Origin of the sequence: Pseudomonas sp. MF4836 (assembly GCF_002018875.1) — a bacterium.
In the GTDB taxonomy this organism is placed as follows: domain Bacteria; phylum Pseudomonadota; class Gammaproteobacteria; order Pseudomonadales; family Pseudomonadaceae; genus Aquipseudomonas.
The window spans coordinates 1-113,952 of sequence record NZ_MVOL01000010.1; the positions used below are offsets into that span (position 1 = coordinate 1).

The window sequence follows — 113,952 nt, forward strand, 5'->3', positions numbered from 1 at the left end:
AGATGTGTATAAGAGACCGACATAAGGGAGCTACATAAGGGAGCTACATAGGGCGCGTACCGCCCTTTGCGGCCGCTGCGCAGCCGAGCGGGAGCAAGCTCCCTCGCCACAGGGAGAGGAGCCAGGTGTATGGGCGTCGCACTGTGCTTTTTTTTGTGGCGAGGGAGCTTGCTCCCGCTGGCCTGCGCAGCAGGCCTGACCTGGTCACTGATACCTCTGAGTCTGCCGCGCGCAACGCGTTGCCGGGGCTATACTGCGCCGCCGCGCTCAAGGGCGGACTCTTTTTCAGGCAGAGGCGTCGCCGATGATCGTGTTACTCGACAGGCCATTTCCAGAGACCTCGCTGGCGCAAAGTGCCGAGCTCGACCTGCGCAATATCGGGCCCAAGGTCTGGCCCCAGGTGCTGGCGCACTGCCGCGCGCAAAAGCTGCGGCTCTACCACCTGACCCTGGCCTCCCTGCAAGGGCTTGAGCGGCTGGTCGACACCCGCGAGCTGGAGCTGGAGTGGGCGACGAAAATCGACGACATGACGCCGCTGTGGCAATTGACCCGCTTGCAGAGCCTGTCGATTGTTGACGTTCCCCGGCTGCATGAACTTGCAGGCATCGAGGCCTTGCAGCAGCTGACCCGATTGCACCTGTCGGGCAGCCAGGGGGCGTCTGGCAACCCGATGCGCCTGGTCTCCCTTGAACCCCTTGTGGGGTTGCCCGGGCTCAGCGAGCTGTCGTTGGTCAATGCCAGGATCGATGACGATGATATCCGCGTGCTGGCACGCTGCACCGGCCTGCGCCGGCTCAAGCTGTCGAACCAGTTCGAGCGGGCTCAGGTGGCCTTTGTTGCCGGCCGGCTGAATTCACAATTGGCGGAGCCGCTGACGGCCTGTATCGAGACCCGTGTTCCCTGCAAGAAATGCGCTGCGCCGACCTCGTTGTTCAGCGGGCGGCGAATGCCGTTTCTGTGTCCTGATTGCGACCGCAAACGCTTCGAGAAATTGACCGGGGAGTTTGATCAGCTGGTGCGTGAGGCGCAGGGGTAGCCGCGGCCGATGGGGTTGGGTTGGGGGATGTTGGGAGTTTGCGGATGGTTTTCGGCGGCTGTGCTGGCCAGCGCAGCCTGCGGCAGCGGCTACAGTGGCCCGCGTGCATGCCGGGGGGCGTCGGACTCCCCTCGGCAGTGGCGACCGGTGTGGGTTAGAAGTCCACGGTGGCGGAGAGTTCGAAGGTCCGCGGCGCTCCCAGGCCGAGGCTGGAGGTCAGGGGCATGCCCCAATAGGCCTTGTTGGTGACGTTGGTGACGTTGCCGCGCAAGGTCAGCGGACGGCTGGCCAGCTGGGTGGCGTAGCGAGTACCCAGGTCATAGACGGTGTAGCCCGGCACCGACAGCGAGTTGTCGGCGCTGATGTACTGCCTGGAGATGGCGGTGGCATTGGCGGTCAGCGTCAAGCCCTGTACCAGCGGCGTGTCCCACTCCACGCCCAGTTTGCCCTGCAGTTTTGGCGTGCCCGTTGCGGTCTTGCCCGCGTTGACTCCACCGGCCGTCTTGGTGACCTTGGGATCGACATGGGCCACGCCCCCCATCAAGCGCACATCGGTCAGCGGCGAGCCGAAGAACCCCCATTCCACCCCTCGGTTGCGCTGCTCGCCGCCAAAGGAAAACACGTTGGTCACCGGGTCGGTGTAGCTGCTCGGGCGTTCGATCTGATACAGGCTGAGGGTGTGGGTGAACTCGCCAAGGTCCAGCTTGATGCCGACTTCCTTCTGCTTGGATTTGTAGGGGGCAAACACGTCCCCGGCATTGGCTGCGGTCGCCGGCGCGGTGGCGCCTTTGCTCAGGCCCTCGATGTAGTTGGTATAGAGCGAGACATGGTCCGTGACCTTGACCACCAGCGCTGCCGCGGGGGTGGTCGCGTTCTCGTCATAGCGCCCGGTGCGGGCGCCGGTGGTCACGCTGAAGGTATCGCTGAGCACTTCCTGGCGGCGCACGCCCAGGGTCAATTGCACGCGGTCATCGAGGATCGATAGGGTGTCAGCCAGGCCGTAGCTGGTCAGTTGGGTTTCCGTATGGCTGATGATCGGCCAGCTCTCGCCTGCGGCAGGGCCCCAGGTCGGGTGATAGATATTGGTGACCCAGTTCGCCCCCGGGACCGATCGGCGGCCGTAGTCTTTTTGGGTGTCTGCGTAACGCGTGGTGTTCAGTACCCATTGATGCTTGACCGGGCCGGTTTGCAATTCGCCCTTGAACCCTGCCTCCCCGGAGGTCTTTTCGATGTTCATCTTCAACTGGCCCATGGTCGACTGGTAGTCGCCTGCGGCGTTGAGTACCTGGGACGACATGGCGCCGCTGTAGCGGTAGCGGGTCTTGCTGGCGCCGAAGGCGGCATAGCCCAGCAGGTGCTCGCTGATTTCATATTCGCCACGCAGGATCGCGCCCTGGTCCTTGGTTTCGACAAACGCCCAGTCCGGGTTCAACAGGGTGTCTGCCTTGGGCGGCTTGGGCACCGCCACCCCCGGGGCCAGGCTCAGGCCGCGATTCTGGCCACGCACGCGGTCTTCGCTGTTGTAGAGATCAGCAGACAGGCGCGCCCGCTCGCCACGCCAATCCAGGCCCAGGGAGGTCAGCTGGGCCTTCTGTTCCTGATGCCGGGTCGCCGTGTCGCCATCCCGATAGACGTTGTTGAAGCGAACACCGAACTGCTGGTTCTCGCCAAAACGCCGGCCCAGGTCCAGGTGCCCGCCGTATTGCGCATCGGACATGTAAGTGGTGGTCAGGCGGGTCAGCGGTTCGCTGCCCGCGCGCTTGGGCACCAGGTTGACGGTGCCGCCCACCGAACCGCCGGGGGGCATGCCATTGAGCAGGGCGGACGGGCCTTTCAGAACCTCGATGCGCTCGTACATTTCCGGCGAAATCCGGTAGTAGGGCGCCACGCCGAACAGGCCGTCGATCGTCACGTCGCTGATGCTGCTGGCGAAGCCGCGTATGGAGTAGTTCTCGCTGTAGGTGCCTTTCAGGCCGTTGCTGAACACTGCGGGATCGGTGGCGGCAATCACCTGGGTGAGGTCTTTGGCCTGCCGGTCGTTGATGAATTTTTCCGTGTAGCTGATGGTGCTGAACGGCGTTTCCATGAAGTCCTTGTTACCCAGCAGGCCAATGCGGCTGCCATACGCCACCTGCTCGCCGGCATACGCGGCCGGCAGGTCATCGAGCACCGCGGTTTCCCCTTGCACCATGGTTGCAGGCAGCACGGCCACGGCATGTTCTGCGCTGCCGGCCGAGGCCAACCGGTAACTGCCGTTGGCCTCGGGCTCGACCCACAAGCCGTGTCCGCGCAGCAACTCGCTGAAGCCAGCGTCCACGCTGTAGCTGCCGGACAGCCCCTGGCTGTGCTTGCCCAGTAGCAGGCCGGGGTCGGCCGCCAGCTTGACCCCCGCCGCCGCGGCGTAGGTATTCAATACCTGCCCCAGCGGGCCGGCCGGCACGTCGAAGCGGCTGAGGGCTGCCTGCGCCCGGCCAGTGTCTTGCGCCACGGCTGCCGGGACGGTCAGGGCCAGGGTCAGCCCGAGGAGGGCGATCTGCACCGCGGCAGAGCTGCCCTTGAGCGCAAAGGCTGAACGAGGAGGCGCGATGGAAGGGTGGCAGTGGGTCATGCTGGGGCTCCATAAAATTGAGTAGGGGCAAATCTAAATAAACAAGGTAGGGCGAATGAGAATCAGTAAATGACAGGGCGCAACACTGGCGCTGCCCACTCAGTCAGTCCTGATAGCCCTTGATCACGTCGTCGATCACCAGCTTCAGGGAAGTCGGGCTTGCGGCGGTGACGTACCAGGCCTGGGCGTCGACGAACACCACGCGCCCGTTCTTCCAGGCCTGGGTCTGGCGCAGCAGCGGGTTGCCCATGCTCTGGGCATTCAGGGGCGGGCGGCCCTCCATCACGGCCGTGCGATCCACCACGTAAATGATGTCGGGGTTGGCCTGCTGGATGAACTCGCTGGAAATGGGCTGGCCATGCAGGCCGGTCTCGGCGGTCGAGCTCGCCGGCTTCACGCCCAGGGCGGTGAACACGAAGCCGTAGCGCGATTGCACACCGAAGGAACTGAAGGCGCCGTTGTTATGCAGCACCACCAGTGCGCGCTCGGGACGGTCCTGGGTGATGCGCCTGGCTTCTTCGACCCTGACCTGCAACTGCGCGGCTTTTTGCCGGGCGAGGTCCGGCTTGCCGAAGATCTGCCCGAGGGTCATCAGGTGATCCTTGATGACCTCGATATGCTGGTTCGCGCTATCGCGGTAGTCGACGTCGAAATGCAGCGTCGGCGCGATCTGGCTCAGTTCCTGGTAGTGGTTGGCCTGGAGCGAGGTGATCAGGATCAGGTCTGGCCTGGCGCCATGCACTCGCTCCAGGTTGGGCTGCACGATCGAGCCCGTGTCCTCGACCTGCGGGTCGTTCTGGTAGCGGCTGAGGAAGTGCGGGACGAAATCCTTGGGCATGCCGACGATAGCGACGCCCAACTGGTCGAGAAAATCCACTTCATTCATGTCGAGGGCGATGGCCCGTTGCGGAAGCTGGCTGATCACTGTCGTGCCCAGCTTGTGCTGCACCGTGACGGGCGTGAACCCAGTCTGCTCTGTGGCGCTGCTAGCGGCGTGTGACGGTGCGGCGGATTGCGGGTCGCACCCTGGCGCCACGACCGCCGTGGTCAGCAGCAGGGCCAGTGCCCAGGGCCGGTTTATGTGATTGAGGGTCATTTCAGTGCTCTCGATGGGTTGAAGTAGTTGCACAGGTAGCCGCGCTCGTCATGGCTGATGGCAAAGTCCAGCCCGTACAGCTCCTGCATCCGGGGCTGGGTGACGACCTCGGCAACGCTGCCGGTGCAATGCACGGCGCCGTTCTTCATGGCGACGATATGGTCGGAATAGTTGGCGGCGAAGTTGATGTCATGCACCACCAGGATCACCGTGCGCCCCTGTTCGTCGCACAGCCGGCGCAGCGCGCCCATGATCTGCACCGCGTGCTTGATATCGAGGTTGTTCAGCGGCTCGTCGAGCAGCAGGTAATCGGTCTGCTGGGCGATGGCCATGGCCAGAAATGCCATCTGCCGTTGGCCGCCGCTGAGTTCATCGAGGTAGGCATGGCGCAGGGGCTCCAGGGACAGGAATGCGAGCGCTGCATCGATCGCCTGCTGATCCTCTTGGGTCAGTGCCCCGCGGCTGTAGGGGAAGCGCCCGAATGCCACCAGTTCATCGACCGTCAGCCGCAGATTGAAGTCCGGCGACTGGCGCAAGGTGGCAACGCGCCGTGCGTAGGCGCCGATGGGAATGTCTGAAACCCTTTGCCCGTCGAGGCGGATTTCACCCCGGGTCGGTTCCATCAACCGGGCGATCATCATCAACAGCGTGGTCTTGCCTGCGCCGTTGGGGCCGATCAGCGAGGTCAGGCGCCGGCTCGGGAACTGCGTGTCGACGGCGCGCAGCACGTTCTTGGCACCATAGGCTTTGTGAAGGTCGTGGACGGTGATCATGGGGCTCCTCGGGTACGGACCATCAGCGCGAGGAAATACCCGCCACACACCAGGTTGACCAGAATGCCGACGGTGGTTTTGTAGTTGAAAACATGCTCGACCAGCAGTTGGGCGGCGATGAAGATGCCTATGGCAATCGCGGTGCCCAGGGGCAGGGTGACCCGATGCCGGGACGTGCGCGCCAGGGCGTAGGTAGTGTTGGCCACGAACAGCCCCATAAAGGCCGTGGGGCCGAGCAGGCTGGTGGAAATCGCGACCAGTGTCGCGATCAGCGCGAGTTGCAGGCGAACCGTGCGCCGGTAATCGACCCCCAGGGAAATGGCCTGGTCGCGGCCCAGGGAGAGCACGTCGAGGGTCGGCAGGGTCCTGCGGGCTGCCAGGCACAGCGCCGTGACCACCAGCCCCGCATAGAGCAACTGCTGGGGCTGCGCCTTGTTGAAAGAGGCCTGGCTGAACCCCAGAAGCACCGAAAACTCGCCGGGGCTGATCCTGACCTGGATGAACTGGGTCAAGGTGCCGAGCACCATGGTCAGCACCAGTCCCACCAACAGCAGGAAGAACACGTTGTTCCTGCCGTCGCGGAACAGCCAGCGATGGATCGCCCACGAGTAGGCGAGCATCAGCAGCACCGAGAGCAGGAAGTTGCCGTTGGCGCCGAGCAGCACCAGGCTGGAGGTGCCCATCAGCAGAACCAGCAAGGCTTGCAGCAGCAGGTAGACCGCCTCGTAGCCCATGATCGCCGGGGTCAGTATGCGGTTGCCGGTCAGGGTCTGGAACACGATCGCGGACCAGGCGATGCACACGCCTGCGACACCGATGGTCCCCAGCCGGACCAGGCGTTTGGGGATCACATAATCGAAGTCCAGGCCTGAGCGCAGCAGCACAAACGTCAGCGCCAGGGCGATGACCAGGATCCAGACCCCGTACCCGCTTGCCAGGCGCCTCATTTGTTCCTCCAGATGATCAGCGCGAGGAACAGCACGCCGCCCACGCCGCCTGCGGTCAGGCCGATGGGCACTTCGAACGGATAGATCACCAGCCGCCCCAGGATGTCGCAGGCCAGCAGCAGCGAGGCGCCGCCCAGGGCGACGATGGGCAGGGTGCGGCTCAGGTTTTCGCCGTAGCGCAGCGCTACCAGGTTGGGGATCACCAGCCCGACAAAGGGGATCGCGCCCACGGTAATCACTGTGGCCGATACGGTAATCGCCACCAGCATCAGGCCCAGCGCGGCCGTTGCCCCATAGTTCAGGCCCAGGCTGGTGGCCATGCTCTCGCCCATGCCAAGCACGGTGAAACGCTGGGCATAGAGGTAGGAGAGGGCGACGATCGGCAGAATCAGGTAGATGATTTCGTAGTTGCCCTGGACCACCTTGGAAAAATCACCCAGCAACCAGCCCTGCATGCTTTGCAGGATGTTGTGGCGATAGGCGTAGAACTCGGCGATGGCGCTCAAGACCCCGCCGTACATGAGGCCGATCACCGGGACCAGCACCGTGCTCTTGAACCGGATGCGGCGGATGAGCGCGACAAAGATCAGGCTCGCACCGAAGCAGAACACCAAAGCGAATAACATCCGCCCCAGGGTGCCGGTTGCGGGCGCTACGGACAGCGAGACGAGGATGCCCAGCTTGGCTGCATCCAGCCCGCCGGTGGTGCCCGGCTCAACGAACTTGTTGCGCACAATGTGCTGCACAATCACCCCGCAGACCGACAACCCGACCCCCGTCAGCACCAGCGCTGCCAGGCGTGGCAGGCGGCTGGCGGTCAGCGTCAGCCAGGCATCGCCCGACAGCGACAACAGTTGGCTCCAGGCCACCTGCCGCGCGCCGACCAGCAACGACACAAGGCACAGAAGGGCGAACAGCCCCAGCCAGCGTGCACGCATCAACGGGACTCGCTGCCGGTGGCGCTCGCGATGCGCCAGCCCCGGGCAGCCCGGCGCTGCTCCAGGAACTGCGCGTAGCGGCCGCCGCTGGCGCGCAGGGATGCCGGCGAGCCCTGTTCGACGAGACGGCCCTCATCCAGCACCAGGACCTGGTCGGCCATCGCCACCGTGGACAGCTGGTGGGCAATCACGATCAACGTGCGTCGCCCCCGCAGCCGGGCCAGGGTCTGGGTAATGACGGCCTGATTCTCCGCATCCAGGGCGGCGGTGGCTTCGTCCACCAGCAGGATCGGCGCGTCCTTGATCAGCGCACGGGCAATGGCGATGCGCTGGCGTTCGCCACCCGACAAGCGTGCACCGCCTTCTCCGACCGGGGTGTCGATGCCCTGCGCCAGGCGCTCGATGATCTCGCTGACGCCGGCCTGTTGCGCTACTTGCAGAATTTCGGCGGCGCTGGCATCGGGTTTGCCGATGCGGATGTTGTCGGCAATGCTGCCTTGAAACAGGTAGCTGTCCTGGAAGATCTGGCTGATCTGGCCGGCCAGTTGCGCGCTGGACATCTGCCGCACATCCACGCCGCCGATCAGCACGCTGCCCTGGCTGACATCGAAGAAGCGCGCAATCAGGCGCACCAGTGTGGTCTTGCCGGAACCGGACGCGCCGACCAGCGCGACCATGTCGCCCGCGGCGATGCTCAGGCTCAGGTCGCTGAGGACATCGGGTTGTTCCGGCCCATAGCGGAAACTCACCTGGCGCAACGTTATCGAGGCATCGGCCGGGGCCTGCGGCTGCTCCGGCTCGGGCAAGGGCCGGACCGCGAGGATTTCGTACACCGCATCGAGCTGGCCGTGGGCGCCACGCAGGATCTCGCCATAGCTGGCCACGTCCAGCAGCGGATCGATGTAACGGCACACCAGCAACAGGGCCGTGACCACGCCCAGCACCGAGCCGGTTTCCAGGCCGCCGCTCAGGCTGGCGTTGAGCCACAGCGCGGCGGCCACCAGCAAGGCGGCAAAGGTGGCCTGGACGAACCAGGTATTGAGCACCGCCGACAACGAAGATTGCAGGATCAGGCGCAGTGCGGACTGCCGTTGCTGATCGATGGCCTGCTCCAGCAAGTGGGTACTGCCGCCCCCGCCATTGAATGCACGCAACACCGACTGGGCCTGGGCGAACTCGACCATGCGCTGGCTGGCGTCGGCGAAGTGCTGCTGGTAGACCGCGTCGGCCCGCCGGCCCAGGCGGGCGGTGAACAGAAACGCGCCGGCGAGCAGCGGCAGCGCCGCCAACGCGATCAGGCCCATGGGCCAGTGCAGGGCGAACAGGGCCGCCACCATCACCAGCGGGGTCACGATGCCGCTGATCACCGGGGTCAGCACATGGGCCGGCAGTTGGGCCACGGCCATCATGCCGTGGGTGATCACATGGCTGAGCCGGGCCGTGTTCTGCGACGTGAACCAACCGACCGGCAGGCCCGCAACGTGGTCGCCGATGCGCTGTCGAGCGCCCCGCAGGACCGCGACCCCGACCGCGACCCCGGCCTTTTCCAGTGTGCGGCGCCAGGCCCAGCAGGCGAGCATGCCGGCCAGCAGCACACTCAGCCACAGCGTCGCGCCGCGCACATTGCCGGCCAGCAAGTCGCCAATCACCGGCACCAGGGTGAGGATGGTCAGCCCGCTGAGCACACCGTAAGCCACGGCCAGCACCAGGTAGCGCCGAAAGACCGGCGCCTCGTCGCCCAGCAGCTGCATGAAGTTCTTCAGCATGACGGCACCGCCTGTTCTTTGGCCTGGTCATGGCCGCCCAGGGCCCACAGTCGGGCATAGGTTCCCCCGCGAGCGAGCAATGTGGCGTGGTTGCCTTGCTCCTGCACCTGGCCGTTCTCGAGCACGATGATCTGGTCGGCGTACATCACGCTGTCCAGGCGGTGAGCGATGACCAACAGGGTGCGGCCCGCGGCGAAGCGCGACAGCGCGTCCTGGATCGCCACTTCATTTTCGGCATCGGCGGCGGCCGTGGCTTCGTCGAGCACCAGCACCGGCGGATCGAGCAGCACGGCACGGGCAATGCTCACCCGTTGCTGTTCGCCGCCGGAGAGCTGGGCGTCCTCGCCAATCACCGAGTCGTAGCCACGAGGCAGGCGCACAATGCGCTGGTGGATGTTGGCCATGCGCGCGGCGTCTTCGATTTCCTGCTGGCTGGCCGAGGGCCGGCCCAGGGCAATGTTGTCGCGCACGCTGGCATGAATCAGGCGCACCTCCTGCAGCACGAAACCCAGGTGCTGGTACAGGTTTGTCGACTCGATATGCCGCAGGTCCACGCCGCCCAGGGTGATGCGCCCCTCGCTCGGGTCGAAGAAGCGCAGCAGCAGGCGAGCCAGGGTCGATTTGCCAGCGCCCGAGGGGCCCACGATGGCGGTGGTGGTGCCCGGTTCAAGGGTGAAGCTGATGCCCGAGAGCACCTTGTGCCCGCTGGCGTAGCCATAGCCGACCTGCTCCAGGCGGATCTCGCTGCCAGCCGGCACCTGGCGTTGCGCCGCCGTCGGTTGTTCGAGCACCGGGGTCTGCAACAACTGCTGTACGCGCTGCGCTGCACCCGTCGCCTGATTCAGGTCGTGGGTGATGTAGTGCAGCAACAGCAGCGGGGCGCAGAGACCTGGCGTGACCAGGGCGAACGGCAGCACATCCAGCGGGGCGATCCAGCCCTGGCTGACGAACAGCGTGCCGCAGATCAGCACCACGCCGAGCACCGCCACCGGAGCGATCATGGCGTTGGCGTTGGCCATCGAGGCGACCAGCGGGCGGGTGAAACCAATGAAGGTCTGAGCGAAGGCGTCTATGGCCTCGCGGTAGCCGCGGTGTGCCTGGCCACTGGCGCCAAAGGACTTGACCACCGGGATGCCATGGGTGAACTCGACCACGGCGTTATCGATGCGGCCCATCGCCGTGACGAATTCATCCATGTTCGCGCCGCTGGCTTTCATGGCCCTGGCGAAGAACAGGAAGTACGCGGGGAACGGCAGGATCGAGACGATGGCCATGGAGTAGTCCATCGCGAACAGGTAGATCACCGAAATCAGAATGGCGCCGACGGCGCGGCCGGCAGTGGTAAAGAAATGCGCGGTCAGGCTGTGCAGGGTGTTGATGTCGTCCTGCATTGCCTGCTTGACCTCGCCCGAGGCCCGGCTGGTGAACCAGCCCAGGGGCACTTGGCTCAGGCGCTGGGTGATCGCCAGGCGCAGGTGGTGGGTGAGGCGGTTGTCAGCCAGGTGGGCGAGCATTTCGGCGCAGGCCAGCAGCGCCATTCCGACGAACAGGCTCGCCACGCTGATTGTCACCACCCACCACACCTCGCTGGCGCTGACGGCAACGTCACCGAGGACGATTCTGGCGAGCTGGGCAATGCCGGCCAGCGGCACCAGGGCGAGCATCGCGCCGCCGGCTGCCAGCGTTGCCGCCACTGCCAATTGGCCACGGATCGGGCGCAGTACTTGACTGATCGGGCCGGGCACCTTGGGTGCGGCGCAGGCCGTGTCGTTAGTTTCCATGAGGAGGCGAGGTCCAGAAATTCAGGAGGATGAAAAAGCGCGTTCGCACTGCCTTGTGCCTGGCCTTGGCGAGTCGTTGCCGCGCTGCCGTGTTCCAGGAACAGGGCAGGGACTGGGTGCTGGATTCGCGTGAAACAGCCTTGAAAATCAACGCGGTAATTAGTTGCATGACTATAAACTAATTTGCGGAATCTAGACAAGACGGCTACAACACTGCAGTCCCCGCACTAGGAATCAGCATGAAACCGCCACAACCACCCGCAACACGCGGGCGTCCTCGCACCATCACCCGGGAACGGATCGTCGACGCCGGTATCAAGATGGGCTTGCCGAGCATCACCTTCGTGGGTGTCAGCGCCGCGCTCGGGGTCAGCCATATGGCGCTCTACAAGCACGTGGCGAACCTTGAGGCACTGAAGAGCATGGTCGCCGAGGAGATTTTCAGCCGTTGGCAGATCCCCCAGGCCAGCGGCAAGGAGCCTGGCGGCCTGCGCGAGTACCTGAGTCTGTTCGTCACTTCGACTCGCGAGTTCGTCAAGGCTCACCCCGGGCTGACCCCCTACGTGATCCGCAGGCTGGCGGCGACGCAGCCGATGCTTGCCAAGATCGACGGGCATCAGAGCCATATCGCCCAGGCCTATGGCATTTCAAAGGAGCAGGCGCGCTGGTTGCTGGCGACTGTGGCCTTCCACTGCATCGCCGTGTCCGACACGGTGTATTCGGTCACGGGCCGGGAGCCGGTGGTGAACGCGGACCGTGCGGTGGAAGAGGCCGAAATGGAGCTGGAGCTGGCTCAGGGCATGCAGGCGCTGATTGTCGGCGCGCTGGCCATGCTGGAAGAGGGGATTGATGGCGTCGGCGCTGAGGGCCAGGTCACGACATAGGTTGCGGCTGCGATCGCCACTGCCGCTCGACTCCGGCCACGGCTACAGGGGGTAGCCGCGGCGGCTGGCTCTTATGCAGGCCGCACAGTCGACAGCTCCAACTGCTCGACCACTTCCCCGGTGAAAAAATCCACGACCTCGGCCAGATGGGTCAACAGATGATCGCCAAACCAGTCGGCGGCGAGCCGGGCGGGTGGGCCTTTCTGGCGCACGACGGTGTTTTCGATCCGGCCGCTGTCGGCCGCGATGATGATGTCTTCGCCCCAGCGCGAGTGTGGCGTTGACGAGATCGGCACGCATAAATGGCTGCCGGATTCGTTGAACAGGATCGTCCCCGAGCCCAACTGGCCGTATTCCCCCAGGTCCCGGGACCACAGCGTGGCGCCCGTGCGGTCGCAGCAGAGCAGCCGATTGCTGTCGGTCGTGACAAACAGGGACTGGCCGTCCCGGGAAAACCGCAGGCTCTTGCTCTTGGCCTCCAGCGCCAGCGTCAGCTTGTCGACTTCGCCACTGGCGCAGTCCACCGCCAGCAGGCTGTTGCGCGTACGCTCGTCGGGCACCCACAGCCTGCCTTGCAAGGGGTCGATGCAGCCGTAGCGCGCGTCCACATCTCGGGCGATAGGCTCACTGCAAGTTCCGTTGTCGAGGTCGATCACCACCGGGCGTTTTTTGCCATTGAAAGTGCTGGTCAGCGCGTAGCGGCCACTGGGGTCGAACCGGCACCAGAACGACAGGAACTGTTGGGTCTCATGCAGCGCCGCACCGTCCTCCAGAAAACTCAGGCGAGAGCGACTGGCGCCCCGCACCACCTGCCAGTCAGCCCCTTGCAGGGCCATGCGCCGACCATCGCGCGCCACATCCCACACCCTGTCATCCGGCTGGGCACCCAGCGGTTGGGTCAGCGCCCCCGTGTCCGGATGGTATTGGGTCAGGCACGGGACCTTGGCGGTGTCGCTCTTGTCAAAAAACACCAGGCGGCGCGGAACATCGACGTACATGAAAACCCCAAAAGCCAGCGAACAAGGAGCGGCAGGATAAAGGCTGGGAGGAGGGGTGGAAAGTGACGTCTGGTGTGGCACACCTCCGGGCTGGGCGGATCCTGCATCGACGTTGCATACTCCGGCCTTTTGCATGGCGGATCCTTGCATCGATGATTATTACTTTGAGCGACGCCGACCTTGATGACGTGATGCGCGCCGCCATCGAAGAAGGCTCCGGCCTCGACCTGAACCCTATTGCTCAGCGCCTGCAGGTCGATCGGCGCGACCTGTTGAACCAGGTCGCGCTGGCCGTGGCCCGAAGGTTTACCTCCAACAGTCGGGATTTCGAGTTCTGCGATGAGGTCATGAACGGGTTGATTGGCGCGATTGTCGACCTGTCCCTGGACGCGCAAATGCCTGAGCCGGCGTTTTCCATCTATCAGGCGTTTGATGCCGGGGAATATTGCCACCGCGGCGATCCTCGGGAGGTGTGCCCCTGGGAGAAATACACGCGGCCGGAGCTGGAGCGGATTTTAGCGGCGGTGAAGTAGCTGCTGCTGGAGGCTGCGCTGATCATAAAATCCAGCGCAATTGTTCCAGGTGTACTTCCAGCGCCCATGAGGGCCAGCCCAGCCTCGTGCCTTGGCAGCGGCTACAGCCGGGCAAATTGTTGTTTGACCCGGCGCGCGCGTCTGGGCAAGGATCCGCAACCCCTCTCACAACCCAGGCGCTCGATTTTGAATCACAAACAACTGCTGGCTTATCTTCCCCGTGATCTGGTCGATCCCATCGTGCATGACGTTTCGCGACTTACCGCCTGGGAGATGCTGGGCCCGGAAAAAGACCTTCATGAGGCGCTCGCGGCGCGGGTGATCGGGCCGCTGTTGTTGCGTTGGAATTGTGTGTTGAACGCCTCCGGGGAGGTTGCCACCGATCATTACAAGGACCTGATATGCCTGGCCCTGGCGGTGGTGCTGCACCGTCATGGGTTCAAGGACGACGGCTTGACCCACGGTGCGTTGCGGGCGGTCGACCGGCTCAACGACCAGGTGGTGCTGAGCGACGCTTTTTATCGCCAGCGCGAGGCGGTCAAGGCCTTGCTCGTTTCGCCGCCGACCGCGCTGAGCCGGCGCCCGGCAAGGACCAAGGACCAGACGTTCTGGAGGGCCGGTGATGCCGCGTCGGTGCAGATCGGCGAGTGGTTCTACGGGATTTACGTCCTGGAGATCCTCGGCAATCACGAAGCGCCCATTGTCGAGATTTATGATTTTGCCTCGCGCCAGCGCCCCGCCCCGGCGGACCTCCTGCAGTGCCGGGCCAAGGGCCAGCGTTACAACGATGGCCAGCAGCGTATCTCGCGCCATGCGGCCTACGGCCTGCGGGATCTGCCTGACCGCGCGAATCAGTTCCAGATCATCGCCAGCGGCGTCGCGGCGCCCGGCACCGATCATTTGCAACCCTCGGTCGGCCTGTTCGCGGTCAGCGATCACTTCCGGCTGTTGCGGGATATCCAGGCGCTGTTTGCCCAGGCCTGACCTCGCGGGCAAGGCGCCAGGAGCAGGGCGCGCATAGAGCAAGATCGTACAAGCCATCCCGGTCCGGATTAACTACTGTCTGTTCATGTTCAAAAAAGGAAGATCAGGAACATGACGCGCAAAATATTCTGGGACGAGCCTTACCGGACGATGCTGGACACCGTCGTCACCCAAGTGAACGGCGAGCAGGTGCAGGTCGAGGCGACGATATTTTTCGCCTTCTCCGGCGGCCAGGAAAGCGATCACGGCTCATTGGCCGGTTACCCGGTGATCAAGGCCGAAAAGCTCGGCCTGGAGATCGTCTACACCTTGGCGCACGACCACTCGCTCAAGGTCGGGGATCCGGTCGCATGGCGCATTGATTGGGCCAGGCGCTATCGGCTGATGCGTCTGCACTTCGCCGCGGAAATGGTCCTGCAACTGGTCTATCAACTGCGCCCGGGCATTGAGCGGATCGGTGCGCATATCGCCCAGGACAAGGCCCGGATCGATTTCGCCAGCGATGTCAGCCTTGCCGGCTGGTTCCCCGAGATCGAAGAGGCGGCGAACGAGCTGATCGCCCGTGACCTGCCCATCGTCACCGACTTCAGCGATGTCCAGGCCCAGCGCAGGTATTGGCAGGTGGAGGGGTTTGCCCGGATGGCCTGTGGCGGCACCCACCCCCGTTCAACCCGCGAGATTGGCCAGGTGAAACTCAAGCGCAAGAATACCGGCCGGGGCAAGGAGCGGATTGAGATCCTGTTGCTGGACGATCTGTCTGTTGAAACCCTTGCGGGTGAGTCTTCTGGTTAATCCGGGTGGGGGCTTGGCACCTCGGTCCGCTAGCCGCGGGTGCCAGGCTCGGCTTGCCTATGGATGCGGGCCATAAGAACCCACACTTCCCCCGCCTGTATCTCTCGCGCCTATTCTGGCCAGCATCTGAACGCGGCCTGAGCCTGCGGCGACTACAGGCTCTCTTGCTCTTTTTCTTGATTTTTTTCAGCGCCTGCCCGGGCTTTTGCCGTGGGCGGTTGGGCGGCGCTTTTTTGTGAATGAAGCTTTTGTGACAAAAGTTCGGTAGCACCGGGTCGCACAGGTCTTGGCTATGTAACGCGCTTGAGGGGGCCCAGAGGGCTTTTTTCGGGGCGAGGCGGGATGCCAGGAGTGAGGCGATGGGGACTATGGAACGTTACTCGAAAGTGGGCATGCAGGAGCTGGATCAGCGGCTGTCGAAGATTGTCGAGGCCGCGCGCAAGAAGCCGGTGTCGGTGTATCGCTACGGCGCGCCGTGGGTCTGGATTGTGTCCCAGGATGACTGGCAGGGGGCCTTGAAGGAGGTGTCCAGCTACATCCCGCCGGGGCATTCGCTGGTGCTGCTGCGCCCGCAGATCGATGACTTGCTGGCCGAGCACCGTGACCTGCTGCAAAGCCTGAACGCCGAGCCGGGCATGCTGATCGCGCCGCAGACGGTGTTGCAGATTTTGTTGCTGCAACTGCTGTATTCGGTGCCCAGCGAGCAGCAGTTGTACGAGCAGCTCAATTACAACCTGCTGTTCCGCTGGTTTGTCGGCCTGGACCTGAATCAGAAGGTCTGGAGTTTCAACGCCCTCAGCCGCGACATCGCCACCTTGCTCAACAACCCGCGAGCGGTGCAACTGATCCAGAAAATCATCGGTGAAGTGTTCTGCGGCGCCTTGCTGCAAATGCCGGAGTTCTCCCTGAATTTCGCCTTGCTGCACACCTGGCTGTCGCGCCACGCCCACACATCGACATCGAACAATTGAAGGGGCCAAACGCTGTGCAGACAGCGACGGCCGGTTCCGGGCGACCGGGCAATTTCGGCAATCTAGGGGGCGGTGTGGAGCATCTGTTCAAGTCAAAGCGGCCGGCGGCGGGCGGGCGCGGCCTGGTGCTGTGCGGCTGGCTGGCGCTGGGGGCGCTGGTGCCGACGGCCCAGGCCGACGAGGCACCTGTGGGGCAGGGCGCGGAACCGGCGCCACGGCTGGTGGACGTCAACGAGTACTTTGTGCGCGGCAACACGGTGCTCGATGCCCGGGCCATCGAGGAGGCGGTGTACCCGTTTCTCGGCCCGCAAAAGGCCTTGAGCGATATCGAAGGCGCGCGCGATGCCTTGCAGAAGGTCTACCAGGCCCAGGGCTATCAGTCGGTGTTTGTCGAGCTGCCGGAGCAGAAGGTCGATGACGGTATCGTCTACCTGCAAGTCAGCGAGACCAAGGTCGGCCGGGTGCGTGTGGTCGGCGCCAAGCACTATTCGCCGGTGGAGATCCGCGACGAGGTGCCGGCGCTGCAAGAAGGCCAGGTGCCGGATTTCGCCCGGGTGCAGACCCAGCTCGCCGGCCTCAACCGCAGCGCCGGGCGCCAGGTCACGCCGCTGGTGCGTGAAGGCCAGCGCCCGGGAACCATGGACGTCGACCTGCAGGTGGAGGACCAGAATCCGTGGCACGCCAGCCTTGGCCTGAACAACGACTACAGCGCCGACACCGAGAAGCTGCGCAGCGTCGCCACCCTGGGCTACGACAACCTCTGGCAACTGGGGCACAGCATTTCCCTGACCTACTTCACCGCGCCCCAGGACAGCGCCAACGCCAAGGTCTGGTCGGGCTCCTACAGCGCGCCCTTGAGCGAGCGCTGGAGCCTGCAGTTCTCCGGCTATCAGTCCGACAGCAACATCGCCACCATCGGCGGCAGCAACGTGCTGGGCAAGGGCCATTCCTATGGCGTGTCGGCGATCTACAGCCTGCCGGCCGCCGGCAACTGGGCCAACTCGTTGTCCGTGGGGGTGGATTTCAAGGACTTCGACGAGCAGATGCGTTTCGGTTCCAGCAGCGACCAGATTCCCCTCAAGTACGCGCCGCTGACCTTTGGCTACAACGGCTACCGCTACAGCGAAACATCGCAACTGGGGCTGGGCCTGAACCTGATCGTCGGCACCCGCAGCTTTTTCGGCTACGGCAGCGATGCGGAGGAGTTCCAGTACAAGCGCGACGCCGCGAGCCCGAGCTTTGCCGTGCTCAAGGGCGACCTGAACTTCACCTACACCTTCGCCAGCGACTGGCAGTCGGCGTCCAAGGCCGGCTTCCAACTGGCCTCCGGACCGCTGGTGTCCAACGAGCAGTATTCCGCCGGTGGCGCCACCTCGGTGCGCGGCTACCTGGCCGCTGAGCGCACGGGGGATGAGGGCTACCTGCTGTCCCAGGAGCTGCGTACGCCGTCCCTGGCCAGGTTTCTCGGCAGCTATGTGCAGGAGTGGCGCTTCTACGCCTTCGCCGAAGGCGCACACCTGTCCCTGCATGACCCGCTGCCCGAACAGGAAGACGAGTACAGCCTGGCCAGTGTCGGCCTCGGCACCCGCGCCAGTTTGAGCAAGTGGCTGTCCGGCAGCCTCGACTGGGGCTACCCGCTCAAAGACGGCCCCAACACCCAGAAATACGACCCGCGCCTGCACTTCAGTGTGCAGGCGACGTTCTGACTTTTACGGAGAACCCATCACATGCAACGCTTATTTCTGAGCCTGTTGATCTGCCTGGGCTTCGTGCTCCCGGCCACGGCCCATGCCTGGTGGCAGGATGACTGGCATTACCGCAAGCAGATTTCGGTCGACACCACGCCCCAGGGCGCGGCGATCAACGAGGCCCTGGGCCGTACCGCGCTGCTGGTACGCCTGCACACCGGCAACTTCACCTTTGACGGGGTCAAGGAAGACGGCGCCGACCTGCGCTTTGTCGCGGCCGATGACAAGACCGTACTCAACCACCAGATCGAAAGCTTCGACCCGCTGATGGGCATGGCCCTGATCTGGGTCGATGTGCCCAAGGTCGAAGGCGGCCAGCGCCAGGACATCTGGATGTACTACGGCAACCAGAAGGCCCCGGCCACCGCCAATGGCCAACTGACCTTCGATCCGAACTACAGCGCGATCTACCACTTCGACGGCGCCAACGGCACGCCGGCCAAGGACACCACCGCCTACGGCAACACGGCGCAGAACGCCACGGGCGCCAGCATCGACGGGGTGATCGGCCGCGCCTTGCAGTTCAGCGGCCAGCCGCTGCTGTTGCCGGCCAGCCCGTCGCTGCAACACAGCGCAGGTGGCGCCTTTACCTTCAGCAGCTGGCTGCGCCTGGACCAGGCCAGCGGCGAGCAAGTGCTGCTGGCCCGCCGCGACGGCGCCCACAGCCTGTTGCTGGGCTTGAACCAGGGCACGCCGTTCGTGGAGGTCGACGGCCAGCGCGCTGTTTCGACCCAGCCGCTGAACCCCGGTCAATGGCAACACCTGGCCTTTACTGCCCAGGGCGAGCGGGTTGCGCTCTACCTCAACGGCCGCGAAACCGCGAGCCTGGCCCTGGCGCTGCCGGCGTTCAATTCGCCCCTGGCCATCGGCGCCGACCTGCCGGACGCCGCCAGCACCCACCTGCCATTCACCGGGGCCCTGGACGAACTGCGCCTGTCCAAGGTCTCGCGTCCGGCCGCCTTGCTCCTGGCCGACGCCAGCGCCCAAGGCGCCGAGTCGAAGCTGGTGGCCTATGGCGTCGATGAAGAGCAGTCGGGTTTCGGTTTCGGCAGCCTGGGCTTTCTGCTCAACGCGGTGCCGGTGGACGCCTGGGTGATCATCCTGGTGCTGGCGGGGATGATGATCCAGTCCTGGATAATCATGCTGCGCAAGAACCGTATGGTCAGCCGGGTCAGCAGTGCCAATGAAGTCTTTCGCGAGCAGTTCGCGCAGATCGGCACGCGCCTGGAAATGTTCGCCGACGACCCGCAACTGGCCGAGCGCCTGACCCATTCCTCGCTGTGGCGCCTGTACCTGGTGGCGGTCAAGGAGATCCGCACCCGGCGGGCCCAGGGCGCCGACACGTCGTCGGTCTCGGCGGCCACCATCGAGGCCATCCGCTGCTCCATGGACGGGGTGCGCACCCGGGAAAACCAGCAGCTCAGCGCCAAGCTGTCGACCCTGTCCAACGCCATCGCCGGCGGACCCTATATCGGCCTCTTGGGCACGGTGCTGGGGATCATGGTGGTGTTCCTCGGCACGGCCATGGCCGGTGACGTCAACATCAACGCCATCGCCCCGGGCATGGCCGCGGCCCTGCTGGCCACCGCCATGGGCCTGTTCGTCGCGATCCCGGCGCTGTTTGGCTACAACCGCCTGATCACCCGCAACCGCGAGGTCAGCGCCGACATGCGGGTGTTCGTCGACGAGTTCATCACCCGCCTGGCGGAGATGCACGGCGAGAGCCAGCACAGCGAAAACGCCCATTGGCGGGTCAGCCATCCCAACGCTTCCGTACCGGCCTGAGGAGAACCGCCATGGCTTCCGTGAACGCCTCCCATGACGACGAAGAAGACGCCGCCGTCGACAGCATCAACATCACGCCCCTGGTGGACGTGCTGATGGTGGTGCTGGTGATGTTTATCCTCACCGCCACCGCCCAGGTCTCGGGGATCCAGATCCACCTGCCCAAGGCCAGCGCCTCGGTGTCGTTGTCCGAGGCCAAGACCAAGGCGATTTCGGTGAACGACGGCGGCCAGGTGTTCCTCGACGCCTACCCGGTGACCCTGGCCGAGCTGGAAGAGCGCCTGCGCATCGAGAAGGCCCAGAGCCCGGACTTTCCGGTGATTGTCCGCGGCGATGCCACGGTGCAGTACCAGAAGGTGATCGAGGTGCTCGACCTGCTGCGGCGCCTGGAGCTGTCCCAGGTCGGGCTGGTCACCGGCAAACCGAGCCAGGGCTGAGCCATGACCGCACAACAACCTATCCAGCTGCCACCGGTGCGGCACACGCCGCGCGCCGCGCGCCTGTTGAAGTGGGGCGCCGGCCTGCTGCTGGGCGCGGTGGCGGCCTGGCTGCTCTGGCAATGGGCCAATGACATGAGCGGCGTGCGCCGTGAAGCGCCCAAGGTGCCGACCATCATTCCCTTGCCGCCGCCACCCCCACCGCCTCCGGAAAAGCCGAAGGAGCCTGAGCCCCAGGTCGAGGAAAAAGTCCCCGAACCCGAGCCGACACCAGAGCCGGAACAGGTCAAGCCCGAGGAAGAGGCACCGCCCAACCCGGCCCAGGACCTGGCCAACCCGATGCAGATCGACGGCGATGCCCAGTCCGGCAACGACGGTTTCAACATCGGCGCCGGCAAGGGCGGCGGCATGGCCGGTTCCGGTGGGGGCGGCCTGGGCACCGGGACGTTCAAGCAGTACCTGGCGGCGACCTTCCAGCGCCTGCTGCGCGAAGACCCGGAGCTGCGCAAGAAGGCCTACGCAGTACAGGCGGACCTGTGGTTGAGCGCCGATGGCCAGGTCACCCGGGCCGAGCTGGTGCAGTCCAGTGGCGACCCGCAGACCGATGCCCAGGTGCTGGCGGCGTTGCGCGCCACGCCGCGGCTCAAGGAACGCACGCCGGCCTCGCTGACCCTGCCGGTGCGCCTGTCCCTCAAGGGCCGGCGTCCGGATTGATCGAACCCTATTTGCAGTTTTCTACAGGAGTTGTGTGCAGATGATTTCCCACGTGAATCGATTGACCCTGGCGGTCGGCATGGTCATTGCGACCCTGGTCGGCCAGGCGACGGCCGCTCCGGCTGCGCCTTCGGAAAACGCCACGATCAACCTGATCCGCCTGCTGGTGCAGCAGGGCGTGCTCAAGCAGGAACAGGCCGACGGGCTGATTGCCCAGGCTGAAAGCGAAGCCCGCCAGGCCCGTCAGGCGAGCAATGCGACGGCGGTGGCGGCCGGCCCCGCCACCGCCCCGGGGGATGTGCGGGTGCAGTACGTACCGGCGGCGGTGCGCGACCAGATCCGCGATCAGGTCAAGGCCGAGGTCATGGCCACCGCCAAGCAGGAAAACTGGGCACAGCCCAACACCTTCCCCGACTGGGTGTCGCGCATCAGCTTCGACGGCGACATTCGCCTGCGGGACGAGTCGCGCTACTACTCGGGCAACAACAGCAATGAAATCGTCGATTACGCCAAGCTCAACGACACGGGCCCCTACGACGTCAACAAAGACACCAACACCAAGCTGCCACCCTTGCTCAACACCCGCGAAGATCGGGAAAACCTGTTCCGCCTGCGTGCACGGTTGGGCATGAAAGCGCTGATTTCACCGGAGTGGACCGCCGGCGTGCGGATCGGCACCGGTTCCGACAACAACCCGGTATCCACCACCCAGACCCTGGGCGGCGGCTTTGGCAAGAAGGACATCTGGCTCGACCAGGGCTACCTGACCTGGAAGGCTACCCAGGACCTGACCCTGACCGGCGGGCGGATCGCCAACCCGTTTTTCTCCACCGACATGATGTATTCCAACGACCTCAACTTCGACGGCGTGGCGGCGATCTTCAATCACACGCTCAACAGTGATTGGGGGCTGTTCGGCACCCTGGGCGCGTTCCCGGTCGAGTACAGCTCCGACACCGCCAGCAGCAACGGCCTGGACAAGGAAGACAGCGACAACAAATGGCTGTTCGGCGGGCAGATCGGCGCCAACTGGCGGATCAATCGTGGCAACAGCCTCAAAGGCGCGTTGGCCTACTACCGCTTCGACGACATCGAAGGCCAGCGCTCCAGCCCTTGCGCACCCTGGGCCGGGCAGCCGGCGTGTGACAGTGACGGCTCGCGGGTGGCCTTCATGCAGAAGGGCAACAGCGTGTTCCTGCTGCGCGATATCAGCCCCAACCCGGCCACGCCCGGCCTGACCCCGCAGCCGCAGTACGTCGGCCTGGCGTCCAAGTTCGACGTGCTCGACCTGAACCTGGTGTGGGATGCCGAGTTGCCGGACGACCTCAAGCTGCGCAGCCAGACCAACTTCATTCACAACCTGGCCTACGACAAGGGCGAGATGCTCAAGCGCAGCGAGGGCGAAATCGTCAACAACATCAACCGCAATGGCCAGTTTGAAAGCGGCGCCAACGCGCTGATGGTGCAGTTCACCCTGGGCAGCGCGCTGGAGATGAAAAAGGCCGGCGACTGGAACCTGCTGGCTGGCTACAAGTACATCCAGCCCGACGCCTTGCCGGACGGCTTCAACGACTCGTCGTTTCACCTGGGCGGCACCAACGCCAAGGGTTATTTCATTGGCGGCAACTACGGCATCGACAAGAACATCTACGCCAGCGCCCGTTGGCTGAGCGCTTCAGAGGTGTATGGCGCGCCGTTTGAAGTCGACGTCATGCAGCTGGAAATCAACACGCGCTTCTGACGCGCAGGGAGACGCCACATGAACACGCGAACCCGGGCAGGCGCTTGCTGCCTGTTACTGGCCCTGGGCGGCCTGGCCGCCAGCGGTGCCTCGGCCGAAGGCATGGAGGAGCGCCTGCGCACTCAGCTGCGCAGCACCACCGCGCAATTGCAGGCCCTGCAAAGCGAACAGGCCCAGGCCACTGCTGCACGCAGCGCTGCGGAAAACCAGGCAAAGCAGGCCCAGGCGCAAATCAGGCAACTGACCGCCGAGCTGGACAAGACCCGGGCCCTGGCCGAACAACTGGCCGGCCAGCAGCAAAGCCTGCACAGCCAGGCCCAGGCCCAGGTGGCGGCCAGCAGCGAGCAGGCCGGCAAGTTCAAGAAGGCCTATGACGAGCTGCTGGTCATGGCCCGGGGCAAAGAGACCGAGCGTGCGCGGTTGCAAGGGCAATTGGCCGAACGTGACACACAAGTGCAGCAATGTTCGGTCAAGAATCAGCAGATGTACGAGGTCGCCAAAGAGGTACTGGCGGCCTACGAAAAAATCGACGTGGCCGACGTGATGAAAATCCGCCAGCCGTTTGCCAGCGGCGCCCGGGTCAAGTTCGAGGAACTGGCCCAGGGCTTTGGCGACGGGCTGTACCAGAACCGCTTCGATGCCCCCCAGGCTGCGATCAACCACTGACTGACAAGGAAGAACCTGCATGAACAGCCCACAACTGATTACCAGCGTCACCGTGCCAAGCCTTACCGAGCTGCTGCAAGAGGCCGGCTACCGGGTCAACCAGAGCGAACAGAACGCCATCGTGCAACTGCTCAGCGCCAGCCAGGGCATCGGTTTTGCCGTGCGCTTCGGCAACCCGGCGGCGGAGCCGGGCAGCTACGTGGACTTCACCTACAGCTGCGCGTTGCGGGTCCAGGGTGATTTGCCGGACGGCCTGGCGCAGCTGTGGAATGCCTCGCGGCGCTTTGCTCGCCTGGCGTTGCAGGGCGAGTTTCTGGTGATGGAAATGGACGTGGTGGTGGCCGGTGTTGGCGAAAGCCACCTGCGCAGCCAGTTGGAACTCTGGGACCGCCTGTTGCAGGAATTCATCGTCTACCTGCGCGAATACAGCCAGCACGCGGCGCAGCTCCAGGCCCAGGAATCCGCCGCCGCTGCCCCCGCGCCGGCCCCCACTGAAGAGGCGCACGCCCTGTGAAAAAGCCCAGCCTGGTGATCGGCGCCGGGGCCCTGGCGCTGCTGGTGGTGGGCGTGGGCCTGGCCTTGCGTCCTGGCGTCGACCCGGTGGCCGCCCAGCAGGCGGCGCCCGCCGTCGACCTCGAGCCAAGCGGGCCCGCGGTGGCGCGCCTGGGCAATCAGCAGGTGGCACTGCCGGAGCTCACGGCGCTGCTCGCGGCGCTGCCCGAAGAGTCGCGGCAGCAACTGCGGGGTAATCGTCCCGCCCTGGAAACCTGGATTCGTTCGCGCCTGGCGCAAAAGGCCGTGCTGGAGCAGGCCGATGCCCAGGGCTGGCGCCAGCGCCCGGAGGTCGAGCAGCAGATGCGCGCCGCCACCGAGCAGATTGTGTTTCGCGACTACATGCTTTCGGTCAGCCAGGTGCCGCCGGGCTACCCCAGTGAGGCGGAACTGCAACAGGCCTACGACAGCGGCAAGGCGGGGTGGATGACCCCGGCGCTGTACCGGGTCAGCCAGATCTTCCTGGCGCTCGATGACCCGCAAAGCCTGGATTCGGTGCGGCGTCAGGCCCAGGAGTTGAGTCGCCGGGCCCAAGCCGCGCCCGCCGAGTTCGGCGCCCTGGCCGCGCAGTATTCCCAGGACCGCGAGAGTGCCCGGCGCGGTGGCGACAGTGGCCTGCAGCCCTTGCAGCAACTGGTGCCGGAGGTGCGTGGCGTGGTGGCGCGGCTCAAGCCCGGGTCGGTTTCGGACGCGGTGCAGAGCGCGGCCGGGTTCCATGTGCTCAAGCTTGTCGAGCAACAGCCGGCGCGCCTGGCCAGCCTCGATGAGCTGCGAGAACGGCTGACCCAGGCCCTGCGTGCGCAACGCCAGGAGCAGATCGCCAAGGCCTACCTCGAAGGCATGCTCAACACCGCGACCCTGAGCATCGATGGCGCGCAATTGAACAAAGTGCTGGAGGAGCCGCTTTAGCCACCGGCAATGGATGCAATAACCATAAGACAGGGAGTCAACAATGGCCTTTTTAGAACCCGCTGCACCCCAGGGCATCGCGCCTTATCGCTCGTCCGGCGAACCTCGGGAAGCCTGGCTGGCCCTGGCGGCCGCCATCGACCCCGAGGTGGCCCGCTACTTTCTGGCCAGCGCCCGCTGTGGCTGTTTCATGCAGGCGGCGCGCAGCCTCAATATCAAGGCCACGCTGTTGCGCAAGCAGCTGGCCTTGCTCGAAGAACAGGTGCAGCGCTCATTGTTCAGCTACCACGGGAGTGCCTTGACCTTGAGTCGCGAAGGCCATCAGTTACAGGCGCAGTTGATCGCCCTGGCCCATGAACGGCGGTTGCCGGTGATCGAGCAGCCGTTGATCCGCCTGGCGGTGGCCGAGTCGATCCTGCACGACATCCTCGGCCGCGACCTGATTGCCCTGCTGCGGCGCAACGCCAGCGTGCGCCTGGAGATCATCTCGATCGACAGCGAGCTGTCGCTGCAAGCCCTGAGCGCCGATGTGGTGCTGTGGCTGGCCGGGGTGGACTCGCCAGCGCCCGGGCCGAGCTTCGCCACCGATACGCCGCGAGCCCTGGCGCGTCTGGACTACCTGCCGCATATCGCCAAGCGCTATTCGCGGGTGGCGGCGCGCCCCGACAGCCTGGATGACCTGGCCGACTACATGCTGGTGCAGTGGCAGCATGACCGCCAGATCGAGGCCTTGCGTCCCTGGAACAGCCTGGTGGAACAGCGTCTGGCCGGGGTGGTGCAGGTGCATGCCTACGAACTGATGCTGGAGATGATCCGCTGCAGCGCCTGCATCGGACTGCTGCCGCGCTACATGAGCTGCTTCGATCGTGGGCTGACGGCCTTGCCCGGGTTGTTCGCCGAGGGCATGCAGCGCCAGGCGTGGATGGCGGTCAATGCCCAGGTCGAGCACCCGCAGGCGGTGGAGTTGATGGTGGAGCTGATCCTCAACACCTTCAACGAGCGGCGCGACTGGTTCGAGTAGCGGGTGGGACGGCAGGCGGGCGAGGTGCTCGCCAAGTCGGAGGCGGGCCGCTTACACTCGGCGGCCACACCGATTTCAAGGACGAGCCTGCCATGTCTCACCGTGACCCGACCATCGTCATCGAACGCTTCAGCGAGGCGCACCTCGATGGCATCACCGCCCTCTATAACGACCCGGCCGTGGCGCGCCAGGTGTTGCAGATGCCGTATCAGTCGCGCGAGGTCTGGCGCAAGCGCCTGGACCCGGACAACGAGCGCCGCGTGGCGCTGGTGGCGCTGCATCAAGGCTCGGTGATCGGCAGTTGCAGCATCGAGCAGTATTCGCGGATCCGCCGCGCTCACTGCGGCAGTATCGGCATGGGCGTCGCGGTGCCCTGGCAGGGCAAGGGCATTGGCACCTGTCTGCTGGCGGCGGTATTGGATGTGGCCGACAACTGGATGAACCTGCGCCGCGTGGAATTGACGGTGTACGCCGACAACGAAGCCGCCATCGCCCTGTACCACAAATTCGGTTTCGACAGCGAAGGCCTGCTGCGCGAATACGCCGTGCGGGATGGGCGTTACGTCGACACCCTGAGCATGGCGCGCCTGCGGCCAGCACCCACGGCCTGACCCACCGTCAGCGGCTACCCTGTAGCCGCTGCCGAAGGCTGCGCTGGCCCTCACCAGCGCCGACGCCCTACCTGAAACAACCTCGGCCAAGCGCCAATCCCGCGCCCAAACCTGACGGCTTCAGGGCTGCTGCAAGGCAAAGGCAACTGCCGCCCGCGCATGCAGCTCGGTGGTGTCGAACAGGGGCAGGGGGCTGTGCTCGGGCTTGATCAGCAGGCCGATTTCCGTGCAGCCCAGGATCACCGCCTGGGCGCCGCGGGCCATCAATGAGGCGATGACCTGCTGATACACCCGGCGCGATTCGGCGCTGATGATGCCCACGCACAACTCCTCGTAGATGATCCGGTGCAGCGCCTGGCGCTCCTCGGCGTCCGGCACCAGCACTTCCAGGCCCTGGGCGCCGAGGCGCTCCTTGAGGAAGGGTTGCTCCATGCTGAAGGCCGTGCCCAGCAGCCCGACCTTGAGTGTGCCGGCTTCCTGTGCGGCCTGGGCCACGGGGTCGGCGATATGCAGAAAGGGCACCTCGACCGCGTTCTGAATCTGCTCGGCGACCCGGTGCATGGTGTTGGTGCAGAGCACGATGCACTCGGCGCCGCCAGCTTGCAGGCGCTGCGCCGCGTCCACCAGAATCAGCGCCGCATCTTCCCAGCGCCCGGCATGTTGCGCCTGCTCGACAGGCCCGAAGTCGACGCTGTACATCAGCAGTTTTGCCGAGCGCAAGGGCCCGAGCTGCTCGCGCACCTGCTGGTTGATAAGCCGGTAATACTCGGCGCTGGACTCCCAGCTCATGCCGCCGATAAGGCCGATGGTTCGCATGCAAAGTGCCTGTTGATGACTACCTGAGATGCTCTAAAGTGTGTGCCGACACGCCCCGTCGTTCTATCAGGAAATTTCACATGCTGAGCCAGCCGTTCCTCGATGACCGACTGTGCCTGCAACTGCTGCCGCGCTCGGCCTACAGCGCGCGCGACCCGGCGCAGCGGTCAACCCTGGGCGTGACCCTGGAGCGCCAGCAGGGCGTGCATGCCATCGACAGCGACCACCGCCAGGACTTCGACACCTGGCCCGGCACCCTGGCGCTGACCCCGGCCGGGATCGAGGTTTTTTCCGAGTCGGACACCGGCGGCGAATACCTGCTGTTGCGCTGGCGCGATGAGGCCCTGCAAAGCGTATTGCCCCTGACCTCGGGCCGCGTGCAGCGCCAGGGTCACGGCCGCGCCCTGGCATTGGCGCAGCAGGCACGACGCCTGCTGCTGGAGCCGACCCCGGATGTGCTGGCCCTGGAGCATTGCGCGCTGCAATTGCTGGCCTTGCAGGCGGTGACCGAACCGGGGTGCTCGCGTCCGCGTCCAGCGCAGTTCGCCCGGGTGCTGGAGCAGATGGCTGAGCAATACGGGCAGCCGTTGTCCCTGGCACAACTGGCCGCTAGCTGCGGCCAGCATGAGCTGCGCTTTCTGCGGGACTTCACCCGTGCCGTCGGCATGACACCCCACGCCTGGCTTATCGAGACCCGGGTCCAGGCCGCGCGCCGCGCAATCGACAGCAGCGACTTGGCGCTGGCGAGCATCGCCCTGGACGCCGGTTTTGCTCACCAGTCGCATATGGGCAGTGCGTTCCGCAAAGTCCTGGGGCTGACCCCCAGCCAGTACCGGGCGCGCCAACGGGCACTTTAGTCATACGGCCGTGGCTGGCATCTGCCATGATCCAGACCCGCAACACCGGTTTACTCAAGGATCAAGACAATGGACGACGTACAGCAACTGGGCGAGATGCTCAAGCAATTCGCCCAGAGCGAAGCGCACAAGAAACAGCTGTTCGAAAGCCAGTCGGCGGTCTGGGCCACCCGTATCGGCGAGCTGTTCGACCAGATCGAGCAATGGCTGGACCCGGTCAAGAGTCCCAACCTGCTGGAAGTCGCGCGCGAACCCTATGTCGCGTTCGGCCCCAGCGTGGCGGTGGAAACCTCGACCTTCAAGACCGAGAAACTGACCATCGTGATCGCCGGCAAGCCGGTGGAATTCGTGCCGGATGTGATGGGCGCCGGTGGTCTGATTTCACTGGCGGTGATGGGCCTGACCGCGGCGCGTTATGGCAGCGTGTCCCTGGTGGGGCTGGCGTCTGGCACGTGGCAATGGCGCAAGACCAACGGCCTGAAAGACCCGGATACCTTTGCCTTCGACGGCAACTTTCTCGCCGCGCAACTGCAAAGCCTGATCCCCCGCGAACGCGGTTGATCCCGCCGTCGGCGCCGTGCCTACGGCGCCACGACCTGCAACTGATAGCTGCGCTCGGCGCTTTGCCCGGCGCATTGGGTGCCGTAGCTGGCGGTGTAGATCAGCACCGGATAGACCCCTGGGGTGTGCGCGGTGCCCGACAGCTCTGCGAAGTCGCTATTGGCCAGCTGCCGCAGCTCGATGCCCTCGGGCAAGCGTGTGGCCGGGTCCAGGTAGAACCCGCTCAGGGGCGTATGGGACCCCGGCACCGTCAACCTGACCTGATAGGGCTGGCCGACGATGGCGGCGGGCAGTTGTCCGGGTTCGATCTGCAACGCCGTGCGGCCCATGCAGCCGAGCATGAACAGCGACTCGCAGCCCCCCAGCGTCAGGCTCAGGCCGAGCAGCGCCAGGGTTTTCAGGGTGTGCCGGCCGGCCTTGCCGGGTGTGTCGTGGTCAGTGTGCATGGCAGACGTCCTTGTGAAACCAGGCGTGCAGCTTAAACCAAAGGGCCGGTGCCGGACCGTGGTCCAGGCCTCAAATATCGATATTGCCCCAACCCGGCCTGGCTTCTTCGGGGGCCACGGCCTTGACTTTCTTGCCGGTGGCCAGCTCGACCCGGCGCGCCACTTCCGGGTCGTCGGCAAAGGGAATCAGGCTGGCATCGTCCAGGCTTTGGCTGTTGTGGTGGCGCAGGCAGTACTCGATGCACAGGTACAGGCCGGCCACGCCCAGCAGGTTGAAGAGGATTTCCATGGGTGAATACTCCCGGGCAAGGCGGGCGCCCCCGCTAGAGGGCGCCCGGGGTGGTCAGGCAATCTGCGCTTCGCGCTCGGCCAGGCCAAGGTCGGCCACGCGTACGGTGCGCCAGGTGTTGTAGGCCATCAGCAGCATGCCGCTGAGGAAGAACACGCCGCCGGCAAAGCGCACTACGAACCCCGGATGGCTGGCCTGCAAGGCTTCGACAAAGGAGTAGGTGAGGGTGCCGTCGTCGTTGATCGCGCGCCACATCAGGCCCTGGGTGATGCCGTTGACCCACATCGAAGCGATGTAGAGCACGGTGCCGATGGTCGCCAGCCAGAAGTGCAGGTTGATCAGCGGTGTGCTGTACATCTGCTCGCGGCCGAAGACCTTGGGGATCATGTGGTACAGCGAGCCGAAGGTGATCATCGCCACCCAGCCCAGGGCTCCGGCGTGCACGTGGCCGATGGTCCAGTCGGTGTAGTGGGACAGGGCGTTGACCGTCTTGATCGCCATCATCGGCCCCTCGAAGGTCGACATGCCGTAGAACGCCAGGGACAGCACCAGAAAACGCAGGATCGGGTCGGTGCGCAATTTATGCCAGGCGCCCGAGAGCGTCATCATGCCGTTGATCATGCCGCCCCAGCTCGGGGCCAGGAGGATCAGGGACATGGCCATGCCCAGGGACTGCGCCCAATCCGGCAGGGCGGTGTAGTGCAGGTGGTGCGGGCCGGCCCAGATGTACAGGGTGATCAGGGCCCAGAAATGCACGATCGACAGGCGATAGGAGTACACCGGGCGCCCGACCTGCTTGGGCACGAAGTAATACATCATCCCCAGGAAGCCGGTGGTCAGGAAGAAACCTACGGCGTTGTGGCCGTACCACCACTGGACCATGGCGTCCGTGGCCCCGGAGTACACCGGGTAGGACTTGAACCAGTCCACCGGGATCGACAGGTGGTTGACCACGTGGAGCATGGCGATCACCAGGATAAAGGCGCCGAAGAACCAGTTGCCGACGTAGATATGCTTGGTCTTGCGCTGCACCACGGTGGTGAAGAACACGATGGCGTAGGCGACCCAGACCACCGTCATCCACACCGCGCCGCTGAACTCGATCTCGGCGTATTCCTTGGTGGTGGTGTAGCCCAGGGGCAGGCTGATCAGCATGATCACGATCACCGATTGCCAGCCCCAGAAGGTGAAGGCGGCCAGGGTGTCGGAGTACAGCCGCACCTGGCAGGTGCGCTGCACCGCGTAGTAGCTGGCGGCAAACTGGGCGCTGCCGGCAAAGCCGAAAATCACCAGGCTGGTGTGCAGCGGACGCAGGCGACCGAAGGTGGTCCAGGGCAGGTCGAGGTTCATTTCCGGCCACACCAGTTGCGAGGCGATCCACACCCCCATGGCCATGCCGATGACGCCCCATACCACGGTCGCCACGACGAATTGGCGAACGACCTTGTAGTTGTAGGCCGGTTCGATTGTTGCTGTGCTCATGGTCAATTCTTCCACGGTTGCAAAGTCTTGCCAGGCCACCCGGTCTGGCATGCCGCAAACTGTAGAAAGCATGGACGAAACAAAACAGGCTCAGAAAAACTGCATTAATACGGATCAGATTTTTCGCCTGCCTGCGGCCATCGGCCGCGCCCTGATATGGTTTTTTAGTATTTACCTGAATCTGTAACGCGCTGAGCTGTTGCGCCATAGTCTTCATCACACAAGAACCCTGTCCGCCCCCTCCAGCGTGCGACCCCCAACCCTGTAGCCGCTGCCGTGGCACGAGGCTGCGCTGGCCCGTTGCTGGGCCAGGATCGCTCTGGCACTCCCCGATTGTCCGGGCAGGCCAGCGTCCGAGCGCGGCCCGAGCCTGCGGGAGTGGCTACAGGTTGGAGGGGCGGGAGGGAGCGGCGCAGTACTGATGAGGCAATGACATGTATCTGTATGACGATTACGACCGGGCCCTGGTCTTTGAGCGGGTGGCGCAGTTTCGCGATCAGGTCGAGCGATTCCTGGCCGGTGAGCTGAGCGAGGAAGAGTTCCTGCCGCTGCGCCTGCAGAACGGCCTGTACATGCAAAAGCATGCCTACATGCTGCGGGTGGCGATTCCCTACGGCACCCTCAGTGCGCGGCAGATGCGCACCCTGGCCAGCATCGCCCGGGACTACGACCGCGGCTACGGCCACATCACTACCCGGCAGAACATGCAGTTCAACTGGATCGAGCTGGCCGAGGTGCCGGACATCCTCGAACGCCTGGCCGAGGTCGAGATGCATGCGATCCAGACCTCCGGCAACTGTGTGCGCAACATCACCACCGAAGCCTTTGCCGGGGTGGCCGCCGACGAGATCCTCGACCCTCGGCCGCTGGCGGAAATCCTGCGCCAGTGGTCGACCATCAACCCGGAATTCTTGTACCTGCCGCGCAAGTTCAAGATTGCCATCTGCTCGGCCAGGGAGGATCGGGCGGCGATCATGATGCACGACATCGGCCTGTACCTGTACCGCACCCGGTCCGGGGAAATGCTGCTGCGGGTGATCGTCGGCGGCGGCCTGGGGCGCACGCCGATCCTTGGCTTGCAGATTCGCGAAGGCTTGCCCTGGCAGCACCTGCTGTCCTACGTCGAGGCCGTGCTGCGGGTCTACAACCGTCACGGGCGGCGCGACAACAAGTACAAGGCGCGGATCAAGATCCTGGTCAAGGCCCTGGGGATCGAAGCCTTCGCCAAGGAAGTGGAGGAGGAATGGCAGCACCTCAAGGACGGCCCGGCGCAATTGACCGAAGCCGAGTACCAGCGGGTCGCCAGCGCCTTTGTCGCCCCCGATTACCCGCCGCGCAGCGAGATCGACCTCGACCACGGCGTGCGCCTGGCCGAGAACCCGGGGTTTGCCCGCTGGGTTGCGCGCAACGTGCAGCCGCACAAAGTGCCGGGCTACACCTGCGTGGTGCTCTCGACCAAACCAGGCATGGCGTCGCCGCCGGGGGATGTCCGCGCCGAGCAGATGAGTGCGGTGGCCGACTGGTCCGAACAGTTCGGCTTTGGTGAGATCCGCATGGCCCACGAGCAGAACATCGTCCTGCCGGACGTGCCCAAGTCGCTGTTGTTCGACCTCTGGCAGCAAGCCTGCGAGCAGGGCCTGGGCTGCGCCAACGTTGGCCTGCTGACCGACATCATTGCCTGCCCCGGCGGTGATTTCTGCGCCCTGGCCAATGCCAAGTCGATCCCCATTGCCCAGGGTATCCAGCAGCGTTTCGAAGACCTGGATTACCTGCACGACCTGGGGGATATCAGCCTCAATATCTCCGGCTGCATCAATGCCTGCGGCCACCACCACATCGGCAACATCGGCATTCTCGGGGTCGATAAAAACGGCAGCGAGTGGTACCAGGTCACCCTCGGCGGCGCCCAGGGCCGCGACAGCACCCTGGGCAAGGTGATCGGTCCGTCGTTCAGCGCCGCCGAAATCCCCCAGGTGATCGAGTGGATCATCGCTACCTTCGTGCGCTACCGCGAAAGCGAAGAGCTGTTTATCGACACCCTCAACCGCATCGGCCTGGAACCGTTCAAGGAGCGGGTCTACCCCAAGGCCCAGGAGGCACTGGCATGAATAACCTGTTGCAACTGCAGGAAGGCGAAGCGCGGCTGGTGGAGGACGATGCCTGGACCCTGGTCCGCGAGGTCGACGGCCCGTTGCCCGACGGGCCCCTGGTCTTGCCCCTGGCGCGCTGGCTGATCCGGCGCATCGAGCACCACCCGGCGCGGGACGCGGTGTGGTTGGGCCCGGACGACGAGGTGGAAAGCCTCAAACCCTGGCTCAAGCTGCTGCCGATGATTGCCCTGGACTTCCCGAGCTTTCGCGACGGCCGTGCCTACAGCCAGGCCTATCTGCTGCGCACCCGCCTGGGCTGGCTCGGCGAGTTGCGCGCCATCGGCGATGTGCTGCGCGATCAGCTCAGCCATATGCGCCAGTGCGGCTTCGACAGCTTTGCCGTGCGCGAAGACAAATCCGCCACCGATGCCCTCAAGGGCCTGGTCGGCATGAGCGTGCAATATGGGCGCTCGGTGATCGAGCCACGGCCGCTGTTTCGCCGGCGTTAGCCCCCTGGTCGAACCTGCTGTTCACTTAAGAACGAACACCGTACCTGTGGCGAGGGAGCTTGCTCCCGCTGGGCCGCGAAGCGGCCCCAAAAAACGCGACTACTGCACACCGTCACGTCGGCCGCTCTAGCAGGTGCCAGCTCCCTCACCCCAGCTTGCTGTTCGCCAGCTTTCTCACTTAAGCGAACAGCATCAGGGCCTGGCGGGCTATTTCAACGCCGGGTCCCCGGGGTTGAGTTTTTTCCAGCTTTGCAGCAGCACCTGGGCCTTGGGCTCCTGGCCGTTGTCCAGGTAGTACTGGATCAGCGTCAGGCGCGCATTGCGCTGGGTGGGCTGGCGCTGGAGCAGGCTTTCCAGCTGGGCGCAGGCCTGTTCCAGTTGCCCGCTGTCGTGCAGGGCCACGGCCAGCACATAGCTGTATTGGCCGTTCTGCGGCTCCAGGCGTGCCGCCTTGGCCAGGGCCGGCATTGCTTTGGCGGTGTCGCCCGAGCGAATCGACAACAGGCCCTGGGTGTGTTGCAGCAGCGCCGAGTCCGGGTGCTGCTGCAGGCTTTTTTGCAGCAGTTCCCGGGCTTCCTGGCTGCGGCCATTGGCTTCGAGCCACTGCACCAGGGTCACCAGCGCCGGGAAGAAGTCCGCATCGCGCAGCAGGGCCGCACGCAGGCTGGGTTCGACCTCAGCGTTGCGGCCGCTGGCCTGGTACAGCATGGCCAGGTTGAGGTTGGCTTCGGCGCGTTCGGCGAGGCTCAGTTGCACCGCCTGGTATTCGCCGATGGCTTGCTCCCAGGCAGCCTGGAAACTGCCCAGGCCAGCGCGGGCGGCAGCCAGCAGGTCGCGGGCGGCGGCGATGCGCACGGCGCGCACCGGGTCGCTCAGCAGGGGGCCATAGAGTGCGGTGCGCTCGGGCGGCGGGAGCAGGGCGCTGACTGCGCGAATCGCGCTTTCACGCACCTGGGGCGCCGGGTGCTTGAGGTCCTTGCTGGCGAGGTTCAACCCTTGCTCACTGGGGTAGGCCGGCAGCTCGCCAAGCAGGGTGGCGCGCTGGATCGGCGGCAAGTTGCTGCGTTGCAACTGTTCATACAAGGCTTGCGCGGCCCCGGGCTGGCCATTGCGGATCAGCCACAGGCTTTCGTCATAGCGCGGCGCCTGGGGCGTCGCCTGGGCATTCCACAGTTTGAATTGCTGGCTGATGGTGTCGCCGGCCCGGCCCTGGTGGCAGATGAGGCAGGCGTCCGGGGTGCCGAGTCTTTGCGCACGCTCGGGGTTGGGAATACTGAAGCTGTGGTCGTGGCGCAAGTCATTGCCCATGTACAGCTTGCCGGGCATGTGGCAGTCCACGCATTGCGAACCGGGCTGGCCCATGGCGTGTTTGTGGTGCTCGCTGGAGTCATAGTTCTTGGCCTGCAGGCCCTTGCCGTCGACCCCCGCGACCGGGCTTTGGCCGGCGCTGTTGTGGCATTGCAGGCACACCCCGTTGCCCGGGGCCTTGAGCGCGGTGCTGTGGGGGTTGTGGCAATTGCTGCAGCGCACGCCCTTGTCGAACATTTTGCTTTGGGCGAAGGAGCCGTGTTCGAACACCTCGTCCTTGATCTTGCCGTCCAGGGCATAGAGTTCCCGGGTCAGGGTGCTGGGCAGGTAGTCGTCCATCAGGCGCTTGCCGACGGTATAGCCATCGCCCAGGGGGGCGCGCCGGGCGTGGCAGCGGGCGCAGGTTTCCAGCTCGGTGGTGGCGTCCTTGTCCTTGAGGTCGACGGCGAAACCCTTATGGATCAGGTCGTCTTTTTTCACGCTCCAGGCCAGGTGATTGGAGGCCGGGCCATGGCAGGCCTGGCAGCCGACCCCCAGGCTGTTCCACTGGCTGGCGAAGGTGTTTTTCTGGCTGTCGAAATTGCGCTTGTAGCCGGTGGTGTGGCACTCGACGCACATGAAGTTGGCGTTCTGGCTCGGCTTGCTCCAGTGCAGCGGGTTCTTGAAGGTCACGCCCTGGCCGGGGTAGAGGTGGAACCAGCGGTTTTTTTCGGTATCCCAGGCCACGCCCAGGGCTTGCAGGCGACCTTCGCCGACGTCGATCAGGTATTGCTGCAAGGGCGCGATACCAAAGGTGTAGGCCACCTTGAAGTCGGCCGCCTGGCCATCGGCCCCAGGGGTGTTGACCCAGAACTCCCGGTCCTGGCGAAAGAACCGCGTGCTTTCGCCTTCGCCACGAAAGCGGCGGTCGTTGAAGTCGCCGAGCACGGTCTCGGGTTCGGCCACCTGCATTGCCAGTTGGTGATGGGAGCCCTGCCAGTCCTTGGCCTGCTCGCTGTGGCAGCCCTGGCATTGCTGTTCATCGACCATGCGTGCCGGCGCCAGGGCCGTGTTCGCGGCCTTGATCGGCGCGGCGGCAGCCGGGGCGACGGGGGCTTGAACCTGGGACGGCAGCGGCAGCGACGGACTGCTGTGCATGAACCACCACAGGCCGATCAGGACCAGCAGCAACAGGGCGGCGCTGGGGGGGAACAGGTAACGCTTGATCAGGGAAGGGGGGGCATCAGGTCGGGCAGCAGTGGCGTTATTTTTAGGCGTGGGCATTCAGACTTCCGTATCCAGAGGCATTGACCTGCCAGGGTGCGCATTCATGCTGGATGCAGCTTTGACGCGGCTCGGGTGTCTGTCAAATGGGCAGTGTGAATTGGCTGGCAACTGCGGATAAAAAAAGCCGCCAGGGCCGGCAAAGCGCCGCGCATTGGCTATACCTGTAATTCCCTTAGCCAGCATCGTTTGGCCACTGACAGGAGTTACAGCATGAAGCTTGCCTTGATGATCAGCGCACTGTGCATCGCCTCGCTCGGGGTCGCGGGCTGCTCGAGCAGCGTCACCCAACCCGACGAATATTCCGGCTTCCTTAAAGACTACAGTCGGCTCAAGGAAGCCAAGTCGCCCTCCGGGGTGGAGGTAATGCGCTGGATCGATCCCAAGCTCGACGTTAAAAAATACCGCAGCGTGTATATCGAACCGACCCAGTTCTACCCTCAGCCCCAGCCCACCGCAAAAATCCCCCAGAGCACCTTGTCCGGCCTGACCCGTTATTACGACCAGGCGTTGCAGCGCGAGTTGAGCAAGTCCCTGCCGCTGGCCAACGGCCCTGGCCCGGGTGTGATTGTGGTGCGCGCGGCGATCACCGCGGTCAGCAGCAAGACCGAGGGCCTCAAGCCTTATGAAATCATCCCGGTGGCCCTGGTGGCTGCGGCCGTCAGCACCGCCAGTGGCATCCGCGACCAGGAAACCACCCTCGCCACCGAAGCGGTATTCCTCGACGGCAGCAGCGACGCGGTGTTGGCCCAAGTGGTGCGCAAAGGCACCGGCAAACCCCTGGAAAACGACACCCAGGTGATGCAGGCCAACGACGTCAAAGGCGTGATCGACGGCTGGGCTTCGGACCTGCACCAGTCCTACCTCAAGCTCAAGGCGAATTGATCTGGCCATTGCTGTAGCCGCTGCCGCAGGCTCGGGCCGCGTTCGGACGCTGGCCCTATCGGACGCCGCAGTATCCCGAGCGAACTGCGGTGGGGCGGAGGGCTAGCGCAGCCTCGTGCCTCGGCAGCGGCTACGGGGGTTATGGGCTGGCGATGAACCAGCGGTAGTAGGGGTTGGCGCTGTCGCCGGCCATGACTTCGCGGATGTCGCGGGCCCAGGCGGCGCGGTCGCCGTTGTAGGCGTGCAGGCTGGCGCGATAGAACTGCATCAGGCGTTGCTGGTGGACGCCCAGGCGTTCGCTGAAGGCGGCATCGGCGTTGAGCAGGGTCGGCGCTCGGCGCAGGTCGAGCAGGGCCGGCAGTACGCGGCTGATTTCCTTGGCCCGCACCCAGGGCGCGTACTCGATGCGCGGTTGATCGTCGGTCACCGCCGGGGCGTCGCCGGCAAACCGCTGCAAGCCCTCGCGGTCGGTGACCCAGGTGGCCAGCAGCGCCGCCGCCGAGCCAATGCCCACGTCCTGCAGCGCACCGCGCACACTGTCCTGGACAAAACGTTGGCTGATGCGCGCCACGTCCAGTTCAATCGGCTCCAGGGACCCCACCAGCAGCATCTCGTGGAACTCGCTGGTCCACAGGTTAGCGTAGGGAAACACCTCGAGAAAGCTCTGCACCAGCGCCCGGGAATCGTCGATGTTCTGGGTCGGCAGCGGCAGCCATTGCGCCACCAGGCCCTTGGCCTCCAGGCGGCTTGCCGCCAACTGATAGAAGTCCCGGGAATACAGGTTGACCACCCCGGCCGCGGAGGGCGGTGGCGGCTCCAGGGTGATCAGGTCATAACGTTGCCCGCTGCGCAGCAGCTCCTGGCGGCCATCGCGCAGACGCACATCCAGCGCCGGGTTGGCGGCGGCATTGAAGTTGCCCTTGAACAACGGAGCAGCCTTGACCACCGACGGCAGCAGTTCGGCCACCACCCGCCGCTCCAGTGACGGGTATTGCAGCAGCGCCCCGGCGGTGATCCCGGTGCCGAAGCCGATCACCAGCGCCGAGCGCGGCTCGCCATTGTGGATTAGCAGCGGCAGCAGGGCCTGGATGCGCATGTAGCGCAGCGACGGCATGGCGTCGCCGGTATTCGACACCCCCTGGATATACAGGCGCTGGAAGGCCCGTTCGCCCTGGCCCTGGGTGACCACCGCCACCGTGCCGCCGCGCCCCTCTTGATAAAAACTCAACTGCCCATTGCGCGCCCCGGGCAACAACCCGGCCAGGCGCTCCACCGGGGTCAGGCAGGCCACCGCCAGCGACAGCAGGCCGACCGCAATCACCCCCTTGCGCCGCGCCGGCCCCACCCCCTGGCCACGGCGCACGGCGAGGTAGCCGATGATCGCGGCCACCAGGGCCAGCAGCCCCAGGGTGCGCACCAGCCCCAGCAGCGGTATCAGCACAAACCCACACAAGGCCACGCCGAGGATGCCGCCCAGGGTATTGCACGCCACCACGGCGCCGACGTCATGGCCGACCCGGTCGGCGCCCACACACAGGCGCAGGGCCAGGGGAAAGGCCGCGCCCAGCAGCAGGGTCGGGACAAACACGATGCTCAGGGCCGCCACCGCAAAGCGCGCGCTCATGCCCAGCAACTCGCTGCCTCCCAGGCCCAGGGCCAGGGCTTCGACCTGGGTCTGGGCGAGGATCAGCCAGCGTCCGAGCACGGCGATTTCCAGCAGCGCCACCAGGCCGGCGGCGGCGATCAGCAGGCCGAACAGGCCCCAGGGATCGCGCACCCGATCGACCCGGCGCGCCATCAGGCTGCTGCCGATAAACAGCCCGGCGAGGTAAGTCGCCAGGACCACGGCAAAAGCGTAAGTGCGGGTGCTCATGAACTGCACGATGGACTGCGACCACACTACCTCATACCCCAGGGCCACGCCGCCGGCCACGGCATACAGCCACAGCGCCAGGCGTGCCGGCGGGCTGCCGCGGGTGACGCTGGCCGGGGCGGGTGCAGCACTCGGCTGGCGCCGGGACCAGGCCAGGGCAGCGACGGCCGCCAGCAAGTTGAGCAGCGCCGCTGCCAGGGCACTGCCGCGCACGCCCAGGGCGGCGATCAGCACAAAGGCAGTGAGCAGGGTGCCGACAATCGCCCCGGCCGTGTTGGCCGCGTACAGCCGGCCACCGGCCTGGGCCAACTGTTGCGGGGCCACGGCCGCCAGGGCCCGCACCAGCACCGGCAGGGTGCCGCCCATCAACAGCGCCGGGATCCCCACCAGGGCAAAGGGCAGGGCCCAGGCCAGCAGCCCCAGTTGCTGTTCCAGCCGGGCGAAGGGCGCCGCCGCCAGGCTCAGGCCCCAGGTCGCCGCCACGCCCAGCAGCGCCACCAGCAATTCCAGCACGGCGTACAGCCGCAACGGGTTGCCCAGGCGGTCGGCGATGCGGCCCAGCAGCAGCCCGCCCAGGGCCAGCCCGGCAAAGAAGGCGCTGATGCCGGTGGTGATCGCATACACCTCGACCCCCACCACCAGCGACAGTTGCTTGATCCACAGCACCTGGTAGATCAGCGCCGCGGCGCCGGAGATAAACAGCAGCAGGGCCGGGATCAGCAGCCGGCTGCGGGACGCTGCCAAAGGCACGGAGGCGGCCGGTTTGCGGGCGACGCGTGAAGTCATTGCGCTGAGCCTTGTGCAGAAGGTTCGCTGTCGCCGGCACCTGCCGACGACGCTAAAAAAGGCGCCGCTCACCCAGGTGAGCGGCGGTCAGGTTATTGCGCCGGTTGCGCTTTCATTTTTTCAGCGATCTTGGCATCCACGGCGGCGCGGATCTGGTCGATGCTGAAGCTGGCCGGTTTCTGGCTGGGTGGGTACTCGATAAAGGTTTCCAGGAACTTGGCCGACTTGGTCACCGCGACCCCAGCCAGGTACACGTTCTTGGTGTTCCAGTCGTAGAACTGGTCGGACACCACGTCCGCGCGTTCATAGGGGTCCATCCTCAAGTTGAGGATTTTCGGCACCCGCAGGCACACGAAGGGTTCGCTCCAGACCCTGAAGCCCCCGGGCTCGCGCTGCTCGCAGAACACCACTTTCCAGTTGTCGAAGCGCATCGACACCAGCACCCCGTCGTCGTTGAAGTAGTAGAACTCGTGCCGCTCGCCCTTGGGCTGCTGGCCGGTCAGGTACGGCAGCTGGTTGAAGCCGTCCAGGTGCACCTTGAAGCTGTTGCCGCCGGTGGTGGGGGCCCAGCCCTTGAGCAGCTTGTCCTTGACCCCGGCGTCGCCGGCCGCGGCGAGCAGGGTGGGGAACCAGTCCAGGCCCGAGAACATCTCGTTGGAGACCTCGCCGGACTTGATCTTGCCCGGCCAGCGGATGATCGCCGGCACCCGGTACGCGCCTTCCCAGTTGGAGTTCTTCTCGTTGCGAAACGGCGTGGTGGCCGCGTCCGGCCAGGAGAACTGGTTGGGGCCGTTGTCGGTGGTGTAGACGACGATGGTGTTGTCGGCGATTTTCAGGTCGTCGAGGGTTTTCAGCAGTTTGCCGACATCGTTGTCGTGCTCGATCATGCCGTCGGCGTACTCGTTGCCGGGCATGCCGCTCTGGCCGGCCATGGACTCGCGGACGTGGGTGAACACGTGCATGCGCGTGGTGTTCATCCAGACGAAGAATGGCTTGTCGGCCTTGGCCTGTTTCTCGATAAAGGCCTGGGCCGCCGCCGTGGTTTCGTCGTCGATGGTTTCCATGCGCTTCTTGGTCAGGGCGCCGGTGTCTTCGATCTTGCCGTCGGCGAAGCTGTGGATCACCCCGCGTGGCGAGTTGGCCTTGACGAATTCCGCGTCATCCTTGGGCCAGTACGGGCGCTCGGGTTCTTCTTCGGCGTTGAGGTGATAGAGGTTGCCGAAGAATTCATCGAAGCCGTGGGCCGTGGGCAGGTACTCGTCGCGGTCGCCCAAGTGGTTCTTGCCGAACTGGCCGGTGGAGTAGCCCTGGGACTTGAGCGCCTGGGCGATGGTGATGTCGCGTTTTTGCAGGCCGACCGGCGCGCCGGGGATGCCGACCTTGGACAGGCCGGTGCGCAACGGCGTCTGCCCGGTGATAAACGATGAGCGTCCGGCGGTGCAGCTGTTCTCGGCGTAATAGTCGGTGAACAGCATGCCTTCCTTGGCAATGCGATCGATGTTTGGCGTCTTGTAGCCGACCACGCCCATGGAGTAGGCGCTGATGTTGGTTTGCCCGATGTCATCGCCAAAGATCACCAGGATATTGGGTTTTTCGGCCGCCCCGGCAGTTGCCGAGAGCGCCATCACCGAAGCTGCCGCCAGGGCGAACTTCGGTAGCCACTTGCGTATGCGAGTCATCTGACTTGCTCCTTTTTAGCTGGAGTCGCTGTGCGCGACCAACGTTTATTGCGGTCCTGCGTTACGCTTTTTTCTTATTGCACCTGCTCGGGGAGGCTGGCCTCGAACGGATAGATACGGCGCCATTCGGACGCCATGTCGACGATAGTCCAGCCACGTTTTTTTGCTTCATCCAGGGCCTTGTCCAGGCGCCCGACCGAGGATTGACGGTCATAGGCCCATTCGCGCTTGGCGTCGGTGTGGTGCACCAGGCCCATGAAGCGCTTGCCGCTGCCGGCGGCAGTCCACTGCAGCATGTGCAGGTCACCGTCGGAGTTGCCGAAGGCCAGGATCGGGCGGCGGCCGATGATGCTGTCGATGCTTTCCGGCTTGCCCGGGCCGTCGTCGTTATGCGCCAGTTTGGCGGTGCGCAGGATCGACGGCTGGTCGCCCTGCACCTGCCACTGGGTGACGAAATTGCTGCCGATCACCTGCTCCGGGGGGATGCCGTACACCGTCTCGGCAAAGGCGCGCATAAACGCGGTATCCCCCCCGGACACGATGTAGGTCTTGAAGTCCTGGCTGCGCAGGTAGTCGAGCATCTCCAGCATCGGCTGGTAAATCATGTCGGTGTAGGGCTTGCCGGTTTTCGGGTGGCGGGCCTGGCTGAGCCAGGTCTTGGCGTTGTCGATAAAGGCTTCGGTAGTGATGCCGGTGTGGGTCGCGCCGATGATCTTCAGCAGGCCGTCCATGCCGGCGGCGGCCAGGGCCTTGTGGTCGTTCTCCAGCACCGCCTTGAACGGCTGGGTGGTCTTCCATTGCGGGTGCTGCGGCGCCAGGCGCTTGATCTCGTCAAAGGCGAACAGCACCTGGAAGTACGCCGGCTGCTCGCTCCACAGGGTGCCGTCGTTGTCGAACACGGCAATGCGCTCCGCAGGCTTGACGTAGTCCTTGGAGCCTTCGGTGGTCACCGCTTCGACGAATTCGATGATGCTCTTTTTCGCCGGGCCGTCCTGCCACGATGGCAGGGGTTCGGTGGCCCGGGCCAGCAGCGGCAGGGCGAGCAGCAACAGCACGGCCAGGGCCTGGCGCGGGTGCAGGGTTTTGAATGGCGTCATGGGAAGTCCTTCTCTTGACCGGGGTTGAGGGGGCGTAGCGGGTACGGCTGGGCAGGGCGTGCAGCGCGGCTGGCGCTGTGTCGATGGAGTTCAGGCAGCGCCTGGCGTAGCTGGTCCAGGGCGGGATCGGGTGTGGCCTCGCGGCCATAGCAGGCACGCAGCAGGTGTTGCAGGCGTGAGCCGAGGGCACCCAGGCCCAGACCCAGGTGCTGGCGACGCGCCCACAGGTACAGCGCGCCCAGTTGCCCCGGCCGTTGCTGCAACTGGCCGGGAACCTGACGCCAGGCCCAGGCGCTGGAGCCCAGCCAGGCGGCCTGACGCGCCCGGCGCCGACGCTGCCAGGCCTGGCGTGCGCGTTGCCACCAGGGGCGTATCAGGTACAGCCCCAGGCCCAGCACGATCACCAGCAAGCCCAGGCCCAACACCCGTTGCGAGAGACGAATCGAGTCGCCCCGGCCCAGGCGCTTGAGGTCCTCGGCGATGGCGAACACCGGTGGCGCGGCGCTGCCGGCGCTGGCGTTGAAGGTGTACTCGGGCACCTGCGTGACTTGCGCCCGGTGCTGGCGGCTGTCCCACCATTTGACCTGGACCGGCGGCAGGCTGAAGCGGCCTTCGCGCTGGATGCGGTAGGTTGCGCGGTCGATGCGCTGGCCGCCGCTGATGCTGCCGCGGCCGTCGTCGAGGTTGCCGACCTGCGGGGTTTTCAGGTAGCGGTCCAGGCCATCGACCGCCACCAGTGCTGGCGCCGGCAGCGCCATGCCCAGTGGGCCGTCGGCTTGCAGGGTCAACTCGCGGGTCAGGCTGTCGCCGACCTTGAGCGGGGTCGCGGACGGGATCAGGGTCTGGGTCAGGCGCACGCCTTGGGCCACCAGCACGTGTTCACCTGGGCTGAAACCGGCCGGCTGGCTGGCGCTAAAGTGCAGGGCTGCGGTCTGCGCGCTCAGTTCGGTGCTGGCCTGGCCGGGGGTGGCGCGTACGGTAAAGGGCGCAATGACAAAGTCCCGGGCCTGGGTCGGGGTGATGCGGTAGGTGTAGCGCATGCCGTAAAAGGCCTGGCCTTGCAGTTCCAGGTTCAGGTGCTGGGCCTCGCCACCGGGGGCCATGACCTGGGCGCCGGGCAGGTCCAGGTCGGGCAGGGTCGCGGCGCCGGTGAACCAGGTGTTGGTCAGCACGTCGACCTGCAACTGCAGGGTTTCCCCGACCACCACCGCCGGCCCGGGGTCGAGGTGGGTCATGACCCGCAGCTGGGCGTCATCGGCCGCCGCCTGGCCCGTGGCGCAGGCGATCCACAGTGCTAGCCACCGGGCGCCTTGCTCGGCTGATCGGCGGTTCATGGCGCCACCGGCTGGGGTTGAGGGGTGAGGTCTTGCAGGCTGAATTTCTGGCGCAGGAACTTGGCCGGCGACGTCGTCAGGTTCTGTAGCCACAGCTCATCGCTGGCCGCCTGCTGGGTTTGCACGGCCTTGCTCTGGCCCTTGCCCGGTTGCAGGTCGAGCTTGATCTGGTCCGGCTTGACCTCGGGGGCGTTCTGCTCGGCGCTGTCGGTGTCTTTTTTCAGGGCCAGGGCCAAGGCCAGGTTGGCCGTGGCTTCGGGGAACTGCGGTTGCAGTTTCAGCGCCTGCTGATAGGCGCTGATCGCCGCGTCGAACGAAAAGCGGCGCACGTAGATATTGCCCAGGTAGAAGTACGCCTGGGGCGTGTCGAGGCGAGCGAAGCTGGCCAGGGCCAGGTCGAAGTCGGCGGCATTGTAGGCGGCGATGCCTTTCCAGTAGGGGTCGACGAACAGCGCGGCCGCCGCCGGGTAATGCTGGCGCTCGAAGGCCCAGCGGCCCTGCTGGTCCGGGGTGAAAAATGCGTCGACCAGGGCATTGGCCTGGGCCGGTGCCGGTTGCCAGCCCAGGCCAAGGCCCAGCACCAGCACCGCGCTCCAGTTCAGGCTCCAGCCACGGCGTACGCTGAACAACGCCAGCAGCAACAGCGGCCAGCACAGCCAGTAGCCGGCATCCTTCCAGTGCAGCGCGCGCTGCTCGTCGCTGGCGGCCTGGAAATGCGCCTGGGCATGCAATTGGACCCAGTCCAGGTCGTCGTCATTCAGGGTCAGGCTGCCCAGGGGCGCGTCCAGGGCCGAGGCCAGGGCCTTGAGGGCGGCGGGGTCGAAGCTGGCCAGTTGCGGCCGGCCAGCGGCATCGGTGCGCGGCTGGCCGTCAGGGCCACGGATGATTCCGCCCTGGGCGCTGCCTACCGCCAGGATCAGTACCTGCAACAGGCTGCCTTGCAGCTGTTGGCCCAGCTCGGGGAGTTGCGCGGTGTCGGCCCCGTCGCTGACCAGCAGCAGGCTGCCGGGGCTGTGTTCGGCGGCCAGCAGGCGTTTGGCCTGCTCGATCACCGCCGCCACATTCTTCCCGGGGCGGGCGATCAGGTCCGTGCCCAGGGCCTGGATAAAACTGTCGAGCAGCGCCGGGTCATCGGTGGCCGGCAGCACCAGGTGCGCGCTGCCGGCGTAGGCGATCAGCGCGGTGCGCGCGCCGGCTCGACGCAGGACCAGGTCGTGCAGCTTGTGCTTGGCCGCTTCCAGGCGGGTGGGTTGCAGGTCGCTGGCATCCATCGACGGCGACAGGTCGACGGCGATGATCAGCGGCGCGCGGTTTTCCAGGAAATCCGGGCGGTCCTGTTCCCAGGTCGGCCCGGCGCTGGCCAGGGCGCCCAGCACCAGCAGGGCACTGGCCAGGTGCACCGGGCGCAGGTGCTGATGGTCGCTGGGGGTGATCAGCAAGTGCGGCAGCAGGTGCGGCGCGATAGTGCCCCGCAGCCGGCGTTGCAGGTCATGGCTGCGCCGCCACAGCAGCGGCAGCAGGGCGCCGGGCACCATCAGCAGCAGCCACAGCGGGCGCAGGAAATGGAAGTCGCCGAGGTTGATCTCCATCTCAGGCCTCCTGCCGTTGTCGCGGCTGGCTCAGGCGCGGAACCAGGGCCGCCAGCAGGTGATACAGGGCCAGCAGGCCGAGGGCCGCCCCCAGGGGCCAATGGAACAGCTCGCGCTTGGGCTGGTGGCTCAAGGTCTTGACCTGGTGCGGGGTGATGCGGTCGAGGGTGGCATAGACCTGATCCAGGGCGTTGCGGTCTTCGGCGCGGAAGTAGCGGCCGCCGGTGCTGCTGGCGATCTGTTGCAGCACGCCGAGGTTGACCTTGGCTTCGCCTTCGGCATTCGGGTCGCCGATGCCGATGGTGTGGATCACCACGCCCTTGGCCGCTGCCATCTGGGCCGCGCGCAGGGGCGCGATGGCGCTGCTGGTGTCGTTACCGTCGGTGAGCAGGATCAGCACTTTCTGCGGCTCCCGGGCCTGCTCCAGCAGTTTCAGGCTGAGGCCGATGGCGTCGCCCAGGGCGGTGTTGGGCCCGGCCATGCCAATGCCGCTGTCGTCCAGCAGCAGCGACAGGCTGGCGTGGTCCAGGGTCAGGGGCGCCTGGGGGTAGGCGCCGCTGCCAAACAGAATCAGCCCCAGGCGGTCGTCCTTGCGCCGTTCGATAAAACCGTGCACCACCTGTTTCACCGCGTCCAGGCGGTTGATTTTCTGGCCGTTGGCGTCGCTGAAATCAGTGGTCTGCATCGATTGCGAAATGTCGATGGCCAGCATCAGGTCACGCACCGGTTGCTGGTGCTCGATGGGTTTTTCCACCCACACCGGGCGCGCCGTCGCCAGCAGCAACAGCGCCCAGACCAGGCAGTTGAGCACCAGCTGCCAGCGGTTGTCGCGGCTGCCGGCCTGGCGCGGCGCGGCGCCGACGGCGCGGCTCATGGCGGCAAAAAACGGCACCCGCACCGCACTGCGCGCTTCGCGGTAGGCCGGCAGGTAGCGATAGCCGAACCAGGGCAGCGGCAGCAGCCATAACATCCAGGGGTAATCAAGCTGCCACATGATGCTGCTCCACCCAGTGTCGACAGGTGTCGAACAGTTGCCGGCGTTGTTCGACGGGCAGTTGCATGAGCACGGCATCCGGGGCATAGGCCAGTTGCGCCAGTTGCCGGCTGAAGTCGTCCGGCAGCGGCTGGCGGCTGTGCTGGCGCAGAAAAGCCTGCCAGGCCGCGCCACCGAGCGGCGCCGCCGAGGGTGCCGCAAGCACGGGCCGGCGCCAGGGCGCCTGGAGCCTGGGCGGCATAGACAGCGCGACGCGCTTGAGCAGCTCCGGCAATTCCCGCAGGGCCGCCAGGGTCTCGCTGCTGGCCTGCAATTGTTCCAGGCGCTGCAAGGCCTCGCGCCGGTAGCGATCACGGCGCCATTGCCAGAGACGCCGGGCGGCCCCTGCCAGCAGGGCGATCAGCAGCAGCCCCAGCAACAGCCACCAGCCCCAGGTCTGCGGCGCGTAGCTGACCGGTGCCGGCAGGCCCAGTTCCTGGAGTTGGTCGATGCTCGGGATATCGGGCTTCATCGGCGCGGCGCTCCGGCCTTGCCCAGCTCGCTGCGCAGTTGCGGCAGGGCCTCCTCGGCAGTGCTGAACATCATCAGCGGCACCTGGCTGCGGCGCAGCAGGGTGGCCACGTCCTTGAGCCGACCGCCGAGAAAATCCCCCAAGGGCTGGTGCACCTGCCGCCGCTCTACCGCCAGCTCCACTTGCAGTTCGCCCTGAGTCACCAGCAGCCGGCCGTTTTGCGGCAGGTCGAGGGCCAGCGGGTCGTAGACCTGCATCGCGATCACATCGTTGTGGCTGGCCAGTTGTCGCAGCAACTGCAAGGTGCGCGGGCCGGCCCCGGCGAAGTCGCTGACGATGCACAGCAGGTGATCGTGACCGGCCAGGACCAGGCACTGCTGCAAGACCTTGTCCAACTGATCGTCGCCTTCGCAGTCGGGGTTGCCGGCGTTGAGCTGCTGGTTGTGCTGGACCATACGGCTGCACAAGGCCTCGACCCGCTTGCGGCTGCGCAAGGGCGAGACGCTGTCGATGCGCTGGTCGTTGAACACCAGCCCGCCGACCCGGTCGCCGGCGTTGAACACCATCCACGCCGCCAGCGCTGCCAGCTCTGCGGCGAGGGCCGACTTGAAGCTGCGGCGGGAGCCGAAAAACATCGACATGCGCTGGTCGAGCACGATCAGCGCCGGGCGGTCGCGCTCTTCGGTAAAGGTGCGCACCACTGGCTTGCCGGTGCGCAGCGAGGCCCGCCAGTCGAGGTGACGCAGGTCGTCACCCGGCTGGTAGCGCCGCAATTCGTCGAAGTTCAGGCCGCGCCCGCGCAGGCGCGAGGCATGGTTGCCGGCGAGGATGCTGCCCTGGGGCTGGCGCGCGACAAAACTCAAGGCGCGGGCCTGGAACTGCAAGGCCATCAACTGCGCCAGCGACACATAGACCAGGCCATCGGCGTCCTGCGGTACGGCGGACATGGCAACCTCCTCAGGCCGGGATCGCGACTTTATCAAGCAGACGGTCAAGCACCTGGTCGGCGCCGACGCCATCGGCCACGGCGTCGTAACTCAGTTGCAGGCGATGGCGCAGCACCGGGTGCAGCACCGCGCGCACGTTGTCCGGCGAGACAAAGTCCTGGCCCTGCAGCCAGGCGTCGGCCCGGGCACAGCGGTCCAGGCCGATGGCGCCGCGCGGGCTGGCACCGATGGCAATCCAGCGCGCCAGGTCCGGGTCGTAGTCGACGGGGTGGCGGGTGGCGTTGATCAGGTCGATCAGGTAGCGGTCGATGGCCGGGGCCACATGGATCGCCCCGACCTCGCGCCGTGCGGCGAAAATCACCTCCTGTTCCAGGGCGAACCCCGGGGCCGGTGGGGTCTTCGCGCCCTGGGCCTGTTCTTCGACCCGCAGCAGGCGCAGCACCTGGCTTTCGTTTTCGGCGCTGGGGTAGTCCAGCAGGACCTTCATCAGGAAGCGGTCCATCTGCGCTTCCGGCAGCGGGTAGGTGCCTTCCTGCTCGATGGGGTTCTGGGTCGCGAGCACGATAAATAGCTCCGGCAGTACATGGCTGTTGCCGGCCACGGTGATCTGCCGTTCTTCCATGGCTTCGAGCAGCGCCGCCTGGACCTTGGCCGGGGCGCGGTTGATCTCGTCCGCCAGGATCAGGTTGCCGAACAGGGGCCCGGGCTGGAACAGGATCTGGTTCTGGCCGTCGACCTGGTGCAGCACCTCGGCGCCGGTGATGTCCGACGGCAGCAGGTCGGGGGTGAACTGGATGCGGCTCATCCTGGCGTCCAGGTGTTTGGCCAGGGCCTTGACCGTGCGGGTCTTGGCCAGGCCGGGCAGGCTTTCGAGCAGCAGGTGCCCGTTGGCCAGCAGGCCCACCAGGATCTGTCGGATCACCTGGTCCTGGCCGAGCACGGACTCGGCGATGCTGGCTTGCAGGGCATTCAGATCATTGAGCGCGGTCATGGGCATTCCTTGGCTGGGGGCGACTTACCATGGGGCGGCCACCACGGTGTATTGCACGCTGCTGCCGACATAGCGCGGCTGGTACCAGGTCGGCCCGCAATGCTGGTAGGCCACGCCATTGGCGATCACCGACACACAGTCGGGCGGCACGCTGGCCACCTCGGTGCCGATGGCGATCACTGCCGCCGTGGTGACGCCGACGGCGGCGGCCGTGGCCCAGGGGTGATACCAGTCATCGCCATGGGGCGGGGGCGGTGGCGGCGGCGGTGGCGGCGCTGGATACGGCCCCGGCCCCGGACCTGGACCGGGGTAAGGCCGGGGTTCGGGATGCGGCTCGGGGTGGGGCCCTGGGTAGGGCTGCGGATGGGGAGATGGCCGTGGCTCCGGATGGGGCTGCGGGTAAGGGTGCGGCTGCGGATAAGGGTGGGGCGCCGGTTGCGGCATCGGCCGGTACGCCGGCAGCGGGCGCGCGCCGCCGCCATGGGGCACCACGAAGGTCCGCGCGCCACCGCCGCCTCGGGCCTGCCAGGCCTGGGCCGTGGACAGGTGCAGCAGGCTCAGGCTCAGGGCTATACACAGCAGCCAGGGGCCGGGTTTCAAGTTGGCTCCTGGGTTCATGGTTGCTGCTCCTGGTTGGCTGCGGCCTGGTCCAACTGCTGCAAAGGCACGGCCCGGGCGCCGGCGGGTGGATCGAAGCGGAAGCTGCGGGCGGTGATCGGCGCGGCCAGCCGCCACTTAAAGTCGACGCTGTGCCGTGGCCGCTCGGCGATGTCGCGCCGGCTGATCACCAGGCGGCACGGCAGCGGCTGGTCGCCTTCGCGCAGCCACAGTTGCCAGTCGATCTCGGCCTGGCGAAAGGCGTAATGCGCGCAGCGCTGGCCGTCCAGGGTCTCGCTGCCGATCACCAGGGCCGAGGTCAGGCCGACCTGGCGCGTGGTGTCGGCGTTCCAGCGGAACAGGTCGGCCAGGGGCAGTTCGATGCCATAGCGTTCGCTCAATTGGTCCAGCAACTGCTCGATGCTGGCCGGCGCCGGGGCGCGGGTGAAGTAGCCGCTGCGGCTCTCGAACAGGGTGAAGCTCTTGCCGTCGTAATACAGGCTGCGCTGCGCGCCCTGGTTCTCGACGCTGACCCGCAGCTTGTCCGGTCGTTGTGCCAGCAGTTCGGTGCGGTGGCGAAACTCCAGGGTCTGGCCGTCCTCCAGCACCTGGTCAGTGCTGCTTTGGGTCTCGATGCCAAATTGGCGCAGGCTGCGCAGGTAGCTGCCCATGTGCTCCAGGGCCTGCACCGCCCGGGGCTCGATCTCGGCCTGGGCCTCATCGGCCGCCGCCGCGCGCGGGCCGAACAGGGTCAGGGCGCAGAACAGCGCCAGGGTGGTGTGCAGCCAGGGTTGGCTGGGCATGGCAGACCTCACTCAGAACATGAAGGTGGGGATGACCGGGATAAACGACAGGCGGAAATTCCAGCGGCTGCCGATCTGGTCATCGGGGTGCAGCACCGAGTACTGCACCTCGCCGGAGATGCGCACCGGCAATTTGCCGAAGTTGAAGATCCGCCCGGCGCCGAGGCCGATGGGGAAGGTCACTTTGTTGCCGCTGTCGGCCTTCCAGTTGACGCTGATATTGGGGGTCATGCCCACGCGCCACTGGGCCGGGCCGGGGATCACCCGCTGGATGAAGTACTGGATATTGGTCAGGCTGACGTCCTTGCGCTGGCTGTCGCCGGCCACCGACCACCAGTGCTGGGGAAACACCCCCAGGGTCCAGTCCGGCCCCAGGTAGGCGGCGACGAATGCCGGGCCCAGGGAGTACTTGCCGGTGCCCAGCACATCGTCTTCGGCGGTGGGGAACATCAGGGTCGGGCCGACGCCCCAGACCAGCTTGGCGCCGTTGTCGAAACGCACCGGCTCCTTGGGCGAGAACACCCCGACATAGGCCAGGTCACCAAAGCCGCTGGTGCGGTCGAACGGGTCCTGGACCACCGAAGCGAAGTCGCTGCGGTCGTGCAGCAGTTCGTTGGGGCCCATGCCCACCAGGTTGCCGGCCCTGTGGTTGACCGGCGCGCTGACGTAGCTGATGGGCAGGCGGTTGATCAGGTTCCAGTCCTCGCCCAGGGAAACGGGAAAGGTCGGCATGAAACTGTACTTGCCCAGGTAGCGCGTGCCGTTGCTGTGGGGGCCCTTGAGCGCGGTGTAGTCGAACTGGTTGAACAGCAGCACCAGGTTGCCCACCGGGTTGTCCATCAGCTTGGAGATCTGCTCGGTGGACGGCTCGCAACCGGCCTTGACCACGTCCTTGAGGTCGATGTCGAAGTTGCGCTGCAACTGCTGGCAGGTCTCGGGGTCCCCCTTGAGCGTGGCGTGTTTGCCGTCACCGCCAAGCGCCGGAAGATCGTTGCCGGCGCTGGCGAAGCCACTGAGCAACAGGCCGCACCAGGCGAATCGGGAGCTGATGACCATCCGTGGTATCTCCTAGAAAAACGCCAGGGTCAGGTTGAGGCTGACGCCATTGCCCTCGGGGCGGTTCTTGGTGTCGAACTCGGGAATCCAGCGTGCGCTGATATTGGCCTGGGCGTCGGCGAACTTGCCGCTCCAGCCGACCGTGGGCCCGGCCCCGACCGAACGGCCGCGATAGCCGTGGAGGAAGTCGGCGGTATCGCCCTTGTCGTCGCTGATCTGCTGGATATAGCCGGCGGCCAGGCCCGCGCTCCAGCCACTGCCCAGGCCGTAGGTCCACAGTGCATCGAGGGCGAAGATGTTGCCGTTGCGGTAATCGGTGCTGTGGTTCTCGGTGTAGAACTGCACCGTGCCCATCAGGCTGAACTCGCCGCCGTGACCATCCAGGTGGGTGAACGACAGGGTCGGCATGAAGGTGTAATTGTTCTGCCCGGGGTTGGCCAGACGGTTGTCGTTGTAGGCCCCGGTGGGTACGTAGATCGGCAGGGAAAACGCGATGTGATCGTGCTCGTTGAAGTGATAGCCCGCGGCAATCGGCGTCAGCAGCATGTCGGCGAACTGGGTGCCGCTGTCCTCGGTGCCGACGCTGCGGCCGCGAGGGCCGGTGAGGCTGGCCTTGACGTCGGTGTATTGCACCGGCACGCCGATGGCCGAGGCGTAGTTCCAGCGGCCTTTGCCGCTGTCCCAGACATGGGTGAAGTTGGCCATGGTGTAGGAGACTTTCATCTCCAGGCCCGAGCTGAGTTCGCCGATGATCGGCACCTGGCGCCCGCCCTTGAGTTCGCCGTCGTAGTAAATGCTGGTCAGGGACATCACCCAGCCCGGCTCCGGGGGGATGATCCCGGCGTTGGAGTAGATCTGCTGTCCAGTGATAGGGCGGCCGACCCCGCCTTCGGCGGCCAGTGCCAGGGGGCTGCTGCCCAGCAGGCACAGCGTCAGCAGGGGACGAACAACCAGGGCTTTATCCATGACTGGCTCCGTTTAGTGTTGCGAAGGGGCAACCGGGGTCAGCAGCGGCATTTTCCACTGGCCGTTGGTGACTTCCGGTTTGGGCAGGTAGATGCGCAGCACGCCGTAGAACGGCCCGTTCGGCGCCGGTAGCCAGTTGCTTTGCAGGTCTTTGGCCGGGGCCTGGTGCTGCACGTACAGGGTCAGGCCGCCGTCGCTGTCGCGCTTGAGCCCGGGCAGCATTCGCGAGTTGATCAGGTAGCGCTTGAGGGGGTTGGCCACCAGCAGCTTGCTATGGCCGTCGTACATCGTCAGCGACCAGAAGGCTTCGGCCGGGGGCAGGGCGTCCTTGGCGAAATGCAGGGTGTAGTCGTGTTTCGAGGCGTCCACCGGTTGCCCGGCGTTATCCACGAAGTAGCCGATGTAGTTCGCCTCTTCGGCGGAGTTGCCGAAGATCCCCATGTTGGCGCCGGCGTAGCGGTACAGGTAATTGTTGTTCAGGTGGTCGCGGGTGCCGAACAGGTCGCCGCTGCTGACCTGGTGGGTGTCGACCTTGTCCTTTTTGAAGGTGGCGAATTCGGCCTTGGCGTCGGCGATCCCGTCTTCCAGGGCTTTGCGCTGCTCGGCGCCAAGGGCCTCGGGCTTGAACGGCTGGCCGGCGCCAATGCCGATTTTTGCGAGGCGCGCCAACAGGTCCTTTTCCACGTCCTGGGGCGGGGCAAAGCTGAGCATGAAGGTGAGGTAGGCGAACAGCTCGGGGCTGTCGCTCATGTGCGGGCTGGGCTTGGGCCAGGCGACCTTCGGCACCGCGGGCGGGGCTTTTTGTCCCAGGTACTGGCTCAGGGGCTGGACCTTGTAGCCTTTCTGGATCTGCTTGACCTTGGCCAGGTCCTTTTCGTCGAACAGCTGGGTGCGGTACAGGGCGTAGGTGATGTCACTTTCGCTGCGCAGCAGGCGATCGATATTCAGCGGTTGCTGACCTTGCCAGTGGGGGCCGGCGATCATGAAATGGCCACCCTTGTTACCGGTGCTGCGGGTGCCCAGGTAGGCGAAGTTCTGGGTGTAGAGGTCGATCAACTGCACCGAGTAATAGCGGCTTTCTTCAATCGGCGGCAGTGTCAATACCACCGGCTCGCGGCGCAGATCGAGCCAGACGAAGGAGTAGGGCGTGTCGGAGTTGGGGGTGACGAACGCTGTGTCCTTCGGGGTGAACACCTGGGCGGTGTTGCCGATCTGGTTGAACGGCGCCTTGAAGTTCGAGCCCTTGCTGTCCACGGCCTGGGTGTACAGGGTCTTGTACATTTCCACCACCGGGAAGCCATACAGGTAGGCCTCCTTGGCAATGGTCCGGGCCTCGTCCGGGCTGGCGCTGAACTCGGCACTGGCGGCGCCGCTCAACAGCAGCAGGAGCCCGGCACACAGCAGGCGGGGCGGTGGAAGGTTGATCATCATGGCGTCCTTGGGCTGGCTGTCGATAAATACGCTGGGTCACTGCACCGGGGTGATGTCATCGAGCTTCCAGCTTTTGTCGAAATAGGCTTCGGTCGGTGCGTAGAGCCGGAAGTAACTGAACCAGTGCCTGCCCGGCAGGGTTTGCACCCAATTGCTTTCCAGGCCCGCAGGGGCGGTGGGACCGAAGTACAGGTCGATCGAGCCGTCGGGGTTTTTCTTCAGGTCCTGGCGTGACGAGAGGTCGGCCTTGCGCTGGGGGTTATCGATCAGGCAGCGGCTGTCGATGTCGTACACCGTCATCGACCAGAACTGTTTGGCCGGTGGCTGGGTGCCCAGGTGCAGGCGATAAGACTTGCCGCCGTCGAGCCAATGGCCCTGGTTGTCGGTGTAGGCGCCGAGGTAGGTCTGGCCCAGGCCCGGGGTCGTGGAAACCATGCCCTTGGTATTGGTCACCGCCTCATAGAACCAGGCGCTGCGCTCCCACAGCTGGTCGTAATAGGCCACCCGCTGCGAGGGTTCGGCGATGTTCAGCACTTTGTCCCACTGGCGGTCAGGCCAGTACTGGGCGTCGGCGAAGCGCTTGGCGAAGGTGTTGGCCTTGGCGATCAGCTCGCCGACCTGGGCCCCTTGCTCCAGGGCCTTGCGCTGCGAGTCGTTGGGGTTGAAGGGCTTGCCCTTTTCGATCCCGAGGCTGGCGAGCATGGCCATATAGAAGCGGTCGCGCTCATTGACCGGCTCGTTCTGGATGATCTGGTGCAAACGCTGCCAGTAGGCCATGCCCCGTGGCTGGGTGCCGGACCAGGGCTTGCCCTGGGGCGACAGCAGGCGGGTGACGCTGGGTTGGCCACGCTTGGAATAGGGGTACATCTTGAACTGCTGCACCAGCGCCTTGCCCTTGGCCGGATCCGGGTCGAGCACGCGAAAGCCCACCAGCACGTTCATGGTTTCGGATTTGGCCAGGTAGTACTGGCTGGCGTCGGCCGGTGGCTCCTGGCCGGGCGGCAGCACCAGGTACTTGCCACCCTTGCCCTGGTCCGGACCGGTCTGGCCCATGTCGATGATCGCCCGTTGCCAGAAATCGCCGATGCCTCCGGCGGTAGGGCCGGGCGGCAATTCGATGACCAGCGGGCCGGTCTGGTTGAGGTCGACGAAACCCAAGATGTAGGGGGTGGTGGCGTTGGCGGTGATCACCCCGAGTTTGTCTTCGTAGCTGGTCAGCACCATCAGGTCGCCATTGCGCGCACCGAGCTTGTCGCGGAACTCTTCCTGCCACTGGGCGTAGGACACCAGGGGCAATGCCCAGAGGTAGCTCTGGGTGGCCTGCTGGAAATCCAGCTCGGCGTAGAGCCCGGCGATGGCGGAGCGGTCCGGGAGTTCGCCCTGCATCTTGATCGGGCCCAGGCGCGTATCCACCACGTGTTCCTGGGCGCCGACACCGCAACTGGCGGCCAGGACGAACAGGCTGTAACCGGCACTGCGGAGCAAAGCGTGCATGGGCTTTCCTTATTTACCGAAGGTGACGTTGATCCCGGCGAACAGGGTGAACTGCGGCAGGTCGTCGCCTTTGCGCTCCACGGTCCACTGCGGCTCGACAAACGCGTTGAGGATGTTGTGCCCGGCCTTCCAGGCCTTGCCCACGCCGAGGCCGATGGGGATGTAGTGGGTGTTGGCCTTGAGGTCGAAGGTCCAGGTGCCGGTGGAGCGCAGGTACCAGCCCTTGGGCAGGTTATGGATGAGGAAGGGCTGGAAAGTGGCGCTTTCAACATGGGCGCGGTCATGGTCGCCGGCGAACGAACTCTGGTATTGCACCAACGCCCCGAGCAGGCCCCGGGGGGTGGCGTCGATGGCGATGGCGGCCAGGCCGGCCTGCCATTTGCCGGTGCCCAGTTCGTCCTGCTCGGCGGTGGGCGCGGTGATCTGCGGGCCGATGCCCAGTTGCACGCCTTCGGTCTTGAGCAGAAAGATATCGAACAGGTTGAGGTCGCCGATGCCGGTGCTGTAGCCGTTGTGCGGGTCGGGGCGGGTGCTGATGGGCAGCGTCGCCCGCAGCAGCTGTGGCACACCGATAAAGTCCCCGGGGGCCACTGGCAGGGTGCCGCGCAACAGGGCGTCGTTGGTGTGGATATTGGAGTCGTAGTAGCGCGGGGTGTAGTAGTCCTGCAGGTTCATCCCCGGCGCAAGGTTGAGCGGGTTGTTGCTTTTGTTCGCAGTGTCGGCGTTGTCGGCCTGTGCCGTGAACGCCGTCGTCAGTGCGGCTGCCATCATCGCGGCTGGCGCGAGAAGTGCTCTAGACATGATTCCCCAATCCTTTGTCGGCTTAAGTCTGCGCGGCACTTGGCGGCCGTTGTGCAACTGATTACTTTTGTCTGTAAAGCCCCTAAGAGATGTCTGATGACGCTAGCAGCGAAATCTGACTTATCCAGTCGATGGGATTAATACGTTGGTTTTTGTATACAGAGTCACGAAATCGCAAAGTCGAGATGAAGCCTTTCAAATCAACTCGTTAATGGTTTTAGCTGAGACTCTTTCTTGGCCTGCGGTGGCGGTTTTTTTCAACACAGGGAGTTGTTCATTGATGGCGGTCTTGTTACGCAGCACCTTCATTCCCGGGCGCAGCCCGGCGCAAGTCCTCGACTTCTGCCTGGAGGGCAGCAACTTTCCGAAGATTTTTCCGGAGCCGGTGACGCCCCTGGGGGAGATCGATATCAACGACCTGCGGATCGCCGAGGGGCGCGAGTTCAGGTTTCGCCACTGGATGTTCGGTGTCATCCCGGCGAACTGGAAGGTGGTGATCCGTGAGGTGGGCCCCAGCCATTTTGTCGACGAGATGCTCAAGGGGCCGATGCGTGCCTTTCGCCATGAGCATCGGGTGGAGGCGGCCGAAGGTGGGACCCTCTACACCGACCGTGTGACCTACCAGGCGCTGGGCGGTGCCCCGCTGGAGTGGCTGCTGGTGAATGCCTATATGCGGCGCATTTTCCAGGCCCGCCATCGCAACATGCTTGAAATGCTGGCCTGACCCCCAAACCCCGTAGGCGCTGCCCCAGGCTCGGGCCAGCGTTCGGACGCTGGGCCTGACTGGCGCTGGGGGAGTGTCTGGAATAGGTGTGGCGGTGTTGAGGGCCAGCGCAGCCTCATGCCTCGCAGCGGCTACAGGGGCGCAGGGAATGTGGCGGGATCTGGGGGATAAATTGTGGGCTGGGCATAGGTCGTTGGCGCGTTTCGTGGTTAACTTCGGCCTTTCGAAAAAACCTTATCGCTGTTCAATCACCTTCGTGCAAAAGGACTCCGTTCATGGCTCAAGTCACTCTTAAAGGCAACCCGGTGCAAGTCAACGGTCAACTGCCGCAAGCCGGTTCCAAGGCCCCTGCGTTTTCCCTGGTGGGTGCAGGCCTGGCCGACGTCACCCTGAGCAGCTTTGCCGGCAAGCGCAAAGTGCTGAATATTTTCCCAAGTGTCGACACCCCAACCTGCGCCACCTCGGTTCGCAAGTTCAACGCCCAGGCCAACGAACTGGCCAACACCGTGGTGCTGTGCATCTCGGCTGACCTGCCGTTCGCCCAGGCTCGTTTCTGCGGCGCCGAAGGCCTGGAAAACGTACAGAACCTGTCCACCCTGCGTGGCCGCGAGTTCATCGAAAACTACGGCGTGGCCATTGCCGACGGCCCGCTGGCCGGCCTGACCGCACGCGCAGTGGTGGTGCTGGACGAGAACGACAACGTGCTGCACAGCGAGCTGGTCAAGGAAATCGCCGAAGAGCCGAACTACGACGCTGCGTTGGCCGTTCTCAAGTAAGCCTCTGTTCCCGTTCTGCGGCGCTGGGCTCAGGCGGCGTTGAAAATGGCTTTGAAATGCGGATTTTTAGAACCCTGAACTGCAGGTTCTCAGCCATTTTTGCCTGGCCTGGGCGTCGTTAGATCGCGAACCGGCTGCAACAGGTTTTACAATTATTAACGGCCTGGCCCTGTCCAGGCCGTTTTTATTTGTGCTTCAGTGGCTTAGCGGGCGTTGTAAAACGTAAGCCAAAGGTAAATTGCCGGTAAAGGCGCTTTGCTAATCCCCCGCCAGTGCTTATCTTTCAGCCTTCTCAAGAAGACCTCCTCGCGCCCAATGGTTGATCATTCCATGCAATCCTCCGCTTCCCGCAACTCCCGTCGCTGGCTGTTCGGCCTGCTCGTCCTGCTGGTCATTGCCGTCCTGTGCTGGAAATTCTGGCCCGCGTCGAGCACCTCGAAGGACGAAGCAGCACCCAAGGCCGCCGCCGGGCATGCGGGCAGAAGCGGGGCGATGCGTCCGGGGTTCGGCGGGGCGACCGGGCCGATCCCGGTGCGCGTGGCGCCGGCGACCGAGGGCGACTTCCCCGTGTATTACAAGGCGCTGGGCACCGTTACGGCACTGAACACCATCAATGTGCGCAGCCGGGTCGCCGGTGAGCTGGTCAAGGTGGCGTTCGAGGAAGGGCAGATGGTCAAGGCCGGCGACCTGCTGGCGGAAATCGACCCGCGACCTTACCAGAACGCCTTGCTCCAGGCCGAAGGCACGCTGTTGCAGAACCAGGCCCAGTTGAAAAATGCCCAGGTCGACCTGGAGCGCTACCGTGGCCTGTATGCCCAGGACAGTATTGCCAAGCAGACCCTGGACACCGCCGCCGCACTGGTGGGCCAGTACCAGGGCACGGTCAAGACCAACCAGGCGGCGGTCAACGACGCCAAGCTCAACCTGGAATTCACCAAGATTCGCGCGCCGATCGCCGGTCGCCTCGGCCTGCGCCAGCTGGACGTCGGCAACCTGGTGGCGGCCAACGACACCACGGCGCTGGTGATCATTACCCAGACCCAGCCCATCAGCGTCGCCTTCACCTTGCCGGAAAACAGCCTCGACACCGTGCTCGCCCGTTACCACAGCGGTGCCAAGCTGCCGGTCGAAGCCTGGAATCGCGGCGACACCCAGTTGCAGGCCACCGGCGTGCTGCAAAGCCTGGACAACCAGATCGACACCACCACCGGCACCCTGAAGTTCAAGGCGCGCTTCGATAACCGCGACCAAAGCCTGTTCCCCAACCAGTTCGTCAATGTGCGGCTGCTGGCCGACACCCTGAAAAAGGTGATCCTGGCCCCGTCGGCGGCGATCCAGTTCGGCACCAATGGCACCTTCGTCTACGCCCTGGATGGCGACAACAAGGTGCAGATCCGTCAGCTCAAGGTGGGCGACAGCAACGGCGAATCGACGGTGATCAAGGAAGGCCTGGCCGCCGGCGACCGCGTCGTGCTCGAAGGCACCGACCGCCTGAAGGACGGCAGCGCAGTGGAGGTGGTCAACGACAGCGTCGACGTGCCGACCACCCCGACTGAACACCTGCAAGGCAAGCCGACCACCTCCACCGGAACCCCGGCCGCCGGGACCAAGGCGCAAAAGGGCGGCGCATGAATCTCTCGCGGCTGTTCATCCTTCGCCCGGTAGCCACCACCCTGAGCATGCTGGCCATTGTCCTGGCCGGCCTGATCGCCTATCGGCTATTGCCGGTGTCGGCCTTGCCCCAGGTCGATTACCCGACCATCCGCGTCATGACCCTGTACCCAGGGGCCAGCCCGGACGTGATGACCAGCGCGGTTACCGCGCCCCTGGAACGCCAGTTCGGGCAGATGCCCGGCCTGACCCAGATGGCGTCCACCAGCTCCGGCGGCGCCTCGGTGCTGACCCTGCGCTTCAACCTCGACATCAATATGGATGTCGCCGAGCAACAGGTGCAGGCCGCGATCAATGCCGCCACCAACCTGTTGCCCAAGGATCTGCCGGCGCCGCCGGTGTACAACAAGGTCAACCCGGCGGACACCCCGGTGCTGACCCTGGCCATCACTTCCAAGACCATGTTGCTGCCCAAGCTCAATGACCTGGTCGACACGCGCATGGCGCAGAAAATCGCCCAGATCAGCGGCGTGGGCATGGTCAGCATTGCCGGCGGCCAGCGCCAGGCGGTGCGGATCAAGGTCAACCCCGAGGCCCTGGCGGCCAACGGCCTGAACCTGTCGGACGTGCGCACCCTGATCGCCGCGTCCAACGTCAACCAGCCCAAGGGCAACTTCGACGGCCCGACCCGGGTCTCGATGCTCGACGCCAACGACCAGCTGACGTCGCCCAAGGATTACGCCGAACTGATCCTGGCCTACAACAATGGCGCGCCGTTGCGGCTCAAGGATGTGGCGCAGATCGTCGATGGCGCGGAAAACGAGCGCCTGGCAGCCTGGGCCAACGAGAACCAGGCCGTGCTGCTGAATATCCAGCGCCAGCCCGGGGCCAACGTGATCGAGGTGGTGGACCGGATCAAGGCCTTGCTGCCGAGCATCACCGATAACCTGCCAGCCGGCCTGGACGTCATGGTGCTGACCGACCGCACCCAGACCATCCGCGCCTCGGTCACCGACGTGATGCACGAGTTGCTGATCGCCGTGGCCCTGGTGGTGATGGTCACCTTCCTCTTTCTGCGTCGCGCCAGTGCCACCCTCATTCCGTCGATCGCCGTGCCGCTGTCGCTGGTCGGCACCTTCGGCGTGATGTACCTGGCCGGGTTCTCGGTGAACAACCTGACCCTGATGGCCCTGACCATCGCCACCGGGTTCGTGGTGGACGATGCGATCGTGATGCTGGAAAACATCTCGCGTTATATCGAGGAAGGCGACAGCCCGATGCAGGCGGCGCTCAAGGGCGCCAAGCAGATTGGCTTCACCCTGATCTCCCTGACCCTGTCGCTGATCGCGGTGTTGATTCCGCTGTTGTTCATGGCCGATGTGGTGGGGCGCCTGTTCCGTGAGTTCGCCATCACCCTGGCGGTGGCGATCCTGATTTCCCTGGTGGTGTCCCTGACCCTGACCCCGATGATGTGCGCGCGCCTGCTCAAGCGCGAACCCAAGCCTGAAGAACAGGGCCGCTTCTACCGCGCCAGCGGCGCCTGGATCGACTGGCTGATCGAAAGCTACGGCCGCAAATTGCAGTGGGTGCTCAAGCACCAGTTCCTGACCCTGCTGGTGGCCATCGGCACCCTGGGCCTGACGGTGCTGTTGTACCTGGTGGTGCCCAAGGGCTTCTTCCCGGTGCAGGACACTGGGGTCATTCAGGGTATTTCCGAGGCGCCGCAGTCGGTGTCCTTCGCGGCCATGAGCCAGCGCCAGCAGGAGCTGGCCAAGATCATCCTCGAAGACCCGGCGGTGCAGAGCCTGTCGTCCTACATCGGGGTCGATGGCGACAACGCCACCCTCAACAGCGGCCGCCTGCTGATCAACCTCAAGCCCCACAGCGAGCGGGACCTGAGCGCCAGTCAAGTGATCGCGCGGATCCAGCCCCAGGTCGACAAGCTGATCGGCATCCGTCTGTTCATGCAGCCGGTGCAGGACCTGACCATCGAAGACCGGGTCAGCCGCACCCAGTATCAATTCAGCATGTCGTCGCCGGACGCGGAACTGCTCAGCCTCTGGAGCCAGCGCCTGGTGGAAGCCCTGGCCCAGCGCCCGGAACTCACCGATGTCGCCAGCGACCTGCAGGACAAGGGTTTGCAGGTGTTCCTGGTGATCGATCGCGACGCCGCCTCGCGGGTCGGGGTCTCGGTGTCGAACATCACCGACGCGCTGTATGACGCCTTCGGCCAGCGCCAGATCTCCACCATCTACACCCAGGCCAGCCAGTACCGCGTGGTGCTTCAGGCCCAGGCCGGGGAGAGTATCGGGCCCCAGGCCCTGGAGCAGATCCACGTCAAGACCACCGACGGCGGCCAGGTCCGGCTGTCGAGCCTGGCCCATGTCGAAGAGCGCCAGGCGCAGTTGGCGATTGCCCACATCGGCCAGTTCCCGGCGGTGATGATGTCGTTCAACCTGGCACCGGGCGTGGCCCTGGGGCAGGCGGTCGACATCATCGAGCAGGTGCAGCAGCAGATCGGCATGCCGGTGGGGGTGCAGACCCAGTTCCAGGGCGCGGCCGAAGCGTTCCAGGCCTCGTTGTCGAGCACCTTGCTGCTGATCCTGGCGGCGGTGGTGACCATGTACATCGTGCTCGGCGTGCTCTACGAGAGCTACATCCACCCGATCACCATCCTCTCGACCCTGCCTTCGGCGGCGGTCGGTGCCTTGCTCGCGCTGATCCTCAGCGGCAATGACCTGGGGATGATCGCGATCATCGGCATCATCCTGCTGATCGGTATCGTCAAAAAGAACGCGATCATGATGATCGACTTCGCCCTCGACGCCGAACGCAACCAGGGCATGGCGCCGGAGAAAGCCATCTACCAGGCGGCGCTCCTGCGTTTCCGGCCGATCCTGATGACCACCCTGGCGGCATTGTTCGGTGCCGTGCCGCTGATGCTGGCTACGGGTTCCGGCGCCGAACTGCGCCAGCCCCTGGGCCTGGTGATGGTCGGCGGCCTGTTGGTGAGCCAGATCCTCACGCTGTTCACCACGCCGGTTATCTACCTGTACTTCGATCGCCTGGGGCGCCGCTTCGGCAAGCGCGAAGTCGGCCAGGAGCAGGGCGTATGAAGCGGCGCAGCGGCCAGTTGCAAGCCGCAAGCCGCAAGCTGAATCAAGAGCAGCAGCAAGAGCGTGCGCCGATCGCGCTTTTCTCTTGCAGTTTGAGGCTTGAAGCTTGGAGCTGCTCCCGATGAACCTGTCCGGACCATTCATCAAGCGCCCGGTGGCGACCATGCTGCTTTCCTTGGCGATCATGCTGCTGGGCGGCGTCAGCTTCGGCCTGCTGCCGGTGGCGCCGCTGCCGCAGATGGATTTCCCGGTGATTGTGGTCCAGGCCAGTCTGCCCGGGGCCAGCCCCGAGGTGATGGCGTCCACCGTGGCCACGCCCCTGGAGCGCTCGTTCGGAGCGATTGCCGGGGTCAACACCATGAGCAGCCGTTCGAGCCAGGGTTCGACCCGGGTGATTTTGCAGTTCGACCTGGACCGCGATATCAACGGCGCCGCGCGGGAAGTGCAGGCGGCGATCAACGCCTCGCGCAACCTGCTGCCCAGCGGCATGCGCAGCATGCCCACCTATAAGAAGGTCAACCCGTCCCAGGCGCCGATCATGGTGCTGTCGCTGACCTCCGACGTATTGCAGAAGGGCCAGCTCTACGACCTGGCCTCGACCATCCTTTCGCAAAGCCTGTCCCAGGTGCCGGGTGTGGGTGAGGTGCAGATCGGCGGCAGCTCGCTGCCGGCGGTGCGCATCGAACTCGAACCGCAATTGCTCAACCAGTACGGCGTGGCCCTGGACGATGTGCGCAACGCCATCGCCAATGCCAACCAGCGCCGGCCCAAGGGTTCGGTGGAAGACGATCAGCGGCTGTGGCAGATCCAGGCCAACGACCAGCTGGAAAAGGCCAAGGACTACGAACCGCTGATCATCCACTACAAGGACGGCGCAGCCCTGCGCCTCAAGGACGTGGCCAAGGTCAGCGATGGCGTCGAGGACCGCTACAACAGCGGCTTCTTCAATGACGACGCGGCGGTGCTGCTGGTGATCAACCGCCAGGCCGGGGCCAACATCATCGAGACAGTGAACGAGATCAAGGCCCAGTTGCCGGCGTTGCAGGCGGTGCTGCCGGCCAGCGTCAAACTCAACCTGGCCATGGACCGCTCGCCGGTGATCAAGGCCACCTTGCACGAGGCCGAAATGACCCTGCTGATCGCCGTGGCCCTGGTGATCCTGGTGGTGTTCCTGTTCCTCGGCAACTTCCGTGCCTCGCTGATCCCGACCCTGGCGGTGCCGGTGTCGCTGGTGGGCACCTTCGCCATCATGTACCTGTACGGGTTTTCCCTGAACAACCTGTCGCTGATGGCGCTGATCCTCGCCACCGGGCTGGTGGTGGACGATGCCATCGTGGTCCTGGAGAACATTTCCCGGCATATCGACGAGGGCATCGCGCCGATGAAGGCGGCGTACCTGGGGGCCAAGGAAGTGGGCTTTACCTTGCTCTCGATGAACGTGTCGCTGGTGGCGGTGTTCCTTTCGATCCTGTTTATGGGCGGGATCATCGAGAGCCTGTTCCGCGAATTCTCCATCACCCTGGCGGCCTCGATTGTGGTCTCGCTGGTGGTGTCCCTGACCCTGACCCCGATGCTTTGCGCGCGCTGGCTCAAACCCCACGTCCCGGGCCAGGAAAACCGCCTGCAACGCTGGAGCCAGCGCAGCAACGAGTGGATGACCGAGAAGTACGCCACCAGTCTGGACTGGGTGCTGCGCCATCGGCGCCTGACCCTGCTCAGCCTGCTGCTGACCATCGGCGTCAACGTGGCGCTGTATGTGGTGGTGCCCAAGACCTTCCTGCCGCAACAGGACACCGGGCAACTGATCGGTTTCGTGCGCGGCGACGACGGCCTGTCGTTCAGCGTGATGCAGCCGAAGATGGAAATCTTCCGCCGCGCCGTGCTCAAGGACCCGGCGGTGGAAAGCGTGGCCGGCTTTATCGGCGGCAGCAACGGCACCAACAACGCCTTTATGCTGGTGCGCCTGAAACCGATCAAGGAACGCAATATTTCCGCGCAGAAGGTCATCGAGCGCATGCGCAAGGAAATGCCCAAGGTCGCCGGCGCCCAGCTGATGCTGATGGCCGACCAGGACCTGCAGTTCGGCGGTGGCCGCGAGCAGACCACCTCGCAGTATTCTTACATCCTGCAAAGCGGCGACCTCGGATCGCTGCGCGAGTGGTACCCGAAGGTGGTGACCGCGCTCAAGGCCCTGCCGGAGCTGACCGCCATCGATGCCCGCGAAGGCCGTGGCGCGCAACAGGTGACCCTGGTGGTTGACCGCGACCAGGCCAAGCGCCTGGGGGTGGACATGGACATGGTCACCGCGGTGCTGAACAACGCCTACAGCCAGCGCCAGATCTCCACCATCTATGACAGCCTGAACCAGTACCAGGTGGTGATGGAGGTCAACCCGAAATACGCCCAGGACCCGATCACCCTGAACCAGGTGCAGGTCATCACCAGCGCCGGCGCGCGGATTCCGCTGTCGACCATCGCCCATTATGAAAACAGCCTGGAAGACGACCGCGTCAGCCACGAGGGCCAGTTCGCCTCGGAAAGCATTTCCTTCGACATGGCCGAAGGGGTGACGGTGGAGCAGGGCACGGCGGCCATTGAGCGGGCCATCGCCAAGCTCGGCATGCCGGAAGACGTGATCGTCAAGATGGCCGGCACCGCCGACGCCTTCGCCGCGACCCAGAAGAGCCAGCCGTTCATGATCCTCGGCGCGCTGCTGGCGGTGTACCTGGTGTTGGGCGTGTTGTACGAAAGCTACATCCACCCGCTGACCATCCTCTCGACCTTGCCCTCGGCCGGGGTCGGGGCCTTGCTCTCGATCTACCTGCTGGGGGGCGAGTTCAGCCTGATCTCGCTGCTGGGCCTGTTCCTGCTGATTGGGGTGGTGAAAAAGAACGCGATCCTGATGATCGACCTGGCGCTGCAACTGGAGCGCCACCAGGGCCTGGCGCCGCTGGAGTCGATCCGCAGTGCCTGCCTGCTGCGGCTGCGGCCGATCCTGATGACCACCCTGGCCGCGATCCTCGGCGCCGTGCCGTTGCTGCTGAGCACCGCCGAAGGCGCGGAAATGCGCCAACCCCTGGGCCTGACCATTATTGGCGGGCTGATCTTCAGCCAGGTGCTGACCCTTTACACCACCCCGGTGGTTTACCTGTATCTCGATAAACTGCGCCATAAATTCAACCACTGGCGTGGAATACGTACCGATGCCGCTCTGGAAACGCCGCTATGACTGACTGTTCGCCTCGCAACTCTCTTGTGCGCTCCGCCCAGCGCCTGGCCCTGGCTCGTGGCTCGCGCCTGGTGAGCCTGAGCCTGAGTCTGGCGCTGCTCAGTGCCTGCGCCATCGGCCCGGATTATCAGCGCCCGCAAGTGGCTGAGCCGGCGCAGTACAAGCAGGCCGAGGGCTGGCGCCAGGCCAATCCCAGCGATGCCCTGGCCCGTGGCGCCTGGTGGGAGCTGTATGGCGATGCGCAACTCAATGGGCTGGTGGAGTCGCTGAACAGCGCCAACCAGACCGTGGCCCAGTCCGAAGCCCAGTACCGCCAGGCCCAGGCCCTGGTGCGCAGCGCACGGGGTTCGTTGTTCCCTTCGGTGGACCTGAGCGCCGGCAAGACCCGCGCCAGCCAGGGAACCGGCAGCAGCAGTTCGGGGCTGAGCAGTTCCTCCAGCGGCATCCGCGACACCTACAACAGCCAGTTGGGCGTGAGTTGGGAGGCGGACGTGTGGGGCAAACTGCGCCGTGGCCTGGAAGCCAACGAAGCCAGCGCCGAGGCCAGCTTTGCCGATCTGGCGGCCATGCGCTTGAGCCAGCAGTCGGAACTGGTGCAGAACTACCTGCAACTGCGGGTGATCGACGAGCAGAAGCGTTTGCTCGAAGCCACGGTGGCGGCGTATCAGCGTTCCCTGACCATGACCGAGAACCAGTACCGCGCCGGGGTGTCCGGCAAGGATGCGGTGGCCCAGGCCCAGACCCAGCTCAAGAGCACCCAGGCCGACCTGATCGACCTGATCTGGCAGCGCGCCCAGCTGGAAAACGCGATTGCGGTGCTGATCGGCCAACCTCCGGCCGGGTTCAGCCTGGCCGAGACCCAGAGCATCCCTACCTTGCCCCAGGTGCCCCTGAGCCTGCCGTCGCAGTTGCTGGAGCGGCGCCCGGACATCGCCTCGGCCGAGCGCTCGGTGATCGCGGCCAACGCCAATATTGGCGTGGCCAAGGCGGCCTACTACCCGGACCTGACCCTGAGCCTGGCGGGCGGCTATAGCAGCAGCACCTATGCCGACTGGATCAGCCTGCCCAACCGCTTCTGGTCGGTGGGACCCAAGCTGGCGATGACCCTGTTCGACGGTGGTCAGCGCTCGGCGGAAGTCGACCGTACCGAGGCGGTGTACGACCAGACTGTGGCCAAGTACCGGCAAACCGTGCTCGACGGGTTTCGCGAGGTGGAAAACTACCTGGTGCAGCTCAAGGTCCTGGAAGACGAGAGCGCCGTGCGCCAGCAAGCCCTCGACGCGGCCCGGGAATCCCAGCGCCTGACCGAGAACCAATACAAGGCCGGGCTGATCGCCTATCTCGACGTCGTCGCGGTCCAGGCCACGGCCCTGAGCAACGAACGCAACGTGCTGAACCTGCTGCAAAGCCGCCTGGTGGCCAGCGTCCAACTGATCGCCGCCCTGGGCGGTGGCTGGGACGGCCAGTTGCAAGCCAGCGAGCAAAAGCCCAACCCTTGAAACCGCCACGGCGGCTACAGATTTGTCCCACCGAGCCCCTGTAGCCGCTGCCCCAGGCTGCGCCGTTCCTAAAACCCGACAACCCTGCACCTGACACCCCTCCGGCGCCTGTCCGGCCCAGCGCAGCCTGGCGCAGCGGCTACAGCGAGGCTTGTTGTTTTGGGGGGCGAAGCGGCTGATTTCGAGGCATGCCCACAGGGCCCGTAAGGGCATGCCGGGCCGGAATAAAGTCTTCCGTCTGACTAATGGCGTTCTGCTCACTTTGTGAGTGCGTTCTGCCGTGCAATCAGTACAATCTGCCGCTTTGCCCACCGAGCCTGGATCCAGGCTTAACGGCTGCGAGACCCTTGATGCTCATTGGTTCCTACTCTCCCGCGCTGGTCGTCATTTCGCTGTTTGTGGCGATTCTTGCGTCCTATACCGCCCTGGATCTCACAGGGCGTATTGCCACTACCCGTGGCCTGGCGGCGCAGCTGTGGATGGTCGGCGGCGCGCTTGCCATGGGGGTGGGCGTATGGTCGATGCACTTTATCGGCATGTTGGCCTTTGAGTTGCCGATCGAGCTGGGCTACGACCTGTCGATCACCGCTTTGTCGCTGCTGATTTCCATCCTGTCCTGCGGTTTTGCCCTGTGGCTGGTGAGCCAGACGCGCCTGCCGTTCTGGCAGTTGGGTTTTGGCGCCCTGGTGATGGGGGCCGGGATCAGCGGCATGCATTACACCGGGATGGCGGCGATGCGCATGCAACCGGGCATCGACTACGATCCGACGCTGTTCAGCGCATCGCTGCTGATTGCCGTGGGCGCATCGGCCGCGGCGTTGTGGATCGCCTTCCGCCTGCGCCGCAATACCCCCCATGTGCGCCTGGTCCGGGCCGGTGCAGCGGTGATCATGGGCATCGCGATTGTCGGCATGCATTACACCGGCATGGCCGCCGCGCGGTTTGCCGATGGCAGTTTCTGCGGCGCCCTGGGCAATGGCCTGAATGGCAAGGGCCTGGATAACCTGGTGCTGATCACCACCCTGGCGGTGCTGATCATCGCCTTGCTGACCTCGGTGCTCGATGCGCGCCTGGAAGCGCGCACGGCGATCCTGGCCGAGTCGCTGACCGAGGCCAATCGCGAGCTGACCCAGCTGGCCTTGCACGACACCCTGACCAGCCTGCCGAACCGGATCCTGCTGGCCGACCGGATCGACCAGGCCATGCACCGGGTGACGCGCCAGGGTGGCTGCTTCGCCCTGATGTTTATCGACCTGGACGGGTTCAAGCCGGTCAACGATGCCTTCGGCCACCATATGGGCGACCAGTTGCTGCGGGAGGTGGCCCAGCGTTTGCGCGAGGATTTGCGCAACGAAGACACCCTGGCGCGGAACGGTGGCGATGAGTTCGTGCTGCTGGTGCAGTTGGCCGAGCCCGATGACGCCATGCGCGTGGCTGCACGCCAGGTCGGGCTGATTTCCCGGGTGTTCCGGGTGGCCGACCATGACCTGCAGATCTCCGCCAGCATCGGCATTGCCGTATACCCGGGCAATGGCCAGAACGCCCAGGAACTGCTGATGAACGCCGACGCCGCGATGTATCACGCCAAAGGCGCCGGCAAAAATGGCTACAGCTTCTTCGATGCATCGATGAACACCAACGCGCGCCGACAACTGCAACTGTTGCAGGACTTGCGCAACGCTCTGGATCAGCAGCAGTTCAGCCTGCACTACCAGCCCAAATTCGATGCGGTGAACGGCTTGCCGGTGGGTGCCGAGGCGCTGTTGCGCTGGAACCACCCGCAACAGGGGCTGCTGTTGCCGGACAAGTTCATCGAGCTGGCGGAAAAGACCGGGCTGATCATTCCGATTGGGGAATGGGTGCTCAACGAAGCGTGCCGGCAGATGCGCGAGTGGTATGTGCAGGGCTACACCGGCTGGCGTATCGCGGTAAACCTGTCGGCGTTGCAGTTCTGTCATGCCGGGTTGGTCAAGAGTGTCGCCGGTGCCTTGGCCCGCTATGAGCTGCCGGCCAACAGCCTGACCCTGGAAATCACCGAAACCACGGCCATGAGCGATGCCGATGCGAGCATGACGGTGCTGCAGCAGCTGTCGGACATGGGGGTGGACCTGTCCATCGATGATTTCGGCACCGGTTATTCCAGCCTGATGTACCTCAAGCGCTTGCCGGCCAACGAGCTTAAAATCGACCGCGGTTTCGTTCGCGACCTGGAGCACGACAGCGATGACGCGGCGATTGTCTCGGCCATCGTCGCCCTGGGCCAGGCCCTGGGTTTGCGCATCGTCGCCGAGGGCGTGGAAACCGGTGTCCAGCAGAACTTCCTGACCCAATTGGGCTGTGATTCGCTGCAAGGGTATTTCCTTGGCCACCCACTGCCCGCCGAACGTTTTATGCAAGACATCCAACTCGCCGAGCAAGCACAAAACCCGTAGCTGCTGCCGAGGAATGAGGCTGGGTGGGCTGGCCGGGTCGGGCGCCGGAGTAATCTGGAAGGAATACGGTGTAGCGGACGGCCAGGCGCCGCAGCTATGTCGGGAAGGATTGCAGTGTTGGAGAGGACCAGGCATCCACTGGGCAAAGCAGTTTTCATCGCTGCGCGCAGGGTGTTTAATTGCCCGGGTTTAAAGGATCAGCAAGGGGATTGGCCGTATGGATAAAGTCATCGTCATCACTGGCGGCGGACGGGGGATTGGCGCTGCCACGGCGGTGCTCGCCGCGCAGCAGGGCTATCGGATCTGCATCAATTACCAGGCCGACGAACAATCGGCGCTCGCGGTGTTGGAGCAAGTGCGCGCGCTGGGGGCCCAGGCCATTGCGGTCCGCGCCGATGTGAGCATCGAGGACGAGGTGATCAGCCTGTTCAACCGGGTCGACGCCGAACTGGGACGGGTGACTGCCCTGGTCAACAATGCCGGGACCGTGGGGCACAAATCCCGTCTCGACGAGATGTCCGAGTTCCGCATTCTCAAAGTACTCAAGACCAATGTCCTGGCGCCCATGCTGTGCGCCAAGCAGGCGGTGCTGCGCATGTCGCCACGCCATGGCGGGCAGGGCGGCAGTATCGTCAATGTGTCGTCGGCCGCGGCGCGCCTGGGTTCGCCCAACGAGTACATCGACTACGCCTCGTCCAAGGGCGCGCTGGACACCTTCACCCTGGGCCTGTCCAAGGAAGTGGCCGGGGAGGGGATCCGGGTCAACGCGGTGCGTCCGGGTTATATCTTCACCGACTTCCATGCCCTGAGCGGCGACGCCGACCGTGTCAGCAAGCTCGAAAGCGCGATCCCCATGGGCCGCGGCGGACGCCCTGATGAAGTGGCCGAGGCGATTATCTGGCTGCTGTCGGACAAGGCCTCGTACTCCACCGGCAGCATCATCGACCTGGCTGGCGGCCGTTGATTCGCGCTTGAGCCTGGGTGGCGACGGGCGAGCCTGGGACCGCTGCACAGCGCAGCGGGAGCCAACTCCCTCGCCACGGGCAGGCCGCTTCAGCCCAGGCGCGGCCTGCGGCTGCGGTGGCTCAGCAGCAAGGCCAGCAGCAGCCCCAGCAGGCTGATGCCGTACATCATGTGCAGGCTCAGGAAGTAGTCCAGGGTTTCACCAGGGCGCACGCAGCTGTAGCTGAAGCCCTGGCCATCCTGGGTCACGCCCGGCGCGGCACTCAGGTCTACCGCCACCTGGGGTGGCGACACTGGATCAGGGTTGCCGATATCGGTCCAGGTCTGGCTCGCCAACTGGTCGATTGCCGCCAGTTGCGTGCCGTTGCAGCGGTGGAGTGCATAACCGCCGATGATCAGTAGCGCGAATATCAGGATCAGCATCGGTATCACGTAGTAGCGCTGCGCAGGCAACACGCGCACCACCACCAGCCCTGTAATAAAGCCCGAGACCAGCAGGTTGGTCCAGATTGGCAAACTGTCGGGGATCAGCAGCATCAATGCGTAGGGCACGACCAGGCTCATCAGCAGTTTGCACAGGGCAGCCGCCAATACGGCGACCAGCAAGGGTTTGATCAAGGATTTCATGGGCAATTCATAACCTGATGAGGAAGATGGGGGTCAGTCGTGGTCGGCGGGCGAGGGGATCGGCGGCGGGCTGAAACGCCGCGCGTATTGCACCAGGTCCCGTGGGTAAATCAGGTGTTTGACCCGGCTGTCATCCAGGTCATAGAGGTAGGCGATGGCGGCCGCCTCGAAGGCCCAGTAGCCGACATACTCGCTGTCATCGACCTGCTGATGGCTGTCGAACCAGGGTGCTTGGGTGAAGGCCGGGTACCACTGGTTGCAGTATTCCTCCAGCAATTCGGCGGCTTCGGCGCGGTCCTCGGCATAGATGGCGTTGATCAGCGGCGTGTACAGTTCGTGGTACCACTCGTCCAGGTCCAACCGCTCGGCCAGGAACGGCTTGAGCAGGTCTTCCACCAGAGTGTCTTCGCCGTGATAGCCGGCGCGGTCGAACAGCGCGACGAAACGCGGCAGCAGGTCGCTGCGCTGGAGCAGGATGCACAGGCTGATGACTTGCACATATTCCTCGAATTCATGCACCGCGGACTGGATGTCGAGGGGCGCAATGTCCGGTGCCTCGAGCCAGTCGCCGAGGGCCTGCTGATGGCGCTCGTAATCAAGGATCAAGCGGTCCAGGCGCCCGGCCAGGGAGGCGATGTCGGCCCCGGCGGTGTACTCGAGAATCAGCGCGCTCAGGGTCGCAGTCTGAATTTCCAGGGCTTCCAGTTGTGGGCCCTGTTTGCCCGAATCAGGCGGCATCGGGTGTGCCAGCAACATCTGCTCGGTGCCTGCCAGGCTGTGGCGCAGGTCGTGGTACTGCTGTTGGCTGAGAAAAACCTGTCGTCTGTTCATGGGCGCTCCAGGCTTATTCAAAGATCAGCGGGGTAAAGGGGGCCCGGCGGCCTGAGGTTTCTTCGAACAACTGCGCCAGGTCCGTTTCATCGAGGTCCAGGCCCAGCTCGTCAAGCTCCTCTCGCAACTGTTCGACATCGCCCTCAACGATCTGCAACGGCAGGCGGTGATAGGGCCGCGGGTCTTCGCCGTAATACACCTTGGCCGGGCCGAAGGGCACGTCTTCGAGGCGGGCGTAGCCTTCGTCGTCGAGGCTGCCCTGGCGTTCCGAGCCATCGCTGAAGATCACCCGGTACGCCGCGCCGGACACCGGTTCCAGGTTGCTGTAGTGCAGGTTCAGTTCCAGCCAGTGGCCGCTGCCCTCGCTGCCTTGATTGAGGTTCTGGGTGGTCTTGGCGCCATCGCTGGCCCCGGCTCCCGGCAGGGCGCCGGGGCGTTGTTGGGACTGGGGCTTGAGGAATCGCGCCGGCTCCTGGCTGCCGGTATCGGCTCCCGAACTGTTGCGCTGCACGGCCACCCAGTGGTCGATGCGTTCCTGCAGGGTCTGGATCAGGAACCTGCTGTGCCCCGTGGCTTCGTTGAGGTTATGGCGGACCATGGTCTGTTGCTGCGGGGTCAGCCCGAGGAAGTGCCGGGACTGTTCCACCACCTGCTGCACCAGCAGCATGTCATCCCTCAGGCGTTGCGCGTCGAGGGTCTTCTCCAGCAACTGCTCCGGGCTGGTCTTGATCCGGCAGGCTTCGAGGCTATAGCGGATCAGATCGAACAGGCTGCGGGCATGGCGTTGGGGGGGCACGGTTGATGGCACGCAGGATCAGCTTGAGGTCCTGGCCCGGGCCGGGGATGCAGCCCACCAGGGACAAGGCCAGGTCGAAGAAAGCGTCTTCCTCGTCGTCGGCAAAACGCACCGCTTCCAGCTCGAGGATCGCCTGCACCGTGTCGTAGGCGTTGAGCTCCTGGGTCAGCAGCGGCAACCGTCCACGGTAGATGGCCTTGATCAACTGCTCCTTGGCGTCCTGATAGTCCATCAGCGACTCATCGTAGAGGTCTTCGCCCATGGCGCGCTCCATCCCTGGAAAAATTCGAGGGCGGATGCTGCCGCAATTGCCCCCGGGCTGCAAGGCCCGGTTCAGAAAGAACGGACAATCCGCCCCAGGGTTTCCATGGCCCGTTCCATGGCTTCGTCCCATGGGCTGCCGTAGTTCAGGCGGATGCAGTTCCTGAAGCGCTGGGTCGGCGAGAAGATCGGCCCCGGGGCGATGCTGATGCCTTGGGCCAGGGCCATCTGGAACAGTTTCAGCGAGTCCATTTGCGGCGGCAGTTCCAGCCACAGGAAGTAGCCTCCGGCCGGCTGGCTGACCCGGGTCTGGGCCGGGAAGTAGCGGGCAATCGCCGCGAGCATGGCGCTTTGCTGTTCTTCCAGGGCGTAGCGCAGTTTGCGCAGGTGCCGGTCATAACCGCCGTGCTGCAGGTAGTCGGCGATGGCGGCCTGGGCCGGCATCGAGGCGCACAGCGAGGTCATGAGTTTCAGGCGTTCGATCTTCTGCGCATAGCGCCCGGCAGCGACCCAGCCGATGCGGTAGCCGGGGGCCAGGCTTTTGGCGAAGGAGCCGCAGTGCATCACCAGGCCTTCGGTGTCGAAGGCCTTGGCCGGTTTCGGCGCCTGCTGGCCGTAATACAGTTCGGCGTAGACATCGTCTTCGATCAGCGGCACCTGGTGCACCCGCAGCAATTCCACCAGTTCCTGTTTCTTGGCTTCGGGCATGGTCGCGCCCATGGGGTTCTGGAAGCTGGTCATGCACCAGCAGGCCTTGATCGGATGACGCTCCAGGGTCTGCGCCAGCACCCCGAGGTCGATCCCGTCCCGTGGGTGCACGGGGATCTCCACGGCCTTGAGCTTGAGCCGCTCCAGCACCTGCAGGCTGGCATAGAAGGCCGGGGCCTCGATCGCCACCAGGTCGCCGGGTTCGGTCACGGCCTGGAGGCACAGGTTCAGGGCTTCCAGGGCGCCGTTGGTGATCAACAGTTCTTCCATGGGCAGCATCAGCCCGCCGACCATGTAGCGCAGGGCGATCTGGCGCCGCAGTTGCGGGTTGCCCGGGGACATGTCGGTGACCACCATGCGCGGGTCCATCTCGCGGCTGGCGCTGGCCAGGGAGCGGGCCAGGCGTTGCAGGGGGAACAGGGTCGGGCTGGGGAAGGCCGAGCCGAAGGGCACGGTGGTCGGGTCCTTGATCGAGTCCAGCACCGAGAACACCAGTTCACTGACGTCGACTTCGGTGGACTCGCTGACCTGGCTGCTGATCACCGGCTCCGAGAACGGGCTTGGCGCATGGGTGTTGACGAAGTAGCCGGAACGCGGCCTGGCGCGAATCAGCCCGCGACGTTCAAGCAGGTAATAGGCCTGGAATACCGTGGACGGGCTGACCCCGTAGGTCTGGCTGGCGTAGCGCACCGACGGCACGCGCTGGCCGGGGCCCAGGACTCCGGAACGGATCAGTTCGGCGATGTCCTCGGCAAATTTTTCGTAGCGTTTCATCGGTATCCCGCGATGGACTGAATTCGGATTGCTGGTGTGGCGAGGGAGCGGACTCCCTCGCCACAGAGGATCGCTTGCTCAACAAAAGCAGCGCATCTTAAGGCTCAGCGATTCAATGGCGCTACAAAACGGCTTTTGGCCACGCTGTAGACTTCGGGCTGGTCAGTGTCGGTGACTTTGAAACCGATGGTCTGCGAGCTGCTTTGCGGCTTGTCGGTGATCATGGCCACGGACACCGGGAAGTCGGTGATTTCCCCGGGCGCCAGGCTGAACTCGGTCTTGCCTTGCAGCTTGAAGCCATCGCCGTCCACCAGTTCGACGCGATAGTCCTGGCGCTGCTGGGTCTTGTTGATGACCTTGAGGCTGTAGATGTTCTCGATCTGGCCTTCGCTGTTCTCGCGGAACAGCCCACGGTCCTTGCTCACGTCCAGGGACACCATCGGCCGTTCCACCAGGGCCAGGGCCAGGGCGCCGATCATGATCACCAGCACCGCGCAGTAACCGATCAGGCGCGGTCGCAACAGGTGCGTCTTGCCGCCCTGCAACTGATGCTCCGAGGTGTATTTGATCAGGCCGCGGGGGTAATTCATCTTGTCCATGATCGAGTCGCAGGCGTCGATACAGGCCGCGCAGCCGATGCATTCCATTTGCAGGCCGTCGCGGATGTCGATGCCGGTCGGGCAGACCTGCACGCACAAGTGGCAGTCGATGCAGTCGCCGAGGCCAACGTCCGCCGGCTTGACGTCACGCTTGCGCGGACCACGGTTTTCGCCACGGGCCACGTCGTAGGAAATGGTCAGGGTGTCCTTGTCGAACATCACGCTCTGGAAGCGTGCATACGGGCACATGTGCATGCACACCGCTTCCCGCAGCCAGCCGGCGTTGATGTAGGTGGCGCCGGTGAAGAACAGCACCCAGAACAGGCTGACGCCGCCGATCTGCAAGGTCAGCAGCTCTTGGGCCAGGGGCCGGATCGGGGTGAAGTAGCCGACGAAGGTCAGCCCGGTCATCACGCTGATGCCCAGCCACAGCGTGTGCTTGGCCGCGCGTCGTGCCAGTTTGTTCGGCCCCCAGGGCGCTGCTTGCAGCTTGATCCGCTGGTTGCGCTCGCCTTCGGTGACTTTCTCGCACCACATGAACAGCCAGGTGAAGGAGCTCTGGGGGCAGGTGTAGCCGCACCAGACCCGGCCGGCGAACACGGTGATCGCGAACAGGCCGAAGGCGCAGATGATCAGCAACGCCGACAACAGGATGAAATCCTGGGGCCAGAAGGTCGCGCCGAAGATGTGGAACTTGCTTTCGGAAAGGTCCCAGAGCACCGCCTGGCGGCCGCCCCAGTTGAGCCAGACCGTGCCGAAAAACGCCAGGAACAGAAAGCCGGCGCCGGTCACGCGCAAGGTACGGAACAACCCGCTGAAGCTGCGGGTGTGGATTTGGTTGTCGCTGGATTTGGCCTTCATCTTTGGGCGTGAAGGCTCGAATGTTTCTACTAATCGGACGGGGATTCTATCGCTCATGGTCTTTCGCTCATCAGCCTCCATCAGGCCGGTGCACTATGACCATCGATCTGTTTGCATAACAGACTCAGCTATTGCATTAAAAAGCGGATCAGATGCGCCTTCGGAGGCTGCCTGCGACAACTTGCTGCACCCTGGCAAACTCCCGCTGGCGCGTGGCGCCGAGCCCTAACGCAGGCGTCGGCGCTTGTCTGTGATCCAGGTCAGTCAAATCACCGACTCACTGTCGGTGGCCTTCAGGTGCTTACGGCCGTCGGTAGCGCCTGCTACGGTCAATGCGTCGGCTTCTGCTTCGGTGATGTATACCCGCTGGCCTTGCAGCTCGACGGCGGACATGGATTTTTCACTGTCGGTGATGATGGTCACTTCGTTGGCGGGCCACTGGCCGCGGACTTCGTCGGTGTCGATGTAGCAGATCTGGTTTTCGATACGCAGGCTCATGGCGCGAGTCCTTTTTCAGGGGTGATACAGGTTAGGGCGCCGCAGCCGGGCATGGTTCGGTGCAACCGATTAATGGTCATGGTGGGTGCGGGTGCCGTTGCAACTGCACCGCACTTTTTGCCCTGGGCCGCTGTCCATCCTTGGTCGAGGGCTGCTCGCGTTCAGGTGCCGCACGCCGCCGCTCTCCACACAAATCCCCACACAAGGATCGAATCATGAACGCCTGGTGGCATGAAGTCTGGGTAACCTTGCAGGCCGAGTTCGCCGATATCGGCGATGCCAGGCAGCTGACACAAATCACCGTGCGCCTGCTGATTGCGGCGACCCTGGGTGGGATTCTCGGGTTCGAGCGCGAGCACAAGGGCAAGGCCGCCGGGGTACGCACCCATATGCTGGTGGCCCTGGGCGCTGCGTTGTTTGTGCTGGTGCCGCAGATGTCCGGGTCCCAGGCCGATGCCATGAGCCGGGTGGTACAGGGGGTGATCGCCGGTATCGGTTTTCTCGGTGCCGGGACCATTCTCAAAGGCCGGGAAGACGGCGACGAACAGCACGTCAAGGGCCTGACCACCGCCGCCGGGCTGTGGATGACCGCAGCCATCGGGGTCGCTGCGGGGCTGGGGCGCGAGGCCACCGCCGTGCTCAGCACCTTGCTCGCCCTGGGCGTGTTCAGCCTGATGCCGCGCATCGTGCGCCTGCTGGACAAACCCTAAACCTATAGCCGCTGCCGAGGCACGAAGCTGCGCTGGCCCTCAGGCCAGCGCCCGAACGCGGCCCGAGGCAGCGCGACACTGGCCTGCGAACTCAGCCGCTCAGCATCTTCAGCCTAGGTGTCTAAGCTTCATCCCCTGGGCTCGACAATCACCGGCGGCATGGTGCTGGGCGGATCGCCCTTGGGGGGCGGGGTGCTTTCGGGCGGCTCCTGTTCCGGCACCGGTTGCGGTTCGCTGGGGGGCAGGGTCGGTTGGTCGATGTTCGGATCGGGGGTTTCTGCCGGAATCGGGATATTCATCGTACTGGCCTCCTTTGTGCTTGGCTTTGCACAGGCTCATGGGGTGGACCCTGCGTGAGGCGAATTGATTCCCTGCCGTTGGCGGCGTCCGTCCGGCCGAGTTCATCCGGCGGCGCCACATTCGGCTGAACTTTTAGCGCGCTGCTCGGTTCGGAACTTAAGTCTCTGAACTTAAGTGCGCCCGTCTGGGCCACGTGTGAATACATCAGGTACAAGAGCGTCCACGGGGCGTTAAGGGGTGATGCTCGATGACTGCTGATAAACCGACTGAGCTGCACTACAACCCGCATTTACCGCTGTCACAGGCCTTGCTGCTGCCACGTATCGCCATCGAAAACACCGAGCCGGTGATCGATGGCGGGCAGTTTGCGGTCAAGGCGGTCGAGGGCGAGACCATCAACGTGCGCAGCAAAGTGTTCGCTGACGGTCACGACAAGTTGGCGGTGCGCGTGCGTTGGCGTGCCGAGGGCGATGAGGTCTGGAACAGCCGGGCCCTGGACGACCTGGGCAACAACGGCTGGGGCGGCCAGTTCAGCGTGCCGACCCAGGGCCTGTATCGATTTTGCATTGAAGCCTGGGTCGATCAGTTCGCCAGCTTCACCTACGAGCTGGAGAAAAAATTCCTCGCCGGGATTCCCGTCAGCCTTGAGTTGCAGGAAGGCCGCAACCAGGTGCAACTGGCGTTCGAACGCAGCGAGGGCGAGTTGCGCGAGCAGTTGATCGCGTTGCATCACCGGTTGTCCGGGTTGCTGGAAACCGAGCAGGTGCAGTTGTTCCTGGCCGCGGACAGTGCGGCGCTGATGGCCGAGGCCGACTATCGGCCCTACCTCAGCCTGAGCCCCGAGTACCCGCTGGACGTCGAACGCTCCCTGGCCCAGTTCGCCAGCTGGTACGAGCTGTTTCCGCGTTCGATCACCGACGATCCCCACCGCCATGGCACCTTTAATGATGTGCACTCGCGCTTGTCGATGATCCACGACATGGGTTTTGACGTGCTGTACTTCCCGCCGATCCACCCCATCGGCCGCAGTTTTCGCAAGGGGCGCAACAATTCCCTGAACGCCGGCCCCGATGATCCGGGCAGCCCCTATGCCATTGGCAGCGAGGAGGGCGGGCATGACGCCATCCACTCCCAGCTCGGCACGCGCGAAGACTTCCGGCGCCTGGTGGCCGCGGCCGCCGAGCACGGCCTGGAAATCGCCCTGGATTTCGCCATCCAGTGTTCCCAGGATCACCCTTGGCTCAAGCAGCACCCGGGCTGGTTCAACTGGCGCCCGGACGGCACCATCAAATACGCCGAAAACCCACCGAAGAAATACCAGGACATCGTCAACGTCGACTTCTATGCCGCCGAAGCGATCCCCAGCCTGTGGCTGGAGCTGCGGGACATCGTGGTCGGCTGGGTCGAGGAGGGGGTGAAGATCTTCCGCGTCGACAACCCGCACACCAAGCCGCTGCCGTTCTGGCAGTGGTTGATCGCCGATGTGCGGGCGCAGTACCCGGAAGTGATGTTCCTCGCGGAAGCCTTCACCACCCCGGCGATGATGGCGCGCCTGGGCAAGGTCGGTTACTCCCAGAGCTACACCTATTTCACCTGGCGCAACACCAAGAGTGAGCTGGCGACCTATTTCACCGAGCTCAACCAGGCGCCGTGGCGCGAGTGCTTTCGGCCCAATTTCTTCGTCAACACCCCGGACATCAACCCGGCCTTCCTCCATGAGTCAGGGCGCCCGGGGTTCCTCATCCGTGCCGTGCTGGCAACCATGGGGTCGGGGCTGTGGGGCATGTACTCGGGGTTCGAGCTGTGCGAAGCCGCGCCGGTGCCGGGCAAGGAGGAGTACCTGGATTCGGAGAAATACGAGATCCGCCCCCGGGACTTCACCGCGCCGGGCAACATCATTGCCGAGATCGCCCAACTCAACCGCATCCGCCGCCAGAACCCGGCGTTGCACAGCCACCTCGGGCTGACGATCTACAACGCCTGGAACGACAACATCCTGTACTTCGGCAAGCGCAGCGCCGATGGCAGCAACTTCATCCTGGTGGCGGTCAGCCTCGACCCGTTCAACGCCCAGGAAGCTCATTTCGAATTGCCACTCTGGGAGTTGGGCCTGCCCGACGACGCCCAGACCCAGGGTGAGGACCTGATGAACGGCCACCGCTGGACCTGGTACGGCAAGACCCAGTGGATGCGCATCGAACCGCACCAGCCGTTCGGCATCTGGCGCATCAGCAGCCCTTGATCCCGCCTGCCCGGTGCTGGCGCAACCCGCGCGAGCACCGAGAGCAGTGCCAGGGGGAGGTTGACGACCTTCGCGCAGTATCCGGACCCATCACATTTTCAGGAGTTTCCAATGGCGAAGAAGCCCAGACCAGCCACCTTTATCAATGACCCGCTCTGGTACAAGGACGCGGTGATTTACCAAGTGCACGTGAAGTCCTATTTCGACTCCAACAACGATGGCGTCGGTGACTTCCCGGGCCTGATCGCCAAGCTCGACTACATCAAGGAGCTGGGGGTCAACACCATCTGGCTGCTGCCGTTCTACCCGTCACCGCGCCGCGACGACGGCTATGACATTGCCGAGTACCGTGGGGTCAGCGCCGACTACGGGACCATGGCCGACGCCAAGCGTTTTATCGCCGAGGCCCACAAGCGCGGGCTGCGGGTGATTACCGAGCTGGTGATCAACCACACTTCGGACCAGCACCCCTGGTTCCAGCGTGCGCGCAAGGCCAAGAAGGGCTCCAAGGCCCGGGACTTCTACGTCTGGTCCGATGACGATCAGAAGTACGACGGCACGCGGATCATCTTCCTCGACACCGAAAAATCCAACTGGACCTGGGACCCGGTCGCCGGCCAGTACTTCTGGCACCGCTTCTATTCCCACCAGCCGGACCTCAACTTCGACAACCCGCAGGTGATGAAGGCGGTGCTGTCGGTGATGCGCTATTGGCTGGACATGGGCATCGACGGCCTGCGCCTGGACGCCATCCCCTATCTGATCGAGCGCGACGGCACCAATAATGAAAACCTGCCGGAGACCCACGTGGTCCTCAAGCAGATCCGCGCCGAGATCGACGCCAATTACCCGGACCGCATGCTCCTCGCCGAAGCCAACCAGTGGCCCGAAGACACCCAGCTGTATTTCGGCGATGTGAAGGGCGACAACGGCGATGAATGCCACATGGCCTTTCACTTCCCGCTGATGCCACGCATGTACATGGCCCTGGCCCAGGAAGATCGCTTCCCGATCACCGACATCCTGCGCCAGACCCCGGAGATTCCCGCCAACTGCCAGTGGGCGATCTTCCTGCGCAACCACGATGAGCTGACCCTGGAGATGGTCACCGACAAGGAACGCGACTACCTGTGGAACTACTACGCCGCCGACCGGCGTGCGCGGATCAACCTGGGTATCCGCCGGCGCCTGGCGCCGCTGATGGAGCGCGATCGTCGGCGCATCGAACTGCTCAACAGCCTCCTGCTGTCGATGCCGGGCACACCGACCCTGTATTACGGCGATGAGATCGGCATGGGCGACAACATTTACCTCGGCGACCGCGATGGCGTGCGCACGCCTATGCAATGGTCCATCGACCGCAACGGCGGCTTCTCCCGCGCCGACCCGGCCAGCCTGGTGCTGCCGGCGATCCAGGACCCGCTGTATGGCTATCAGTCGGTCAACGTCGAGACCCAGGCCGGCGATCCACACTCGCTGCTCAACTGGACCCGGCGCATGCTGGCGGTGCGCAAGCAGTCCAAGGCCTTTGGCCGGGGCAGCTTGAAGATGCTGTCGCCGAGCAACCGGCGGATTCTGGCCTACACCCGTGAATACACCGGGGTCGACGGCAAGCACGAAATCATCCTCTGCGTGGCCAACGTCTCGCGCAGTGCCCAGGCCGCGGAGCTGGACCTCTCGGCGTTCGCCGGCATGGTTCCGGTGGAGATGCTGGGGGGAAATGCCTTCCCACCCATCGGCCAGCTGAATTTCCTGCTGACCCTGCCGCCGTACGGTTTCTACTGGTTCGTGCTGGCGGCGGAAAACCAGATGCCGAGCTGGCACGTGGAGCCGGCGCAAAGCCTGCCTGATTTCAACACCCTGGTGCTGAAAAAACGCCTCGAAGAATTGCTCGAAGAGCCGGCACGCACCACCCTGGAGCAAACGGCGCTGCCGACCTGGTTGCCCAAGCGTCGCTGGTTCGCCGGCAAGGACAGTGCGATCGAAGGCGTGCGTATCGCCTATGGCGTGCGCTTTGGCGATCCGCAGCATCCGGTGCTGTTCAGCGAACTGGAGGTCACCAGTGGCGGCCAGGTCGGGCGTTATCTGCTGCCTTTCGGCCTGCTGGGCGAAGACCAGTTCGGCGCGGCCTTGCCCCAGCAACTGGCCCTGGCCCGTGTGCGCCGGGGGCGCCAGGTCGGCCTGATCACCGATGCCTTCGCCCTCGACAGTTTTGTGCGCAACGTGCTGCTGGCACTGCAAGCCAATACGGTGCTGAGTTCGACCCAGGGCGAGATTCGCTTCGAGGCCACCGAGCTGCTGGCGGGCCTGGGCCTGAATGCCGAGTCCGAGGTGCGCTACCTGTCGGCGGAGCAGTCCAACAGTTCGGTCGCGGTCGGCGGCAGCCTGGTGCTCAAGCTGATCCGCAAGGTCGCCGCCGGGGTGCACCCGGAACTGGAAATGGGCGCCTACCTGACGGCCGCCGGCTTCGCCCATATTTCACCCTTGCTGGGTTCGGTGATCCGCCGGGACGAGCAGGGCCAGGACAATCTGCTGATGATTGCCCAGGGCTACCTGAGCAATCAGGGCGATGCCTGGGAGTGGACGCAGAACAATCTGGAACGGGCGATCCGCGACGAGATGGCCGAGGTGATTTCCGAGCAGCAACAGCACTACAACGCCCTCGGTGAACTGCAGGACTTTGCCGGCATGCTCGGCCAGCGCCTGGGCGAAATGCACCAGGTGCTCGCGGCGCCCAGCGACAACCCGGACTTTGCCCCGCTCAAGAGCACGGCCAAGGACGCCCAGGCCTGGGGCAAGCAGATCAGCGCCCAGCTCGAGCGGGCCCTGCAATTGCTCAAGCAGCATGAAAATAACCTGGAACCTGCCGATCGGCAGCGGGTCAGTCAATTGCTGCAAGGGAAGAAGGCGATCCTGGCCTATGTGCAAACCCTGGCCAAGCAGGCCATCGGTGGTTTGCGCATCCGGGTCCATGGCGACCTGCACCTGGGACAGGTGCTGGTGATCAAGGGCGATGCCTACCTGATCGACTTCGAAGGCGAGCCGGCGCGGCCGCTGGAAGAACGCCGCGGCAAGCACAGCCCGTACAAGGATGTGAGCGGCGTCCTGCGTTCGTTCGACTACGCGGCGGCGATGGCGCTGAATGTGCAAGGGGTGGATAGCTCGGAGCAAGCCCTGGCCAGCCGGCAACGGGTGACCGAACGCTACCTGGCCCAGGCGCGCGAAGCGTTTGTCGAGGCCTATCGCCTGGCAACGGCTAATCTTGCTCATGCCTGGCAGGACAGCGCCGGTGAAGAGGCCTCGCTGTTGTTGTTCGGGCTGGAGAAAGCGGCCTATGAAGTGGCCTATGAGGCCGAGAATCGTCCCGGCTGGTTGGCCGTGCCGTTACGCGGCCTGGTCGGGCTGTTGAGTGCAGTGCAACCCTTTTCCGATACAGCGAGTAGTGGAGAGCAGTCATGAGTTTCTCGAACAAGGAACAGGGTCGGACCGAAGCGGTGTTGCTCCCCAGTGCGAAAGACATCGAAGCGCTGGTGCGCGCCGAACACCATGATCCATTTTCCATTCTCGGCCCCCACGATGACGGGGCCGGTGGGCAGTTTATCCGCGCGTTCCTGCCCGATGCCCTGAGTGTGCAGGTGCTGGCCCGGGACGGCGGCGAAGTCCTCGGCAGCCTGGAGACCGGCCCGGTGCCGGGGCTGTTTCTCGGGCACTTCGCCCAGGCCCGGGATTACCTGCTGCGTATCCAGTGGGCCGGTGGCGAGCAGGTCAGCGAAGACCCCTACAGCTTCGGTCCGCTATTGGGGGAGATGGACCTGTATCTGTTCGCCGAAGGCAACCACCGCGACCTCAGTTCGTGCCTGGGCGCGCAGTTGAAAACCGTGGACGGCGTTGATGGCGTGCGCTTCTCGGTCTGGGCGCCGAATGCGCGGCGGGTGTCGGTGGTGGGTGATTTCAATATCTGGGACGGGCGCCGGCATCCCATGCGCCTGCGCCATCCGTCCGGGGTCTGGGAGTTGTTTATCCCGCGCCTGCAACCGGGCGAGGCCTACAAGTACGAGATCCTCGGCGCCGACGCGATCCTGCCGCTCAAGGCCGACCCCATGGCCCTGGCCACCCAGCTGCCGCCGGACACCGCGTCCCGGGTCGCCGCGCCGCTGAGCATCGATTGGCAGGACGGCGAGTGGATGCAGGCCCGTGGCGAGCGCCAGCGGCCTGACGCGCCCTTGTCGATCTATGAGCTGCACATCGGCTCCTGGCAATGCGAGGTCAACGACCTGGGGGAAGTCGCCCGCCAATACAACTGGCATGAACTGGCTGAGCGGGTGATCCCCTATGTTCAGGACCTGGGCTTTACCCATATCGAGCTGATGCCGATCATGGAGCACCCCTTTGGCGGCTCCTGGGGTTATCAGCCGCTGTCGCAGTTCGCCCCCAGCGCGCGCTACGGTTCGCCAGATGATTTCGCGGCCTTCGTCAACGCCTGCCACCAGGCCAATATCGGGGTCATCCTCGACTGGGTGCCGGCGCATTTCCCGACCGATGCCCATGGCCTGGCGCAATTCGACGGCACCGCGCTGTACGAATACGGCAACCCCCTGGAAGGCTTTCACCAGGATTGGGACACCCTGATCTACAACCTGGGGCGCACCGAAGTCCACGGCTTCATGCTGGCTTCGGCGTTGCACTGGCTCAAGCATTTCCACGTCGACGGCCTGCGGGTCGATGCCGTGGCCTCGATGCTCTACCGCGACTATTCGCGCAAGGCCGGCGAGTGGGTGCCGAACCGTCACGGCGGCCGGGAAAACCTGGAGGCGATCGACTTCCTGCGCCACCTCAATGACGTGGTGGCCCTGGAAGCGCCGGGCGCTTTGGTGATTGCCGAAGAGTCCACCGCATGGCCCGGGGTCAGCCAGAGTACCCAGCAGGGCGGCCTGGGGTTTGCCTACAAGTGGAACATGGGCTGGATGCACGACTCCCTGCATTACATCCAGCAGGACCCGGTGTACCGCGCCCACCACCACAACGAGCTGAGTTTTGGCCTGGTGTATGCCTGGTCCGAGCGGTTTATCCTGCCGATCTCCCACGATGAAGTGGTGCACGGCAAGCATTCGCTGATCGACAAGATGCCGGGCGACCGTTGGCAGAAATTCGCCAACCTGCGGGCCTACCTGAGTTTCATGTGGGCCCATCCGGGCAAGAAGCTGCTGTTCATGGGCTGCGAGTTCGGCCAGTGGCGCGAGTGGAACCACGATCAGCAACTGGACTGGTACCTGCTGCAATATCCGGAGCACCGTGGGGTGCAGAAGCTGGTGGGCGACCTCAACCGCCTGTACTGCCAGGAGCCAGCGCTGCACGACCAGGACGATGCACCCCAGGGCTTCCAGTGGCTGATTGGCGATGACGCGATCAACAGCGTGTATGCCTGGTTGCGCTGGAGCAAGGACGGCAAGCCGTTGCTGGTGGTGGCCAACTTTACCCCGGTGCCGCGTCAGGCCTACCGCATCGGCGTGCCGTTCGCCGGGCGTTGGAGCGAAGTGCTCAACAGCGATGCCGAGACCTACGCCGGCTCGAACTACGGCAACTCCGGCGGCGCCTTCACCGAGGACGTCGCCAGCCATGGCCAGGCGCTGTCCCTGGTGCTCAACCTGCCGCCGTTGGCCGTCCTCATCCTGCGCCCCGAAGCCTGACCGTCGTCGCAGCCTCGCGCAGCGGTAGCCGCTGCCGCAGGCTGCGCCGGCCGTCATGGATACGGAGATAGTCCAGACCTGCCTCGGCGTCCATCAGGGCCAGCGCAGCCTCGCGGAGCTAGGCAGCGGCTATAGGGTTGCAGCGGCTACCCGCTGGCCGTCATGGCGTTCAGAGGTGGATTTCGACGGACAGGGGCAGGTGGTCCGAGAGGTGAGTCCAGGGTCGGTTGCCGAGGATTTTCGGTTCATGGCTGCTGGCGTTGCGCAGGTAGACCCGGTCCAGGCGCAGCAGGGGAAAGCGCGCCGGGTAGGTCTTGGCCGGGCGGCCGTTGTGGCGTTCGAAGGCTTCGTGCAGGTCGGCGCGTTTGGCCAGGGTGGCGTTACCGTGCAACTGCCAGTCGTTGAAGTCGCCGGCGATGATCACCGGCGCATCTTCCGGCAGGGATTCGAGCAATTGGCAGAGCAGGGCCAGTTGCAGTTGCCTGTGGCTCTCCAGCAGGCTCAGGTGCACGCAGATGGCATGCACCTCGGCGTGCCCCGGCACCTCCAGCACACAGTGCAGCAGGCCACGGCGCTCGGGGCCGGTGATCGACACATCGAGGTTGCGAAACTGCCGGATCGGGTACTTGGACAGCAACGCATTGCCGTGGTGGCCATCGGGGTAGACCGCATTGCGCCCATAGGCGAAGTCGCTCCACATGCTGTCGGCAAGAAACTCGTACTGCGATTGCTGCGGCCAGTTTTCATGGCGCGACGCGTGCCGGTCATGTTCGCCCAGCACTTCTTGCAGAAACACCAGGTCGGCACCGGTGCTGCGTACTGCCTCGCGCAGTTCCGGCAGGATGAAGCGGCGGTTGAAGGCGGTGAAGCCTTTGTGGGTGTTGACCGTCAGGATCCGCAACCGGTGGATCGCAGGGGCCTGGTCCTGGGGGGCGGACTCAACGGGGCGCCCGGGGGGATGACTGCTCACGCTCACTCCTTTTGATCAGTGCCAGTTACTTATGCGACTGATAGCGCGCCCGTCAGTTCAGGTTTTTCATGGGTTGCCTGGCCCCGTGGCTACATCAGGATGATCTCGTAGGGCTGGCGCAGGCGCTCCAGCAGCACCGCCGACAGTGCCGGAGCCAGGCCGATCTTCGGGTCGCCCTGCAACTGGCTGGCATAGGCGTGGGCGGCATGCCGCTTGCGGGCCACGGTCCAGGTGTCCAGGCGCAGCTTGCGCGCGCGCGGCCAGGGGATCTGGTACTCATCGCGCAGGGCCCGGTGCCAGACCCCGACCGGCAATTCAAAGTGACGTGCCCCGACCTGGGCTGCGGCCTTGGCGGTGGCACGGCCGACGGCTTCGTGATCGGGCGGGCCGTCTTCGCACCAGGTGCTGAACACCACGTCGTCGTGGCGCAGGTAGCGGCTGATGAACTGGCTGAGCTGATGCTCGCGGGCGGCGAGGGCGTTATCGGTAAAGCCGCCGCGGATCCACTTCAGGCTGTGCAGGGGCAGGCCCAGGCGCCTCAGGGCCTCGGCGCTTTCCTGGGGGCGGAACACGCTCAGGCGGCGCTCCGACCACAGTTCCGAGCCCGGGTGGCTGGCGCTGCCATCGGTGACGGAAATCAACTGCAAGGGGTGCCCGTGGTGCGCCAGCACTTGCAGCAGGCCGCCGCTGGCGATGACTTCATCCCCCGGGTGTGGGGCGACGACCACGGCCCGGGCGCCGGCGGGCACCAGGCTGGCGAGGTGAATCGGCGGCACGTCGACCAGTTGCCGCGTACCGTTCCAGATCTGGTTCGGCCAGCGGTTTTCTATAACGGGTATGGATTTCATCGGTGTCACATCCCTGTTCCTGGCAGTCTGCGGCAGCACATCTGGCGCTGGCCGGCAGCCTTGGGTTCGCACGCACGCCAATGTGTCGACGACAGTTTGGCGTGAAGTACCGGCGCTCCAGACCTTGGATTGCCGTATTTGCGCGGGGGCAATCATACACAGCCCGCTCGCGCCTACGCAGCGCCGTGGCGGTTTTTTCTCCGGCACGGCATGCGGTTTTCACCATAGTCGGTAAATCCGCGGTGTGCAGGCCGGCCTGACGGGCGACCGCCACCGGCCTGGGGTCAGGCCGGCGCCACCAGGCTTTTCAGGTAATCGCCGAAGCCGCCACGGGCGCGGCTGTCGAGGCGGGCGCTGGTGATGACCTGCGGCCGATGGCTCCAGGCGATGCTGGCACCGCAGCGCTCCAGCTGGCGCACCAGTTGCACGTCTTCATCGCAGGCCAGGGGTTCGAAGCCCCCGGCGCGGCGGTAGGCCTCGGCACTGATACCCAGGTTGGCGCCGTGGATATGCCGATGATCGTCACGGGCCTGATAGGCCTGGTGATAACGGATCTGCGCCTGGGAGTCGAAGCCCTGGCTCCAGACGTCGACAGTCACGGTGCCGCACACCGCGTCGGTACCCAGGGCCAGTTGCGCCACCAGCCAGTCGGGGGCGACCCGGCTGTCGGCGTCGGTGCAGGAGATCCAGCGCGCACCCTGTTCCAGCAGGCGATGGGCACCCGCCGCCCGGGCCTGGCCGACGTTGCGGGCACTGAGCGCCAGGCTCTGCACGGGGTGCTCGCCGACGATCTGCGCCGAGTTGTCGCTGCAACTGTCGAGGACCACCAGGATCTGCACCGTTTCGCCGCCCAGGCTGGGGTGGCTGCCGGCATGCAGTGCAGCTTGCAGGCAGTGTTCCAGGTACTGCTCTTCGTTGTGGGCCGGAATCAGGATGCCGATCATCGCAGGCCCTCCAGGGTGGCCACCGAATCCGCCTCGCGGCTCCAGAGGTCGAGCATGAAGTCGGCCTCCTGATGCTCCAGCAGGCGCGGCAGTTGCAGCTGGCGGTGCAACTGGTCGTGAACCTGGCCGGCATCCAGTGGGCAGCCGGCGATGGGCGGGCGCCAGTGGCAGGCCAGCAACTGGCCGTCCGGGGTCAGGGAGCGCAGGGCCTGACGGATCAAGTGCGAGAGGGCGGCGGCGTCCAGGTAGTAGCCGATTTCGCTGAGCACGATCAGGTCGAAGCGCTGGTCCGGCCAGTCCCTGGGCAATCGCCCCTGGAACACCTGGGCATGGGCAAAGGGCTGCAGGCGCTGTTCGGCCAGGCTCACCGCCGCCGCCGCAGTGTCGCAGCACAACAGACGCTCGCAGCGGGTCGCCAGTTCGGCGCTGAGTTCGCCATTGGCGCAGCCCGGCTCGAAGACACTGCGGTAGCGTCGGCGCGGCAGACAGGCCAGGGTCAGGGCCCGCTTGCGCTGTTCGTACCAGCGTTCGCGAAACGACCAGGGATCGGCGCTCTGGGCGAACAGCTCATCGAAGTAGCGGTTGCCGACGCTCATACGAACACCACTTCAAAGGGTTGCAGCAGGCGCTCGATGATATGGGGCGCCAGGACCGGCGGCAGGCCAATCTGCGGGTCGCCTTCCAACTGGCTGGCAAAGGCATGGATCGCGTGGCGCTTGCGGGCTACCAGCGAGGGCTCGAGCTGCAGTTTGCGCGCACGCTGCCAGGGTATCTGCGGGTCTTCGGGACCGGCCCAGTGCCAGGTCCACACCGGCAGTTCATGGAACGCCGCGCCGACCGCCCGCGCCGCTGCCGCACTGGCACGGCCCACCGCTTCATGGTCGCAGTGACCGTCTTCGCGCCAGGTGCTGAACAGCACGTCGGTGGGCCGCAGGTAGCGCTGGATAAACGCCGTCAGGCGCGGCTCATCGGCGGCCACCTGGCTGTCGCTGAAACCGCCTCGCAGCCATTGCAGGCGGTGCAGGGGCAAGTCCAGGCGGCGCAGGGCCTCGGCCGATTCCTGAGGGCGTACCGCGCTCAGCCGCTCCACCGGCCAGCGCGCCGAACCGGGGTGGCTGGCGCTGCCGTCGGTGACCGAAATCAGCAGCAGCGGTCGACCACTGTTGGCCAAGAGTTGCAGCAGGCCGCCGCAACCGAGGATTTCATCATCCGGGTGCGGCGCGATGATCACTGCACGGTGCCCCGGGGGCACCAGTTCGTCGCAGCTGATCGACGCCAGTTGCGCCAGGTGCGTGGAGTTCTGCCACTGCTGCAACGGCGTGCCATGGCCGACGATAGGGTTGGGTTTCATAGTTGCCATGTTCCTTCTGGCTGGTTGGCAACCTGTTCGCCCAAGGCGGCCAGGTCACGCTCGGCATGACTTTGGCGCAGGTACACCGGCAGGTCGGCCAGCAATTGTGCGAAGCGCCGGTCCTGGCAGTAGGGGCCGGCGCCCAGGGCCCGGCCGACGTGCTGCAGCACGCACTCGACGCTGGCTTCGGTCACTGCCCGGGCGCGACGTGCCAGCAGCGCAGCATCGGCTTTTGGACCGTGGTCGATGGCCTGGGCGCTTTCCCGCAGGACGCTGGCGCTGGCCTGCAAGGCGCTGTCGACGGCGCCGAGATGGGCCAGGGCATGGGGTTCCTGGCGCGTGGCGCAGTGCTCAAGCAGGCGTTGGGCGATGGCGCGCGCCGCGCCATGCCAGCAGGCGGCGATACCGATGCCGCCCTGCCAGAAGCCGGGGCGCCGCAGGTAGTCGCCGGGGCCGCCGACCTGTTGCGCCTCGGCCTGGTCCAGGTTGACCACCAGGCTGGCGCTGCTGGCCATGCCCACTGCGTGCCAGCCCTCGGCGTCCAGGGTGACCCCGGGTTGTTGGAGCTCGACACACATCAACTGCTGCTGGCCGTCCGCGTCCCAGGCGGTCAGCAGGCCATGGCTGAGGACCGCCGCCCCTGAGCACCAGGCCTTGCTGCCCTGAAGCCGCCAGCCATCGCCATGGCGCCGCACCTCGACCCGCGCCTGGGGCGGCTCGGCGGCCCAGGTGCCGAGGGTGGCGCCCGGCGGCGGGCTGGCGCCGAGTTCGGCGAAGATGGCCAGGGCATCGGTATGGCCTTCGTACAATTTGCACAGCCCCAGGTCGTGGCCACCGACCGCCGCCAACTGGCGCCAGCGTCGCAGGGTGGCGCCCTGGCCGGGCAGGGGCAGGCGGTCCAGACCGAGTTCGACCATCCGCCGCAACTGGCGCCCATGGTCCTCGGCGCTGGGGGCGCCTATGGGCAAGCCTTGCAGGTAACGCTCCAGGTCCATATCAGTCGTCATCCTCGCGTTGCAGTTCGAAAAACAGCAGCGAGCGGCCGGTCACCGAATACTCGTGGCCGAACTGGAAGCGTTCCTGGCCGCGTACCGCCGGCTGGTTGGTGTCGATCATGCACGTCCAGAACTCGCCCTGGGGCACTTCCGGCAGCCTGAAGTTGACGATGTCGTGGTGCGAATTGACCACCAGCAGCACCGTGGCATCGGCCCCCGGACGCAGGATCCCGGTTTCCTGGGCGCGACCGTCGAGCAGCATGCCCAGACAGCGGCCATTGGCGTCCTGCCATTGCTCGGTACTCATTTCATTGCCATCCGGTGCCAGCCAGGTCACGTCCTTGACCCCGATGTCTTCGTTGTATTCGCCCACCAGGAATCGCCCGCGGCGCAGGATCGGGTAGGCCATGCGCAGCTTGATCAGGCGCTTGACGAACTTGAGCAGCGACTTGCCGTCATCATCCAGCTCCCAGTTGATCCAGCCGATCTCGCTGTCTTGGCAGTAGGCATTGTTGTTGCCGTGCTGGGTGCGGGCGAACTCGTCGCCGGCCACCAGCATCGGCGTGCCCTGGGCCAGCAGCAGGGTGGCGAAGAAGTTGCGCATCTGGCGCAGGCGCAGGGCATTGATTTCCGGGTCGTCACTGGGGCCTTCGACGCCGTGGTTCCAGGACAGGTTGTTGTTGCTGCCGTCCTGGTTGTTTTCGTCGTTGGCCTCGTTGTGCTTGTCGTTGTAGGACACCAGGTCATGCAGGGTGAAACCGTCGTGAGCGGTGATGAAGTTGACCGAGGCGTACGGCCGGCGCCCGCGCTGGTTGAACATTTCGCCGGAGGCGGTCATGCGCCCGGCAAAGTCTGCCAGTTGACCGTCGTCGCCTTTCCAGAAGGCGCGCACGGTGTCGCGGAACTTGTCATTCCATTCGACCCAGCCCGGTGGGAAGCCGCCGACCTGATAGCCGCCAGGCCCGCAGTCCCAGGGCTCGGCGATCATTTTCACCTGGCGCAGCACCGGGTCCTGGCGGCAGGCGACGAGGAAGCTGTGGCGTTCGTCGAAGCCATCGTGGTAGCGGCCGAGGATGGTTGCCAGGTCGAAGCGGAAGCCATCGACGTGCATTTCCGTGGCCCAGTAGCGCAGCGAGTCGGTGACCATCTGCAATACGCAGGGGTGGCTCAGGTCCAGGGTGTTGCCGGTCCCGGAATCGTTGATGTAGAAGCGCTTGTCGTCGGGCATCAGGCGATAGTAGGAGGCGTTGTCGATGCCGCGCATGGACAGGGTCGGGCCTTGTTCGTTGCCCTCGGCGGTGTGGTTGTAGACCACGTCCAGGATCACTTCCAGGTTGGCCTCGTGCAGGTGCGCGACCATCTCCTTGAACTCGGCGATCTTGCCGCTGGCCAGGTAGCGCGGGTCGGGGGCGAAGAAGGCGATGCTGTTGTAGCCCCAGTAGTTGGTCATGCCCTTGTGCAGCAGGTGCTGGTCATTGACGAAGGCGTGGATCGGCAGCAACTCCACCGACGACACCCCGAGCTTGCGGATGTGCTCCAGCACGTCATCCACCATCAACCCGGCGAAGGTGCCACGCACATTCTCGGGGACGGCAGGGTGGCGCATGGTGAAGCCGCGCACGTGGGTCTCGTAGATGATGGTCTTGTCCCAGGGCACGCTGACCCGCTGGTCGTTGCCCCAGGTGTGAGCAGGGTCGATGACCTTGCTCTTGGGCACGAAGGGCGCGCTGTCCCGTTCATCGAAGCTGAGGTCGGCGTCGGGGTGGCCGATGGTGTAGCCGAACAGCGCTTCGGACCACTTCAACTCGCCCACCAGTTGCTTGGCGTAGGGGTCGATCAGCAGCTTGTTGTGGTTGAAGCGGTGGCCGTTGGCCGGGTCGTAGGGGCCGTAGACCCGGTAGCCGTAGATCAGCCCCGGATGGGCGTCGGGCAGGTAGCCGTGGTAGATCTCGTCGGTGTATTCCGGCAGCTCGATGCGTTCGAGTTCGACTTCACCGGTGGCATCGAACAAGCACAGTTCAACCTTGGTGGCGTTCGCGGAAAACAGCGCGAAGTTGACACCCAGGCCATCCCAGGTCGCACCCAGCGGAAAGGGCAAACCTTCGCGAATGCGCGAGGCTTCGGGTTCTGGCTGGGGCGCGGCGGATTTTTTTGGCGTGCTCATAGGTGCTCCTGCAAAGGGGTTACAAAACGGGCTGAGGGTTTTTTCCGGGCAAGCGATTCCCCTGTGGCGCTCAGGCACGCCACGCGTTCAAGGCATTAAAAAAAGGCCGGGCCCGGACTCGGATCCGGGCGCCGGAACCGGACGTCAGCTGGCCGGTGGTTTGCGGGGGGCGCGGGGCTTCTTCGGTGCCTCGGCTTTTTCTCCGGGCGGGACCACCACCGTGCTGGCAGCTGCCGGCTTGGCCTTGGGTTTGGTGGCGGGCTTTTGTGCGGGCTTGGCCGCCGGCTTGGCTTTGCTGGCCTTGGGTGGCTTGCTCGGGGCCAGTGCCTCGGCTTCGGCCAGCTTGCGCGCCATCTCCCAGTGACGGGCTTCCTGGCCCTCGGGCTGGCCTTCGGATTCCCAGATTTGATAGGCAAACTCGCGAATGCGTTTATCGTCGGTGCTCATCGCAATGCTCCTGAAACTGACTCAAGTTTGGATGAAGAGGTTGACCGGGAAATCCCGCAGTGCGGAACTGATTAGCAGGTCCTTGTGGTGTGTGACTGCACCCGTTGAAAAAAGTCCCTTCAGGTTTTGTTGTGGAGCGGCGAACGGTAGATGCACCTTCGTATCGCCCCAATCCAGCGCGTGGATTCTGGGTGTTGCGCTGCTATCCAGCAGCGTGGCGGCCAGCCTTGGCACCAGGATCACCGCCCATTGCCCGTGCAGTTCCCGGGCAAAGGCCAGCACCTGGTCGGCATGCTCGCCGCTGACCTGCAGCGGCTGGTAACGACCCCGGCGAAACAGCTCCGGGTACTGCGCACGACGTTGCAGGACCTGGGCGATCAATGCCTGTTTGATCCGCCCGTTGCGCCATTCCTGCAGCAGGTGTTCCGGTTCGGCGGCGGCCTGCAGCGCCTGTTGCCGGGCACTGAAATCCACGGGCCGGCGGTTATCCGGATCCACCAGGCTGAAGTCCCAGAACTCATCGCCCTGATACAGATCGGGCACTCCCGGTACGCTCATGCGCAGCAAGGATTGAGCCAGGCTGTTGAGGGCACCGGCCGGGGCGATGGCATGGGCCGCGTGGCAGATCGCCGTGCGCAGCGCCAGGCCTTCGGGCGCCAGCAGCAGCGCCCGCAGAAACTCGCCCATGGCCTGTTCGTAACCGTCGTTGGCGGCGGCCCAGCTGCTTTGCAGCTTGGCTTCGCGCAGGGCTTTTTCCTGCCATTGCCACAGGCGCTCGGCGTAGCGTTCGAGCCCGGCCTGATCGTCTGCGCGCAACTCCAGCGGCCAACTGCCGAGCAGGGCCTGGTACAGAATCAACTCGTCGCCGGCCGAGGGCGCCACCGGGTCGCGGCGCAGGGCCTGGGCCAGGCTGCGCCACTGCTCGACCTGTTCGACGTACCACGGCGCGTGCTCGCTGAGCACCGCCAGGCGGGCGCGGCTGTCTTCACCGCGTTTGTGGTCGTGGGTGGCAGTGGCCAGGAGGTTGTCGGGGAAGTCCCGCAGGCGCTCTGCGCATTGGCGATGGAAGTCGGCCGGGGGGGCGCTGAACTGTTCGGTGCTGAACCCCACGTCATTGCGCGACAGCAGCACCGCCGAGCGATAGAACGCGGTGTCTTCCACGGCCTTGGCCGCTGCCGGCGAGGTCAATTGCTGGAAGCGCACGCAGGCATGCTTGAGCAGTTTGCGCGAGCGCCCGGGCGGCAGCTGGCGCCAGCCCTGGCCACCGAGCCAGCGTTCCAGGTAGTCGAGTACCGGCCAGTCGGCTTCGCCCAGGGAGCTTTTAGCGCCGTGCAGGGCCTGCTGGAAAAAAACCTGGTCCTGCGTCGAGCGCCCGCAGGCACTGATATAGGTGCGGTACACCGGGAAGTGCACGATCAGCTCCTGCAATGCCCGGCGAATTGCGCCCAGGGTCAGGTCGCGGCTCATCACATCCTGCCGCGCCACTTGCAGCAGGGCCTGGGCCACGCTTTCAAAGTCACCGGCCAGTGAGCCGTTGAGGATCTGCTGGCGCGCCAGCCGTGCCTCGTCGATAAAGGCCGCCGGGCGCTCGCTGTGCCGGCTCCAGAGCTCGGCCAGTGGCGCCTGGCCCCGGGGGTCGTGTTGCAGCAGCGAGACCTGGTTCATGAACTCGTAACCGGTGCTGCCGTCGACCTTCCAGTCGCGGTGCAGGGTTTCGCCTTCGCCAAGGATCTTCTCCACGTAGATCGGCAAGTGCCGGCCCGGGCTCAGGGCATCGACCCGGCGCCGCAGCTTGCGGCAGTAGCCGCGCGGGTCGGCCAGGCCATCGATATGGTCGATGCGCAGGCCGTCCACCAGGCCCTGGCTGATCAGCTCGAAGATCTTGGCGTGGGTGGCTTCGAACACGGCGGGGCGCTCGACCCGCAAGCCTCCCAATTCGTTGACGTCGAAGAAGCGCCGCCAGTTGATGTCGTCGGCCGCCGTGCGCCAGCTGGCCAGGCGGTAGCTTTGCTGTTCCAGCAGCGCGTGCAGGCGGGCAAAGCCTTCGTTCTGACGGGCGTCGTACAGGGCCAGGGTGCGCTCGACGGCCTGATGGATGGCCGGGTCCGCCAGCAGTTCGCGCAGCGCCTGTTGCAAGGGGCGCGCCTGGGTATGGGCGTCGGGCCGGTAGCGCAGGGTACTGAATTGATCGGCCAGGGCCTTGAGCGCCTCGGCCTGCTGGGCGCTCAACTGGGCGTCGGGTTTGAGCAGTTCGCCGTAGTCGCTGGGGCAGATCGGGAAGCGATGATCGTAGTGCTGGGCGTGGAACTCACCCTGCTCGGCGTCCAGTTGCAGCACCAGGCTGCCTTCCTGCAGGACCGTGCCGTAGTCATTGCCCAGGAACGGCAGCAGCAGTTGCCCCTCCATCAAGGGGTCGGGGGAGTGCCACTGAATATCGAAGAACTCGCCGTAGGGACTCAGGCGCCCCCATTGCAGCAGGTCCAGCCACCAGGGGTTATCGGCGCCGCCGACGGCCATGTGGTTGGACACGATGTCCAGAATCAGGCCCATGCCGTGTTGCCGCAGGCTGGCCACTAGGCGCTTGAGGGCCGCTTCGCCGCCCAGTTCGGGGTTGACCCGGGTCGGATCGACCACGTCATAGCCGTGCATCGAGCCGGCCCGGGCGCACAGCAGCGGCGAGGCATAGACATGGCTGATGCCCAGTTCGGCGAAATAGGGCACCAGCGGCACTGCGTCGTCCAGGGTGAAGCCTTTATGAAACTGCAGGCGCAGGCTGGCCCGCAGCAGGGGTTCGAACGCTGGGCTCATTGGTCACGCTCGACAGCCTGTTGCCGGGCGCAGGCCAGCAGTTCCAGGCGCCGCGCGGCATCCGGGTCGTCCAACAGCTCACGGGCCGGACGCGCCAGACGCCGGCGCCAATTGGGGTGGCTGTCAGTGGTGCCGGGCAGGTTGGGCTGCTCGTCGACACCCAGGGCATCCTCCAGCGGCAACAGCACCAGGGGCGCGCGGGTATGGCCCAGAAAACGTACGCTGGCATCCACCACTTCATCGGCTTCGTGGGCGTGCTCGCGAAAACTCTGCGGGTCCTGGTCCAGGGCCTGACGCAGGCCGTTGCGCTCGTGCTGGCGATGCTCGCGCCAGTGGGTGGCGCCGTTTTCATCCACCAGGCCCAGGCGCAGGTTCCAGTCGATATCGCGGCCATGCCACCAGCCATTGAGGGTGGGCAGGTCATGGGTGCTGGTGGTGGCCAGGGCGTTGTCGGGCCAGTCGAGGATGGGTTTGAAATGGCAGCCGTGGTCCTGCTCGAACAACAGTACCCGCATGCCGAGAATCGAGCGCGCCGCGAGTTTTTCCCGCAGGCCGTCGGCCACCGTGCCCAGGTCTTCGCCGAGGACGATGGCCTGGTGCCGATGGGATTCCAGGGTCAACAGGCGCAGCAGGTCGTCCACCGGGTAATACAGGTACGCACCGTCGCTTGGCGGCGAGCCCAGGGGGATCACCCACAGCCGTTGCAGGCCCATCACATGGTCGATGCGCAAGCCGCCGGCATGGGCGAAGTTGGCCCGGAGCATTTCGATAAAAGCGTGGTAGCCGTTGCGCACCAGGCCCTCGGGGGAGAACGCCGAGATGCCCCAGCCCTGGCCCTGGCGGTTGAGAATGTCGGGGGGCGCGCCCACGGTCAGTTCTGCCAGCAACTCGTCCTGGCGACTCCAGGCCTGGCTGCCGCCACCGTCGGCACCCACCGCCAGGTCGGCGATCAGCCCAATGCCCATCCCGCTGCTGCGGGCCGCACTCTGGGCGCGGGCCAGGCCACGGTCGATGAGCCATTGGCAGAAGGCGTAGAAGCCGATTTCCCCGGCGTTTTCTTCGGCAAAGCGTGCCAGCTCAGAGCTGCGCGGGTTGCGCCAGGCGTCGGGCCAGTGGCGCCAATCGAGGCTTTCGCCACGGGCGCTGCGCTCCGCTTGCAGGGCTTCGAAGCGGCAGTGGTTTTCCAGGGCTTCGCCGCTGGCGTGGCGGAAACTGGCAAAGTCTTCGTGCAACGGGTGCTGCCCGCTGCCAAAGCTCCGGTACAGCTCGCGCAGCAGGGTCTGTTTGGTTTGCGCTGCCACGGGCCAGTCGATCAGGGGTTGTTGTTCCAGCTGATGCAGGGTCTCGCTGAGACCGCAGGCGTCGATCGCGCTCTGCCAGGCGTGCTCGCCGAGAATGCTCGCCGGCGCACAATACAGGCTGTTGAGAAACAGGCGGCTGGAGGGTGAATAGGGGCTGTAGCGGCTGCTGTCGCTGCTGAACATAGCGTGCAGCGGACTGATGGCCAGGGCATCGGCACCGCGCTCGCCGGCGACCCGCGCCAGCTCTTCCAGGGTCTGGGTATCGCCGAAACCGCCATCTCCGGTGCGGCGCAACGAGTACAGCTGGACACTCAGGCCCCAAGCCCGGGGCGTCGGCTGGTCCACGGCATCGGCCACGCTGTGGCAGTGCTCGGGCGCCACGGCCAGGGTGAAGTGCTGGTCATCGATGCTCACGGCCTGGTAACCCACCGGCACCAGCCCGGGCAACACGGCGTCGGCGTCGAGTTTGAGGTTGAGGATCGAACCGTCTTCGAGGTGAATTTCACAGGGGCTGTGGGGCGCAAAATAGTGCGCCAGGTCCAGGCCCTGGCCGGCATCCGCGGTCAACAGCGGCGGCAGGTACCGGGTCTGTTGCACCGCTTGCAGTTGCAGCAGGCTTTGTTCGATTTCCTCATCGGTGTCGGCGGGGTGGCCGAGGCCTTTGAGGACGGCGCGCAGTACGCGCGGTTCGACCCGCTGCGGACGGCCGTTGGCGTCGATCCAATCGACGGCCAGGCCAGCTCGGCTGGCCAGTATTTCCAGGTGCGCATCGCTCATGGACGCTCTCCATCAAGGGGTGCGGAAGGGGGTACGGCGGTCAGGCTGACCCGCGCGCTGTAGCCGCCGAGGCGGCCGGGGTGCATGCAGGCCGGATCCTGGGCCGGGTATTGGAACAGTGGCCGGGCATCGTCGAGCGGGGGCAGGGCCACGCTGTCGGCGCCGAGGTTGAGGTCGATGCGCAGCAGGCTGCCGTCGCCCAAGCGCCAGCGGGCACTGACCGCGCCTACGGCCAGGACTTCCGCGCCCAGGGCCAGGGCCCCCGGCAGGCGCGGGATGATGTACTGGTGACGCAGGCCCAGCAGGTGCTGGTACAGGGCGCGGGTTGCCGCTCCCTGTTCCGGGCTGGCCTCGGGCCTTGAAGCGTGGAAGGTGGACGCCGCGTTGGGGTCGGGGATCCGTTCCCGTTGCTGCGGATCGGCGAACACGCTGAAGTCGGCGAATTCATTGCGCCGGCCTTCACGCACGGCGTCGGCCAAGTCACCGTGGTGGCTGGTGAAAAACAGGAATGGCTCGGTCGCCGCGTGTTCGTCGCCCATGAACAACAGCGGGATCATCGGCGACAGCAGCAGCAACACCGTGGCCGCCTCCAGGGCCTGGGGCGGCGCCAGGCGGTTCAGGCGTTCGCCAAAGGCGCGGTTGCCGACCTGATCGTGGTTTTGCAGAAACAGCACAAAGGCACTGGGTGGCAGATGGCCGCTGGGCTCGCCGCGAGCGTTGCCGTGGCGGGTGCGGTGGCCCTGGTAGACAAACCCCTGGCTCAGGCAGCGCGCCAGCTTGGCCGTGGGTTGTTCGGCAAAGTCGGCGTAATAGGCGTCGGTTTCACCGGTCAGCAGCACGTGCAGGGCGTTGTGCCCGTCGTCGTTCCACTGCGCATCGAAACCCTGTTCGAGGAGGCTGGCCTGGTTGAATTCGTTTTCCAGGTTGAGCCACACCTGCCGTCCCGGGGCGACCTGACTGCGCACGCGACGCGCCAGCTCCTGGAGGAAGTCCGGGTTGTCGATGGCGTGCACCGCGTCCAGGCGCAGGCCGTCAAAGCGGTATTCGAGCAGCCACATCAGGGCATTGTCGATAAAGAAGTCGCGCACCTCGCGGCGGCGGAAGTCGATGGCCGCGCCCCAGGGGGTGTGTTGGTCTTCGCGAAAGAAGCGTTTGGCGTAATGGTGCAGGTAGTTGCCGTCGGGGCCGAAGTGGTTGTAGACCACGTCGAGGATCACCGCCAGGCCCAGGCCGTGGGCGCTGTCGATCAAGAACTTGAGGTCCTCGGGCGAACCATAGGAGGCTTGCGGCGCATAGGGCAGGACCCCGTCGTAGCCCCAGTTGCGGCTCCCCGGGAACTGCGCCAGCGGCATCAGTTCGATGGCGGTGATGCCCAGCCGCGCCAACTCAGGCAGCCGTTCTGCCACCGCGCGATACCCACCGAGCACCCCCACGTGCAGCTCGTAAATCACCGCCTGGTGCCAGGGCCGGCCCTGCCAGAGCGGGTGTTGCCACTCGTAGGCGAGGGGGTCGACCACCACGCTCGGCGAGCCGATGTCGCCGGCCTGGAAGCGGGAGGCCGGGTCAGGCACCTCCAGTTCGCCATCGATCTTGAACCGATAGTGGCTGCCGGCCGGGCAGCGGGCCTGCAGCACATGCCAGCCCTCGGCCTGAGGCTGCATGGGCAGGGAACGCCCATCTTGCAATTCAACCTTTACTTCATGTGCATCAGGCGCCCACAAGGCGAAGCGGGTATGTTCCGCATCCAGCATGATCGCGCCGTGGGGCCAGGTTTCCAGAGTCCTTGACGGCATCCATGTGGCCTCTTATTTGTGCATCGATTTACCCAGCGCCTTGGCAACCAGTTGTTCATAGAGTTCGGCGTAGGGTTCGACCGCCTTGCACCAGTTGAAGGGTGCGGCCATGGCCCGGCAGCGCATGGCATTGAGCAGTTCGGGGTAGGCGAACACCTTGAATGCCCGTTGCAGGGCTTCTTCGTAGCTGGGCACGGTGGACTCGTCGAACAGGAACCCGGTCACGCCGTTTTCGATGGTGTCGGCCAGGCCCCCGGTGTTGCGTGCCACCGGCAACGAGCCGAAGCGCTGGGCGTACATCTGGCTCAGGCCGCAAGGCTCGTAGCGCGATGGCATCAGCAGAAAGTCGCTGCCGGCAAACATGCGTCGGGCGTCGGTTTCGTTAAAGCCGATATGCACCCCGATCTGCCCTGGAAAACGCTGGGCCAGGGCGCGCATGGCCTGCTCTTCTTCCGGCTCGCCACGGCCGATGATGGCGATCTGGCCACCGGACTTGACGATAAACTCGGCCACACCTTCGGTGAGGTCCAGGCCCTTCTGGTAGACCAGGCGCGAGACCACGGCGAACAGCGGGCCCGACGAATCGTCGAGGCCGAACATCTGCCGTACATGGTCGGCGTTGACTGCCTTGCCGTCCCAGTCGCCAATGCCGAATGGGCGGAACAGGTGCGGATCGCTGGTGGAATCCCAGCTTTCGTCAATGCCGTTGGGGATACCGCTGAGCAGGCCCTGCTGGGTCTTGCTGGCCAAAAAGCCGTCAAGCCCGCAGCCGAAGGCCGGGGTGGTGATTTCCTGGGCGTAGGTGGCGCTGACCGTGGTGATGTGGCTGGAGTAGGCCATGCCGGCCTTGAGGAACGACAGCTTGCCGTAGAACTCCATGCCTTCCTGTTGCAGGGCATGTTCGGGGATGCCCAGCTCCGGGCAGCAGGCCAGGCTGACCACGCCCTGATACGCCAGGTTATGGATGGTGAACAGGGTCGGGGTGCGTTGACCGCGCCAGTGCATATAGGCCGGGGCCAGGCCGGCGGGCCAGTCGTGGGCGTGCACCAGGTCGGGGCACCAGTGGATCTGCGCCAGGTTGGCAGCGATATCGGCGGCGGCCAGCCCCAGGCGTGCGAAGCGGATGTGGTTGTCCGGCCAGTCGCGGCCGTTGTTGGCGCCATAAGGCGTACCTTCGCGCTCATAGAGCTCGGGGCAGATCAGAACGTAGATGACCAGACCGTCGGGCATGTCCATGCGCCCGATCTTGCAGGCCGGCAAGGCCGCGTGGCCGCCCAGCTCACCGATGATATGGATCGGGTTTTCGCTGTGCAGCACCTGCGGGTAGCCGGGAATCAGGACCCGTACATCGTGCAGATGGGACATGGCCCGGGGCAGTGCCGCCGAGACGTCGCCCAGGCCGCCGGTTTTCACCAGGTCGGCGATTTCCGAGGTCACGAACAGGACTTTCTTGCGGTTGGGATTGATCCGATGAATCGGCGAAACCGTTTTGCCACCCGGAGCGAGCATGGACTTGTTGGCCGCTTCACTGGCCTGAGGCTGAGGTTGTTCTCCCTGGGTTTCCAATACGGCACTGATCATGTGTCTCTCCCATTTTATTGATCTGGTCCTGGTCTCACACCTGCACTGGCGCCGGTTCGCTGCCTGAATTGGGCCTGGATCCGGGCGCACAAGCGCTACGCAATGAAGAGCCAAGGCAGCCCATTGCGTCGAAGCAAAAAGGGTGAAAGGGGCATTGCAAGGATTGCACCAGTCGCTATGGCCCCACCTTTAAGCTGACCCAAGGGCTACAGCAAAAGTTTCGACTATTTTTCAGTAAAGGTGACTGTCCGGTCACTTTGTGAGAACCAGTCTAGGACAGAACCTAGAGCCTGGCAGGCGCGATCGGGGAATAAGTTCGACCGGCGGCGACAGCGGGCGCAAATAACCCGACGAAAGGTAGGGGCTGCACTGCGGGAGGGCGGACAGGTGCGGCCCGTGGCGCGAAAAAGCACCGCCAGGAGCGAGGTCGCGGTGCGGGCGCCATTCCCTGCGCACGAAAGCGGTGCGCGGCTCTGACGCGGCGCCGGGCGCTCTAGTTGAGTGGGCGCAACGCTTGGCCGGCGTACCAGGCCAGCAAGTCTTCGATCATCTGCCCATAAAACTGGCGGTAGTTGTTGCGACTGACGTAGCCAAGATGGGGCGTGGCCAGCACCGTGGGCAGGTGGCGCAGGGGATGATCGGCGGGCAGTGGCTCCGGATCGAACACATCCAGCGCCGCGCCCCCCAATCGGCCCTGTTGCAGGGCAGCGATCAGTGCCGCTTCGTCGACGATCGGCCCGCGCGCGGTGTTCACCAGCAGCGCTGCAGGTTTCATCCAGCCCAGGGCCTGGGCGTCCACCAGGCCACGGCTGCGCTCGCTGAGCACCAGGTGCACCGAGAGCACGTCGGCCTGTTCAAACAGTTGCTGCTTGCTGACAGCGGTCACCCCGACCTCGGCGGCGCGCTCCGGGGTCAGGTTCTGGCTCCAGGCGATCACGCGCATGCCGAACACCTGGCCGAATTGCGCCACCCGCTGGCCGATGCTGCCCAGGCCGAGAATACCCAGGGTCTTGCCATGCAGGTCGCCGCCCAGGCCTTGCTGCCAGCCGCCGTTGCGCAGGGAGGTGGCTTCGGCCAGCAGGTTGCGGGTGTGGGCCATGATCAGGGCCCAGGTCAGTTCGGGGGCGGCGTGCTTGTAGCTGTCGGTGCCGCACACCTGGATCCCCAGGCTGCTGGCCGCCGCGAGGTCGATGGCGGCATTGCGCATGCCGCCGGTCAGCAGCAGCTTGAGGCGCGGCAGGCTGCGCAGCAGGGCCGCGTCGAAGCGGGTGCGCTCGCGCATCACGCAGATCACCTCGAAATCCGTCAGGCGCTGGCTCAAGGTCGCGGTGTCGGCGGGGTAGTCATGGACAAAGGTGACCTCGCCAATGCCTTGCACTGGCGACCAGTCCACCACGTCACGGGCGACCTGTTGCCAGTCATCGATTACCGCAATCTTCAGCGTCATGGGGCGGCTCCTGGGGCGGGGAGAATCTGCACGCTCAACCCGGTTCCTGCACGTCTGGACAGGGAGGGCCTAGCGGGTGGCAGACGATCTTGGCGCAAATCCGCTGCGAATTCCACGCCCCCGGTTGGCAAGGATTCAGGCGGTGATGCCCAGGGTCAGCAGGGCCAGCACGCCATAGCGTGCGCCTTTGGCCAGGGTCACGATCAGCAGGAAACGCTTGAGCGGCTCACCCATGACCCCGGCCACCAGGGTCAGCGGGTCACCGATGATGGGCACCCAGCTCAGCAGCAGCGACCAGTGCCCGTAGCGTTGGTAATGCACCCGGGCGCGCTCCAGGTGGCGGGGGCTGACCGGGAACCAGCGCCGGCTCTTGAAGCGTTCGAGGCGCCTCCCCAGCCACCAGTTGAGCAGCGAGCCGAGGACATTGCCCAGGGTCGCGCTCAGCAACAACAGCCACGGCGCGTAGTGGGGGTTGAGCAGCAGGCCGACCAGCAGCGCTTCCGATTGCAGGGGCAGCAGGGTGGCGGCGCCGAACGCCGCGAGAAGCAGCCCGAGGTAGCCGAGGATCAATGGGCCGGGTAGTCCGCGACCACGACGTCCTGGACGTCTTTGGTCAGGCCGATGACCTGGTAGGCGTCGGCGGGCATGCCGTCCATCTCCATGCCGGGCGAACCCATGGGCATGCCCGGGGCGGCGATGCCCAGCAGGTCGCTGCGGTTGAGCAGGGCCAGCACCTGCTCGGCCGGGACATGGCCTTCGACGAATTTGCCGTCAATCACCGCGGTGTGGCAGGAGGCCAGGCGTGGCGCCACGCCGAGGCGCTGCTTGACCGCGCTCATGTTGCTTTCAACGTGGTCCTCGACCTTGAAGCCGTTGGCTTCCAGGTGCTTGATCCACTCCTTGCAGCAACCGCAGTTGGCGTCGCGGTGCACTTCAATCGGGATGGGCGCGGCGGCCTGGGCCAGGGAAATGACGAACAGGGCCGACAGGGCGGCCAGGCGCAGGGTGTTTTTCATGAAAGGTCTCGTGATTAAAAGGAGGTCCGGGGGGCGGTGCATTTTGAGCTTTTTTCGCCCCGTCGCCGGGCACTTGTGTTTCAAGGTTATACAAACTACAGCCCGCCCTGTAGCCGCTGCCGCAGGTGTTGCTTGGGGGGAGATTAAACCGTGTTTGCTGACAGCTCACTGAGGGCGACATTACAGATTTGTCAGCGAGGCGGGATTTCCAGCTTGTGCTTGAGGTTATCCAGGGCCCGGTTCGATTGCTCCACCAGGCGCGAGTGGATGCCACCCAGGTTGAGGTCGGAGGTGTAGTGCAGGGTGCGCTTGAACAGGGTGGCGTTGCCCCGGGTCTGCAGTTGATAATGCAGGGTGCCGTCGACGGCGATGGAGCTGAACACCGCCTTGAATTCCCGGGGCGGGAGGGCGGTGATCACCCGGCAATTGAGGTGCACTTGCAGCCCGAGGAGGTCGATGACCCCGGTAAAGCGCTGGCCCAGGGGCAGGGAACCCGGGTGACCGGTACTGGCGCTGAGGGCCGTGGGGTGCCATTCGTGCCAGCGCTCGGGCTGGGTCACGTAGTCATAAACCTGGTCGATGCCTGCCTTTATATAGAGCTCATTGATGATGTGCTCGTCCAGCAGATGCGATTGGCGCTGTCCCATGCTGCACCTCCTTGTGACCGGAGCTGCAAATATAGCTGCACTGGCGCGCCACGCACGCCAGTGCAACCGACCGTTCAGCGGACTTTGAAGCGCGCCATCAGGGCGCTGACCCGGTTGTTGGCCTGCAGCAGGTTCTGGGTGTTGCTGGCGCTGGCCTGGCCGCTGTCTACCAGTTGCTCGACCATGTGCCGGATGCTGACCATGCTGCGATTGATCTCTTCGGTCACTGCGCTCTGTTGTTCGGCCGCGGTGGCGATCTGGGTGCTGAGGCTGTTGATCTGGTTGACCGAGCCGGCCATTTCATCCAGTCCGGAGTTGACCCTGGCCGTGGCGTCCGCCGCCGACTGGCAGCTGGTCTGGGTGTTTTCCATGGCGCTGACCGAAGAGCTGACGCCCAGGGTCAGGCGGTTGAGCATTTCGTTGATCTCCGAGGTGCTGGCCTGAGTGCGGGCGGCGAGGGCGCGCACTTCGTCGGCCACCACGGCAAAACCGCGGCCTTGCTCGCCGGCCCGGGCGGCTTCGATGGCGGCGTTCAGCGCCAGCAAGTTGGTCTGCCCGGCAATGGCGCCGATCACCCCGAGAATTTCGGTGATGCGCTGGGCATCCTGCTGCATGGCCTCGACCTTGTGGGTAGCGCTGGCCACTTCGTCAATCAGCGCCACCACGCTGCTCGACGCTTCGCCGACCACCACCCGCGAGCGTTCAGCGTGTTCGTTGGCGCGCTGGGTAAAGGCCGCGGTTTGGGCGGCATTGGCCGCGACGCTGTCCGCGGTGGCGCTCATTTCGGTAATGGCGGTGACGGTCTGGTCGGTTTCCGAGGCATGCCGCGCGAGGATCTGCGTGGTCTGGGTCGAGGTCTGTTGCAGTTGCTCCAGGCTGTTGGCCATGGCCCCGGTGGCCTCGGTCACCTCACCGATCATGTTCTGCAGGTAGACGATAAAGCGATTGACCGAATGGCCGATGGCCCCCAGTTCGTCTTCGGCGCGAATGGTGATGCGCCGTGTCAGGTCGGCATCGCCGGTGGACAGCGCGTCGATATTGGCCTTGAGCGCCTTCATCCGCTGCACCAGCTGGCGGATCGCGTACACCTGCAACAGCACCAGCAGGACTATCATCGGGATCTGCAACAGGCTCAGGGTGCTCAGCACGTCGTCACGCTGGGCGGTGATCAACTCGGTCGGCAGGGCGCTGGCCAGGAACCATGGGGAGCCCTCGATCGGGCGCATGAAGAAGGTGCTGGCGACCCCGGCGTTGTCAAACTCTACCCGCTGCAACGAGGCGTCGCGTCGCTCCAGCCCGGCCTTGACCTGGGCAGCGAACGGCGAGCTGGCGACCAGCTCGCTGATGTTCTTGAGTACGATCTGGCCGTTGATGCGCGAGCTGTTGCTGATGATCTTGCCGTCGGCCTCGACGATCAGCATCTCGGCCTTGAGGTCCTGTTCCTTGCGCGCCACCAGGTCGTTGAAAAAGCCCAGGGTCACGTCGATGGTCGCCACGCCGTACGGCACACCGTCCCGGGAAATGGCCATGGCGCAGTTGGTGCGCGGCTCGGCGCTGGCATCATCCTTGTAGGCGGCGGCCCAGGCACATTGTCCACGTGGGGTCTGCATGCCGCCCTTGTACCAGGACTGGTCGTAATAGTTGGGCGCCGGGTCGCTGTTCCAGAAGGTATTGACCGTGAGCTTGCCTGAGGCATCGCGGTGCCAGAAGGTGCTGTGCTTGTTGCGCCCCGGGGTGCGCTGGCCGGGCAGGGGCCAGATGCCGCCGCCAAACACTTTCAGCTCGCCGTATTGGTCCACCAGGCCCGGCAGGACCTTGTCGATGGTGTCGCTGTCGAGCAGGGGAATGGTCTGGGTGATGGTGCGTTGCTGGGCCTGGACCTTGTTCAGTTCGCCCTGGATCTGCTGGGCCACTTCGGCGATGCGATTGAGGACCACCTGTTCTTCGGTGTGGCGCAGCTTGGGCGCCACCAGCTGGCTGATGCCGACGACCGTCAGCACGAACATCAGCAGGATGAACAGGACCAGAAACAACGTGTAGCGAGCTTGGATCGTGCGCAGTGCGGGCATTGGACCTGTCCTTTCGAAGCGTTTCTTATTATTCGAGGCGAGCGCCCCCTATCAGGGCTTCGTCAGGTTGTCGGCGTGGTTTTGCCCAGCTTTAGTACGCCCGTGCAAGAAAGTTATGGCCGTCGTCGCCTGATATCGCTGTCATGTATCCGAGGCCGTTCAATTGCGCAGGCTGCAGGCCTGAAAATACGCTTGAAAAGGACCTGGAACACTTCGTGCTGATGAGTACAAGCCTTGCAGGACAGGGCTTGGCTGGTTTGTATCGAAAATGTACAAGAATTGTAAATTGCCGAAATAAAGCGTTGTTGGAGGGCGATGGCACGTTGATACTTGCGCCTATTCGCCGCTCGGCTGAGGCTTCGCCGCCCGGGCACTGTGTACATATGAAAAAGGAAGCATGCTCGTGACAATCGGATATGTCGGTGCCTGGACCAGTAAGGCCGGTTTGTTGGTACGTGAGGGCTCGGAGACCGCCAAGCCGGTTTCCCAGAGCACCAAGGTGCGACAGATGCTGGCCCTGGTTGGCAACGACCCGACGGCGCTCAACACCAAGAAGATGGACGAGCTCAAGCTGCACCGGCAGATCAAGGGCTTTGATCCGACCAACGTCACCGCCACTCAACTGGGCAACATGAGCACCTTCCTCAAGAACAACGGCCTGATCACTGATATCACGGCGTTGAACCTGCTCAGTGCCGGCGATGATTTCGACCGTTTCGGTGCGCCGAAGAACCCGGACCAGGCGTTCAATGCCCTGGAATTCTTCGCCACCAAGCTTGAGACCATCCAGAACAACAACCTCAAGGGCAACAAGTACGCCAACTACTTGATCCCCGAGTACAAGAAGGCCATCTACGTCCTGCAAAACCTGCAGACCTATGGCAAGGGCAACGGTACGACGGTGGTCGACAAGAACATCTCCGCCAAGGCCTGACGCCTTGAGTGCGTCGGGGCTCTGGCCGAGCCCGCGACGCACGCCGCTTACTTGTCGAGCAGGGCCATCACTGCCTCGGGGTAGCGTTGGCCGGCCGTGGTCTCGGGGCTGAAAATCCGCTCCAGAGCTTGCAGCTCGGCGGCCTCCAGGCGCACCTCCAGCGCCGCGACGTTTTCTTCCAGGTATTTGCGTTGCTTGGTTCCGGGAATCGGGATCAGGTAGTCGCCCTGCGCCAGCACCCAGGCCAGGGCCAATTGCCCAGCGGTCACGCCTTTTTCCGCCGCCAGACGCTGCACCTGATCCACCAGCAGCAGGTTTTTCGCGAAGTTCTCCCCCTGAAAGCGTGGGCTGAAGCGCCGGTAGTCATCGGCGGCGAAGTCGTCTGGGCTTTTCAGCGCGCCGGTGAGAAACCCTCGGCCCAATGGGCTGTAGGGCACAAAGGCGACGCCCAGGCGCTGGCAGGCGGCGAGGCAGCCGTTGTCTTCCTGATCGCGGCTCCACAACGAATATTCACTTTGCAGGGCACTGATCGGATGCACCTTGTGCGCCCGCTCCAGGGTCGCCGCCGAGGCTTCGCTGAGCCCCAGGTAACGCACCTTGCCGGCCTTGACCAGTTCGGCCATGGCGCCGACGGTTTCCTCGATCGCCACCTGCGGGTCGATGCGGTGCTGGTAGTACAGGTCCAGGGTTTCAATCCCCAGGCGCTGGAGGGTGCCGTCGATGGACGCGCGGATGTATTCGGGACTGCCGTTGACCCCGCGGGCCGCCGGGTTGGCCGGGTCGCGCACGATCCCGAACTTGCTGGCCAGGAACACCTGTTCGCGCTTGCCGCGAATGGCCTGGCCGATCAGTTCTTCGTTGCTGTGGGGGCCGTACATGTCGGCGGTGTCCAGCAGGTTGATACCCAATTCCAGGGCGCGATGCAGGGTGGCGATGGCTTCGCGGGTATCGGTGCCGGTGGTGTAGAAGTCGGTCATGCCCATGCAGCCGAGGCCGATGGCGCTGACGTGAGGGCCGTTTTTACCAAGTTGACGGGTTTGCATCGGGGTATGACTCCGGTTGGTTAAGTGTCGCCATTGTTCTCCTCGACAAAACCAAGATAAACCGGCTAAAAACGCTATCACTGTTCGTAATATCTAAATAATCCACGAGTCTGCGCCCCATGGACCGTTTCAACGCCATGCGTGTTTTCACCCGTATCGTCGAACTTGGCGGCTTTGCCAAGGCCGCTGACAGCCTGCAAATGCCAAGGGCGTCGGTGACCATCCTGATCAAGCAACTGGAGGCCCATCTGGGTGTGCAGTTGCTGCACCGCACCACGCGCCAGGTCAGCCCGACCCTGGATGGGGCCGCCTATTACCAGCGCTGTGTGCAATTACTGGCGGACCTGGAAGAGACCGAGGCGGCATTTTCGGCGACCCGGCGCAACCCGCGTGGCACCTTGCGCATCGATATGCCGGCCGGCGTCGGGCGCTTGATCGTGATCCCGGCATTGCCGGCGTTTTCCGCGCGTTATCCGGCGATCGAGCTGGAGATCGGCCTCAACGACCGGCCGGTGGACTTGATCCGCGAGGGTGTGGATTGCGTGTTGCGCGGCGGCCTGTGCCTGGATGACTCCCTGGTGGCCCGGCCACTGGTGCTGATGGAGCAGGTGACCTGCGCCAGCCCCGGTTACCTGGAGCGCCATGGCACGCCGCAGTCCCTGGACGAACTGGGCGGGCATCAGGTGGTGGAGTACTTTTCCAGCGTCTCCGGCAAGCGCTACGGCCTGGAGTTCGAGGTGGGGGAGGAAGTGCGCCTGGTGGACCTGCCCAAACAGGTGGCGGTCAACAGCGCCGATGGCTACCTGGCGGCCTGTGAGGCTGACTACGGGCTGGTGCAGACGCCGTACTACCACGTTGCCCAGCAGTTGGCCGACGGACGCCTGCGGCAGGTACTGCGGGATGTGCCACCGCCGAGGTTGCCGCTGACTGCGCTGTACCCGCCGCAGCGGCATTTATCGACGCGGGTGCGGGTGTTTGTCGATTGGCTGGTGGAGCTGTTCGACGGGCCGGGCGTGCACCAGTACCGGCGCTGAGCGGCCACAGCAAAACGCCCGCTGGGGAGCGGGCGTCGGGACGGCGTGCTGCGGGTCGGCGCTTCAGGCTGGCCTGGATCGGTCAGTGCTGGAGTGCCGGGTCTTCAACGGTGGTAGTAACCAGGCCCGCCGTCGTAGTAGCGATGGCCTCCGTGCCCGCCTGGAAGAAAGATGCAGCCGGACAGGGTCAGCATCAGCAGCAGGGGAATCAGCACTGTGATTCGACGGAACATGTTTCAATCCTCATGGGCTCTGGGGGACAACTTCGGCGCCCGTGCAGCGAAAACTTTTGCGCGCCTGTAACATACGACCCCGTTTGCCCTGTCCCATCCCCGAATCTCGGTAGGTGCTTGGCATTCGTCTTGATACAAAGCCGATACATTCCAAGGCCCAGGAACCCGTAATGACCCAGTCACAACGCTTGAAATACTCGATTCTGATCTCCCTCCTGGTACTGGGGATCATGCTTGGCCTGTCCTACCTGCAGAACAACGGCGTCATCAGCGAGAAGATGTTCCAGTACATCGCCATCGGCGTGGCCGTGGCGGTAGTGGTCATCAACGGCGTGATGCGCCGCAAGGTCAAGCCCTGAGCTGAGCCCGGCGGGCTCAGGCGCTGCCGTCGAGCAAGGCTGCGGCTTGTTGGTGCAGGCTGTAGCTTTTGTCGGCGTTGAGGGTAATCACCCCTTCGCTGCACAGGCGCTTGAGCACTTCACGCACACTGAGGAACGACAGCGGGATATCCAGTTCCAGCAAATGGCTGTGAATACCGCGTACACCCAGCGAACGGTCGTTCTCGGTGGCCACCAGCAGGGCGTCTATGACTTTGAGGCGAATCAGGCTGGTGCGCAGGCCGAAGCCCTTGAGCAGCTGGCGGATACGCTCGTTACTGTTGCGGTCGGCGTTCTTGCCGAACACACCGGCGCCGGCATTCAGAGAAGGCGAGGACTGCGCGGTGTTGCCGTCCGTTGGCAATTGCGGGTTGTACATGCAAAAACTCCTTTTCAGAGCCTGATCAGGAAAATGATGGGTGCTCTCATTAACTAAGACGTATGAGCACGCCAAATCATGAAGCCCCAGATGTATAAATTTCGTCAGTATCTTGTCGCTGACACGTCAGACAGCTTTCTGTCGCCCCTCGCGCGCTAAATTTCCCGGTCGGTTTTCGTCTTTATGGGCAGGCACTTTTCGGCTTCGGCCGGACTGCACCGTGTTCTCCAGGCTGGCTCGACGTGTGTGCGTCGTCCCCCCTTGCCGGCCTGGTGTCTTTTTTTTCGAGCAGGAGTCGGCGTGATTATTTCCAGGCAGTTACCCAGTGTGTGCCTCGCAGCCTTGTGTCTGGGGCTGAGCCTTGCGGCCCACGCCCGCACCCCGGCCCCCGCGCAAACGCGCGAGGCCAGCGCCGAGATCCGGCGAACCGCTTTCGGCGTCCCCCATATCCGTGCCACCGACGAACGTGGCCTGGGATATGGCATCGGTTACGCCTATGCCCAGGACAACCTGTGCCTGTTGGCCAACGAGGTGCTGACGGTCAATGGCGAGCGCTCCAGGTACCTGGGGGCCGAAGGGCAGACCCTCGAGCAGCGCGACAACCTCACCAGCGATGTGTTTTTCAAGTGGCTGAACACACCCGACGCGGTGTTCGGCTTCCTGCAGGCGCAAACCCCCGAGGTGCGCCAGTTGATGGGGGGCTATGTCGACGGCTACAACCGGCAATTGGCCGAACGCCGGGCCCAGGGGCTGCCAGCGCAGTGCGACGGTGAATGGGTACGGCCGCTGACCACCCTGGACCTGGTGAAATTGACCCGGCGCCTGCTGGTGGAAGGCGGCGTCGGGCAATTCGCCGAGCCCCTGGTCGGTGCCACTCCGCCCGGTGCTACGGCCCAGGCCAGCATCAGTCGTGCCAGCCTGCAACTGGCGGAGGCGCGTCAGCAGCGCTTTGCCCTGGACCGCGGCAGCAACGCGGTGGCCGTCGGGGGCGAGCGCTCGTTCAACGGTCGCGGCCTGTTGCTGGCCAACCCGCATTTCCCGTGGATTGGCGGCATGCGTTTCTATCAGATGCACCTGACCATCCCCGGCAAGCTCGATGTCATGGGCGCCGCGTTGCCGGGGCTGCCGATGATCAATATCGGCTTCAATCGGCACCTGGCCTGGACCCACACGGTCGACACGTCCAAGCACTTCACCCTGTATCGCCTGCAACTGGACCCCAAGGACCCGACTCGCTACCTGTTGGACGGCAAGTCGCTGCCGCTGACTCCGCAGACCCTGAATGTCCAGGTGCGGGGGGCGGACGGCGAGTTCCAGCTTGTCACGCGCACGGTCTACAGTTCGCAGTTCGGCCCGGTGGTGCAATGGCCGGGCAAGCTCGACTGGGATCGCCAGTACGCCTACAGCCTGCGTGACGCCAACCTGGAAAACGACCGGGTGCTGCAACAGTGGTACGCCATGAATCAGGCGTCGGACCTCAAGCAACTGCAGGGCTCGGTGCACAAGATCCAGGGCATCCCCTGGGTCAATACCCTGGCGGTGGATGACCAGGGCCAGGCGCTGTACATGAACCAGTCGGTGGTGCCCAACGTCAGCGCGGCCAAGCTGGCACTGTGCAGCGATCCACGGGCGGGTACGCAGATGATCGTGCTCGACGGCTCACGCAGTGCCTGCGCCTGGGACAACGCCCCGGGGGCTGCGCAGCCGGGCATCTTCGCCGCGCAACAATTGCCGCAACTGCTGCGCGGCGACTTTGTGCAGAACTCCAACGATTCGGCCTGGATGGTCAACCCGGCTGCGCCGCAGGAGGGTTTCTCGCCGCTGATCAGCCAGCAGGACCTGCCGCTCAAGCAACGCTCGCGGTTTGCCCTGGAGCGCCTGGGCCGGATGAGCGGCCCGGGCCAGATTGGTGTCGCCGATTTGCAGCAGATGGTGATGGATAACCAGGTGTACCTGGCCGGGCAGGTGCTGCCGGACGTGTTGCAGTTCTGCGCCGGGGACCTGGGGGCCGATGCCGGGCGGCTTGAGGCTGTGTGTGCCAGCCTGAAGACCTGGGATCGCAGCGCCAACCTGCAGGCCGGCCTGGGCTTTGTGCACTTTCAGAATGTGATGCAGCCATTGCTCAAGCACAACGACTTCTGGCGCGTGGCCTTTGATCGTAAAGATCCGCAGCACACGCCGCGCGGCTTGAACATCGACCAGCCGGCGGTGGCTCAGGCCCTGCGTGAAGCGATGCTGGGCTCGGTGACCAAGGTCGCCGAAGCCGGGCTGGGCGCGCAGACGCGCTGGGGTGATATCCAGGTGGCCAGCAGCGGTGAGCGGCAGACGCCGATTCATGGCGGCCCGGAAAGCCTGGGGGTGTACAACGCGATGCAGAGCGTGCCGGGGGCCAAGGGCAAGCGTGAGGTGGTCAGCGGCACCAGCTACCTGCAAGTGGTCAGCTTTGACGATCAGGGGCCTCACGCCCAGGGGCTGCTGGCGTTTTCCCTGTCCAGCGATCCGGCGTCGAAATATTCGCGGGACCAGACCGAGGCGTTCTCCAACAAGCAGTGGCACGCACTGCCGTTCACCGAAGCGCAGATCAAGGCCGATCCGAGCTATCAGGTGCAAGTAGTGGGTGAGGGTGCCCCGGCCAAGCGCTAGGGGTAATCGGGCTGCGCCTGTCAGGGCGCAGCCTTCAGATTTTCGGCGGGCTTTGCGGCAGCGAGTTGATCACCGGGTTGCCGTCTTTGTTACGCGTCAGGTACACCGGCAGCACCTTGGGCAGCGAAGCCGGCAGGCCCTTGACCTCCTTGATGTTGTAGATGCCGCCAACACGGATCGCCCCGGTGGCCTGGTCGGCCAGCATCAGCGGCGCGCTCAGGTAGCGGTTGATCAAGGGCAGGGCATCGCTCAGGGCCAGGTTGTCGAGTACCAGCTTGCCGCTGCGCCAGGCCAGGGAACTGTCGTTGGCGTAGGTCTGGCTGATCTGCGGTGCGTAATCGCCATGTTTGTAGCGGGCCTGGGTCCCGGGTTCGAGGCGAAAGCCATCGCCGGGCAAGGCATTGTTGCTGGTGACCAGCACCGAGCCTTCGATCAGGGTCACGCGCACCTGATCCTCATACATCCACACATTGAACTGGGTGCCGGTGACTTTCACCTGGCCCTGGGCGGCCTTGACCACGAACGGGTGGCTGCTGTCATGGCGCACTTCAAAGAAAGCTTCGCCCTTGCGCAGGGTGACCTGGCGCTGATCCTTGTAGTTGCTGTAAGTCAGTTCGCTGCCCAGGTTCAATTCAACCTGGCTGCCATCCCCCAGGGTCACCTTGCGCACCGTGTTGTCGCTGGTGAAGTGCTCGTAGGAGGAGGGGATCCAGCCCAGGTTCCACCCGGCATAACCGGCCAGGGGCAAGGCCAGGGCGCTGATGGCCGCTGCCACGCCGTAACTGCGCCAGTGCCTGCGTGCCCGGGGCTGGACTGTCGGGGGAGGCGTGAGCTGTTCGGGCAATGGGCGGGGCAGATGGTCGGCGACGTCCCAGATTTCGCGCATCGCTTCATATTCAAAGGCGTGCAGAGGATCGGCGTCATGCCATTGCTGGAAGGCCTGGCGTTCTTGCGCCGTGCAATCGGATGCATGCAGACGCATGCACCAGTGGGCTGCCGCATCCGTGATGGCGTCGTATTCGGCTTCTGAGAGGGTGTGTTCGCTCATTGACTCTTCCTGATTTCCGACATTCTACCCTCCACGCCAACCCTTGGAGAACAGCCGTCATGGCGAATGCGCATCAAAGTGGAACTTATTTTTTACGGTAATGCCCTAAAAAC

Annotated in this window: 95 protein-coding genes; 37 read left to right on the top strand and 58 right to left on the bottom strand. The window is 64.9% G+C overall.

What is annotated here, in order from left to right; all coding sequences use genetic code 11:
- The first annotated feature begins 304 nt into the window (after nt 1–304).
- Nucleotides 305–1,036, top strand: coding sequence for a hypothetical protein (locus MF4836_RS22170; RefSeq protein ID WP_078472062.1), 732 nt, complete (start codon nt 305–307; stop codon nt 1,034–1,036).
- A 154-nt stretch (nt 1,037–1,190) separates the two neighbouring features.
- On the opposite strand, the gene MF4836_RS22175 is transcribed toward MF4836_RS22170, so the two are convergent.
- From MF4836_RS22175 to MF4836_RS22205, 7 genes are all read right to left on the bottom strand, one after another.
- On the bottom strand, nt 1,191–3,644 hold the full coding sequence (locus MF4836_RS22175; protein ID WP_078472063.1) for a TonB-dependent receptor: 2,454 nt from the start codon (nt 3,642–3,644) through the stop codon (nt 1,191–1,193).
- Nucleotides 3,645–3,747: 103 nt separating this feature from the next.
- The gene (locus tag MF4836_RS22180) at nt 3,748–4,740 is read right to left on the bottom strand and encodes a siderophore ABC transporter substrate-binding protein (RefSeq protein ID WP_078472064.1); all 993 of its coding nucleotides are present in this window, start codon (nt 4,738–4,740) and stop codon (nt 3,748–3,750) included.
- Nucleotides 4,737–5,513, bottom strand: a complete 777-nt coding sequence (locus tag MF4836_RS22185) for an iron ABC transporter ATP-binding protein (RefSeq protein WP_078472065.1) — start codon at nt 5,511–5,513, stop codon at nt 4,737–4,739. The genes MF4836_RS22180 and MF4836_RS22185 overlap by 4 nt, the downstream gene beginning before the upstream one ends.
- Nucleotides 5,510–6,460, bottom strand: a complete 951-nt coding sequence (locus MF4836_RS22190) for an iron chelate uptake ABC transporter family permease subunit (RefSeq protein ID WP_078472066.1) — start codon at nt 6,458–6,460, stop codon at nt 5,510–5,512. Before MF4836_RS22190 ends, MF4836_RS22185 begins: the two co-directional genes overlap by 4 nt.
- Nucleotides 6,457–7,398, bottom strand: a complete 942-nt coding sequence (locus MF4836_RS22195) for an ABC transporter permease (protein ID WP_078472067.1) — start codon at nt 7,396–7,398, stop codon at nt 6,457–6,459. The genes MF4836_RS22190 and MF4836_RS22195 overlap by 4 nt, the downstream gene beginning before the upstream one ends.
- On the bottom strand, nt 7,398–9,164 hold the full coding sequence (locus tag MF4836_RS22200) for an ABC transporter ATP-binding protein (RefSeq protein ID WP_078472068.1): 1,767 nt from the start codon (nt 9,162–9,164) through the stop codon (nt 7,398–7,400). Before MF4836_RS22200 ends, MF4836_RS22195 begins: the two co-directional genes overlap by 1 nt.
- Complete coding sequence (locus tag MF4836_RS22205) at nt 9,158–10,945, bottom strand: ABC transporter ATP-binding protein (protein WP_078472069.1); 1,788 nt, start codon at nt 10,943–10,945, stop codon at nt 9,158–9,160. Before MF4836_RS22205 ends, MF4836_RS22200 begins: the two co-directional genes overlap by 7 nt.
- Before the next feature lie 239 nt (nt 10,946–11,184).
- On the opposite strand from MF4836_RS22205, the gene MF4836_RS22210 reads away from it, so the two are divergent.
- The gene (locus MF4836_RS22210) at nt 11,185–11,829 is read left to right on the top strand and encodes a TetR/AcrR family transcriptional regulator (RefSeq protein ID WP_078472070.1); all 645 of its coding nucleotides are present in this window, start codon (nt 11,185–11,187) and stop codon (nt 11,827–11,829) included.
- A 71-nt stretch (nt 11,830–11,900) separates the two neighbouring features.
- On the opposite strand, the gene MF4836_RS22215 is transcribed toward MF4836_RS22210, so the two are convergent.
- Nucleotides 11,901–12,827 (bottom strand): YncE family protein, encoded by a 927-nt coding sequence (locus tag MF4836_RS22215; protein ID WP_078472071.1) that lies wholly within the window; start codon nt 12,825–12,827, stop codon nt 11,901–11,903.
- 164 nt (nt 12,828–12,991) lie between these two features.
- On the opposite strand from MF4836_RS22215, the gene MF4836_RS22220 reads away from it, so the two are divergent.
- The 14 genes from MF4836_RS22220 to MF4836_RS22285 all read left to right on the top strand — a co-directional run bounded on the left by MF4836_RS22220 (nt 12,992) and on the right by MF4836_RS22285 (nt 26,291).
- Nucleotides 12,992–13,360, top strand: a complete 369-nt coding sequence (locus MF4836_RS22220) for a hypothetical protein (RefSeq protein ID WP_238596173.1) — start codon at nt 12,992–12,994, stop codon at nt 13,358–13,360.
- A 186-nt stretch (nt 13,361–13,546) separates the two neighbouring features.
- On the top strand, nt 13,547–14,344 hold the full coding sequence (locus MF4836_RS22225) for a hypothetical protein (protein WP_078472073.1): 798 nt from the start codon (nt 13,547–13,549) through the stop codon (nt 14,342–14,344).
- 111 nt (nt 14,345–14,455) lie between these two features.
- Complete coding sequence (locus MF4836_RS22230; protein WP_078472074.1) at nt 14,456–15,136, top strand: alanyl-tRNA editing protein; 681 nt, start codon at nt 14,456–14,458, stop codon at nt 15,134–15,136.
- 359 nt (nt 15,137–15,495) lie between these two features.
- Nucleotides 15,496–16,107 carry a transposase gene (locus MF4836_RS36190; protein ID WP_078472075.1) on the top strand — a complete coding sequence of 204 codons (612 nt, stop codon included), beginning with the start codon at nt 15,496–15,498 and terminating at the stop codon, nt 16,105–16,107.
- A 74-nt stretch (nt 16,108–16,181) separates the two neighbouring features.
- Nucleotides 16,182–17,813 (top strand): ShlB/FhaC/HecB family hemolysin secretion/activation protein, encoded by a 1,632-nt coding sequence (locus MF4836_RS22240; RefSeq protein WP_078472076.1) that lies wholly within the window; start codon nt 16,182–16,184, stop codon nt 17,811–17,813.
- Nucleotides 17,814–17,834: 21 nt separating this feature from the next.
- Nucleotides 17,835–19,640 carry a DUF2341 domain-containing protein gene (locus tag MF4836_RS22245; RefSeq protein ID WP_078472077.1) on the top strand — a complete coding sequence of 602 codons (1,806 nt, stop codon included), beginning with the start codon at nt 17,835–17,837 and terminating at the stop codon, nt 19,638–19,640.
- 11 nt (nt 19,641–19,651) lie between these two features.
- Nucleotides 19,652–20,077 (top strand): ExbD/TolR family protein, encoded by a 426-nt coding sequence (locus MF4836_RS22250; protein ID WP_020294495.1) that lies wholly within the window; start codon nt 19,652–19,654, stop codon nt 20,075–20,077.
- A 3-nt stretch (nt 20,078–20,080) separates the two neighbouring features.
- Nucleotides 20,081–20,791 carry an energy transducer TonB family protein gene (locus MF4836_RS22255; RefSeq protein WP_078472078.1) on the top strand — a complete coding sequence of 237 codons (711 nt, stop codon included), beginning with the start codon at nt 20,081–20,083 and terminating at the stop codon, nt 20,789–20,791.
- Nucleotides 20,792–20,831: 40 nt separating this feature from the next.
- Complete coding sequence (locus tag MF4836_RS22260) at nt 20,832–22,532, top strand: putative porin (RefSeq protein WP_078472079.1); 1,701 nt, start codon at nt 20,832–20,834, stop codon at nt 22,530–22,532.
- 18 nt (nt 22,533–22,550) lie between these two features.
- The gene (locus MF4836_RS22265) at nt 22,551–23,198 is read left to right on the top strand and encodes a DNA repair protein (protein WP_078472080.1); all 648 of its coding nucleotides are present in this window, start codon (nt 22,551–22,553) and stop codon (nt 23,196–23,198) included.
- 19 nt (nt 23,199–23,217) lie between these two features.
- Nucleotides 23,218–23,712, top strand: a complete 495-nt coding sequence (locus MF4836_RS22270) for a YbjN domain-containing protein (RefSeq protein ID WP_078472081.1) — start codon at nt 23,218–23,220, stop codon at nt 23,710–23,712.
- A complete protein-coding gene (locus tag MF4836_RS22275; RefSeq protein ID WP_078472082.1) occupies nt 23,709–24,659 on the top strand; it encodes a peptidylprolyl isomerase in 951 nt (316 codons plus the stop codon). The genes MF4836_RS22270 and MF4836_RS22275 overlap by 4 nt, the downstream gene beginning before the upstream one ends.
- Before the next feature lie 43 nt (nt 24,660–24,702).
- Nucleotides 24,703–25,680, top strand: coding sequence for a LysR family transcriptional regulator (locus MF4836_RS22280; protein ID WP_078472083.1), 978 nt, complete (start codon nt 24,703–24,705; stop codon nt 25,678–25,680).
- Nucleotides 25,681–25,772: 92 nt separating this feature from the next.
- A complete protein-coding gene (locus tag MF4836_RS22285; RefSeq protein ID WP_078472084.1) occupies nt 25,773–26,291 on the top strand; it encodes a GNAT family N-acetyltransferase in 519 nt (172 codons plus the stop codon).
- A gap of 120 nt (nt 26,292–26,411) precedes the next feature.
- On the opposite strand, the gene MF4836_RS22290 is transcribed toward MF4836_RS22285, so the two are convergent.
- Nucleotides 26,412–27,107: an aspartate/glutamate racemase family protein gene (locus MF4836_RS22290; RefSeq protein WP_078472085.1), complete on the bottom strand. Its 696-nt coding sequence runs from the start codon at nt 27,105–27,107 to the stop codon at nt 26,412–26,414.
- An 80-nt stretch (nt 27,108–27,187) separates the two neighbouring features.
- Here MF4836_RS22290 and MF4836_RS22295 point away from each other — a divergent pair, with 80 nt between their 5' ends.
- Both MF4836_RS22295 and MF4836_RS22300 read left to right on the top strand, forming a co-directional pair.
- Nucleotides 27,188–27,964 carry a helix-turn-helix domain-containing protein gene (locus MF4836_RS22295; RefSeq protein WP_078472086.1) on the top strand — a complete coding sequence of 259 codons (777 nt, stop codon included), beginning with the start codon at nt 27,188–27,190 and terminating at the stop codon, nt 27,962–27,964.
- A gap of 69 nt (nt 27,965–28,033) precedes the next feature.
- Entirely contained in the window at nt 28,034–28,525 is a 492-nt protein-coding gene (locus tag MF4836_RS22300; RefSeq protein WP_078472087.1) for a hypothetical protein, read from the top strand.
- A 20-nt stretch (nt 28,526–28,545) separates the two neighbouring features.
- On the opposite strand, the gene MF4836_RS22305 is transcribed toward MF4836_RS22300, so the two are convergent.
- From MF4836_RS22305 to ccoN, 3 genes are all read right to left on the bottom strand, one after another.
- Nucleotides 28,546–28,971 (bottom strand): hypothetical protein, encoded by a 426-nt coding sequence (locus MF4836_RS22305; protein ID WP_102047932.1) that lies wholly within the window; start codon nt 28,969–28,971, stop codon nt 28,546–28,548.
- A 70-nt stretch (nt 28,972–29,041) separates the two neighbouring features.
- Entirely contained in the window at nt 29,042–29,260 is a 219-nt protein-coding gene (locus MF4836_RS22310; RefSeq protein WP_078472088.1) for a hypothetical protein, read from the bottom strand.
- 54 nt (nt 29,261–29,314) lie between these two features.
- On the bottom strand, nt 29,315–30,742 hold the full coding sequence (gene ccoN, locus MF4836_RS22315; protein WP_078472282.1) for a cytochrome-c oxidase, cbb3-type subunit I: 1,428 nt from the start codon (nt 30,740–30,742) through the stop codon (nt 29,315–29,317).
- Between the two features lie 434 nt (nt 30,743–31,176).
- Here ccoN and MF4836_RS22325 point away from each other — a divergent pair, with 434 nt between their 5' ends.
- Together MF4836_RS22325 and MF4836_RS22330 are read left to right on the top strand one after the other, a co-directional pair.
- Nucleotides 31,177–32,850: a nitrite/sulfite reductase gene (locus tag MF4836_RS22325; protein WP_078472089.1), complete on the top strand. Its 1,674-nt coding sequence runs from the start codon at nt 31,177–31,179 to the stop codon at nt 32,848–32,850.
- Nucleotides 32,847–33,341, top strand: a complete 495-nt coding sequence (locus tag MF4836_RS22330) for a DUF934 domain-containing protein (protein WP_078472090.1) — start codon at nt 32,847–32,849, stop codon at nt 33,339–33,341. Before MF4836_RS22325 ends, MF4836_RS22330 begins: the two co-directional genes overlap by 4 nt.
- A 207-nt stretch (nt 33,342–33,548) precedes the next feature.
- On the opposite strand, the gene MF4836_RS22335 is transcribed toward MF4836_RS22330, so the two are convergent.
- On the bottom strand, nt 33,549–35,912 hold the full coding sequence (locus tag MF4836_RS22335) for a tetratricopeptide repeat protein (RefSeq protein WP_078472091.1): 2,364 nt from the start codon (nt 35,910–35,912) through the stop codon (nt 33,549–33,551).
- A 213-nt stretch (nt 35,913–36,125) separates the two neighbouring features.
- Between MF4836_RS22335 and MF4836_RS22340 the strand changes: the two genes are divergently transcribed.
- The gene (locus MF4836_RS22340) at nt 36,126–36,797 is read left to right on the top strand and encodes a DUF3313 domain-containing protein (protein WP_078472092.1); all 672 of its coding nucleotides are present in this window, start codon (nt 36,126–36,128) and stop codon (nt 36,795–36,797) included.
- Between the two features lie 139 nt (nt 36,798–36,936).
- On the opposite strand, the gene MF4836_RS22345 is transcribed toward MF4836_RS22340, so the two are convergent.
- The 16 genes from MF4836_RS22345 to MF4836_RS22420 all read right to left on the bottom strand — a co-directional run bounded on the left by MF4836_RS22345 (nt 36,937) and on the right by MF4836_RS22420 (nt 55,746).
- Nucleotides 36,937–39,456: a fused MFS/spermidine synthase gene (locus tag MF4836_RS22345; protein ID WP_078472093.1), complete on the bottom strand. Its 2,520-nt coding sequence runs from the start codon at nt 39,454–39,456 to the stop codon at nt 36,937–36,939.
- A gap of 92 nt (nt 39,457–39,548) precedes the next feature.
- The gene (locus MF4836_RS22350; protein WP_078472094.1) at nt 39,549–41,135 is read right to left on the bottom strand and encodes an arylsulfatase; all 1,587 of its coding nucleotides are present in this window, start codon (nt 41,133–41,135) and stop codon (nt 39,549–39,551) included.
- 74 nt (nt 41,136–41,209) lie between these two features.
- Complete coding sequence (locus tag MF4836_RS22355) at nt 41,210–42,232, bottom strand: HAD family hydrolase (RefSeq protein WP_078472095.1); 1,023 nt, start codon at nt 42,230–42,232, stop codon at nt 41,210–41,212.
- Nucleotides 42,229–43,566, bottom strand: coding sequence for a BatD family protein (locus MF4836_RS22360; RefSeq protein ID WP_078472096.1), 1,338 nt, complete (start codon nt 43,564–43,566; stop codon nt 42,229–42,231). Before MF4836_RS22360 ends, MF4836_RS22355 begins: the two co-directional genes overlap by 4 nt.
- Nucleotides 43,563–45,155, bottom strand: coding sequence for a VWA domain-containing protein (locus MF4836_RS22365; RefSeq protein ID WP_078472097.1), 1,593 nt, complete (start codon nt 45,153–45,155; stop codon nt 43,563–43,565). Before MF4836_RS22365 ends, MF4836_RS22360 begins: the two co-directional genes overlap by 4 nt.
- A gap of 1 nt (nt 45,156) precedes the next feature.
- Complete coding sequence (locus tag MF4836_RS22370; RefSeq protein WP_078472098.1) at nt 45,157–46,149, bottom strand: vWA domain-containing protein; 993 nt, start codon at nt 46,147–46,149, stop codon at nt 45,157–45,159.
- Nucleotides 46,136–46,660: a DUF4381 domain-containing protein gene (locus tag MF4836_RS22375; RefSeq protein WP_078472099.1), complete on the bottom strand. Its 525-nt coding sequence runs from the start codon at nt 46,658–46,660 to the stop codon at nt 46,136–46,138. Before MF4836_RS22375 ends, MF4836_RS22370 begins: the two co-directional genes overlap by 14 nt.
- Entirely contained in the window at nt 46,657–47,607 is a 951-nt protein-coding gene (locus tag MF4836_RS22380; RefSeq protein ID WP_078472100.1) for a DUF58 domain-containing protein, read from the bottom strand. The genes MF4836_RS22375 and MF4836_RS22380 overlap by 4 nt, the downstream gene beginning before the upstream one ends.
- A gap of 10 nt (nt 47,608–47,617) precedes the next feature.
- Entirely contained in the window at nt 47,618–48,598 is a 981-nt protein-coding gene (locus MF4836_RS22385; protein WP_078472101.1) for an AAA family ATPase, read from the bottom strand.
- A 24-nt stretch (nt 48,599–48,622) separates the two neighbouring features.
- Nucleotides 48,623–49,216: a hypothetical protein gene (locus tag MF4836_RS35610; RefSeq protein WP_078472102.1), complete on the bottom strand. Its 594-nt coding sequence runs from the start codon at nt 49,214–49,216 to the stop codon at nt 48,623–48,625.
- A complete protein-coding gene (locus tag MF4836_RS22395; protein WP_078472103.1) occupies nt 49,213–49,998 on the bottom strand; it encodes a DUF2092 domain-containing protein in 786 nt (261 codons plus the stop codon). The genes MF4836_RS35610 and MF4836_RS22395 overlap by 4 nt, the downstream gene beginning before the upstream one ends.
- Nucleotides 49,999–50,010: 12 nt before the next feature.
- On the bottom strand, nt 50,011–51,054 hold the full coding sequence (locus tag MF4836_RS22400) for a hypothetical protein (RefSeq protein ID WP_078472104.1): 1,044 nt from the start codon (nt 51,052–51,054) through the stop codon (nt 50,011–50,013).
- A gap of 12 nt (nt 51,055–51,066) precedes the next feature.
- Nucleotides 51,067–52,020, bottom strand: coding sequence for a SphA family protein (locus MF4836_RS22405; protein WP_078472105.1), 954 nt, complete (start codon nt 52,018–52,020; stop codon nt 51,067–51,069).
- 12 nt (nt 52,021–52,032) lie between these two features.
- Entirely contained in the window at nt 52,033–53,448 is a 1,416-nt protein-coding gene (locus MF4836_RS22410) for a DUF1254 domain-containing protein (RefSeq protein ID WP_443217378.1), read from the bottom strand.
- A gap of 39 nt (nt 53,449–53,487) precedes the next feature.
- Entirely contained in the window at nt 53,488–54,945 is a 1,458-nt protein-coding gene (locus MF4836_RS22415) for a DUF1254 domain-containing protein (RefSeq protein ID WP_078472107.1), read from the bottom strand.
- Nucleotides 54,946–54,954: 9 nt separating this feature from the next.
- Nucleotides 54,955–55,746: a hypothetical protein gene (locus tag MF4836_RS22420; RefSeq protein ID WP_078472108.1), complete on the bottom strand. Its 792-nt coding sequence runs from the start codon at nt 55,744–55,746 to the stop codon at nt 54,955–54,957.
- A gap of 280 nt (nt 55,747–56,026) precedes the next feature.
- On the opposite strand from MF4836_RS22420, the gene MF4836_RS22425 reads away from it, so the two are divergent.
- From MF4836_RS22425 to MF4836_RS22460, 8 genes are all read left to right on the top strand, one after another.
- A complete protein-coding gene (locus MF4836_RS22425) occupies nt 56,027–56,470 on the top strand; it encodes an SRPBCC family protein (RefSeq protein WP_078472109.1) in 444 nt (147 codons plus the stop codon).
- A gap of 275 nt (nt 56,471–56,745) precedes the next feature.
- Entirely contained in the window at nt 56,746–57,246 is a 501-nt protein-coding gene (gene tpx / locus MF4836_RS22430; RefSeq protein WP_020300412.1) for a thiol peroxidase, read from the top strand.
- A gap of 315 nt (nt 57,247–57,561) precedes the next feature.
- Nucleotides 57,562–58,878, top strand: coding sequence for an MdtA/MuxA family multidrug efflux RND transporter periplasmic adaptor subunit (locus tag MF4836_RS22435; RefSeq protein ID WP_078472110.1), 1,317 nt, complete (start codon nt 57,562–57,564; stop codon nt 58,876–58,878).
- Complete coding sequence (locus tag MF4836_RS22440) at nt 58,875–61,973, top strand: MdtB/MuxB family multidrug efflux RND transporter permease subunit (RefSeq protein WP_078472111.1); 3,099 nt, start codon at nt 58,875–58,877, stop codon at nt 61,971–61,973. Before MF4836_RS22435 ends, MF4836_RS22440 begins: the two co-directional genes overlap by 4 nt.
- A 121-nt stretch (nt 61,974–62,094) precedes the next feature.
- Entirely contained in the window at nt 62,095–65,202 is a 3,108-nt protein-coding gene (locus MF4836_RS22445; RefSeq protein ID WP_078472112.1) for an efflux RND transporter permease subunit, read from the top strand.
- The gene (locus tag MF4836_RS22450; RefSeq protein WP_078472113.1) at nt 65,199–66,701 is read left to right on the top strand and encodes an efflux transporter outer membrane subunit; all 1,503 of its coding nucleotides are present in this window, start codon (nt 65,199–65,201) and stop codon (nt 66,699–66,701) included. The genes MF4836_RS22445 and MF4836_RS22450 overlap by 4 nt, the downstream gene beginning before the upstream one ends.
- A gap of 350 nt (nt 66,702–67,051) precedes the next feature.
- Nucleotides 67,052–69,133 (top strand): putative bifunctional diguanylate cyclase/phosphodiesterase, encoded by a 2,082-nt coding sequence (locus MF4836_RS22455; RefSeq protein WP_078472114.1) that lies wholly within the window; start codon nt 67,052–67,054, stop codon nt 69,131–69,133.
- A 217-nt stretch (nt 69,134–69,350) separates the two neighbouring features.
- Nucleotides 69,351–70,097 carry an SDR family oxidoreductase gene (locus tag MF4836_RS22460; protein ID WP_078472115.1) on the top strand — a complete coding sequence of 249 codons (747 nt, stop codon included), beginning with the start codon at nt 69,351–69,353 and terminating at the stop codon, nt 70,095–70,097.
- Nucleotides 70,098–70,186: 89 nt separating this feature from the next.
- Here MF4836_RS22460 and MF4836_RS22465 read toward each other — a convergent pair whose 3' ends face one another.
- The 7 genes from MF4836_RS22465 to MF4836_RS22490 form a co-directional block, all read right to left on the bottom strand.
- Nucleotides 70,187–70,723, bottom strand: coding sequence for a hypothetical protein (locus tag MF4836_RS22465; protein WP_238596174.1), 537 nt, complete (start codon nt 70,721–70,723; stop codon nt 70,187–70,189).
- Nucleotides 70,724–70,756: 33 nt separating this feature from the next.
- Nucleotides 70,757–71,554 (bottom strand): PoNe immunity protein domain-containing protein, encoded by a 798-nt coding sequence (locus MF4836_RS22470; RefSeq protein ID WP_078472117.1) that lies wholly within the window; start codon nt 71,552–71,554, stop codon nt 70,757–70,759.
- 13 nt (nt 71,555–71,567) lie between these two features.
- Nucleotides 71,568–72,350, bottom strand: a complete 783-nt coding sequence (locus tag MF4836_RS22475) for a hypothetical protein (protein WP_238596175.1) — start codon at nt 72,348–72,350, stop codon at nt 71,568–71,570.
- Nucleotides 72,301–72,612: a hypothetical protein gene (locus MF4836_RS35865; protein WP_238596176.1), complete on the bottom strand. Its 312-nt coding sequence runs from the start codon at nt 72,610–72,612 to the stop codon at nt 72,301–72,303. The genes MF4836_RS22475 and MF4836_RS35865 overlap by 50 nt, the downstream gene beginning before the upstream one ends.
- A 71-nt stretch (nt 72,613–72,683) precedes the next feature.
- Nucleotides 72,684–74,093: a GntR family transcriptional regulator MpaR gene (mapR, locus tag MF4836_RS22480; protein ID WP_020300422.1), complete on the bottom strand. Its 1,410-nt coding sequence runs from the start codon at nt 74,091–74,093 to the stop codon at nt 72,684–72,686.
- 104 nt (nt 74,094–74,197) lie between these two features.
- Nucleotides 74,198–75,610: a cytochrome c oxidase accessory protein CcoG gene (ccoG, locus tag MF4836_RS22485; RefSeq protein WP_078472118.1), complete on the bottom strand. Its 1,413-nt coding sequence runs from the start codon at nt 75,608–75,610 to the stop codon at nt 74,198–74,200.
- 207 nt (nt 75,611–75,817) lie between these two features.
- The gene (locus tag MF4836_RS22490) at nt 75,818–76,051 is read right to left on the bottom strand and encodes a DUF3203 family protein (protein WP_078472119.1); all 234 of its coding nucleotides are present in this window, start codon (nt 76,049–76,051) and stop codon (nt 75,818–75,820) included.
- A 215-nt stretch (nt 76,052–76,266) separates the two neighbouring features.
- Here MF4836_RS22490 and MF4836_RS22495 point away from each other — a divergent pair, with 215 nt between their 5' ends.
- Nucleotides 76,267–76,761, top strand: a complete 495-nt coding sequence (locus tag MF4836_RS22495; RefSeq protein ID WP_078472120.1) for an MgtC/SapB family protein — start codon at nt 76,267–76,269, stop codon at nt 76,759–76,761.
- A gap of 128 nt (nt 76,762–76,889) precedes the next feature.
- Here MF4836_RS22495 and MF4836_RS35615 read toward each other — a convergent pair whose 3' ends face one another.
- Nucleotides 76,890–77,060, bottom strand: a complete 171-nt coding sequence (locus MF4836_RS35615; protein ID WP_020300426.1) for a hypothetical protein — start codon at nt 77,058–77,060, stop codon at nt 76,890–76,892.
- 248 nt (nt 77,061–77,308) lie between these two features.
- Between MF4836_RS35615 and MF4836_RS22500 the strand changes: the two genes are divergently transcribed.
- From MF4836_RS22500 to glgB, 3 genes are all read left to right on the top strand, one after another.
- Nucleotides 77,309–79,303, top strand: a complete 1,995-nt coding sequence (locus MF4836_RS22500; RefSeq protein WP_078472121.1) for an alpha-1,4-glucan--maltose-1-phosphate maltosyltransferase — start codon at nt 77,309–77,311, stop codon at nt 79,301–79,303.
- Nucleotides 79,304–79,414: 111 nt separating this feature from the next.
- The gene (gene treS, locus MF4836_RS22505) at nt 79,415–82,762 is read left to right on the top strand and encodes a maltose alpha-D-glucosyltransferase (protein WP_078472122.1); all 3,348 of its coding nucleotides are present in this window, start codon (nt 79,415–79,417) and stop codon (nt 82,760–82,762) included.
- Nucleotides 82,759–84,990: a 1,4-alpha-glucan branching protein GlgB gene (gene glgB, locus MF4836_RS22510; RefSeq protein ID WP_078472123.1), complete on the top strand. Its 2,232-nt coding sequence runs from the start codon at nt 82,759–82,761 to the stop codon at nt 84,988–84,990. Before treS ends, glgB begins: the two co-directional genes overlap by 4 nt.
- A gap of 169 nt (nt 84,991–85,159) precedes the next feature.
- On the opposite strand, the gene MF4836_RS22515 is transcribed toward glgB, so the two are convergent.
- The 17 genes from MF4836_RS22515 to MF4836_RS22595 all read right to left on the bottom strand — a co-directional run bounded on the left by MF4836_RS22515 (nt 85,160) and on the right by MF4836_RS22595 (nt 106,148).
- Complete coding sequence (locus MF4836_RS22515) at nt 85,160–85,960, bottom strand: endonuclease/exonuclease/phosphatase family protein (RefSeq protein ID WP_078472124.1); 801 nt, start codon at nt 85,958–85,960, stop codon at nt 85,160–85,162.
- Nucleotides 85,961–86,049: 89 nt separating this feature from the next.
- On the bottom strand, nt 86,050–86,808 hold the full coding sequence (locus tag MF4836_RS22520; protein WP_078472125.1) for a PIG-L deacetylase family protein: 759 nt from the start codon (nt 86,806–86,808) through the stop codon (nt 86,050–86,052).
- Between the two features lie 284 nt (nt 86,809–87,092).
- Nucleotides 87,093–87,752 carry a glycosyltransferase gene (locus MF4836_RS22525; RefSeq protein WP_078472126.1) on the bottom strand — a complete coding sequence of 220 codons (660 nt, stop codon included), beginning with the start codon at nt 87,750–87,752 and terminating at the stop codon, nt 87,093–87,095.
- A complete protein-coding gene (locus tag MF4836_RS22530) occupies nt 87,749–88,348 on the bottom strand; it encodes an SAM-dependent methyltransferase (RefSeq protein ID WP_078472127.1) in 600 nt (199 codons plus the stop codon). The genes MF4836_RS22525 and MF4836_RS22530 overlap by 4 nt, the downstream gene beginning before the upstream one ends.
- Nucleotides 88,345–89,103 carry a PIG-L deacetylase family protein gene (locus MF4836_RS22535; RefSeq protein WP_078472128.1) on the bottom strand — a complete coding sequence of 253 codons (759 nt, stop codon included), beginning with the start codon at nt 89,101–89,103 and terminating at the stop codon, nt 88,345–88,347. Before MF4836_RS22535 ends, MF4836_RS22530 begins: the two co-directional genes overlap by 4 nt.
- Nucleotides 89,100–90,098, bottom strand: a complete 999-nt coding sequence (locus MF4836_RS22540) for an acyl-CoA dehydrogenase (RefSeq protein ID WP_078472129.1) — start codon at nt 90,096–90,098, stop codon at nt 89,100–89,102. The genes MF4836_RS22535 and MF4836_RS22540 overlap by 4 nt, the downstream gene beginning before the upstream one ends.
- 1 nt (nt 90,099) lies before the next feature.
- Nucleotides 90,100–92,262 carry a glycogen debranching protein GlgX gene (gene glgX / locus MF4836_RS22545; RefSeq protein ID WP_078472130.1) on the bottom strand — a complete coding sequence of 721 codons (2,163 nt, stop codon included), beginning with the start codon at nt 92,260–92,262 and terminating at the stop codon, nt 90,100–90,102.
- Nucleotides 92,263–92,406: 144 nt separating this feature from the next.
- A complete protein-coding gene (locus MF4836_RS22550) occupies nt 92,407–92,709 on the bottom strand; it encodes a DUF2934 domain-containing protein (RefSeq protein WP_078472131.1) in 303 nt (100 codons plus the stop codon).
- Nucleotides 92,710–92,730: 21 nt separating this feature from the next.
- Entirely contained in the window at nt 92,731–95,517 is a 2,787-nt protein-coding gene (locus MF4836_RS22555) for a malto-oligosyltrehalose synthase (RefSeq protein WP_078472132.1), read from the bottom strand.
- Nucleotides 95,514–97,595: a 4-alpha-glucanotransferase gene (malQ, locus tag MF4836_RS22560; protein ID WP_078472133.1), complete on the bottom strand. Its 2,082-nt coding sequence runs from the start codon at nt 97,593–97,595 to the stop codon at nt 95,514–95,516. The genes MF4836_RS22555 and malQ overlap by 4 nt, the downstream gene beginning before the upstream one ends.
- Nucleotides 97,592–99,388 carry a malto-oligosyltrehalose trehalohydrolase gene (gene treZ / locus MF4836_RS22565; protein ID WP_078472134.1) on the bottom strand — a complete coding sequence of 599 codons (1,797 nt, stop codon included), beginning with the start codon at nt 99,386–99,388 and terminating at the stop codon, nt 97,592–97,594. The genes malQ and treZ overlap by 4 nt, the downstream gene beginning before the upstream one ends.
- A gap of 12 nt (nt 99,389–99,400) precedes the next feature.
- Nucleotides 99,401–100,969, bottom strand: coding sequence for a glycogen synthase GlgA (gene glgA, locus MF4836_RS22570; RefSeq protein ID WP_078472135.1), 1,569 nt, complete (start codon nt 100,967–100,969; stop codon nt 99,401–99,403).
- 493 nt (nt 100,970–101,462) lie between these two features.
- Entirely contained in the window at nt 101,463–102,416 is a 954-nt protein-coding gene (locus MF4836_RS22575; RefSeq protein WP_078472136.1) for a D-2-hydroxyacid dehydrogenase family protein, read from the bottom strand.
- A gap of 135 nt (nt 102,417–102,551) precedes the next feature.
- Nucleotides 102,552–102,986, bottom strand: coding sequence for a YqaA family protein (locus tag MF4836_RS22580; RefSeq protein WP_078472137.1), 435 nt, complete (start codon nt 102,984–102,986; stop codon nt 102,552–102,554).
- A complete protein-coding gene (locus tag MF4836_RS22585) occupies nt 102,983–103,432 on the bottom strand; it encodes a DUF411 domain-containing protein (RefSeq protein WP_078472138.1) in 450 nt (149 codons plus the stop codon). The genes MF4836_RS22580 and MF4836_RS22585 overlap by 4 nt, the downstream gene beginning before the upstream one ends.
- A gap of 191 nt (nt 103,433–103,623) precedes the next feature.
- Entirely contained in the window at nt 103,624–104,079 is a 456-nt protein-coding gene (locus MF4836_RS22590) for an SRPBCC family protein (protein WP_078472139.1), read from the bottom strand.
- Between the two features lie 74 nt (nt 104,080–104,153).
- Nucleotides 104,154–106,148, bottom strand: a complete 1,995-nt coding sequence (locus tag MF4836_RS22595; protein ID WP_078472140.1) for a methyl-accepting chemotaxis protein — start codon at nt 106,146–106,148, stop codon at nt 104,154–104,156.
- Nucleotides 106,149–106,551: 403 nt separating this feature from the next.
- Here MF4836_RS22595 and MF4836_RS22600 point away from each other — a divergent pair, with 403 nt between their 5' ends.
- Entirely contained in the window at nt 106,552–107,082 is a 531-nt protein-coding gene (locus MF4836_RS22600) for a hypothetical protein (RefSeq protein ID WP_078472283.1), read from the top strand.
- Nucleotides 107,083–107,129: 47 nt separating this feature from the next.
- Here the strand turns inward: MF4836_RS22600 and MF4836_RS22605 are convergent, their stop codons facing one another.
- The gene (locus MF4836_RS22605; protein WP_078472141.1) at nt 107,130–108,125 is read right to left on the bottom strand and encodes an aldo/keto reductase; all 996 of its coding nucleotides are present in this window, start codon (nt 108,123–108,125) and stop codon (nt 107,130–107,132) included.
- A gap of 119 nt (nt 108,126–108,244) precedes the next feature.
- Between MF4836_RS22605 and MF4836_RS22610 the strand changes: the two genes are divergently transcribed.
- Nucleotides 108,245–109,159, top strand: a complete 915-nt coding sequence (locus MF4836_RS22610) for a LysR family transcriptional regulator (protein ID WP_078472142.1) — start codon at nt 108,245–108,247, stop codon at nt 109,157–109,159.
- A 104-nt stretch (nt 109,160–109,263) separates the two neighbouring features.
- On the opposite strand, the gene MF4836_RS35985 is transcribed toward MF4836_RS22610, so the two are convergent.
- The gene (locus MF4836_RS35985; protein ID WP_274522643.1) at nt 109,264–109,392 is read right to left on the bottom strand and encodes a hypothetical protein; all 129 of its coding nucleotides are present in this window, start codon (nt 109,390–109,392) and stop codon (nt 109,264–109,266) included.
- Nucleotides 109,393–109,562: 170 nt separating this feature from the next.
- On the opposite strand from MF4836_RS35985, the gene MF4836_RS22615 reads away from it, so the two are divergent.
- Nucleotides 109,563–109,751: a hypothetical protein gene (locus MF4836_RS22615; RefSeq protein ID WP_020298154.1), complete on the top strand. Its 189-nt coding sequence runs from the start codon at nt 109,563–109,565 to the stop codon at nt 109,749–109,751.
- 16 nt (nt 109,752–109,767) lie between these two features.
- On the opposite strand, the gene MF4836_RS22620 is transcribed toward MF4836_RS22615, so the two are convergent.
- On the bottom strand, nt 109,768–110,148 hold the full coding sequence (locus MF4836_RS22620; protein ID WP_020298153.1) for a hypothetical protein: 381 nt from the start codon (nt 110,146–110,148) through the stop codon (nt 109,768–109,770).
- A gap of 300 nt (nt 110,149–110,448) precedes the next feature.
- Between MF4836_RS22620 and pvdQ the strand changes: the two genes are divergently transcribed.
- A complete protein-coding gene (gene pvdQ / locus MF4836_RS22625) occupies nt 110,449–112,791 on the top strand; it encodes a bifunctional acylase PvdQ (RefSeq protein ID WP_078472143.1) in 2,343 nt (780 codons plus the stop codon).
- A gap of 34 nt (nt 112,792–112,825) precedes the next feature.
- On the opposite strand, the gene MF4836_RS22630 is transcribed toward pvdQ, so the two are convergent.
- Entirely contained in the window at nt 112,826–113,839 is a 1,014-nt protein-coding gene (locus MF4836_RS22630; RefSeq protein WP_078472144.1) for a FecR family protein, read from the bottom strand.
- Nucleotides 113,840–113,952: the final 113 nt, after the last annotated feature.

What these genes read in the sequence shown, in the direction of transcription:
- MF4836_RS22170 (WP_078472062.1), top strand. Translation starts at nt 305, where the DNA reads ATGATCGTGTTACTCGACAGGCCATTTCCAGAGACCTCGCTGGCGCAA.
- MF4836_RS22175 (WP_078472063.1), bottom strand. Translation starts at nt 3,644, where the DNA reads ATGACCCACTGCCACCCTTCCATCGCGCCTCCTCGTTCAGCCTTTGCG.
- MF4836_RS22180 (WP_078472064.1), bottom strand. Translation starts at nt 4,740, where the DNA reads ATGACCCTCAATCACATAAACCGGCCCTGGGCACTGGCCCTGCTGCTG.
- MF4836_RS22185 (WP_078472065.1), bottom strand. Translation starts at nt 5,513, where the DNA reads ATGATCACCGTCCACGACCTTCACAAAGCCTATGGTGCCAAGAACGTG.
- MF4836_RS22190 (WP_078472066.1), bottom strand. Translation starts at nt 6,460, where the DNA reads ATGAGGCGCCTGGCAAGCGGGTACGGGGTCTGGATCCTGGTCATCGCC.
- MF4836_RS22195 (WP_078472067.1), bottom strand. Translation starts at nt 7,398, where the DNA reads ATGCGTGCACGCTGGCTGGGGCTGTTCGCCCTTCTGTGCCTTGTGTCG.
- MF4836_RS22200 (WP_078472068.1), bottom strand. Translation starts at nt 9,164, where the DNA reads ATGCTGAAGAACTTCATGCAGCTGCTGGGCGACGAGGCGCCGGTCTTT.
- MF4836_RS22205 (WP_078472069.1), bottom strand. Translation starts at nt 10,945, where the DNA reads ATGGAAACTAACGACACGGCCTGCGCCGCACCCAAGGTGCCCGGCCCG.
- MF4836_RS22210 (WP_078472070.1), top strand. Translation starts at nt 11,185, where the DNA reads ATGAAACCGCCACAACCACCCGCAACACGCGGGCGTCCTCGCACCATC.
- MF4836_RS22215 (WP_078472071.1), bottom strand. Translation starts at nt 12,827, where the DNA reads ATGTACGTCGATGTTCCGCGCCGCCTGGTGTTTTTTGACAAGAGCGAC.
- MF4836_RS22230 (WP_078472074.1), top strand. Translation starts at nt 14,456, where the DNA reads ATGACGCGCAAAATATTCTGGGACGAGCCTTACCGGACGATGCTGGAC.
- MF4836_RS36190 (WP_078472075.1), top strand. Translation starts at nt 15,496, where the DNA reads ATGGGGACTATGGAACGTTACTCGAAAGTGGGCATGCAGGAGCTGGAT.
- MF4836_RS22245 (WP_078472077.1), top strand. Translation starts at nt 17,835, where the DNA reads ATGCAACGCTTATTTCTGAGCCTGTTGATCTGCCTGGGCTTCGTGCTC.
- MF4836_RS22250 (WP_020294495.1), top strand. Translation starts at nt 19,652, where the DNA reads ATGGCTTCCGTGAACGCCTCCCATGACGACGAAGAAGACGCCGCCGTC.
- MF4836_RS22255 (WP_078472078.1), top strand. Translation starts at nt 20,081, where the DNA reads ATGACCGCACAACAACCTATCCAGCTGCCACCGGTGCGGCACACGCCG.
- MF4836_RS22260 (WP_078472079.1), top strand. Translation starts at nt 20,832, where the DNA reads ATGATTTCCCACGTGAATCGATTGACCCTGGCGGTCGGCATGGTCATT.
- MF4836_RS22265 (WP_078472080.1), top strand. Translation starts at nt 22,551, where the DNA reads ATGAACACGCGAACCCGGGCAGGCGCTTGCTGCCTGTTACTGGCCCTG.
- MF4836_RS22270 (WP_078472081.1), top strand. Translation starts at nt 23,218, where the DNA reads ATGAACAGCCCACAACTGATTACCAGCGTCACCGTGCCAAGCCTTACC.
- MF4836_RS22280 (WP_078472083.1), top strand. Translation starts at nt 24,703, where the DNA reads ATGGCCTTTTTAGAACCCGCTGCACCCCAGGGCATCGCGCCTTATCGC.
- MF4836_RS22285 (WP_078472084.1), top strand. Translation starts at nt 25,773, where the DNA reads ATGTCTCACCGTGACCCGACCATCGTCATCGAACGCTTCAGCGAGGCG.
- MF4836_RS22290 (WP_078472085.1), bottom strand. Translation starts at nt 27,107, where the DNA reads ATGCGAACCATCGGCCTTATCGGCGGCATGAGCTGGGAGTCCAGCGCC.
- MF4836_RS22295 (WP_078472086.1), top strand. Translation starts at nt 27,188, where the DNA reads ATGCTGAGCCAGCCGTTCCTCGATGACCGACTGTGCCTGCAACTGCTG.
- MF4836_RS22300 (WP_078472087.1), top strand. Translation starts at nt 28,034, where the DNA reads ATGGACGACGTACAGCAACTGGGCGAGATGCTCAAGCAATTCGCCCAG.
- MF4836_RS22305 (WP_102047932.1), bottom strand. Translation starts at nt 28,971, where the DNA reads ATGCACACTGACCACGACACACCCGGCAAGGCCGGCCGGCACACCCTG.
- MF4836_RS22310 (WP_078472088.1), bottom strand. Translation starts at nt 29,260, where the DNA reads ATGGAAATCCTCTTCAACCTGCTGGGCGTGGCCGGCCTGTACCTGTGC.
- ccoN (WP_078472282.1), bottom strand. Translation starts at nt 30,742, where the DNA reads ATGAGCACAGCAACAATCGAACCGGCCTACAACTACAAGGTCGTTCGC.
- MF4836_RS22325 (WP_078472089.1), top strand. Translation starts at nt 31,177, where the DNA reads ATGTATCTGTATGACGATTACGACCGGGCCCTGGTCTTTGAGCGGGTG.
- MF4836_RS22330 (WP_078472090.1), top strand. Translation starts at nt 32,847, where the DNA reads ATGAATAACCTGTTGCAACTGCAGGAAGGCGAAGCGCGGCTGGTGGAG.
- MF4836_RS22335 (WP_078472091.1), bottom strand. Translation starts at nt 35,912, where the DNA reads ATGCCCACGCCTAAAAATAACGCCACTGCTGCCCGACCTGATGCCCCC.
- MF4836_RS22340 (WP_078472092.1), top strand. Translation starts at nt 36,126, where the DNA reads ATGAAGCTTGCCTTGATGATCAGCGCACTGTGCATCGCCTCGCTCGGG.
- MF4836_RS22345 (WP_078472093.1), bottom strand. Translation starts at nt 39,456, where the DNA reads ATGACTTCACGCGTCGCCCGCAAACCGGCCGCCTCCGTGCCTTTGGCA.
- MF4836_RS22350 (WP_078472094.1), bottom strand. Translation starts at nt 41,135, where the DNA reads ATGACTCGCATACGCAAGTGGCTACCGAAGTTCGCCCTGGCGGCAGCT.
- MF4836_RS22355 (WP_078472095.1), bottom strand. Translation starts at nt 42,232, where the DNA reads ATGACGCCATTCAAAACCCTGCACCCGCGCCAGGCCCTGGCCGTGCTG.
- MF4836_RS22360 (WP_078472096.1), bottom strand. Translation starts at nt 43,566, where the DNA reads ATGAACCGCCGATCAGCCGAGCAAGGCGCCCGGTGGCTAGCACTGTGG.
- MF4836_RS22365 (WP_078472097.1), bottom strand. Translation starts at nt 45,155, where the DNA reads ATGGAGATCAACCTCGGCGACTTCCATTTCCTGCGCCCGCTGTGGCTG.
- MF4836_RS22370 (WP_078472098.1), bottom strand. Translation starts at nt 46,149, where the DNA reads ATGTGGCAGCTTGATTACCCCTGGATGTTATGGCTGCTGCCGCTGCCC.
- MF4836_RS22375 (WP_078472099.1), bottom strand. Translation starts at nt 46,660, where the DNA reads ATGAAGCCCGATATCCCGAGCATCGACCAACTCCAGGAACTGGGCCTG.
- MF4836_RS22380 (WP_078472100.1), bottom strand. Translation starts at nt 47,607, where the DNA reads ATGTCCGCCGTACCGCAGGACGCCGATGGCCTGGTCTATGTGTCGCTG.
- MF4836_RS22385 (WP_078472101.1), bottom strand. Translation starts at nt 48,598, where the DNA reads ATGACCGCGCTCAATGATCTGAATGCCCTGCAAGCCAGCATCGCCGAG.
- MF4836_RS35610 (WP_078472102.1), bottom strand. Translation starts at nt 49,216, where the DNA reads ATGAACCCAGGAGCCAACTTGAAACCCGGCCCCTGGCTGCTGTGTATA.
- MF4836_RS22395 (WP_078472103.1), bottom strand. Translation starts at nt 49,998, where the DNA reads ATGCCCAGCCAACCCTGGCTGCACACCACCCTGGCGCTGTTCTGCGCC.
- MF4836_RS22400 (WP_078472104.1), bottom strand. Translation starts at nt 51,054, where the DNA reads ATGGTCATCAGCTCCCGATTCGCCTGGTGCGGCCTGTTGCTCAGTGGC.
- MF4836_RS22405 (WP_078472105.1), bottom strand. Translation starts at nt 52,020, where the DNA reads ATGGATAAAGCCCTGGTTGTTCGTCCCCTGCTGACGCTGTGCCTGCTG.
- MF4836_RS22410 (WP_443217378.1), bottom strand. Translation starts at nt 53,448, where the DNA reads ATGATCAACCTTCCACCGCCCCGCCTGCTGTGTGCCGGGCTCCTGCTG.
- MF4836_RS22415 (WP_078472107.1), bottom strand. Translation starts at nt 54,945, where the DNA reads ATGCACGCTTTGCTCCGCAGTGCCGGTTACAGCCTGTTCGTCCTGGCC.
- MF4836_RS22420 (WP_078472108.1), bottom strand. Translation starts at nt 55,746, where the DNA reads ATGTCTAGAGCACTTCTCGCGCCAGCCGCGATGATGGCAGCCGCACTG.
- MF4836_RS22425 (WP_078472109.1), top strand. Translation starts at nt 56,027, where the DNA reads ATGGCGGTCTTGTTACGCAGCACCTTCATTCCCGGGCGCAGCCCGGCG.
- tpx (WP_020300412.1), top strand. Translation starts at nt 56,746, where the DNA reads ATGGCTCAAGTCACTCTTAAAGGCAACCCGGTGCAAGTCAACGGTCAA.
- MF4836_RS22435 (WP_078472110.1), top strand. Translation starts at nt 57,562, where the DNA reads ATGGTTGATCATTCCATGCAATCCTCCGCTTCCCGCAACTCCCGTCGC.
- MF4836_RS22440 (WP_078472111.1), top strand. Translation starts at nt 58,875, where the DNA reads ATGAATCTCTCGCGGCTGTTCATCCTTCGCCCGGTAGCCACCACCCTG.
- MF4836_RS22445 (WP_078472112.1), top strand. Translation starts at nt 62,095, where the DNA reads ATGAACCTGTCCGGACCATTCATCAAGCGCCCGGTGGCGACCATGCTG.
- MF4836_RS22450 (WP_078472113.1), top strand. Translation starts at nt 65,199, where the DNA reads ATGACTGACTGTTCGCCTCGCAACTCTCTTGTGCGCTCCGCCCAGCGC.
- MF4836_RS22455 (WP_078472114.1), top strand. Translation starts at nt 67,052, where the DNA reads ATGCTCATTGGTTCCTACTCTCCCGCGCTGGTCGTCATTTCGCTGTTT.
- MF4836_RS22460 (WP_078472115.1), top strand. Translation starts at nt 69,351, where the DNA reads ATGGATAAAGTCATCGTCATCACTGGCGGCGGACGGGGGATTGGCGCT.
- MF4836_RS22465 (WP_238596174.1), bottom strand. Translation starts at nt 70,723, where the DNA reads ATGAAATCCTTGATCAAACCCTTGCTGGTCGCCGTATTGGCGGCTGCC.
- MF4836_RS22470 (WP_078472117.1), bottom strand. Translation starts at nt 71,554, where the DNA reads ATGAACAGACGACAGGTTTTTCTCAGCCAACAGCAGTACCACGACCTG.
- MF4836_RS35865 (WP_238596176.1), bottom strand. Translation starts at nt 72,612, where the DNA reads ATGGGCGAAGACCTCTACGATGAGTCGCTGATGGACTATCAGGACGCC.
- mapR (WP_020300422.1), bottom strand. Translation starts at nt 74,093, where the DNA reads ATGAAACGCTACGAAAAATTTGCCGAGGACATCGCCGAACTGATCCGT.
- ccoG (WP_078472118.1), bottom strand. Translation starts at nt 75,610, where the DNA reads ATGAGCGATAGAATCCCCGTCCGATTAGTAGAAACATTCGAGCCTTCA.
- MF4836_RS22490 (WP_078472119.1), bottom strand. Translation starts at nt 76,051, where the DNA reads ATGAGCCTGCGTATCGAAAACCAGATCTGCTACATCGACACCGACGAA.
- MF4836_RS22495 (WP_078472120.1), top strand. Translation starts at nt 76,267, where the DNA reads ATGAACGCCTGGTGGCATGAAGTCTGGGTAACCTTGCAGGCCGAGTTC.
- MF4836_RS35615 (WP_020300426.1), bottom strand. Translation starts at nt 77,060, where the DNA reads ATGAATATCCCGATTCCGGCAGAAACCCCCGATCCGAACATCGACCAA.
- MF4836_RS22500 (WP_078472121.1), top strand. Translation starts at nt 77,309, where the DNA reads ATGACTGCTGATAAACCGACTGAGCTGCACTACAACCCGCATTTACCG.
- treS (WP_078472122.1), top strand. Translation starts at nt 79,415, where the DNA reads ATGGCGAAGAAGCCCAGACCAGCCACCTTTATCAATGACCCGCTCTGG.
- glgB (WP_078472123.1), top strand. Translation starts at nt 82,759, where the DNA reads ATGAGTTTCTCGAACAAGGAACAGGGTCGGACCGAAGCGGTGTTGCTC.
- MF4836_RS22520 (WP_078472125.1), bottom strand. Translation starts at nt 86,808, where the DNA reads ATGAAATCCATACCCGTTATAGAAAACCGCTGGCCGAACCAGATCTGG.
- MF4836_RS22525 (WP_078472126.1), bottom strand. Translation starts at nt 87,752, where the DNA reads ATGATCGGCATCCTGATTCCGGCCCACAACGAAGAGCAGTACCTGGAA.
- MF4836_RS22530 (WP_078472127.1), bottom strand. Translation starts at nt 88,348, where the DNA reads ATGAGCGTCGGCAACCGCTACTTCGATGAGCTGTTCGCCCAGAGCGCC.
- MF4836_RS22535 (WP_078472128.1), bottom strand. Translation starts at nt 89,103, where the DNA reads ATGAAACCCAACCCTATCGTCGGCCATGGCACGCCGTTGCAGCAGTGG.
- MF4836_RS22540 (WP_078472129.1), bottom strand. Translation starts at nt 90,098, where the DNA reads ATGGACCTGGAGCGTTACCTGCAAGGCTTGCCCATAGGCGCCCCCAGC.
- glgX (WP_078472130.1), bottom strand. Translation starts at nt 92,262, where the DNA reads ATGAGCACGCCAAAAAAATCCGCCGCGCCCCAGCCAGAACCCGAAGCC.
- MF4836_RS22550 (WP_078472131.1), bottom strand. Translation starts at nt 92,709, where the DNA reads ATGAGCACCGACGATAAACGCATTCGCGAGTTTGCCTATCAAATCTGG.
- MF4836_RS22555 (WP_078472132.1), bottom strand. Translation starts at nt 95,517, where the DNA reads ATGAGCCCAGCGTTCGAACCCCTGCTGCGGGCCAGCCTGCGCCTGCAG.
- malQ (WP_078472133.1), bottom strand. Translation starts at nt 97,595, where the DNA reads ATGAGCGATGCGCACCTGGAAATACTGGCCAGCCGAGCTGGCCTGGCC.
- treZ (WP_078472134.1), bottom strand. Translation starts at nt 99,388, where the DNA reads ATGCCGTCAAGGACTCTGGAAACCTGGCCCCACGGCGCGATCATGCTG.
- glgA (WP_078472135.1), bottom strand. Translation starts at nt 100,969, where the DNA reads ATGATCAGTGCCGTATTGGAAACCCAGGGAGAACAACCTCAGCCTCAG.
- MF4836_RS22575 (WP_078472136.1), bottom strand. Translation starts at nt 102,416, where the DNA reads ATGACGCTGAAGATTGCGGTAATCGATGACTGGCAACAGGTCGCCCGT.
- MF4836_RS22585 (WP_078472138.1), bottom strand. Translation starts at nt 103,432, where the DNA reads ATGAAAAACACCCTGCGCCTGGCCGCCCTGTCGGCCCTGTTCGTCATT.
- MF4836_RS22590 (WP_078472139.1), bottom strand. Translation starts at nt 104,079, where the DNA reads ATGGGACAGCGCCAATCGCATCTGCTGGACGAGCACATCATCAATGAG.
- MF4836_RS22595 (WP_078472140.1), bottom strand. Translation starts at nt 106,148, where the DNA reads ATGCCCGCACTGCGCACGATCCAAGCTCGCTACACGTTGTTTCTGGTC.
- MF4836_RS22605 (WP_078472141.1), bottom strand. Translation starts at nt 108,125, where the DNA reads ATGCAAACCCGTCAACTTGGTAAAAACGGCCCTCACGTCAGCGCCATC.
- MF4836_RS22610 (WP_078472142.1), top strand. Translation starts at nt 108,245, where the DNA reads ATGGACCGTTTCAACGCCATGCGTGTTTTCACCCGTATCGTCGAACTT.
- MF4836_RS35985 (WP_274522643.1), bottom strand. Translation starts at nt 109,392, where the DNA reads ATGTTCCGTCGAATCACAGTGCTGATTCCCCTGCTGCTGATGCTGACC.
- MF4836_RS22615 (WP_020298154.1), top strand. Translation starts at nt 109,563, where the DNA reads ATGACCCAGTCACAACGCTTGAAATACTCGATTCTGATCTCCCTCCTG.
- MF4836_RS22620 (WP_020298153.1), bottom strand. Translation starts at nt 110,148, where the DNA reads ATGTACAACCCGCAATTGCCAACGGACGGCAACACCGCGCAGTCCTCG.
- MF4836_RS22630 (WP_078472144.1), bottom strand. Translation starts at nt 113,839, where the DNA reads ATGAGCGAACACACCCTCTCAGAAGCCGAATACGACGCCATCACGGAT.